The following is a 108,272-nucleotide window of genomic DNA, read 5'->3' as shown; positions in this document are numbered from 1 at the left end:
CGGCGGACGATGAAGATGCCGCGGAAATCCTCGGCGTCGCCGGCCATGGCGATGACGCGGTAGCCGAGTTGCATCGCCTGCAGCGATTGCCAGGGATTGGGGAGCAGGAATTCCGGGCCGCGGGCGCGAAATTTTGCCTCGTAGGCCTGGTAATCGCGCGACGCCTCGAGTTCGAAGCGGGCGCCCGGAATGCTGGCGTTGAGCAGGTCGATCAGCGGCTGGTAGGCTTCGGCGAGCTTGCTCGGATTGTGCAGCGGGTGCACCGCGAAGCGATAGAGCGGGGTGGCCTCGGCCGCCGGCGTCGTCCGGTAGTTCAGCGGCAGGGCCGTCTCCGGCGGGCGATCGCAGGCGGCAAGCAGCACGCACAGTATCGTTGCCAGCAGGCGTAGCAGGCCCATTGCTCTCCTCCGTTTCTTCTGCCTGCCAAACTAACGCCAAACGCCGGGCCCGACAAGCCCGGCAAAACCCCGGCGCCGTCTATTCGATGGCGTATTCGATGGTGACGACGACGCGCGCCTTCTTGTCCACTGTCGTCTTGTCATAGACCCCGCCGTAATCGCTGGCCTCCTCTTCGCTGCCGTTGGCCGGCAGGATGTAGAAAGCGCCTTGCGACGCCGAGCGCATGGTGCCGACCCGGGCGTCGCCGACTTTGGCGAACTCTTCGGCACGCAGCCGGGCATTGCGGGTGGCGGCGCCGATCAGCGACATCTTGACGCTTTCCAGGTCGTTGATCAGGTAGCGCGGATCGTCATAGACGATGGGCTTGCCCTGCGCCTTGAGTTCGATGATCGCGCTGTGCGCCCTGGCGATGGTGTCGAGCGCAGTGGACCGGACGACGAATAGCTGCTTGCCATCGAAGCCGCGCTGCACCTGGCGCGAGCCGCCCTGGGGCAGCGGCTCGTACTCGTAGTGCGGGCTCACCGACTCCGGACCGGCGCTGGCGCTGGCGCTGTCGGCGGCGAAACCCTGCTCCGTGAGGAAGCCGTCGATGACCGGCCGCGCCTGGCGTAGCGCGTTCAGGGTGGCGGCGAAATCGGCGCCGTGCACGGCGATGCCGATGCTCCATTCGGCGGAGTCGGCCTTGACCGGTTTTTCGGCCAGTCCCTTGACCGAAATGCTCTGCTTGGGCGCGCCCAGGGTCTTGAAATGCTTCGCCAGCACCGTCGCGCCGCCGACCAGGCCAAGGGCGAGGAGCAGACCAAGGCCGAGCAGCGGCCAGGAATTACGATTGTCCATGAGCTTCGTTCTCGAAAGGAAAAACGGCATCGTAGCGGCGGACGCCTGTCATGCCAATGGCAATTCCGTGTTCAGCCGCGCGGATGATGGACGGCGTGCAGCGCTTTCAGGCGCTCGCGGGCGACGTGGGTGTAAATCTGCGTCGTCGAGATGTCGGCATGGCCGAGCAGCAGCTGGACCACCCGGAGGTCGGCGCCGTGGTTGAGCAGGTGGGTGGCGAAGGCGTGACGCAGCACGTGTGGCGACAGCTTCGCCGGGTCAATGCCGGCCAGCAGCGCGTAGCGCTTGACCAGATGCCAGAAGGCGTGACGGGTCATGGCGCCGCCGCGGGCGGTGACGAATAGCGCGTCGCTCTGCCGGGCGCCGAGGATGTCGGCGCGGCTCTCGCGCAGGTAGCGGGCGATCCAGTCGATCGCCTGTTCGCCGAGCGGCACCAGGCGTTCCTTGCTGCCCTTGCCGAAGGCGCGCAGGACGCCGTCGTTGAGGCTGACCGAATGCAGTTGCAGGCCGACCAGTTCGGAGACGCGCAGGCCGGTCGCGTACAGCGTCTCGAGCATCGCGCGGTCGCGCAAGCCGAGCGGTGTGTCGAGATCGGGGGCGGCGAGCAGTGCGCCGACCTGAGCTTCCGACATCGCCTTGGGCAGGCGGGCGGGCAGGCTGGGGTTGGCCAGCTGCAGCGTCGGGTCGCTGGCGATGCGGCCGCGGCTGACCTGCCAGCGGTAGAAGCGGCGCAGCGTGGACAGGTAGCGGGCCTGCGAACTGGCGCGCGTGCTGCGCGACAATTCGGCGATGAAGCCGGCCAGCGTGCTTTCGCGCAGGTCGAGCAGGGCTTCGTGGCGGTGTTCGGCGAGCCAGCCGGCGAGCCGGCCGAGGTCGCTGCGGTAGCTGGCGAGCGTTGCCTTGGCCAGGCCGTCTTCCAGCCAGAGCGCGTCGCAGAACTGGTCGATTTCGCCGAGGTCAGCCGGCTTTGCTGGAAAATTCGGCGTTTTCATGCTGCAGCAGCCAGCGCTTGATCGAGAGCAGGAAACCGCCGCGCTCGCGGGCGAAGCCGCCCAGTCCGCCGTGGCTGGCGACGACGCGATGACAGGGCACGACCAGCGGGTAGGGATTGGCGCCGCAGGCCTGGCCGACGGCGCGCGGCGCGTTGTGCAGGGCTGTCGCCAGTTCGCCGTAGGTTTGCGTGCGCCCGCCCGGTATCGCCGCGATCTGCGCCCACACCCGGCGCTGGAAGGCGGTGCCGGCCGGGCGCAGCGGCAGGCCGAAGACGAAGGCGGGGTCGGCCAGATAGGCTTCAAGCTGGCGCACCGCCTCGGCGGCGAGCGGCGTTGCCGGCGCTTGCGCCGGGCGCGCTTCGAGGAAGTCGATGGCGGTGATTTCGTCGGCGCTGCAGCGGATGCCGAGCGCGAAGCCGGGGGCGGCGACGATGGCTTGGTAGTCGGACATGCGGGCTCCTGATCGGCGGGTCGGCGAAGTGTATAACGGGCTGCGCGCGCTGTGCGCATTGCGGAGCGGGCGGCGGTTTTAGGGGATAATTGCTGACTATTCGAAAAATCACCTTCCAAGGAGTTCATGCATGCATCCGCGTCTTTCCTCCATGTTCGCCGCGCTCGCCGCCGCCACCCTGATGGCCGCCTGCGGCAAGTCCGAGGCGCCGGCCGCCGCCGCGCCGGCGCCGACCGCACTGAGCAAGATCGTCGTCGGTCTCGACGACAACTTCCCGCCGATGGGTTTTCGCGATGAAAAGAACGAGCTGGTCGGTTTCGACATCGACCTCGCCCGTGAAGCCGCCAAGCGCCTTGGCGTCGAAGTCGAATTCAAGCCGATCGACTGGAACGCCAAGGAAGCCGAACTCAACGGCAAGCGCGTCGACGTGCTGTGGAACGGCCTGACCATCACCGAAAAGCGCAAGGAACAGATCGCCTTCACCGCGCCTTATCTGGAAAACCACCAGATCGTCGTCGTCGCCGCCAATTCGCCGGTCAAGGCCAAGGCCGATCTGGCCGGCAAGGTGGTCGGCGTCCAGGAAGGCAGCAGCGCCGTCGAGGCCATCGAGAAGGACGAAGTCGGCAAGTCGTTCAAGGAACTGAAGAAGTTCGGCGACAACGTCGCCGCGCTGATGGATCTGACCACCGGCCGCCTCGACGCCGTCGTCCTCGACGAGATCGTCGGCCGCTACTACGTGGCCAAGAAGCCGGGCGACTACCTGATCCTCGACGACAACTTCGGCACCGAGGAATACGGCGTCGGCGTGCGCAAGGACGACGCCGAACTGCTCGGCAAGCTGCAGAAAGCAATGGACGAGATGAAGAAGGATGGCGCCGCCGCCCGCATCTCGACGCAATGGTTCGGCAAGGACATCGTCAAGTAAGCGCTGCCTGAACCCCTGACGGGCCGGTCTTCCGGCCCGTTGTTTCATCACTCCCATGGCGCCCGCCTGACGGGCTGACAGCATGGACTATCTCTTCCAGATACTCGGCCCGCTGCTCGACGGCACTGCGGTGACCCTGCAGGTCTTCCTGCTCACCCTGGTCCTCGCCGTGCCGCTCGGGCTGGCGCTGGCGCTGATCCGCGTCTCGCATTTCCGCAGCTTGTCCCGGCTGGTCAGCGGCTACATCTGGCTGATGCGTGGCACGCCGCTGATGCTGCAGATGCTGTTCATCTACTTCGCGCTGCCCTTCGTGCCGGTGATCGGCATCCGCCTGCCCGATTTCCCGGCGGCCATCGTCGCCTTCACGCTGAACTACGCCGCCTACTTCGCCGAGATCTTCCGCTCCGGCATCCAGTCGGTCGGCCGTGGCCAGTACGAGGCGGCACGCGTGCTCGGCATGAGCTACAGCCAGACGATGCGGCGCATCATCCTGCCGCAGGTAGTCAAGCGCATCCTGCCGCCGATGAGCAACGAGACCATCACCCTGGTCAAGGACACTTCGCTGATCTACGTGCTGGCCATGAACGACCTGCTGCGCGCGGCGCGCGGCATCGTCCAGCGCGATTTCACGACCATGCCCTTCGCCGTCGCCGCCGCCTTCTACCTGATCATGACCCTGGTCCTGACCTGGGGCTTCATGCGCCTGGAAAAACGCTATGCCGTCTATGAAGACTGAAGCCGCGCCGATGATCGCGGCGCGCGACATCCGCAAGCACTTCCACGGCACCGAGGTGCTCAAGGGCGTCTCGCTCGACATCGGCAAGGGCGAGGTGATCGCCGTGATCGGCCCGTCCGGTTCCGGCAAGAGCACCTTCTTGCGCTGCCTCAACCACCTGGAAACGATCGATTCGGGTAGCGTCGTCATCGAGGGCGAGACGCTGGTCGAAACTGATGCCGCCGGCCACTGCCGCTACGCCCCGGAAGCCGACGCGCGGCGCATCTGCCGCAAGATGGGCATGGTCTTCCAGCAGTTCAACCTGTTCCCGCATTTGACCGTGCTGCAGAACGTCATCGAGGCGCCGCTGACGGTCAAGGGGCTGAGCCGCGACGCCATCGTGCCGCAGGCCGAGGAACTGTTGCGCAAGGTTGGCCTGCTCGCCAAGTGCGGCGCCTATCCGTCGCAGCTATCCGGTGGCCAGAAACAGCGGGTGGCGATTGCCCGGGCGCTGGCGATGGAGCCGGACATCATGCTGTTCGACGAGCCGACCTCGGCGCTCGACCCCGAATTGACCGGCGAAGTGCTGCGCACGATGCGCCAGTTGGCCGAGGAGCACATGACCATGCTCGTCGTCACGCACGAGATGAGCTTCGCCCGCGACGTATCGACCGAAGTCATTTTCATGGATCACGGCGAGATCGTCGAGGCGCGGCCGGCCGGCGAAATGTTCGCCGATCCGCGCCAGCCGCGCACCCGCGCCTTCCTCGATCACATGCTCTGAGCTGCCCGCTCAGAACGCCGAAATGCCGGTCTGGGCGCGGCCGAGGATCAGCGCGTGGATGTCGTGCGTGCCCTCGTAGGTGTTGACCACTTCCAGATTGACCAGATGGCGGATGACCCCGAACTCGTCGGAAATGCCGTTGCCGCCCAGCATGTCGCGCGCCGTGCGGGCGATGTCGAGGGCCTTGCCGCAGGAGTTGCGCTTCATCAACGAGACGATTTCCGGCGTCGCGCTGCCGTCGTCCATCATGCGGCCGAGGCGTAGCGCGCCCTGGATGCCCAGCGCGATCTCGGTCTGCATGTCGGCAAGCTTTTTCTGCACTAACTGGTTCGCAGCCAGCGGCCGGTCGAACTGCTTGCGGTCCAGCGTGTATTGCCGCGCCGTATGCCAGCAGGCTTCGGCGGCGCCCAGCGCGCCCCAGGCGATGCCGTAACGGGCGGAATTGAGGCAGGTGAACGGACCTTTCAGACCGCCGACTTCCAGGCGGTTCTCGCTCGGCACGAAGACCTCGTCCATGACGATGTCGCCGGTGACCGAGGCGCGCAGCCCGACCTTGCCGGCGATCGCCGGCGCGCTCAGCCCGGCCATGTCTTTTTCCAGCACGAAGCCGCGCAGCACGCCGTCGTCGTCCTTGGCCCAGACGACGAAGACATCGGCGATCGGCGCGTTGCTGATCCAGCGCTTGACGCCGGACAGCCGCCAGCCGCCGGCGACCGCTCGCGCCCGGCTACGGGCGCTCGCCGGGTCGGAGCCGGAGTCCGGCTCGGTCAGTCCGAAACAGCCGATCAGCTCGCCGCGGCCCAGCCCCTTCAGGTATTTCTCTTTCTGCGCCTCAGTACCGAAGGCGAAGATAGGCAGCATGACCAGCGAGGACTGCACGCTGAGCATCGTCCGGTAGGCGGAGTCGACCGCTTCGATGGCACGGGCGATCAGGCCGTACGAAACATAGTTCAGCCCGGCGCCGCCGTACTGCGGCGGCAGCGTGGCGCCGAGCAGGCCCATCTCGCCCATCTCGCGGAACACCGCGCGATCGACCGTTTCCTGCCGGAAGGCGTCGCGGATGCGCGGCGCCAGCACCTTGCCGGCGAAGGTCTGCGCCGCGTTGCGCACCTGCCGCTCGTCGGCAGCGAGCTGGCTGTCGAGACGAAACGGATCGTCCCAGGCGAAACCGCTCATCGGCCGAACAAGCGGCTGAGCCAGCCGCCAGCCTTCTTCTCTTCGACCGGGGCCGCCGCCACCGGCGTCATGCTGGCGCGCACCGAGGCGACGTAGTCGGCGTCGTCGCGCTTGATGTGGTTGACCAGCCAGCGGGCGAGCATGCCGTGCAGTTCCTCGGCGACGTCGTCGCCCAGCTCCATGCGTTGCTGGTACTCGGCGACCTTGCGCGTGAACAGCTCATGCACCTTCTTGTGCGGCTTGCAGTAGGGGTAGCCGGCTTCTTCCTGCATGCTTTCCTCGAAGGCGAAGTGCGACAGCGTGTAGTCGATGCAGTCGTAGATCACCTGCTTGATCTTTTCCTGGTTGCCGAGCACCTGTGCCGCTTCGAGGTCGTTGATGAAATCGACGATGCGGCGGTGTTGCTGGTCGATGACCGGGATGCCGGTGTCGAGGTCCGAAGTCCAGTTGATGGGCATGCTGTTGACTCCCCGTGATGGTGTTTATTTTCAGCCGCGGACGTGGCCGTCGCCGAGCACGACCCACTTCTGGCTGGTCAACCCTTCCAGACCGACCGGGCCGCGCGCGTGGATCTTGTCGGTCGAGATGCCGATCTCGGCGCCCAGGCCGTATTCGAAACCGTCGGCGAAGCGGGTCGAGGCGTTGACCATGACCGACGCCGAATCGACTTCGCGCAGGAAGCGCATCGCCTTCGGGTGGTTGTCGGTGACGATGGCCTCTGTGTGCTTCGACGAATACTGGTTGATGTGGGCGATTGCCTCGTCGATGCCGGACACCACCTTGACCGAGATGATCGGCGCCAGGAATTCGGCGTAGTAGTCGTCTTCCGTGGCCGGCACGGCGTTCGGGACGATGGCGCAGGTTTCGGCGCAGCCGCGGATCTCGACGCCCTTGGCGGTCAGCATGTGGGCGATCGGCGGCAGCAGCATGGCGGCCACCGCGCGGTCGACGAGCAGCGACTCGGCGGTGTTGCAGGTGCCGTAGCGCTGGGTCTTGGCGTTCTCGACGATCTTCAGCGCCTTGTTCGGGTCGGCTTCTTCTTCCAGGTAGACGTGGCAGTTGCCGTCCAGGTGCTGGATCATCGGCACCCGCGCTTCGGCGAGCAGGCGGGCGATCAGCCCCTTGCCGCCGCGCGGCACGATGACGTCGACGAACTCGCGCATGGTGATCAGTTCGCCGACCGCGGCGCGGTCGGTGGTCTCGATCACCTGCACGCAATCGCCAGGCAGCCCGGCAACTTCGAGGCCTTCCTTGACCAGCGCGGCAATCGCCTGATTGCTGCGGATCGCTTCCGAACCGCCGCGCAGGATCGCGGCGTTGCCGGATTTCAGGCAGAGGGCGGCGGCGTCGGCGGTGACGTTGGGGCGTGCCTCGTAGATGATGCCGATGACGCCGAGCGGCACGCGCATCTTGCCGACCTGGATGCCGGACGGGCGGAACTTGAACTCGCCCATTTCGCCGATCGGATCGGGCAGCTTGGCGACCTGTTCGACGCCTTCGGCCATGTTGTCGACGCCCTTGTCGGTCAGCGTCAGGCGGTCGAGCATCGCCGGTTCGAGTCCGGCGGCGCGGGCCGCTGCGACGTCCTCGGCGTTGGCGGCGAGCAGCGCCGCTTTTTCGCGGCGGATGGCGTCGGCGATCGCCTGCAGGGCGGCATTCTTTTCGGCGGTGCTGGCGGTGGCGAGGCGGCGCGAGGCGGTGCGCGCCCGGCGGCCGATCGCCTGCATGGTTTCCTTGATGTCCATGATGCGTTTCATTCGAAGCAAAAGCCCATTATAGCCAGACAAATCACAGGGAACTTCCGGAAGCGGGTAAACTCTTACCCGCATTGATTACGGGGCTTTCCATCGAGGACATGATGGGCGAAAAACTGATACTACCGGCCGAGGTCAAGGTCTGCGCGACCTGCAGCTACTGGGATGGCGAACGCCAGGTGGACGAAGAAATGAAACTGGTGGTGGTCGCCGACGAATGCCAGGGCCACTGCCTGGTCCAGGAGACCAACAAGCCGGCCCTGCACGACGTGCGCCAGGAGTGCGACTGCATCTGGGAAGATCTCGGTCCGGACGAGGTGCCGCCGGCTGGCGGGGGGCAGTGAAAGCTGTGCCGGGACGTGCCGCCTAAGCGCGAACCCGGGCCTCGGGTTTGCCCTGGCCGCAGATGCGCAGGCCCAGGCGCAGGCATTCTTCCCACAGGTTGCCCTGGCCGATGCCCTTGATCAGGGCGTCAATGCGCGCGGCGTGCCGCAGCGCTGCCTCGAGTTCGTTGCTGGCCAGGCGTTGCACGGCTCGTTTGACGGCGTTCTGGCGTGCCCCCCAGACCTTGGCTTCCTTGAGCAGCAGGTCGAGCGGACGGCCGCTGTCGAGGCCGGCGCGGATTGCCGTCAGGCTGCGGATTTCCTCGCTCATCGCCCACAGTACCAGCGGCGGTGCCTCGCCTTCCTGCATCAGTCCGTCCAGGGTCCGGGCCAGGCGGCCGACATCGCCGGCGAGCAGGGCCTCGCGCAGGCCGTCGATGTCGTAGCGGGCGACGTTGAGCACGGCGTCGCGCACCTGGGCGTCGCTCAGCTTGCCGGCCGGGTAGAGCAGGGCGAGCTTCTGGATTTCCTGATGGGCGGCGAGCAGGTTGCCTTCGACGCGTTCGGCGATGAACTTCAGGCTGTCCGGCTCGGCGCTCTGCTGTTGCCGGCGCAGGCGGCCGGCGATCCAGCCCGGCAGTTCGGCGAGCGGCGGGGCATTGAGCTTGACGGCAACGCCGGCGTTGGCCAGCGCGGTGAACCAGGCCGCCTTTTCCTCGCGCCAGTCGAGCTCGGGCAGGGTGACCAGCAGCAGGTTGTCGGGCGACAGGTGCTGGCACCACTGCTGCAGCGCCGCGCTGCCTTCCTTGCCCGGCTTGCCGGTGGGGATGCGCAGGTCGATCAACTTCCTGTCGCCGAACAGGGAGAGGTTGCCGCCGGCGGCGAGCAGCTGGCCCCAGTCGAACTGCGGCAGCACGGTCAGCACCTCGCGTTCGCTATAGCCAGCGTTTCGGGCGCGGGCGCGGATCGCGTCGGCGGCTTCGAGCACGAGCAGCGGCTCGTCGCCGTAGAGGACGTAGAGCGGGCGCAGCTCGCGTTCGAGATGGGCGGCCAGTTGTTCGGCCTTGAGCAGCATCAGTCGGTTTCCCGGCTCGGGGTTTTCGGCTTGACGATGCTCAGGCGGCGCATGATCTGGTTGACCAGGTCGTTGCTCATGTCGCGCCAGAGCAGACGTTCTTCGATGTCCTTGGCGAGCACCTGCGAGTCGTCGAAGTTGAAGTCGCGGGTGATGCCGATTTCGTTCGGGCCGACGATTTCCTCACCCTTGGCGTTGACCAGCCGGAAGCGGTAGGTCATCTGCAGGCGGTATTCGCGCACCCGGCCCTGGGCGTTGACACTGAGGATGCTCTTCTGCCGGTTGTCCGCCAGTTGCTGGAAGACCGCCTCTGCCGCCTTCGGGTCGGCGATGACTTCGGTGCCGCCGCTGCCGCGGATGTGGCGTTCGAGCCAGATCCGGACATCGGCGGTTTCCGGCAGCGCGATGGCCATCGTCTTGTAGGGCAGCGTGTTGCCGCCCGCGCCGCGCAGATGGAAGCCGCAGCCGGCGAGGGCGGCGACGAGGATCAGGGCGAACAGCGGGCGCAGCAGACGCATGGTTATTCCTCAGGCGACGATGTTGACCAGGCGGCCGGGGACGACGATGACCTTCTTCGCCGGCTTGTCTTCCATGAACTTGACGGCGCCCTCGCAAGCCAGCGCGGCGGTTTCGATGCTCGCCTTGTCGGCTGCCGCAGCGACGCGGATGGAACCGCGCAGCTTGCCGTTGACCTGCACCATCAGCTCGATTTCGTCCTGCTTCAGCGCTGCCGGGTCGGCCTTCGGGAAGGCGGCGAGGCCGGCGTCACAGCCCGGCTTCAGTTCGGCATAAAGCGCCTGGCCGATGTGCGGGACGATGGGGAAGAGCAGCAGCACGGCGCTTTCCAGGACTTCCTGGGCGAGCGCGCGGCCGGCGGCGTCGGTGAGATCGCACTTGTCGTAGGCGTTGAGCAGCTCCATGACGGCGGCGATGGCGGTGTTGAACTGCTTGCGTCGGCCGTAGTCGTCGGCGACCTTGCCCATGGTCTGGTGCAGCTTGCGGCGCAGGTCGGCCTGGGCGGCACTGAGGCCGTCGTTACTTGTGCAGGCGGTGACCAGACCACCCTGAACGTGGTCGTAAGTCGTTTTCCACAGGCGGCGCAGGAAGCGGAAGGCGCCTTCGACGCCGGCATCCGACCATTCCAGCGACTGGTCCGGCGGCGAAGCGAACATGATGAACAGGCGGGCGGTGTCGGCGCCGTACTGGTCGATCAGGGCTTGCGGATCGACACCGTTGTTCTTCGACTTCGACATCTTCTCTGTGCCGCCGATGACCACCGGCAGGCCGTCGGCCTTCAGCGTGGCGCCGGTCGGGCGGCCGCGCTCGTCGGTGACGACATCGACGTCGGCCGGGTTGATCCACTGCTTCTTGCCGCCGTCGAGATCGCGGTAGAAGGTCGGGGCGACGACCATGCCCTGGGTCAGCAGGTTGGCGAAGGGCTCACCCAAGTTGCCGATCAGGCCGACGTCGCGCATCAGCTTGGTGAAGAAGCGCGAGTAGAGCAGGTGCAGGATGGCGTGCTCGATGCCGCCGATGTACTGGTCGATGCCGCCCTTGCACCAGTAGGCGACGCGCTCGTCGACCATGGCCGTGGCGTTGTCCGGGCAGGCATAGCGCAGGAAGTACCAGGACGACTCGAAGAAGGTGTCCATGGTGTCAGTTTCGCGCTTCGCGTCGCCGCCGCACTTCGGGCACTTGCACTGGTAGAACTCGGGCATGCGGGCCAGCGGCGAACCGGCGCCGGTGATCTCGACGTTCTCGGGCAGGACGACCGGCAACTGATCGTCGGGCACCGGCACGTCGCCGCAGCTCGGGCAATGGATGATCGGGATCGGACAGCCCCAGTAGCGCTGGCGGGAGATGCCCCAGTCGCGCAGGCGGAACTGGGTTTTCTTCTCGCCCAGGCCCTTGGCGGCGAGGTCGGCGGCGATGGCGTCGACGGCGGCTTCGTAGCCGAGGCCATCGTACTTGCCGGAATTGACCAGCTTGCCCTTGACCTTGTCGGCGTACCACTCGGCCCAGGCCTGATCGCTGAAGCTCTCGCCGTCAACGGCAACGACCTGCTTGATCGGCAAGTTGTACTTCAGGGCAAAGGCGAAATCACGCTCGTCATGCGCCGGCACGGCCATCACGGCGCCGTCTCCGTAGCTCATCAGCACGTAGTTGCCGACCCAGACTTCGACCTGTTCGCCGGTCAGCGGGTGGCTGACGTAGATGCCGGTCGGCATCCCCTTCTTTTCCATCGTCGCAATGTCGGCTTCGGCGACGCCGCCCTGCTTGCATTCTTCGATGAAGGCGGCGAGTTCGGGGTTGTTGGCGGCGGCGCGGGTGGCCAGCGGATGCTCGGCGGCGACGGCGACGAAGGTGACGCCCATGATGGTGTCGGCGCGGGTGGTGAACACCCACAGCTTTTCGTCAGCATTGTCGGCGAGCGGGAAGGCGAAGCGCACGCCGGTGCTCTTGCCGATCCAGTTCTTCTGCATCAGCCGCACTTGTTCCGGCCAGCCGGGCAGGTTGTCGAGTTCGGCGAGCAGCTCTTCGGCGTAGGCGGTGATCTTCATGTAGTACATGGGGATCTCGCGCTTTTCGACGACGGCGCCGGAGCGCCAGCCCTTGCCGTCGATCACCTGTTCGTTGGCGAGCACGGTCTGGTCGACCGGGTCCCAGTTCACGGTGCCGAGCTTCTTGTACACCAGGCCCTTTTCATAGAGGCGGGTGAACAGCCACTGTTCCCAGCGGTAGTACTCGGGCGTGCAGGTGGCGAATTCGCGCTGCCAGTCGATGGCGAAGCCGAGCGACTTGAGCTGCGTTCGCATGTAGTCGATGTTGGAATAGGTCCACCCGGCCGGCGCGACGTTGTTCTGCATCGCCGCGTTTTCCGCCGGCATGCCGAAGGCGTCCCAGCCCATCGGCTGCAGCACGTTGTAGCCCTGCATCTTGTGGAAGCGCGAGAGGACGTCGCCGATGGTGTAGTTGCGCACATGGCCCATGTGCAGTTTCCCGGACGGATACGGGAACATCGACAGGCAGTAGTACTTGGGTTTGCTGTTGTCCTCGACGGCGCGGGCGGCGCCGGTTTCGTCCCAGTGTTGCTGGGCGGCGCGTTCGAGGTCGGCCGGGGTGTATTTTTCCTGCATGGGCTTTGCGTGCTGAATGAGCGTCGATCAAACCGCGAATTATAGCGGTTGCCAGCCCCGGTAACGGCGCCCCTTTTCAGCAATTCCCGCGCGAAGGCAGGGCGGTTCCCCGTCACGCCGCCGGCGAGCGGCGCGACGGGCCGAGCGTCAGCGACGTCCGGTCAGGCGGCTTTTTTTTGGCCGACCAGGTCGTTCCAGGTGTTCTGCCAGAACTGGTAAGTGTTTTGCGCGGCCATCAGCGACAGCAGCGACATCCGCGTCTGGTGGCGCCAGACCCAGCCTAGCTGGGGCGCCGGGGCAAGCTTGCCGGTGCTCAGGGCGCCGGCTTCATCTTCGACGATGGCCAGGAAGCGCTCGATGGCCAGGCCGGAAAACTCGGCGCCGGACGACTGGCCGGTCAGGGTTTCGGCTTCGCCGACGGCACGACGCCACAGCTTGAGCGCCAGTTCTTCACTGATACCGGCGCGCTTGGCGATCCAGGGGAGGATTTTCGGTGATTGCATGTTGTTCATTTGCTGCTCCTTGTCGGTCACGGTGGTGACCCCATTCCATTCGACTGCCTCGTGGGCAAATAGTTTTGTGCACTGCAATATGTTTGCTGCCAGTATACTTTTGGCACGCTGGCTGGCGTGTAACAAATTGTCGGACTTGTGTTGTTGCGTTGCACAATTGCAACAAACTGGTTTGACCACTTGCCCAACAAAACGCGGCCGACATTGTACACTGTCCGCCCCTCTCCGTAATCCCCTGCTGCCATGTCCGACCTGCTCGCCAACCTCAACCCTCCCCAACTGCAGGCCGTGACGCTGCCGCCGGTGCATGCGCTAATCCTGGCCGGTGCCGGCAGCGGCAAGACGCGGGTGCTGACGACGCGGATCGCCTGGCTGATCTCGACCGGCCAGGTCGGGCCGCACGGGGTGATGGCGGTGACCTTCACCAACAAGGCGGCCAAGGAAATGACCGCGCGCCTGTCGGCGCTGGTGCCGATCAACGTGCGCGGGATGTGGATCGGCACCTTCCACGGCCTGTGCAACCGGCTGCTGCGCGCGCACTACCGCGAGGCCGGCCTGCCGCAGACCTTCCAGATCCTCGATTCGGCAGACCAGCTGGCGATGGTCAAGCGCCTGCTGAAGAACCTCAACATCGACGACGAGAAGTACCCGCCGCGCGAGCTCTGCCATTTCATCAACGCGCACAAGGAGCAGGGCGTGCGCGCCGGCCAGGCCGAGGTGTACGACCACTACACGCAGAAGCGCGTCGAGATTTACGCCGAGTACGAAGCCCAGTGCAATCGCGAGGGCGTCTGCGACTTCGCCGAACTGCTGCTGCGCTGCTTCGAACTGCTGCAGCGCAACGAGCCTTTGCGCACGCATTACCAGCAGCGTTTCCGGCAGATCCTGGTCGACGAGTTCCAGGACACCAACAAGCTGCAGTACGCCTGGCTGCAACTCTTGGCAGGCGGCGGCGCCAAACTCTTCGCGGTCGGTGACGACGACCAGTCGATCTACCGCTTCCGCGGCGCCGAGGTCGGCAACATGCGCGACTTCGAGCGCGACTACTGCGCCGACAACATCATCCGTCTCGAGCAGAACTACCGCTCGCACGGCAACATCCTGGCCGCCGCCAACGCCATCATCAAGCACAACCGCGAGCGCCTGGGCAAGAACCTGTGGACCGACGCCGGCGACGGCGAGCCGATCCGCGCCTTCGAAGCCTATTCGGACATCGACGAGGCGCGCTTCATCGTCGACGAGATCCGCGAACTGGTCCGTGACGGCGTGCCGGCGACGCAATGCGCCATCCTCTACCGCTCGAATGCCCAGTCGCGCGTCCTCGAACATGAGCTGTTCACCAAGGGCGTGCCCTACAAGGTCTATGGTGGCCTGCGCTTCTTCGAGCGCCAGGAAGTCAAGCACGCACTCGCCTACCTGCGCCTCCTGGGCAACCCGGACGACGACACCGCCTTCCTGCGCGTGGTGAACTTCCCGACCCGCGGCATCGGCGCGCGTTCGCTGGAAAACCTGCAGGCCGCCGCGCACCAGATGAATTCCAGCCTCTACAACGCCGCCGCCTCGCTGACCGGCAAGGCCGGCCAGAGCGTCGGCGCCTTCATCCGGCTGATCGAGACGCTGCGTCAGGAGACCGAGAAGCTGCCGCTGCCCGAGATCATCGAGCATGTCGTCGAGAAGTCCGGCCTGGCCCAGCATTACCGGCTGGAAAAGGAAGGCCAGGAGCGGCTGGAGAACCTCGACGAACTGATCAACGCCGCCGCCAGCTTTGTTGACGATGAAGGGGCGGTCGGCGAGGGCGGCGCGCTCGCATCCTTCCTCGCCCACGCTTCGCTGGAATCCGGCGAACACCAGGCCGGCGAAGGCCAGGAAGCGGTTCAGCTGATGTCGGTGCACGCGGCCAAGGGCCTGGAATTCGACGTCGTCTTCATCAGCGGCCTCGAACAGGGCCTGTTCCCGCACGAGAATGCGGTCAACGAGGGGCGCGACGGCCTGGAGGAAGAGCGCCGCCTGATGTACGTCGCGGTCACCCGCGCCCGCCAGCGGCTTTATCTCTCGTGTGCGCAGACGCGGATGCTGCACGGGCAGACGCGCTATTGCACCGCTTCGTCCTTCTTCAACGAGATTCCGGAAGAACTGCTGCTCAAACTGAACAAGAAGGCTGCGGCGCCGGCGCCGACCTGGGGCGGTTATGCCGCCGCCAGCAGCGAGCCGGTCACTGGCGGGCTGCGCATCGGGCAGAACGTCGAGCATGCCAAGTTCGGCCTCGGCGTCATCGTCGCCAGCGACGGGCGCGGCGCCGATGCGCGGGTGCAGGTCAATTTCGGCGGCGGCGTCGGCATGAAATGGCTGGCCCTGGAATACGCCAAGCTGACGCCGGTATGACGACGTCAGCGCTGGTCGCGCGGTAGATCGCAAGCGCCGCTGGTGTTACCCTCGCAGTCTCGACGACGACAGGGTTTTCCCGACCACGCATGATGGCGAAAATCAAGGCTGGGCTTATCTCGCTGCGCGACCTGTTCGCGACGGCCTGGTGGATTTTTTTGATCGCCGGCATCGGTTTCGTCATCGCCTTCCAGTTCGTCGAGCCGGCACCGCCGCGCCACGTGGTGATGACCAGCGGCAGCGAGAGCGGCGCCTACTACCAGTTCGCCAAACGTTACGCGGCGATCCTGGCCCGCTCCGGTATCACGCTGGAAGTGCGGACCTCGGAAGGCTCGGTGCAGAACCTCGACCGCCTGAAAAGCGGCGAGGCGCAGATTGGCTTCGTCCAGGGCGGCGTCATCGCGCCGCCCGATGAGAGCCGGATCGACGAGGACCCGGAAACCTGGGGGCTGCTCTCGCTGGGCAGCATGTTCTACGAGCCGGTCTGGGTCTTCTACCAGGGCGAGACCATCGAGCGCCTGAGCGATCTGCGCGGCAAGCGCATCGCCATCGGCCAGGAAGGCTCCGGCATCCGCCAGCTGGCGCAGCGTCTGCTGGAAGACAACGACATCGATTTTCGCCAGAACACGCTGCCGATTTCCGGCCTCGACGCCGCCGAGGAACTGCAGCAGGGGCGCATCGACGCCGCTTTCATCATCGCCGCCGAGCACGCGCCGGTGGTCCAGGTGCTGTTGCGTTCGCCGGGCGTCAAGCTGATGAATTTCTCCCAGTCCTTTGCTTACGAGCGGCGTTATCCCTTCCTGACCCGGCTCACCATGCCGCAGGGGGTGGCCGACCTGGTGCTCGACATCCCGCCCGCCGACACCCGGGTGCTGGCGCCGACCGCCAGCCTGGTGGTGCGCGACGACCTCCATCCGGCGCTGCAGAACCTGCTGCTGCAGGCGGCGCGGCAGATTCACGGCAAGCCGGGCTTCTTCCAGACGGCCAACGAGTTTCCCTCGTACATGGACGGCATGCTGCCGCTGTCGTCGGAAGCCGAGCGTTTCTTCAAGTCCGGCCCGCCCTTCCTGCAGCGTTACCTGCCGTTCTGGCTGGCGGTCCTGGTCGACCGGCTGATCGTCCTGCTGGTGCCAGTGATTGCCCTGCTCATTCCGCTGCTGCGGGTGGCGCCGGCGCTCTATAGCTGGCGGGTCCGCTCCAAGGTGTTCCGCTGCTACGGCGAGCTGAAGTTCCTCGAGGACGACCTGAAGAACCACTACGATCCGGCGCGACTGGCGGAATATCGCAGCCGCCTCGACGCGCTCGACGAAGAGGCGGCCGAACTGCATGTGCCGCTCGGCTTCACCGACCTGGTCTACACGCTGCGCGAGCACGTCAACCTGGTGCGCAGCATCCTCGACAAGAAGGAGCGGGAATGAAAGGCTTCCTCGTCGCCAATCCCAAGGGCGGCTCCGGCAAGAGCACGCTGGCCACCAACCTCGCCGGCTATTTCGCCAGTCGTGGTCACGACGTCATGCTCGGCGACATCGACCGCCAGCAGTCATCGCGCGAATGGCTGGCGACGCGCCCGTTCTCGCTGCCGACGATCGAAACCTGGGAGATCGGTCCCGACCATATTGCGCGGCCGCCGAAAGGTACCTCGCACGTTGTCCTCGACACCCCGGCCGGCCTGCACGGCAAGCAGCTCGACAAGGTGCTGAAGCTGTCGACGCGGGTGATCGTGCCGGTGCAGCCTTCGTTGTTCGACATGCGGGCGACCCGCCACTTCCTCGCAGCCCTGCTCGACGAGAAAGCGGTGCGCAAGGGCAAGGCCGACGTCGCCGTGATCGGCATGCGGGTGGACGGACGGACGCGCGCCGCCGCCGAACTGGAACGCTTCTTCGCCAGCTTCGACCTGCCGGTGCTGGCCTACCTGCGCGACACCCAGGTCTATGTCCAGGCTGCCGCCGCCGGCCTGACCCTGTTCGACCTGCCGCGCTCGCGCGCTGAACGCGATCTCGAGCAGTGGCAGGCGATCATCGACTGGGTCGAAAAACCGGGGCAGACCGGGTGAAATGCTGAAATACCTGCTGCTTCTGGCGCTCGGCGCAATCGTCTGGTGGCACTGGCGCAAACGCCGGGATGCGGATGTAGCGCCGCCGGAGACGCCGCGGCCGGTCGAGCGCATGGTGCACTGCGCCCATTGCGGCGTCCATCTGCCGGAAAGCGACGCTCTCGCTGACGGCGGCCGCCACTACTGCAACGCGGCGCATCGCGACGCCGCCCGGCGCGCCGGGGGCTGAGGTGCAGGGCTGGCTGAACGACACCTGGGTGCCGAACTGGCGCTCCTTCCAGTATTTCGCCCTCTACCGCCTGCTGCTCGGCAGCCTGGCGCTGCTGGCCCTGCTTTTTCCCGGCGACTGGAACCTGCGCCTCAACATCCTGCCGTCGCCGCTGACCTTCATGCTGGTTGGCCTGTATTTGCTGAGCACGGCGGGCGGTCTGTTGCTGGCTCGCCTCTGGCAGCAGCACTTCAACTTCCAGCTTTCCTTCCAGGTTGTTGTCGACATCCTTGTCCTGGCCGCGCTGATGTTCATTGCCGGCGGCGTCAGCAGCGGCCTCGGCCTGATTCTGCTGATATCGCTGGCTGCGGCGAGCCTGGTCGGTCAGGGGCGGCTGGTGCTGCTCTACGCGGCACTCGCCGCGATGGCGGTGCTGGCATCGCAGGTGCTCGGTGTCATCCTGAGCAGTTTCGACCAGAGTAGCCTGGTGCAGGCCGGCTTCATTTCGGCCGGTTATTTCGCGACGGCGATCCTTGCCCGATTGCTCGGCCAGCGGGTGATGGTCAATGAAGACCTTGCGCGCCGGCGCGGCATCGCGCTCAACAACCAGATCAGGATCAACCAGCGCGTCGTCGAGCGGATGCAGGACGGCGTGCTGATTGTCACCCGCGACGGCGAGATCGTCCGCCACAATCCGATGGCAGTGCGTCTGCTCGGCCTGCCGGCAAGCGGCGGCAACCTGGCAGCGCACGCGCCAACCTTGGGAGCGGCGCTGGCGCACTGGCTGGCCGGCAGCAGCAACGACAACGTGCTGTTGTCCGGGGCCGGCAACGCCGAACTGGGTGCGCGTTTCGAATCGACCGCCAGTTCCGACGGCGAGGTGCTGGTCTTCATCGAGGATGTCGGTCGCATCAAGGAGCAGGCCAAGCAGCTCAAGCTGGCGGCGCTCGGCCGGCTGACGGCGAGCATCGCGCACGAGATCCGCAACCCGCTGTCGGCGATCAGCCATGCTTCGGAGCTGCTGCGCGAGGAGCGCCGTGGCGACCTCTACGAGCGCCTGCTGCGCATCATCGGCGACAACACCGCGCGCCTCGACCGCATCGTCAGCGATGTGCTCGAACTTGGCCGGCAGAAGCAGGCACAGGTCGAGACCATCGCGCTGCGCGAGTTCCTGGGCAATTTCGCCATCGATCTGCTGGGCAACGAAAATCTGCCGGCGAGCACCATTGCGCTTGAGGTGCCGGCCGGGCTGGCCATCTGCTTCGACCGTTCGCACCTGCATCAGGTGCTGTGGAACCTGGTCGGCAACGCGCTACGCCATTCGACGCGCGGTGTGGCGGCGGTGCGCGTCGAGGCGGTTTCCGTCGCCGCTCAGGGCTGGGTAGAATTGCACGTCATCGACGACGGTCCCGGCGTCCCCGCTGAATTGCGCGACCAGGTCTTCGAACCCTTTTTCACCACCCACACGCTGGGTACCGGCCTCGGCCTGTTCATCGCCCGCGAGTTGTGCGTCGCCAACGGCGGTGCGCTGACCCTCAAGGCGGATGCCGCCAGTGGCCATTTCATTGTTTCCGGGAGGAGTGATTCGTGTCCGTTACCCGTAGTGAGCGGCGCCCGCGCGGCGAGTTGAACCGGGTCCTCGTCGTCGACGACGAGGCCGACATCCGCGAACTGATCGACCTGACCCTGGCCCGCATGGGGCTGGCGGCCGACTGCGTCGGTTCGGTCGGCGAGGCGAAGGCGGCGCTGGCGGCTGACGACTTCCAGTTGTGTCTGACCGACATGCGCCTGCCTGACGGCGAGGGGCTGGAGATCGTCCGCCATATCGCCGAGCACCATCCGCGCCTGCCGGTCGCCGTGATCACTGCCTGGGGTAGCGCCGAGAACGCCGTGGCGGCGCTCAAGGCCGGCGCCTTCGACTATTTGTCGAAGCCGGTCGGCCTCGAGCAATTGCGGGCGCTGATCCGTTCCGCCTTGCGCCTGCCCGGTAACGGCGTCGAGAACGACGCGCTGCGCGCGCTCACCGGCGAATCGGCGAGCATGCAGCAGGTGCGGGCGATGATCGAGAAGATGGCGCGCAGCCAGGCACCGATCTACATCTCCGGCGAATCCGGTTCCGGCAAGGAACTGGCGGCGCGCCTGATCCACGCGCGTAGCGCGCGCAGTGTCGGCCCCTTCGTCCCGGTCAACTGCGGGGCGATTCCCGAGAACCTGATGGAGAGCGAGTTTTTCGGCTACCGCAAGGGCGCCTTCACCGGTGCCGACAGCGACCGCGACGGCTTCTTCCAGGCCGCCAACGGTGGCACGCTGTTCCTTGACGAGGTCGCCGACCTGCCGCTGGCGATGCAGGTCAAGCTGTTGCGCGCCATCCAGGAGAAGCGCGTGCGCAAGGTCGGCTGCGTCACCGAGGAGCCGGTCGACCTGCGCATCATCTGCGCCACCCACCGCAACCTGCGCGAGCGCGTCGAGCAGGGCAGCTTCCGTCAGGATCTCTATTACCGGCTGAACGTCATCGAACTGCGCATGCCGCCCCTGCGCGAGCGCATGGAAGACATTGCGCCGCTGGTCGACAGCATCCTCAACAAGTTGTGCGGCGAGCTTCATCCCGGTCTGTCGCCGGCAGCGATCAAGGCATTGCAGCTCTACTCCTTCCCCGGCAACGTGCGCGAACTGGAGAACATCCTCGAACGGGCGACCGCGCTTTGCGCCGGCGACCTGATCGAGCCCGACGATCTGCATCTGGAGCCCGAGGATGTCGGTGGTGGTGACAGCCAGGGACGCGGCAGCGAAACGCTCGACGATTACCTCAACCGCCTCGAGCGCCAGGCCATCCTCGAAGCGCTGCAGAAGACCGAGGGCAACCGGACGGCGGCAGCGCGTCAGCTCGGCGTCACTTTCCGTTCGCTGCGCTACCGGCTGGAACGGCTGGGTATCGAATGAGCTGGCTGGCTGACGGCTGGCTGGCGGCGGCCGAACGCCGGGACTCGCCCAATTTCGGCGAGCGTCCGGCCGGCACCGAGGTCTCGCTGGTGGTCGTGCACAACATCAGCCTGCCGCCAGGCGAGTTCGGTGGCGACTGGGTCGAGGAGTTTTTCCTCAACCGGCTCGATGCGGCGGCTCATCCCTACTTTGCGGAAATCGCCAGCCTCCAGGTGTCGGCGCATTTCTACGTCAGGCGTGACGGTCGCGTCGTCCAGTTCGTCGGCTGCGACCGGCGCGCCTGGCACGCCGGCAGGTCGACCTGGTGCGGGCGCGACAACTGCAACGATTACTCGGTCGGCATCGAGCTCGAAGGCTGCGACGAACTGCCTTTCACCGATGCCCAGTATGCGGCCTTGTGGCGCCTGATCGACGCCCTGCGTCAGCGTTATCCGATTGCCGCGATCGCCGGCCACAGCGACGTCGCGCCGGGGCGCAAGAGCGACCCCGGGCCGCATTTCGACTGGGCGGCGCTGGCCGCCCGTTACCCCGACCTCGGCTTATCGTCCGAAGTGGCGGCGTAGCCGGTCGACCGCTTCGGCCAGCCGGTCGACGCCGGTGGTGTAGGCGAAGCGGATGTACCTTTCCGGCGCGTTGGCGCCGAAGTCCAGCCCCGGCGTGGCGGCGACGCCGGTGTCTTCCAGCAGTTCGCGCGCCAGGGCGAAGCTGTCACCGGCTACCGCCGAGCAGTCGCAATACAGGTAGAAGGCGCCTTCCGGGCGGGCGACGACGGAGAGGCCGATGGCTTCCAGCGCCGGCGCCAGGAAATCGCGGCGGCGGCGGAACTCGGCCCGCCGTTCCTCGAGGATGGCGATGGTTTCCGGCCGGAAGGCCGCGAGCGCCGCGTACTGTGCCGGTGTCGACGGACAGAGGACGAGGTTCTGCGCCAGCTTCTCGACGTCGCGCACGAAGGCCTCAGGAATTACCATCCAGCCCAGGCGCCAGCCGGTCATCTGGAAATACTTGGAGAAGCTGTTGATCACCCAGATGTCTTCGCCGGCGGCGCAGGCGGTCGGCGCGTCGCATTCGTAGGTGAGGCCGTGGTAGATCTCGTCGACCAGGAAGTGGCTGTCGCGGGCGCGGCAGACGTCGGCCAGCGCGGCGATTTCGGGTAGCGTCAGCAGGGTGCCGGTCGGGTTGGCCGGCGAGGCGACGAGGAGGCCGGCCGTGTTTTCGTTCCAGGCAGCGGCGACCTGTGCCGGCGTCGGCTGGAAATTGCTTTCCGGGCCGACCGGCAGCGCGACCGGGCAGCCTTCGTAGGTTCGCAGGATGTGCCGGTTGCACGGATAGCCGGGGTCGGCGAGCAGCCATTCGCGGCCGGGATCGGCGAGACAGGCGAAGGCCAGGTTGAGGGCGCCGGACGCGCCGTTGGTGACGGCGATGCGCGCGGCCGGCACGGCGACGCCGTAGCGCTGACGGTAGAAGTCGCTGATCGCCTGGCGCAGCTCGGGCAGCCCTAGCGCCTGGGTGTACAGCGTTTTCCCGCTGTTCAGCGCGGCGACTGCGGCCGCGACGATCGGCGCCGGCGTCGCGAAATCCGGCTCGCCGACTTCCATGTGAATGATGTCGCGGCCGGCGGCTTCGAGTTCGCGGGCGCGGGTCAGTAGTTCGACGACATGGAAGGGGGCGATGTCGGCGAGGCGTTGGGCAGAGCGCAGCATGCAGTTCTCCAAAGTAAAACGGCCACCCGCAGGTGGCCGTTCGATTATCGCTCAGACGAGTTTTATGCGGCGTCCTTGAAGATGCCCATCTCGAAGAGTTCGCGCTTGAGGACCAGTTCGCGCGGCATCTTGTCGCCCATCTTGTCGAACCATTCCTTGTGGCCGGCCAGTTCGGCCTTCCAGGCGTCGGCGTCGATCGTGGTCAGGGCTTCGAAGTCTTCCTTCTTGATGTCGAGACCGGTCCAGTCGATGTCCTCGAACTTCGGCATCCAGCCGAGCACGGTTTCCTTGGCGGCGACCTTGCCCTTGCAGCGGTCGACGATCCACTTCAGGACGCGCATGTTGTCGCCGAAGCCCGGCCACATGAAGTTGCCGTCCTTGTCCATGCGGAACCAGTTGACACAGAAGATCTTCGGCGTTGCATCGACGGCCTTGCCCATGCGCAGCCAGTGGTTGAAGTAGTCGCCCATGTGGTAGCCGCAGAAGGGTAGCATGGCGAACGGGTCGCGGCGGACGACACCTTGCTGGCCGAAGGCGGCGGCAGTGGTTTCAGAACCGAGGGTGGCGGCCATATAGACGCCGTAGTTCCAGTTGAATGCCTGGTAAACCAGCGGCACGGTGGTGGCGCGGCGACCGCCGAAGATGAAGGCGGAAATCGGCACGCCGGCGGGATCTTCCCAGGCGGCGTCGACCGACGGGCACTGGTTGGCCGGGGCAGTGAAGCGCGAGTTGGCATGCGCTGCCTTGCGGCCGGCCTTGCCATCTTCCGGCGTCCAGTCCTTGCCCTGCCAGTCGATCAGGTGGGCCGGGGCTTCCTTGGTCAGGCCTTCCCACCACACGTCGCCGTCGTCGGTCAGGGCGACGTTGGTGAAGATGATGTTTTCCTTCAGGGTGGCCAGCGCGTTGTAGTTGGTCTTTTCCGAGGTGCCCGGGGCGACGCCGAAGAAGCCGGCTTCCGGGTTGATGGCGTAGAAGCGGGTGACGCCGTCGGCATCGACGCGCGGCTTGATCCAGGCGATGTCGTCGCCGATGGTGGTGATCTTCCAGCCGTCGAGGGTCTTCGGCGGGATCAGCATGGCGAAGTTGGTCTTGCCGCAGGCCGACGGGAAAGCCGCTGCGACGTAGGTCTTTTCACCGGCCGGCGACTCGACGCCGAGGATCAGCATGTGTTCGGCCAGCCAGCCCTGTTCGCGTGCCATGTTGGAGGCGATGCGCAGCGCGAAGCACTTCTTGCCAAGCAGCGCGTTGCCGCCGTAGCCGGAACCGTAGGACCAGATTTCGCGGGTTTCCGGGTAGTGCACGATGTACTTGACGGTCGGGTTGCACGGCCAGGCAACATCCTGTTGGCCCGCTTCGAGCGGGGCGCCGACCGAATGGACGCAGGGGACGAATTCACCGTCGCTGCCGAGCACGTCGAAGACGGCCTTGCCCATGCGGGTCATCGTCTTCATGTTGGTGACGACGTAGGCGGAATCGGTGATTTCGAAGCCGATGTGGGCGATCGGCGAACCGAGCGGGCCCATCGAGAAGGGGATGACGTACATCGTGCGGCCCTTCATGCAGCCCTTGAACAGGCCGTTCAGGGTTTCGCGCATCTTGGCCGGTTCTTCCCAGTTGTTGGTCGGGCCGGCGTCTTCCTTCTTCTCGGAGCAGATGTAGGTGCGGTCTTCGACGCGGGCGACGTCGGACGGGTCGGAGAAGGCGAGGTAGGAGTTGGGACGCTTGGCTTCGTTCAGCTTGATGAAGGTGCCGGCTGCAACCATTTCCGCACACAGACGGTCGTATTCTTCCTGCGAGCCGTCACACCAGTGGATCTGGTCGGGCTGGGTCAGTTCGGCAATCTCGGCCACCCATTGTTTGAGGGCTTCGTGTTTGACGTATTCCGGTGCGTTCAGCGCTGCGGTCATGGCGGTGTCTCTCTAATAAGTTACTGAAATAACTGATTTTCACGCCAGTCGCCGGGTGCTGCCACCAAGACATCTGCGCGGCGCGAGGCCGTCGGCTGGGAAGCCCGTAATTATGCCTCAGGCAGAGGGAAATATCTACTTGACTTTGTCTTCTAGGTGATGTCCGAAATACTGCTGTCAGGCATGCTGTGGTAAGGTTATACCGTATCTCAAAAAGGCGTTTCACCATACAAAACGGAGGCGACATGGATCCCAGGCAATTGCGCGAAGCCGCGCTGTTTTATCACCGCAGCCCGAAACCCGGCAAGATCGCGGTCACACCGATCAAGCAGCTGACCAACCAGTACGATTTGTCGATGGCCTACTCGCCGGGCGTTGCCTTCGCCTGCGAGGAAATCGTCGCCGATCCGGCCGAGGCGAGCACGCTGACGGCGCGCGCCAATCTGGTCGGCGTCATCACCAACGGCACCGCTGTCCTCGGCCTCGGGCCGATCGGCCCGCTCGCCGCCAAGCCGGTGATGGAAGGCAAGGGCGTGCTGTTCAAGAAATTCGCCAATATCGACGTCTTCGACCTCGAGATCGACGAGCGCGATCCGGACAAGCTGATCGACACCATCGCCTCGCTGGAGCCGACCTTCGGCGGCATCAACCTCGAAGACATCAAGGCGCCCGAGTGCTTCTACATCGAGAAGAAGCTGCGCGAACGGATGAAGATTCCCGTCTTCCACGACGACCAGCACGGTACGGCGATCGTCGTCGGTGCCGCCATCCTCAATGGCCTGCACCTGATCGGCAAGGACCTGTCCAAGGTCAAGATCGTCACTTCCGGTGCCGGTGCCGCAGCGCTCGCCTGTCTCGACCTGCTGGTCATGCTTGGCGCGCCGGTCGAGAACATCTGGGTCACCGACATCAAGGGCCTGGTCTATGAAGGCCGGGTCGAGGAAATGGACGAGATCAAGGCGCGTTACGCCAAGCAGACCGAGCAGCGTACGCTCGGCGAGGCGATTGCCGATGCCGACGTCTTCCTCGGTCTCTCCGCCGGCGGCGTGCTGAAGCCGGAAATGGTCGCCAAGATGGCCGCCAAGCCGTTGATCATGGCGCTCGCCAACCCGACGCCGGAAATCACGCCCGAGCTGGTCAAGAGCGTGCGCGACGATGCCATCATGTGTACCGGCCGTTCGGATTATCCGAACCAGGTCAATAACGTGCTCTGCTTTCCCTTCATCTTCCGAGGTGCGCTCGACGTCGGGGCGACGACGATTACCGAGGAAATGAAGATGGCGGCGGTCAAGGCGATCGCCGAACTGGCCCGCGCCGAGCAGTCGGAAGTGGTCGCTTCCGCCTACGGCGAGCGGATTTCCGGCTTCGGTCCGGAATACCTGATTCCGAAGCCCTTCGATCCGCGCCTGATCGTCAAGATCGCGCCGGCGGTGGCGCAGGCGGGCATGGATTCGGGCGTGGCGACGCGGCCGATTCAGGATTGGGATGCCTATTTGCAGGGCTTGAACGAATTCGTCTACCACTCCGGCCTGATCATGAAGCCGGTGTTCTCGCAGGCCCGCCTGGCGCCCAAGCGCATCGTCTTCGCCGAGGGCGAGGACGAGCGCGTGCTGCGTGCAGTGCAGGTGGTGCGCGACGAGGGCATCGCCTGGCCGATCCTGATCGGTCGCCACGCCGAGATCAAGCGCCGGATCGAAGCGGCCGGTCTGCGCATTCGCGAGGGCGAGGATTTCGAGGTCGTCCACTCCGACAACAGCGCCTTCTTCGACGAGCATTACGAGGAATTCTGGACCACCTATCACCGCCTGATGGAGCGCAAGGGCGTATCGCCCGATTACGCCCGCCGCGAGGTGCGTCGCCGCAACACGCTGTACGGCGCGCTGATGGTCCGTCTCGGTTACGCCGACGGCCTGATCTGCGGCACCTTCGGCCGCCACGAGACGCATCGCGAATACGTGCAGAGCGTCATCGGCACCCGTGCCGAGCATGACCGCTACTATGCGATGAACCTGCTGCTGCTGCCAGGTCGTACCGTCTTCATCGCCGACACCTACGTCAATTACGACCCGAGCGCCGAGCAACTGGTCGACATGACGCTGATGGCGGCCGAGGAAATCCGCAACTTCGGTATCGTGCCCAAGGTCGCGCTGCTTTCGCACTCCACTTTCGGGACCGAGAACACGCCGACGGCGGTGAAGATGCGCGAGGTGCTGGCCGAGCTCAACCGGCGCGCACCCGAGCTCGAAGTCGAAGGCGAAATGCACGGCGACGCGGCGCTCGACGAGAAGATCCGTCAGTCGGCCTTCCCCAATTCCCGCTTGAAGGGGCAGGCCAACCTGCTGGTGATGCCGACGCTGGACGCAGCGAACATTTCGTTCAACCTGCTCAAGGTGGCGGCCGGCGACAACCTGACGGTCGGGCCGATCCTGCTCGGCGCGGCGAAGCCGGTCAACATCCTGACGCCGACGGCGACGGTGCGCCGCATCGTCAACATGACGGCGCTGACCGTGGTTGATGCTTCTTGAGTAACTGCCTGAATATCTGGAGCTATCCCGCTGCTTTGATGGTTATTTTGGATTTGGATCACAAACTCGGATAAAATCGGCACTTGCTTCGGGAGTGCTCCATGCGTCGAAAATTACTTGTCCTGCTCGCGTCCTTGTCGCTGATCGTCGGTGTCTCGCCGGTCGAGGCAGCAAAACGGGAAGCGACGACCAAGAAGCCGGTAACGCATAAATCGGCGAAGAAAACGCAGAAGGCGCAGAAGAAGTTGGTGGCGGCGCGTAGCACCAAACCGGTGAAGCGTGTCGCCCTCAACGAAGACCCGGCGCAACTGGCGATTCGCTCGTCGGCAGCGCTGGTCATCGATCAGAGCAGCAATCGCGTGGTGATCGAGAAACAGCCGGATGCCGTGCTGCCGATCGCTTCGATTTCCAAGCTGATGACGGCGATGGTCGTGCTCGATGCCGGGCTCGACATGCACGAAGTGATCAGCATTGGCGCCGAGGACATTGACGACCTGAAGGGGACGCGCTCGCGTCTGCCGGTTGGGACGACGATGACGCGCGAGACGGCGATGCTGCTGGCGCTGATGTCTTCCGAGAACCGGGCGGCGAACGCCCTCGGTCGCCACTATCCCGGCGGTCTGCGCGCCTTCGTCGAGGCGATGAACCGCAAGTCGCGCGCGCTCGGCATGTTCGACACCCGTTTCGAGGAGCCGACCGGCCTCTCCAGTAACAACGTTTCCACGGCCCACGATCTGGCGCGCATGGTCACGGCGGCGGTTCGTTATCCGCAAATCCGCATGTTCTCGACGACGGCCGAGGCCAAGGTCGAGCTGAATGGCCGCATCCAGCAGTTCGGTAATACCAATTCGCTGGTGCGCAGCGACAACTGGCAGATCGGTCTGTCGAAGACCGGATACATCTCGGAGGCCGGGCGCTGTCTGGTGATGCAGGCCTGGGTGGCAGGCAAGCCGGTGGTCATCGTGCTGCTCGATTCGCAGGGTAAGGCAACCCGGGTTGGTGACGCCAACCGGATCAAGCGCTGGATGGAAAGCGCCTGAGCTTTTATTCTCTGGGGTGAGCAGAAAGGCGGCCGCTGGCCGCCTTTTTCATTGGCGCGGCTTGTTGTAGCCGAGAGCGTGCGAGACTTCCTCGGCGGTCTCCTTGACCTGGTGGGCCCATTCCGGGTCGTGGCGATCGGCCGGGGCGGATACCGAGAGGGCGGCGACGACATTGCCTTCATCGTCATGAATCGGCGCCGCGACGCATTTCAGGCCGAGCTCGGCTTCCTCGTCGTCGTAGGCAATGCCGTGCCGGCGCACCTTGTCCAGCTCTTTTTCCAGCGCAGCCAGGGTGGTCAGCGAGTGTGGCGTCTTGCCGGGGAGGCCGGTGCGGCGGGCGTAGTCGCGGACTTTCTGGGCGCTCTCGGCGGCCAGGAAGAGTTTGCCGAGCGAGGTCAGGTGCAGGGGGGCGCGACCGCCGACCAGATAGACGACACGGACCAGCGAGCGGCCCGACGAGGTGCGCTCGAGGTAGACGATGTCGTCGTCGTGGCGGGCGCCGAGATTGATCGCCTCGCCGATCTTTTCGTGCAGGGTCTGCATGAAGGGCAGGGCGACTTCGCGCAGGTTGATGCGCGATTTGACGATGTTGCCGAGTTCCAGCAGCCGGATGCCGAGGCGGTAGTTGCCGGCATCCTGGCGCTCGACGAAGCGGGCGCTGCACATGGCGGCAAGAATGCGGTGCGCCGTCGAGGGATGCAGCTCGGTCACCGCCGCCAGGTGTTTCAGGCTGGCGGCATCAGGCGCGTCGGCAAGCGCGTCAAGCAAAGACATCATGCGCTCGATGACCTGGATCGAGCCGGGCGTCCGGACGGTGCCGTCGGCAACTTCTGACAACTGGATTCCTTTATTTGCGGGGTTTGAGTAGCATTGGCCACTTTGCCTTTTGCTGCGGCGCGATTTTAACATGCGGATTGCCTTATACGTTACCTGCCTGGTGGACCTGATGCGTCCCGCAGTGGGCTTTGCCGCGCTGCGCCTGCTCGAGGCGACCGGCAACGATGTCGTCGTGCCGCCGGCGCAGACCTGCTGCGGGCAACCGGCCTGGAGTGCGGGCAATCGTCCGCTGGCGCTGGCTCTGGCGCAGAAGGCGATCGCCGAACTGGAAAATTACGATGTCGTGGTTGTCCCTTCGGGGTCCTGTGCCGAGCAGATCAAGTCGGTGTATCCCAAGCTGTTTGCCGACGATGTGCTCTGGGGGGCGCGCGCCCGCTGCCTGGCGGAACGCACGCAGGAACTGAGCGTCTTCCTGGCCAGCCTTGGCGAGACCTGTCAGCCGCCCGGCGAGTTCGTCGGCAGCGTCACCTATCATGACTCCTGCAAGGGCCTGCGCGGCCTCGGCATCAAGGCGCAGCCGCGCGCCCTGCTTGGCCGCGTGCGCGGGCTGAGCCTGAAGGAAATGGCCGATTGCGAGGAATGCTGCGGCTTCGGCGGCGCCTTCGCCGAGAACTACGCGGATGTCTCGGCGCGCATCGTCGACCGCAAGTGCGAGTCGATTGCCGCTGCCGGGGCTGACGCCGTGGTCGGCGGCGATCTCGGCTGCCTGCTCAACATCGAGGGCCGCTTGCGTCGGCGCGGTGACGAGACGACGCGCGTGTTGCATTTCGCCGAAGTACTGGCCGGGGAAACGAAGCCATGAACGGCAACGCCCGTCATTCGCAGGCGATGCATTTCACCGCCCGTGCCGCCGACAAGGTGCGCAACCCGGTGCTGCAACAAGCCTTGCAGAAAGCCAAGCCGCTGTTTTCCGGCAAGCGCGCCAAGGCGATGGCGGCGCTGCCCGACGACGGTCTCGAATTCGAAGCCTTGCGCGAAGCTTGCGCCGGCATCCGCGACCGGGCATTGAACGACCTCGACGTCTGGCTGGAAATCTTCGAGGAAAACGCCCGCGCCCGCGGCGCCGAAGTGCTGTGGGCGCGCGACGGCAGCGAAATCTGCGATCTGGTGATCGACGTCGCCCGCCGTCATGGCGTCAAGAAGGTGACCAAGTCGAAGTCGATGCTCTCCGAAGAGGCGCATCTCAACGACGCGCTGGCCGCCGCCGGCATCGAGCCGGTCGAAACCGACCTCGGCGAGTACATCATCCAGCTCGCCGGCGAGGCGCCGTCACACATCATTGCGCCGGCGGTGCACAAGACGCTGCAGGAAGTCGAGGTGCTGTTTGCCGAGAAACACGGCCGGCCGCAAGAGGCGCGGACTTCAGCCGACATCCCGGCGCTGACCCGCGAGGCGCGCGGCATTCTGCGCCAGCACTTCCTGTCGGCCGACATGGGCATCTCCGGTGCCAATTTCCTGATCGCCGAGACCGGTAGTGCGGCGCTGGTCACCAACGAGGGCAACGGTCGCATGGTGACGACGCTGCCGCGCGTCCATGTGGTGATCACCGGTATCGAGAAGGTGGTGCCGACGCTGCAGGATTTCGCCACGCTGATGCGCCTGCTGCCGCGTTCGGCGACCGGCCAGACGATTTCCAACTACGTCTCGCTGCTGACCGGCACCCGTACCGCTGACGAAAGCGAAGGGCCGACCAAGACTGTCTTCATCCTGGTCGATAACGGCCGCGCCGACGTCGTCGGGTCGCACTATCAGGACATCCTGCGCTGCATCCGCTGCGGCGCCTGCATGAATCACTGCCCGGTGTATTTCTCGCTCGGTGGCCACGCCTACGGTTGGGTCTATCCGGGGCCGATGGGCTCGGTGCTGACGCCGCTCTACACCGGCATCGAGAACGCGCTCGACCTGCCGCACGCATCGACCGGCTGCCGCCAGTGTTCCAGCGTCTGCCCGGTGCGCATTCCGCTGCCCGAGCTGATGCACGGTCTGCGTCAGGAACAGTGGCGGCGCGGCCTGCGCCCCTGGGGCGAGCGCCTGGGCCTGCGCGCCTGGGCCTGGGTCGCCGGCCGGCCGGCGCTGTACCGGGCGCTGACCCGGATCGCCGCCCGCTACCTGAACTGGCTGGCCGACGGTGAGGGCCGCATCCGCATCTTCGGTTTTGCCCCGGGCTGGACGACGGCGCGCGATCTGCCGGTGGCCGCCGGCGGCAAGACCTTTTTCGAACAATACGCAGCAAGAAAGCGAGACTGACGATGGAATTCGCACCCGAAGGCCCGATGGCCATTCCCCTCTGGATCAACGGTCACCCCTACCTGACGGTGGGTGACAGTTTCTTCGATGTGGTCAATCCGGTGACTGGACAGGCGCGGCACCGGGTGCCGATGTGCGGCGCCGAGGAAGCGGCTGAAGCGGTGGCGGCGGCGCGCGATGCCCAGGCCGCCTGGGCGGCGCTTGGTCTGGCAGGGCGCCAGGAATGCCTGGCTGGGCTTGCCGATGGCTTGGCGAAATACGCTGGTCATTTCGCCAAGCTGCTGGTGCAGGAGAGCGCCTGCCCGGAGGCGGAGGCGGAGGCCGAGGTGGCGGCGGCGGTTGGCGCGCTGCGCGAGGCGAATGTCGGCGAAACCGGTGTCGTCGCGCTGGTCGTCGATGCCGGGCAGCCGCTGGCGGGGCTGGCGGCTGCAGCGGTACCGGCCTTGCTGGCGGGGGCGACGCTGGTCGTCAAACCGAGTCCGAAGGCGCCGTCCTCAGCCTTTGCGCTGTGCGAGCTGGCAACGCGCTGCGCCTGGCCGGCCGGGGTGCTCAATCTGCTGCATGGCGACGGGCCGGCGATCGAGGGCCTGTGCGCGGCCGGCGTCGATCGCCTGATCTACAGCGGTGACGCTGCGCTTGGCGCCCGCGTCAGCGAATTGGCGGTGGCGCACGGCACGCCTTTCGTCAGCGCAGCCTGATGCAGCGCATCGTCCATCTCGATCGGGCGTCGGTGGTGGCCGACTTCCGGCCGCCGGCTTTCGCCCACGACTGGATCGACTACCCGCAGACCGCGCCGCAGCAGGTGGTCGAACGTCTGCGCGGCGCCAGCATCGCCATCACCAACAAGGTGCCGCTGCCGGCCGCGGTGATCGAGGCGCTGCCCGAACTGCGGATGATCGCGGTTGCCGCCACCGGCACCAACATCATCGACCTCGACGCCTGCCGGCGCCACGGCATCGTCGTCAGCAACATCCGCGGCTATGCCGAACATACCGTGCCCGAGCATGTCTTCGCGCTGTTGCTGGCCTTGTCGCGCAATCTTTTTGCCTGGCGGGCGACGATCCAGGCCGGTGCCTGGCAGGCCGCCGAGCAGTTCTGCCTGTTCGATCACCCGATCCGCGACCTGCACGGCGCGACGCTGGGCATCATCGGCGCCGGCAGCCTCGGCAGTGGCGTCGCCCGTCTCGGCGAGGCCTTCGGCATGCGCGTGCTGCGCGCCGAGCGCAAAGGGGCTGCGACGGTGCGCCCCGGTTACACCGCCTTCGCCGACGTGCTGGCGGCGGCCGACGCGATCAGCCTGCATTGCCCGCTCAACGACGCCACCCGGCACCTGATCGGCGAGGCCGAACTGCGGGGGATGAAAACCTCGGCGCTGCTGATCAACACGGCGCGCGGCGGCATCGTCGACGAAGCGGCGCTGGCCCGGGCGCTGCGCGAAGGCTGGATCGCCGGTGCCGGCTTCGACGTGCTGAGCGTCGAACCGCCGCCGGACGATCAGCCGCTGCTTGATTCCGCCTTGCTGGCGCTGCCCAATTTCCTGCTGACGCCGCATGTCGCGTGGTCGAGTCGGCCGGCGATGCAGATGCTGGCCGATCAACTGGTGGACAACCTCGAAGCCTTCGTCGCCGGTACACCACGGAATGTCGTGAGATGAGCGCGCGCGACGAGATCCTCGCCCGCGTCCGCGCCGGGCTTGCCAAAGGCGATGCCGGCACGCGCCGCGCCGCCGCCCTGGCCTACCTGCAAGCGGCGTCGCCGGGGCCGCAGCCGACGCTGGCCGGCGACCTGGTGGCGCGCTTCTGCGCCAAAGCGGGTAGCCTGGCGAGCACGGTCGAGCGGGTTGCCGACTACGCCGCGGTGCCGGCGCGCGTCGCCGCCTACCTGGCGGAACAGAATCTGCCGCCGCGGGCGGTGACCGCGCTCGACGTCGCCGGCCTCGACTGGGGCGCCGCCGGTATCGACAGCCACAGCGGCAGCGCGGCGGATGCCGATCCGGTCGGCATCACCAGCTGTTTCTGCGCCATCGCCGAAACCGGGACCCTGCTCCTGCTGTCCGGGCCGGCGACGCCGGCGTCGGTCAGTCTGTTGCCGGAAACCCACATCGCGCTGGTACCGGCGGCGCGGGTGGTGGCGACGATGGAAGACGCCTTTGCGCTGCTGCGCCGCGAGCGCGGGCAGTTGCCGCGGGCGGCCAACTTCGTTTCCGGGCCATCGCGCACCGGCGACATCGAACAAACCATCGTCCTCGGCGCCCACGGGCCGTGCCGGGTGCACCTGATCATCATCGAGGAAGAAGCATGAGTCTCAATTTTGCCGTGCGCGGCGAGCACATCCAGCTCGACCAGCTACTCAAGGCAACCGGTCTGTGCGAATCGGGCGGCGCCGCGCATGCGGCGATCGCCGATGGACAGGTCCGCGTCGATGGCGTTGTCGATACCCGCAAGCGGGCCAAGATCCGGCCCGGGCAGCAGGTCGATTTCGCCGGCCAGACGATCGTCGTCAGCGGCGAGTGACGTTCAGCACATCTTGACGACAATGTCGTGCAGCGTGTTGGCGCAGTGCGCCATGCGGTCGGCGGCGTTGGAGAGGTGGCGGTAGATTTCCCGGCGCTTGAACATGTGGATGTAGTCGTCGCCCTGGAAGAGGTCGGCGATCGCCCGCCGGTAAGCCTTTTCGACACGGCGTTCGGCCTTGCGCGCGAGGTCGGCGTCTTCGGCCGCCTGCGCCGGCTCCTTGGCTAGCCGGGTGAAGCCCTGGAGCAGGGCGTCGGTGCCCAGCTTGATGTGCATCGCCATTTCCAGGCAATGCTTGTCGGGGTCGAGTTGCAGGACCTCCATCTCGCTGACCGTGGTCTTGCAGTAATTGACGACTTCGTCGAGGTCCATGATCGCCCGGTAGAGGTCCTCGCGGTCGATCGGCGTCGAGAAGGCCTCGTTCAGCGCGTGCAGGTTGTGGATCTTGACGCGGTCGGCTTCGTGTTCGTCCTTGCGGATCTGGCGGCCGATGTCAGGGGCGGCGGTTTCCATGAACTCGACCAGCAGGCCGGCGGTCTGCGCGACGTGCCGGCATTGCAGGGTGAGCATGGCGAAAAAGTCAGGCATCTTGGGAAAGACGCGCTCGATCAGCCGGCTGAGCAGGGAGGGCGAACCCGGGTTGTCGCTCATGATGGGACTCCGATGAACAGGTGGAGCAGGGCATAGGCCTGGATGGCGACCAGCGCGGCACCGGGGATGGTGATCACCCAGGTGGTCGCGATGTCCTTGGCCTTTGCCCAGCGGACCGCACGCGGCCGTTCCGAGGCGCCGATGCCCATGATCGAGGTGGCGACGACGTGCGTCGTCGACACCGGGGCGCCAGCCAGCGAGGCGCTCATGATCACCAGCGCAGAGGTCAGTTGCGAATCTAGCGCGTGGATCGGCCGCACCCGGTAGATGGCGAAGCCGAGCGTGCGGACGATGCGCCAGCCGCCGGAGAGGATGCCGAGGGTGATCGACGTGGCACAGGCGAGCATGACCCAGAACGGCACTTCGAACTTGGGAATGAAGCCGCCCAGCAGCAGGACCAGGGTCAGGATGCCCATGCTTTTCTGGGCGTCGTTGGCACCGTGCGAAAACGCCAGGCCGGCGGCGGTGAAGAACTGGGCGTAGCGCAGCCGGGCGTTGGCGGCGGTACTCGCGCTGCGCAGCAGGGCGTTCATCAGGCGATGAATCAGGAAGCCGGCCCAGAAGCCAATCAAGGGGGACAGGACGAGGGCGGCCAGGACCTTGACGATGCCGGTCAGGTGGCCATCGGCAAGCTCGCGGAAGCCCCAGACGACATGGTCGCTGCCGACACTGACGACGATTGCGCCGATCAGGCCGCCGACCAGCGCATGCGACGACGATGAGGGAATGCCGAAATACCAGGTCGCCAGGTTCCAGACGATGGCGCCGATTAGTCCACAAAGCAGGATCGACAGCGAAAGCAGTGGCACCACGCCGTCGAGACTGATGAACTTGCCAATCGTGTTGGCGACTGCTGTGCCACCGAGCAGTGGACCGAGGAATTCAAAGAAACCGACGACGATCACCGCCTGCACCGGGGTCATCGCCCGCGAGGCGATGACCGTTGCGACGATGTTGGCGGCATCGTGGAAACCGTTGGTGTAGTCGAAGAGCAGGACGACGATGACGGTTGCCAGTGCGAGCAGGAACAGAAGATCCATGCGCGTTGGCCGCGGGCGGCCTCCTCCGGATTCGTTATGTCTCGTTTCCCGCCAGTATAGTCCGCTCTTCTTGCCGGAGGGGCGGGAAACGAGGGGCTGCCTTATTCCGGTACGCAGATCTCGCCGCGCAGCATGGCCCGGCTGGTATTGAACAGCAGCACGACGATCAGGATGCTCAGCAAGCCCAGCAGCACCGGAGTCAGAATGGCAAAGAAGGTGCCGCCGACCTTTTCGAGCATGATGCTGGAGGCGATGGTCATCGCCGCCAGCGGGAAGGAATAGGCCCACCAGGGAAGGGCGAACGAGAGGCGGGCAAAGTGGCGCCACTGGAAGAACAGCAGCAGGGTGATGAAAAGACCGAAGTAGTAGAGGATGCGCGCCACGTCATCGAGCACGCCATGGTGCAGCTTGAGCCAGGCGATGCAGCCGACCGCCGGCGGGGCGATCAGGATGAACAGCGTCGGCAGCAGCTTGGCCGGAACCATCGGATGGAAGAAGAAACGGTTGAACAGCACCGCCAGCAGCGGCGTCCACATCATCAGGCCGACGCTGAAGTAGAACCAGGAAATCTCCGGAAAACCGAGCGGTACGCCGGCGACCGGCACCAGAATGTTGCCGACGATGGGAATGAACCAAGCCGGGTTGCTGTGCTGGACCTGGTAGCGTTCGTGGTGAATCCAGGTGGACAGGATGAGCAGGGTGAACAGCAACTGGGCGACGCTGCCAACGCTCCACAGGGCGAGCGCAATCGACGGACTGTATTGCAGGCTCGCGATGGCGAGCAGTAGAAGGCCGATCGACATGGTCGGGAAGAAACTGATGCGGATCGGATGGTTGAACTCGCCGATCACTTCGCTGCGGTAGCGCAGGAACTTGCTCAGGTAGGCAAAGGCAATCAGCCCGTAAATGCCGGCGCTGAGGATCAGCAGCAGGGTCGAGGGATGGATGGTCCAGGACCAGAGGTGCTCGATCCGTTCAAAGGCAATGGTGGTGCCGGAGAGGCCCATGACGATCGCGAAAAGCGAGATCGGCATGTGCGCCAGACGGTTATGGGGCGCATGTTGGGAAGCGGCGCTGTTCATGAAAACTCCTGATTATCGTGAGGTATAGTAGCAGTTGCTTATTTTACTGCTGTTGGGGGTGTCGCGGCCATGCGCTGCGGCATTGAATTTATGTGAACCCAGGTCGGGTGCGCTCCTGATGGCCTTGAGAATGTCATGCCGATGATCCTGCCATCCTGTTTGCCTTTTAGTCCGTCGCAGCGTTCTGTTGCTGCACGTGATTGTTCGTGGAGTCGGCAATGAGTGTCTGGGGCTGGCTGGCCCTGCCGCCGCTCGCCGTGCTTCTGCTCAACCGGGCCATCCGCAACAGCCTGCGGGCGCCGCGGGTGCCCCGCGAGGCGCAGCCGGACGGGCTGTCGTGGCAGTCGGTCGAGGTGCCGACCTGCAATGGCAAGCGCCTGCGCGCCTGGTACATTCCGGCCGGGCCTCGCGCTTTGGTCGTCATGCACGGCTGGGGCGGCAATGCGGCGAACTTTCTGCCGGTTGCTCGCCACCTGAAGGAAGCCGGCTATTCGCTGTTGCTGCTTGATGCCCGTTGCCACGGGGAAAGCGACGACGACAGCTTCGCTTCGCTGCCGCGCTTCGCCGAGGATATCGAAGCCGGCATGGCCTGGCTGGTCGGCATCGCCGGTATCGAGCGCGATGCCCTGGCGGTGATTGGTCATTCGGTGGGGGGCGGGGCGGCGCTGCTGGTTGCCAGTCGCCGTCCGGAAATCCGCGGCGTCATCAGTCTCTCCGCCTTTGCCCATCCGGCGGCCATGATGCGGCGCTGGCTGGGCGCCAAGCGCATTCCGTACTGGCCGCTGGGAGCTTACGTATTGCGTTACGTGCAGCAGGTCATCGGTTACCGTTTCGACGATATCGCGCCGATTCATACGATAGCCCGGGTGCGCTGCCCGGTGTTGCTGGTGCACGGCCGGGACGATGCCATGGTGCCGCTTGCCGAGGCGCGGGCGATCCGTGCTGCGGCAGGGCATGCCGATGTCGAATTGCTCGAGTTGGCCGGGAACCATGAAGAGTTTGGCGATGTCAACGGACATGTGCCGAAATTGCTGGAGTTTCTCGAGCTGGCGTTTGCGCGCCGGCTGTGACAAATAAAAAAAGGCGGGAGACAAGCTCCCGCCCAAGCGGAGTCTGCCCTGTTTGGCGTCAGGGCAGGAGGAAAGAGGCTTTCTCCCGCAGGGTGATGTCTGAATTGCCCTCGGCGGTGATGGTGAAGTGAATCGGATTCGAGCCGCGCTTGCCGGATTCCGGCGGAGCGGCCAGGACGACGTTGAACGAGGTCAGGCCAGCAGCCTTGGCGTCGACGCTGTCGTCACCGACGATCTTCAGGCCTTCCAGGCCCTCGACCGTGAGCTTGTAGTGCTGCGGCGATTCCGAGGTGTTCATGATCTGCAGCATGAATACGTTCTCGATGCTGCCATCGTCGGCTTCGCGGGCCAGCGTCGAGCGGTCGCGGATGATGTCGACCTTGAGCGGGATGCGGTGCACCAGGAAGTAGCCGGCGATGATGCTGATCAGGATCAGGATTGCCGTGTACAGCAGGATGCGGGGGCGGATGATGTGCGACATGATGCTCTTGTGATCGAGCTTCTGCTGCATCGCATTTTCCGTCGAATAACGGACCAGGCCACGCGGCAGGCCGACCTTGTCCATCACCTGGTCGCAGACGTCGATGCAGGCGGCACAGCCGATGCACTCGTATTGCAGGCCATTGCGGATGTCGATGCCGGTCGGGCAGACGACGACGCACTGGCCACAATCGACGCAGTCGCCCAGCTTGCTGGTGTCGGCGCCTTTCTTGCGCAGCCCGCGCGGCTCGCCGCGATCCGGGTCGTAGGTGATGATCAGCGTGTCCGGGTCGAACATCACGCTCTGGAAGCGGGCGTAAGGACACATGTACTTGCACACCTGTTCCCGCATGAAACCGGCAAACAGGAAGGTGAAGCCGCCGTACAGGAAGATCCACAGCATTTCCCAGGGGCCAAGGTTGTTGGTCAGGACGTTGTTGATCAACTCGCTCATCGGCGTGAAATAGCCGACCAGCGTGAACCCGGTCCATAGCGACAGAAGGCCCCAGAGTGCGAACTTGGTGCTCTTGATTCGCAGCTTGCGCGCATCCATCGGCGCCTTGTCCATCTTCAGGCGGGCATTGCGATCGCCTTCGACCCAGTTTTCGATCCACATGAACAATTGCGTATAGACCGTCTGCGGACAGGCGTAGCCGCAGAACAGGCGTCCGGCAACCGCAGTGACCAGGAACAGGGCATAGGCCGAAATGATCAGCAGGATGGCCAGGTAGATGACGTCCTGCGGCCAGAACACCAGGCCGAAGATGTAGAATTTGCGTTCAACGAGGTGGAACAGAATGGCCTGTCGGTCATTCCATTGCAGCCAGGGAGTGCCGTAGAAAACGATCTGGGTCAGGAGAACCAGCGCGATGCGCCAGTTGTCAAAAAAGCCACGGACTCGTTTGGCGTAGATTTTCTTCCGTTTTTCATAGAAGGAGACTGCAGTCGGTGCTTCCTGCTTTTTCTGGTCTGCCGCTTGGTTCATTGTTGTTGTTACCCCGTTGATTGTTCTGGTTGGAAACCGGGGTGGCTGTCTGTCTGCCGACTGGTTGCATGAAGCAAGCCTGCGGGGCGAACTAAGGGGGATATGCTCCCAGCCGGTCAGTACCTGCAGCCCGATATTTTCCAGGAAAGCGCATCGGGTTGCGGGAGGTGTCCCCGGTTTCCGGAGTTTCTATTAACAAGTTGCGTGCCAGCTCGTGAAATTTGTTTGCGACTATTTAAATCAAGGGTTTGCAATCTTTTTCGTGTACTGGTTCGTCACTGCGGCTCGGGCTGTGTCAGAATCGGCAGCATCGGATGGCGGGGGTGTCAATTTTGACGTCGCATTTTTTGAGTGAGTTGATTTCTTTTCTTGATGGTTTGCCTGAGCCGCGCATCGTCATGAGTGCGGATTACCGGATCATTGCTGCCAACGCGGCGTATACCCGGGAGTTCGGTGGCGGTCGGGAGTTGGCTGGGCGCAGTTGCTACGAAGTTTCCCACCGCTTCGAACTGCCTTGCGATCAGGTCGGGGAATCCTGCCCGCTGAAGCTCAGCATGGAAACCGGCGAACCGCAACGGGTGCTGCATCTGCATCACACGGCACGCGGCGAAGAACATGTCGCCGTCGAAACAGTACCGATCCGCGACGAGAATGGCGAGATTGCCTATTTCGTCGAAACCATGCGTGTCGTTCGTCAGGCCAGCAGTCGCGCCGCTGCACGCGGGCTGGTTGGGCGCTCGCCGGCATTCGTCGATATGCTGGACAAGATGATGCGCGTTGCTCCCTCCAATGCGGCGGTCCTCCTGCTTGGTGAGACGGGAACCGGCAAGGAACTGGTCGCGCATGCCATCCACGAGGCCAGTCAACGTGCTGAAGGGCCCTTTGTCGCGGTCGATTGCGCCGGCATGACGGAGACGCTGTTCGAAGCCGAGTTGTTCGGCTACGAAAAAGGCGCCTTCACCGGTGCGACGCACCGCAAGCAGGGGCTGGTCGAGGCGGCCTCGGGCGGCACCCTGTTTCTCGACGAAATCGGCGAGTTGCCCCTGAGTCTGCAGATCAAGCTCTTGCGCCTGCTGGAGACCGGAACCTATCGCCGGGTTGGCGGGCTCGACTGGCTGCCGGCAGACTTCCGTCTGGTGACGGCGACCCACCGCGACCTGGCGGCGATGGTGCAGGCGGAAACCTTCCGTCGCGACCTCTATTTCCGGATCAATACCTTTCCGATCCGGACGCCGGCCCTGCATGAGCGTAGCGGCGATATTGCGCTGCTTGCCGAGTCCCTGCTCGAACGGGTGGATCACAAGCAAGGGCGTCGTTTTACCAAGGCAGCATTGACCTGGCTGGCAGCGCAGCGTTTCAGCGGCAACATTCGCGAGTTGCGTAACCTGATTGAAAGGGCGTCCTTGCTCGCCGATGGTGATTGCATCGACCTGTCACATCTCGTGGAGATGGCCGATTCTCCGCCACCGCTGGCGAGCGGTGCGACCGTCTGGCAGGGCTTCGGTGTCGATCGGGTTGTCGAGCTTGAAGAGTTGGAGCGGGGTTATCTGCGCTGGGCACGGCAGAACCATCAGGGGGAAATGGATGAATTGGCGCGTCGTCTTGGCGTTAGTACGCGGACCCTCTACCGGAAACTGGAAAAGATATCGCTGTCTTGAAAGGAGGAGTGCTTGTCGGATGCTTATGACGATGCTATATTTTTCCGTTGTTGCCGAGGTTTGGATTTTTACCAAACCTTACAATCTGAAATGATTATTGACCTAAAATCGGGGCCGGTTATATTGACAAATATTCCGTTTCCCAAAGAGATTCCTTGTGTCGTCTCGGTTTCCGGGCTTGCGGCATGAGGTTGAACCGGTTCCTTGCGAGTCCCTCATGAAAATCAAAACCATCACATTGTTACTGGCTACTGCGGTCTTTTCCACCGCCGGTCTTGCTCAGGATGCAGCTCCGACGGAAGTTCAACAGGCGCTGCGCCAGGTGGCCCAGCAGGCAGTGCAAAAAAGTCCGGAAGTGACCATCAAGTGGCGTAACTACAAGGCTGCCGAAGAAGAGGTCGGTGTCGCCCGCGGCGGCTACTTCCCCAAGGTGGATCTGAGTGCCGGGGCGGGTCGTGAGAGCCTGGAAGTCCCGGGTGCGGCCAAGGACAGCTACACCCGGCGCGGTTACGCGCTGACGCTGAGCCAGATGCTGTTTGACGGCTTCGCGACGCGCAGCGAAGTGCGCAAGCTGGGCAAGGCCAAGCTGGTGCGCTACTACGAGTTGCTCGAAGCCTCGGAAACCGTCGCCCTCGAAGCCAGCAAGGCCTACGCCGACGTGCTGCGCTACCGCTCGCTGGTGACGCTGGCCGAAGACAACTACGTTCGCCACAAGGCAACCTACGAGCAGATCAAGGCGCGCACTGCCTCCGGCGTCGGCCGTCGGGTCGATCTCGATCAGGCGGCCAGCCGCCTGGCGCTGGCCGAGGTCAACCTGACCACCGAGACCGCCAACCTGCACGACGTGATGGCGCGCTACCAGCGCCTGGTCGGCGAACTGCCGGCGGCGACGCTGACGCCGCAGCAACTGACCGGCGCGGCGCTGCCGGCGAGCCCGAAGGCGGCGCTCGATGTGCTCTACAAGCGCAACCCGACGCTGCTGGCGGCGGTCGAGAACATCGAGGCGGCGCAGTACGACGTCGAAGGCCGGCGCGCCGCCTACATGCCGCGCGTCGATCTGCGGGCACGTACCGAAACGACCAAGAACTACCAGGGCGTGACCGGCGATCGCGACCAGAACGTTGCCGAAGTTGTGATGTCGTGGAACCTGTTCAACGGCGGCTCGGACACGGCGCGCGAGCGGCAGTACGTCGAACGCAAGCACATGGCGCTGGAAATGCGCGAGAAGGCCTGCCGCGACACCCGGCAGACGCTGTTGATCGCCTACAACGACGTGCAGCGCCTGCGCGACCAGCGGGATGATCTGACGACGCAGGTGACGCTGCTTGAGAAGACGCGCGACGCCTACCGCGAACAGTTCAACATCGGCCAGCGCACGCTTCTCGACCTGCTCGACACCGAAAACGAACTGCTGGCGGCGAAGCGCTCGCTGGTCAATGCCGACACCGACCTGACGCTGGCCTACCTGCGCAGCCAGGCCGGCATGGGTTCGCTGCTCGAATTCATGGGCTTGCAGAAGCTCGAGACGGCAACGCCGGAAGCCGGCGAACTGGCTGACGTCGATGCCGCGGCGATGTGCCCGGCGGAACCGGTGGCTGTGGCCGGTACCTCGCGTGAGGAGCTTGACGCCCGGGCGCAGGATCTGATGGGCAAGAAGCCGCCGGTGGTGACGCCGCCGACCGAAGGTGCCGATGTTCAGGCACGGGTCCGTTCTTGGGCGCAGGCCTGGTCGGCGAAGGATTATGCGGCTTACACCGCCTTCTACGCGCCGACCTTCACGCCGGATGGCGGGCTGTCGCGTGAGGACTGGAACCAGTTGCGTCGCCAGCGCATCATGCCGCGCGAGGATATCTCGGTAACGGTGGATAAGCTGAACGTGCAGATGCACGGCGAGGACCGGGCGACGGCGAAGTTCGAGCAGACTTATCGTTCGAACGTCTTCAATGATCGCGTCCTGAAGACCCTGGAAATGATCCGCAAGGATGGCAAGTGGCTGATCAACGGTGAAACCTCGACGCCTTGCGCGGGCAATACCGTCGGCGGTTGCCAGTAAAGTCCTATCCTTCGTCAGCCCTCCCCGTTCGGGGAGGGCGTAAAAAAGCCGGAGCGTTGCTCCGGCTTTTTGCTGCCTGCTTGCCTGTGCCGTTCAGTTGTGATCGACGGGGGCGACGAAAACATAGCCTTGCGAGCGCAAGGTCTTGATGAAACCTGATCCATCGGACTGGTTGCCGAGAATGCGGCGAATCTGGCTGACGTGGACGTCGATGATCCGGTCGTAAGGGATGTACTCCCTTTTCAATACGCGTGACAGCTGTTCTCTCGACAATGGCTCGAACGGGTGTTCGAGGAAGGCCATCAGCAGCGCAAACCCCGATACCCCGATGGATACTGGCGATCCCTTGCCGTCGGTCAGTTCCCGCGAGGCCGTGTCGAGCGTCCAGTGACCGAAGCGGAAACGCCGCAACTCGTTGCGGTGCAGCTGGCTGGCTGGTCTTGTCTGGCAACGCCGTAACAGCCTGCGGGTGCGGGCGAGCAACTCGCGCATGTTGCAGGGTTTGGGAAGAAAGTCGTCGGCGCCGATCTCGATGCCGATGATGCGCTCGATTTCATCCGAGCGCGTCGAGTGGATGAGCACCGGTATTTCGGATTGCTGTCGCAACTGGCGCAGCAACTCGAGTCCGTCCGCATCGGGCAGGCTCAAGTCCAGAATGACGATGTCGGGCCTTTTTCCCAGTTGCAGCCACATGGCGGCGCCGTTTTCAGCGAAAATGCTACCGATGCCTGCGGAAGCGAAGGTTGCGGACAGTACGTGACGTGTTCCGGGGTCGTCTTCGACAATCAGGGCGGTCTGGTTCATGAACTGGTTGTTTATGCTTGGTGAGTGCATTGTATTTCATTGTAAAAGGAAGTGCTTGCCCTATGCGGTATGCCAATCCCGGTGGTGCCGGTTTTTTTACCAATCTTCAACCATGCTGGCCAGCGATCCGGGAGAATCTTACGGTATTCAATCAGGACAATGCGAACGGCAAGATGCTGATACCCGGGGAATTGGAGGGGTTCGATGTGGCGGCAGCGGTTGAGCGAATGCTCGATCGGCCTGAACTCTGGTGGCAGGCTGTTGGTCTGTTCGTCACGCATTTTTCGGACTGGCCATCGCGCTGGCGTGGCGCCCTCGGTGACGATGCGGCGGAGCGCAGGCAGGTTCATGCCTTGCGCAGCGCCGCCGAAAATGTTGGGGCGGTGCGGCTTGCGGCTGCCGCAGCGCGTCTCGAAAGCGCTTTGCAGCGGCGGCTGGCTGGCCGGGAAGAGTCGATCAGCGATGACTGGCGCGACGATCTGATGGCTGCCTATCTTGCCGCGATGGCGGCGGTCGCTGGCGTTGGTCCAGCGGGGAATTCGTGAGCCGGGAGCCGGAACAGGCGACTTTCGGCCAGCATCTGGTCCGGATCAATCTGCAGGTGCTCCTGCCTGTGTTTCTCGGCCTGCTGCTGTTCATCCTGATCCTCAGCGCCTGGCTCGATGTGCGCAACCTGATCGACGAGGGGCAGGCCCGGATGCTCCTGCTTGGCGACGTGGTCGCCGAGAGTCTGGTGCGTGATGACGTGACCCTGACCAGGGCGTCGGCGGAGGCACTGCGCGATGTCGCCGATTTCCGCCGCTTGCTGATCTATCGCCCTGACGGCAGCGTCTTCTTCGAGTTGCGCCCGGCCACGACGAACGCTGTTGCTTCGGCGCATCTGCAGGAGGCCGACGATGGTTATCTGCTGTCCTGGGACCGGATCGATTTCTTTCGGCGCATCTGGCACGATGGGACCGACCTTGGTCAGGTGCAGGTCAGCATCGGCTTCGACGGCCTGTATCGGCAGCTGCTGGGTAATGCTGCGCTGATCCTGGTGGTATTTGCCCTGGGACTGTGGGCGATACTGCGCCGGCTGGGAGAGCGTGTCGAGAACAGTTTGCGGCCGCTCGACCTGCTTGATGAGACAATGGCCGAAATTTCGATTGGCCATCTCGAGATCCGCGCGGCACCGTCGGAAATCATGGAATTCAACCGCCTGAGCGACGGTTTCAATCAGATGATCGCGCAGATTCGCGAGCGCGATCACTGGCTGGCGACCCACTTGGGCAATCTCGAACAGATTGTCGAGCAGCGGACCCGCGAGTTGCGCCAGGCAAAGGAGGTCGCCGAGGCGAGCAGTCATGCCAAAAGCGAATTCCTGGCGATGATGAGTCACGAGATCAGGACGCCGATGAACGGCGTCCTGGGGATGACCGAGTTGCTGCTCAATACCGATCTGACGCCTACCCAGCGCCAGTTCGTCGAGGCAGTTGATCGTTCCGGGCGGCATCTCCTGACGATCATCAACGATGTTCTGGATTTCTCGAAGATCGAAGCCGGGCATCTCGAACTGGAAATGCAGGATTTCGACCTGCGCGCCCTGCTCGAAGAGTCGGTCGAACTGTTTTCCCAGCCGGCAAACAAGAAGGGCCTGACCCTGATGATCGAACTGCCGGCCGGTCGTGGTCTGAAACTACGCGGCGATGCGCTGCGCTTGCGTCAGGTGGTGGCCAATCTGCTCAACAACGCGATCAAATTCACCGACGAAGGAGAAATCGTCGTCAGTCTGCTCCTGCTCTCCGGCGAACCGGGACGGGTGACCTTCGAACTGCAGGTCCGGGATACCGGCATCGGCATTCCGCAGGACGCCCAGGCCCGGATTTTCGAGCATTTTGCGCAGGCTGACGGGTCGACATCGAGGCGTTTCGGCGGTACCGGTCTGGGGCTGACCATCTGTCGTCAACTGATCGAAATGATGGGGGGGCGGATTGGCGTGGTCAGCCGGCTTGGCTATGGCTCCTGTTTCACCGTTGATCTCAGTCTGCCGCAGGCGGAAGTTTCCGACCTGTCGGAGGTGACGAGCAGTGATGCCGGCACGCTGCGCCGGGTGGCGCTGCCGACCGCCGACGAACAGTACCTGCCGGCGCGTCTGCGTGGGCGTGTGCTGCTGGCCGAAGACAACGAAAGCAACCAGATCGTTGCCCGTACTCACCTGGAGCGCTTCGGCTTGCAGGTACTGCTGGTCAGCAACGGTCAGCAGGCGCTTGATCTGCTGGAGAGCGAATCCTTCGACCTGGTATTGATGGATTGCCAGATGCCGGTGCTGGATGGTTTCGCCACCTGTGCCGAATTGCGCCGCCGCGAAGAACTGGCCGGCCTGCCGCGGGTGCCGGTCGTCGCCTTGACCGCCAATGCCATGCGTGACGACCGGGCCCGTTGCCTGGCAGCCGGCATGGATGACTATCTGGCCAAGCCGTATCGCGGTGACGAAATGCTCGCCGTGCTGGAACGCTGGTTGCCGCGCGAGCGCCGCAAATCGACCGGAGCAGGTGCGTCGAGCGGGGCACACGAAGCGAGTGCCGGCCTGCCGATCGATCCAGCCGCTTTCGATCAGCTTCGGGCATTGGCGCCGAATGGTGCGGGGGCACTGATCCGCCAATTGATCGAGGCTTACCTGCGCAGTGGCAGGCTGCATTGGGACGAGTGCCAGCAGGCGTTCGCCAGCGGCGATCTGGAGAAACTGGCGCAAGCCTGCCATGCACTCAAGTCGAGCAGTTTCAACGTCGGCGCCCTGCGCTTTGCTGGTTTGTGCCGTGAGATCGAATCGTTGTGCCGGGCTGCCGCCGGGGAGGAAGTGCAGGCGCTTCATCCTGGCCTGCAAGCCGAATGGCAGGCGGTGTGCGACGCCCTCGGCGTCATGTTGGCAGGAGAGACATCATGAGTCAGAAGAGTTTACGGGTACTGGCAGCGGACGACGATCCGACGATGGTGATCCTGCTACAGGCAGTGCTGCAGGCACCAGGCTTCGAACTGGTCGTCGTCAGCAATGGTGGCGACGCCTTGCGGGTCGCCAGCGCTGGTGCAGCCTTCGACCTTGCCCTGCTCGATGTCGAGATGCCGGAAATCGACGGTTTGCAGGTGGCCGAGCAGTTGCGCCGGCATTTCGGTGAGCGCTTGTGCATCGTCTTGCTGACTGGCCGTGAAGATGCGGTTTTTGTCGCTGCGCAACAGCGTTTGCGGGCGCAACATCTGCCGAAGCCGGTAGACTGGACACAATTGCCGCAGCGCTTGTGGCAATGGGTGGACGAGGGCTGAGCCCCTTGGGGCGGACTGCTGAAGCGGTTAAACTGGACGCAAAAACCAACTCACAGTGAATTGACGGAGGGGAAAATGAAAAAGAGCATGTTGTTACTGGCGGGACTGTTTGTTGCCATCTCGGCGCAGGCTTCGGAGGATCTGGCCAAGGCCAAGAACTGCATGACCTGTCATGCCTTGCAGAAGAAGATCGTCGGTCCGTCCTACAAGGACATTGCCGCCAAGCGGGCGGCTGACAAAGGGGCGGAGGCGGCGCTTGCCGCCAAGATCAAGAACGGCAGCAAGGACGAGTGGGGTCAGGTGCCGATGCCAGCCAACGACGTCACCGATGCCGAGGCGAAGACCCTCGCCAAATGGGTGCTGACGATCAAGTAAGCACGCCGCTCGCTTGACCCCAGGCGCCCGCAGAGGCGCCTTCAAAAAATTCAAGGAGACTGCATGGGACCGTTGACGCCCGAACAGAGGCGGCGGCGCTGGCTGGCGCTCGCCGTCGTCGCCGTTGCCTACATCCTGTCGTTTTTCCAGCGTTTTGCGCCGGCCGGCATCGCCCAGGACCTGGCGGCGGCCTTCCAGACCTCGGCGGCGTCGCTCGGGGTGCTGGCGGCGACCTATTTCTACATCTACACGCTGATGCAGATCCCGACCGGGATACTCGCCGACACGCTGGGGCCGCGCCGCATCTTGGCGCTCGGTGGTCTGGTCGGCGGCGTCGGCAGCCTGCTCTTCGGCTTTGCGCCCAGCCTCGACCTGGCGCTCGCCGGTCGCACCCTGGTCGGACTCGGCGTTTCGGTGACCTTCATCGCCATGCTCAAGCTGATTGCCGTCTGGTTCGAGGAAAACCGCTTCGCGACCATGGTCGGCATCTGCATGCTGGTCGGCAACCTCGGCTCGGTGCTGGCCGGCGCGCCCCTGTCGGCGCTGGCCCAGGCGACCGGCTGGCGCGGCGTGTTCATCGGCGTCGGCGGCCTGTCGCTGGTGCTGGCGGCGCTGTGCTGGCTGATCGTGCGCGATGCGCCCGTTACCAACCCGTCGACGCCGCGTCCCCGCTTCGACCGCACCGTCGTCCTTTCCGGCCTGCTGGCGGTTCTGCGCAACCGTTCAACCTGGCCGGCGGCGTTGGTCAATACCGGCATGTCCGGCGCTTTCTTCACCTTCGCCGGGCTCTGGGCGACGCCTTACCTGATGCAGGTGCATGGCATGGCGCGGCCGGTGGCGGCCAACCACCTGTCGCTGTGGTTCGGCGGCTTCGCCGTCGGCTGCCTGTTCATCGGCGGTCTGTCCGATCGTCTTGGCCGGCGCAAGCCGGTGATGATCGCCGTCTCGCACGTCTATGTGGCGATCTGGCTGGTCCTGCTGTCCTGCGCGACGATGCCGCTGCCGCTCTCCTACGCGCTGTTCGCGCTGCTTGGCTTGAGCACCGCCGGTTTCAGCCTGACCTGGGCCTGCGCCAAGGAAGTCAATCCGCCGCTCCTCTCCGGGATGTCCACCAGCATCGCCAACATGGGCGGCTTCCTCTGCGCCGCGATCATGCAGCCGGTCGTCGGCTGGATCATGGACCTCGGCTGGCAGGGCGAAATGGTCGGTGGCGCTCGCGTCTACGATGTCGCCACCTGGCAGAACGGGGTTCTTGCGGCAACGCTCTGCGCCACGCTGGGCGCGATCGCCAGCTGGCGCATCCGCGAAACGCGCTGCCGCAACATCTGGCAGGCGAAGTAAGCCGAGCCGGCGGGCGTACAATGGGCTGGCCTTGCCTTGGAATTGTAAATTAGCGTATGCTTATATTTATGAAACCTTTTATTCTGCCTTCCCTGCTCCTCGCTTGCCTGCTTGCCGCCACCGGCGCCCGGGCGGCCGATTCCCTGCCCGTCGTCACGGTCGCGCCGCATGCGGTCGATCTGGCGTTTCCTGCCGAAGCCGTGGTCGAGGCGGTGCAGCAGGCAACGGTCGGCACGCAGATTGCAGGCCGCGTCCTCGAAGTGCACGCCGACGCCGGCCAGCAAGTGGCCAAAGGCGCCCTGCTGATGCGCATCGACGGTCGTGAGGCGGCGGAGGCAGCACGCGCCGCCGCAGCGCAGTACGCGATGGCCAAGCTCAATTACGAGCGGCAGCGCCAGCTCAAGGAACAGAAATTCGTCAGTCAGGCGGCGGTGGACAAGGCCAAGGCCGATTTCGACGCCGCTGCCGCCAATCGCAGCGCCGCCGGTGCCAGTCAGAGCCACGCCAGCATCGTCGCGCCGATGGCCGGCATCGTCGCCCGCCGCCACGCCGAGCCGGGCGACATGGCGATGCCTGGCGCGCCGCTGTTCACCATCTACCAGCCGGGTGGCCTGCGCGTCACGGCGAGCATTCCGCAACACCGTCTGCCGGCGATGCGCGGCGTGACGACGGCACGCGTCGAATTCCCGGAACTCGGCAAATGGATCGATGCGACGACGATCCAGTTGCTGCCGACGGCCGATGCGGCAACCCATGTCAGTACCGTGCGCGTCGGCCTGCCGGCCTTGCCCGATGTCGTTCCCGGCATGTTCGCGCGGGTGCATTTCGTCACCGGCCAGGCCCGGAAACTGACCGTGCCGGCCGCCGCCGTCGTCCGTCGCGGCGAGGTCGCGGCGGTCTATGTGCAGGCCGCCGACGGTCGTCTGCTGCTGCGCCAGTTGCGTCTCGGCGAAACCGTCGGCAAGGGCGAGATCGAAGTGCTGGCCGGCCTGAGCAGCGGCGACAAGGTCGTCGTCGACCCGGTCAAGGCGGCGATTTCGCTGAAGTCGGGCAAGTAGCATGGCGACCGACAAGACGACGCTCGGCATTTCCGGGCGCATCGCTGCCGCCTTCCAGTCATCGCGGATGACCCCGCTGCTGGCGCTGGTCGCCTTCCTGATGGGGCTGTTCGCCACGCTGGTGACGCCGCGCGAGGAAGAGCCGCAGATCGACGTGACGATGGCCGACGTGCTGGTCGCTTGGCCGGGCGCCTCGGCCAACGATGTCGAAAAACTGGTGGCGACGCCGGGCGAGCAGGTGCTGTCGCGCATGCACGGCGTCGAGCACGTCTATTCGATGGCGCGCCCCGGCATGGCGGTGATCACCGTGCAGTTCGAGGTCGGCGTCAAATACAACGACGCCGTGCTGCGCCTGCACGACACGGTGATGGCGCACCGCGACTGGCTGCCGCCCAACCTCGGCGTGCGCGAACCGGTGATCAAGCCGCGCGGCATCGACGACGTGCCTATCGTCTCGCTGACCTTCCATACCACCGACCCGGCGCGCTCGGCCTACGAACTGCAGCAGGTCGCTCGCGCCGTCGAGATCGAGCTGAAGCGGATCAAGGGCACGCGCGACGTGGCCACGCTCGGCGGTCCCGACCATGCCGTGCGCGTCCTGCTCGACGCCGAGCGCATGAACGCCTTCGGCGTCACGCCGCAGGACATCGCCGGTGCGCTCACCGTGTCCAATGACCTGCAGTCGTCGGGCAGCCTGATCGCCGGCAACCGCGACATCCTGGTGCAGACCGGCACCTACCTCGAATCGGCGGCCGACGTCCGGCGCCTGGTGGTCGCCGTCGTCGACCGCAAGCCGATCTACCTCGGTGACGTTGCCCGCGTCGAGGACGGTCCCGACCAGCCGAAGCGCTACGCCTGGTTCGGTACCAGCGCCGGCGAGTTCCCGGCAGTCACCATCCAGCTCTCCAAGCAGCCCGGCGTCAACGCCGCCGACATCGCCGACGCGGCGATCGCCCGCATCGACAGCCTGAAGAACGTCGTCATCCCGGACGGCGTCGAAGTCACGGTCACCCGCAACTACGGCCAGACGGCGACCGAAAAGGCGCAGAAGCTGATCGGCAAGCTGGTCTTCGCCACTGCCTTCGTCGTCGCCCTGGTCTTCTTCGCGCTCGGCCGGCGCGAGGCGGTGATCGTCGGTGTCGCCGTGACGCTGACCCTGGCGGCGACGCTGTTTGCCTCCTGGGCCTGGGGCTTCACGCTGAACCGGGTATCGTTGTTCGCGCTGATCTTCTCGATCGGCATCCTCGTTGACGACGCCATCGTCGTCGTCGAGAACATCCACCGCTGGCAGGCGCTGCATCCGGGCAAGACGCTGCTGGAAATCATCCCTGGCGCTGTCGACGAAGTCGGTGGGCCGACCATCCTGGCGACGCTGACGGTGATCGCCGCGTTGCTGCCGATGGCCTTCGTCTCCGGGCTGATGGGCCCGTACATGAGCCCGATCCCGATCAACTCGTCGATGGGCATGGCGCTGTCGCTGGCCATCGCCTTCGTCGTCACGCCCTGGCTGGCGGCGCGCTTGATGAAGGCGCACGGCAACGCGCACGGCGAACCCGCCCCGTCGAAGCTCGACGCGACGCTGGACCGCACTTTCCGCCGCCTGCTGACGCCCTTCCTCGATCCGCTGAAAGGCGGCGCGGCGCGCGTCAAGCTGGGGCTGGCCGTCGTCCTGCTGATCGCCGGTTCGGTGTCGCTCGCCTACTTCCAGCTGGTCGTCCTGAAGATGCTGCCCTTCGACAACAAGAGCGAATTCCAGGTCGTCGTCGACATGCCGGCCGGCACGCCGGTCGAGGAAACGGCGCGGGTCCTGCAGGAAATCGGCAGCGAACTGGCCAAGGTGCCGGAAGTCGTCAATTACCAGGCCTACGCCGGCACTGCCAGCCCGATCAACTTCAACGGCCTGGTCCGCCAGTACTACCTGCGGGCGGCGCCGGAAAAGGGCGACATCCAGGTCAACCTGGTCGACAAGCACGAGCGGTCGCGGCAGAGCCACGAGATCGCCGTCTCCGTGCGCGACGCCATCGAAGCCGTCGGCAAGCGCAACGGCGGCGTCGCCAAGGTGGTCGAAGTGCCGCCCGGCCCGCCGGTGATGTCGCCGATCGTCGCCGAAATCTACGGCCCCGATTACGCCGGCCAGATCGCCGTCGCCCGCCAGGTGCGCGCGGCCTTCGCGGCGACTGACGACATCGTTGCCATCGACGACTACATCGACGCCGACGCCCGCAAGTTCGTCCTCCACGTGCTGCAGGCGAAGGCCGCGCAGCTCGGTGTCGCCCAGCGCGACATCGTCGACGTCGTCGGCATGGGCCTCTCCGGCCTCGACGTGACGCCGGTGCGCAACACCGAATCGAAGTTCGCGGTGCCAGTGCGCATCGTCCTGCCGCCGGAACAACTGTCCTCGCTTGACAGCCTGCTCAAGCTCCGTGTCCGGTCGCGCGAAGGCCGTCTGGTGCCGGTTTCGGAGCTGGTCGAAGTGCGCGAGCTGGCGCGCGAGAAGACCATCTATCACAAGGACCTGCTGCCGGTCGTCTATGTCGTCGGCGACATGGGCGGCAAGCTCGATTCGCCGCTCTACGGCATGTTCGACATCCGCAGCAAGATCAACGGCATGGCGCTCAAGGAAGGCGGCACGCTGGGCGAATGGTTCATCCGCCAGCCCGGCGATCCCTACGCCGGCTACAGCGTCAAGTGGGACGGCGAATGGCAGGTCACCTACGAAACCTTCCGCGACATGGGCCTGGCCTACGCGGTCGGTCTGATCCTGATCTACCTGCTGGTCGTCGCCCACTTCGGCAGTTATCTGGTGCCGCTCATCATCATGGCGCCGATCCCGCTCACCATCATCGGCGTCATGCCCGGCCACGCGCTGTTCGGCGCGCAATTCACGGCGACCTCGATGATCGGCATGATCGCGCTGGCCGGCATCATCGTCCGCAACTCGATCCTGCTGGTCGATTTCATCAAGCTGCAGGTCGCCGCCGGCATGGATTTCCACGACGCGGTGATCCAGTCGGCGGCAGTGCGCGCCAAGCCGATCGCCCTCACCGCGCTGGCCGCCATGCTCGGCGCCATGTTCATCCTCGACGACCCGATCTTCAACGGCCTGGCCCTGGCGCTGATCTTCGGCATCCTGGTGTCCACGCTGCTCACCCTGGTCGTCATCCCCGTCCTCTACTTCGCCGCTTTCCGGAAGGAACACCACGTATGACCACTGAACGCTACATCCGCATCATGGCCGGCTTTTTCGTCATGCTTTCGCTCGCCCTCGGCTGGCAGGGATCGCCGATCTTCGTCTCGGAATGGTTCCTCGCCTTCACCGCCTTCGTCGGCCTCAACCTGTTCCAGAGCGGCTTCACCGGCTTCTGCCCGCCGGAAAAGCTGCTCAGGAAGCTCGGCGTCAAGTCCGGCGGCAGCGGCTGCGGCTGCTGAGCCGTTCAGTGCGTCTTGCTCAGTGCGTCGTGTATTCGGCGCTGAAGCCGGCGTCGGCGATGGCTTGCAGGATGTCTTCCGGGCTCACGAAATTGCCGTGTTCGACATCGGCAATGCCGCTTCGCGCCTCGATTTCCAGATGCACGATGCTGGGCAGGTCCTGAATGGCATTGGCCAGGGCGCGCACGCTTTCGGCGCTGTCCAGGCCGGCGATCTTGAATGACTGGCGATGCATGGCGAGCTCCTCGGTGGCTGGGAGATGATCGTTAGGCAGGCGGCGCCGCGGCAAGTTCTCGCCGCGTGCCGCCGGCGGCGTCATTCGCTCGCGTGGTGCTTGCCGCCGAGCTTGTCCATGACCGCGTAGAGCACCCCGGAAATGACGAAAGTCATATGGATGCCGACCTTCCAGGCCAGTTGTTCGTTGCTGTGCGAGCCGACGTGCATGAAGGCCTTGAGCAGTTCGATTCCGGAAATGGCGACGATCGAGCCGATCAGCTTCATCTTCAGGTCGGCGAAGCCGACATGGCCCATCCAGCTCGGCCGGTCTTCGTTGTTCCCGGTGTTGATCTTCGAGACGAAGTTCTCGTAGCCGGCGAAGACGATGATGATCAGCAGGTTGGCGATCATCACGACATCGATCAGCGTCAGGATGCCGATGATGATGTCGCTGCTGTCGGCACTGAAGACCTGGGGCGCCAGCTTGAAGAACTCCTTGACGAACTTGATCAGCAGGATGCCGATGGCGAGGATCAGCCCGACGTAGAAGGGAGCGAGCAGCCAGCGGCTGTTGAACATCAGGACTTCGAGCTTGTGTTCGAGCAATTTCATGGTTTTCTCCGTACGAATGGGGTGCGCTATTGTGCGATGCCGCATGCGGCAAATCCATTTCCCGGAAGGGGGGCCGCGGTCCGTGGCGTCTGGTTTGTTGCGGGGCAAGAAGGCGCTGTCGACGTTGCGGCGAGCCTTTCGGGGTAGCGGTGATGACGTCGGCAAGTGCCGGGGTTTCTTCGTGCAAAGACTTCGGTTTTGTCGATCAATTGCATCGACATCTACCGGTTTCTCGACTTGCACGGCGACTTAGGGAGCGCAGAGGCTGGCGGTGGGCAATGGCAGGCGTCGCCGAATTGCGGCATGATGCGATCTGTCCATAACTCAAGAAAGGTTGGGCGGCGCCTCCGGGGCCGCGCCATGAAGCAGTCACCTGCTGTCTTAACCCCCGTCATCCTCGTGCGCTCCGCCGCCGGAGGTCTCTGACATGGAAATCCTTCTACTGGTCGCGCTGATTGTTCTCAACGGCGTTTTCGCGATGTCCGAAATCGCTCTCGTCACCGCCCGCCGCGCCCGCCTCGCCAAACAGGCCGAAGATGGCGACGCTGCCGCCATCGTCGCCATGCAGCTGGGCGAAGACCCGACCCGCTTCCTGTCCACGATCCAGATCGGTATCACCTCGATCGGCATCCTCAACGGTATCGTCGGCGAAGCCGCGCTCGCCGGGCCGCTCGCCATCTGGCTGCAACACTGGGGGGCGGACCAGCACCTGAGCGAGATCGGCGCCACGGTCCTGGTCGTCGTCGTCATCACCTACATTTCCATCGTCGTCGGTGAACTGGTGCCGAAGCGGATCGGCCAGATCAACCCCGAAGGTATCGCCCGCCTGGTGGCGCGGCCGATGAACTGGCTGGCCATCCTGTCACGGCCTTTCGTTCGCCTCCTTTCCGGATCGACGGCGCTGCTGCTGCGCCTGCTCGGGCAGCGGGAAAGCCGTGGGCCGAGCGTCACCGAAGAGGAAATCCACGCCATGCTGGTCGAAGGCTCGGCCGCCGGCGTCATCGAGAAGAACGAGCACGACATGGTGCGCAACGTCTTCCGCCTCGACGACCGGCAGCTCGGTTCGCTGATGGTGCCGCGCTCGGAAATCGTCTGGCTCGACATCAACCGCCCGCTCGACGAGAACCTGGCGATCATCACCGAGTCCGACCACGCCCGTTTCCCGGTCTGCCGCGACGGGCTGGAGAACATCCTCGGCGTTCTCAACGCCCGCCAGCTACTCGGCAAGACCCTGCGCGGCAGCACGCCGAACCTCGGCGACAAGTTGCAGGCGGCGATCTACGTGCCGGAATCGCTGACCGGCATGGAACTGCTTGAACAGTTCCGCAGCACCGGCACCCACCTCGTTTTCGTCGTCGATGAATACGGCGAAGTGCAGGGCATGGTGACGCTGCAGGACCTGGTCGAGTCGGTGACCGGCGAGTTCGTCCCGAAGAACAAGGAAGACGCTTGGGCGGTGCAGCGCGAGGACGGCTCCTGGCTGCTCGATGGCCTGATTCCGGTGCTCGAACTGAAGGACACGCTGGGCCTGAAAGCTGTGCCGGAGGAGGAAAAGGGGCGTTACCACACGCTCTCCGGCATGCTGATGCTGCTCCTCGGGCGCCTCGCCGAGACCGGCGACCGTCAGGTCTGGGAAGGCTGGACGCTGGAAGTTGTCGATCTCGATGGCAAGCGGATCGACAAGGTGCTGGCGACGCCGTTGCCGGAAGTGCCGCCGGCGACCGCGAGCGAGGCGGAGCCGACGCCGTGAACGGCGTTGCCGCGGCTACCCCCGGGGGCGGCTTCTTCGCGCCGCGCTGGCGTGGCCAGGTGGCCTTGCGCCGTCTGTTCTGGTGGGACCTGCTCGCCGTCGGCACGCTGCTCAACGCCGGTTTCGCGGTCTTCGCGCTGATCCTGCTGACGCAGGGGCTGGCCGGAGGGGCCTGCCTGCTGGTCTGAAGCCTTACTCGTGGCGCAGCGCCTCGATCGGATCGAGGCGTGCCGCACGGCGCGCCGGCATGTAGCCGAAGAGGACGCCGATTGCCGCCGAGAAACCGAAGGCGGTCAGGTTGATCGTCGGCGAGAAGAGGAAGGGCATGCCCATCAGCGCGGTCAGCCCAAAGCAGGCGACGAAGGCGAGGCCGATGCCGAGCAGGCCGCCGAAGGCGGAGAGCGCCACCGCTTCGATCAGGAACTGCAGCAGCACTTCCTTCTCCAGCGCGCCGATGGCCAGCCGGATGCCGATTTCCCGCGTCCGTTCGGTGACCGACACCAGCATGATGTTCATGATGCCGATGCCGCCGACCAGCAGGCTGACCGCGGCAACCGCGCCGAGCAGCGCGGTCATCGTGCCGATGGTGCCGGACAGCGCTTCGGCAATCTGCTTGGTGTCCATCACGTTGAAATTGTCGTCGGCGTTCTCGGCCAGCTTGCGGCGCTCGCGCAGCAGGCTGCGTAGTTGCCCGATCGCCGCCTTCGAATCGCTGCCGTCCTTGAGCGAGACCATGATGCCGCCGATGTCCAGACTGCCGGTCAGGCGGCGTTGCGCGGTGCGTAGCGGCAGCAGCACGGTGTCGTCCTGGTCCTGGCCCATGCCGCCCTGGCCCTTGGCGGCGAGCAGGCCGATCACCTCGCAGTCGAAGGACTTGACGCGGATGCTGTTGCCGAGCGGGCTGGCGTTACCGAACAGCTCCTTGCGCACGGTCTGGCCGATGATGCAGACGGCCTTGCCGGCGCTTTCCTCGTCGTCGGCGAAACGCCGGCCGCTGGCCAGCTTCCAGTTGCCGGCGATGAAATAATCGTTGCTCGTGCCGTTGACCGTAGACGACCAGTTGCGGGTGCCGGCGACCAGCGTCACCGCGCTGCCGACGGTCGGCGCCACCGCCTGCAGTCCGCCGATCTGCTGGCGGATCGCCTCGATGTCGGCGATCCGGAATTTCGGCGCCCCGGCGCTGTCGCGGCCGGGACCAAGACGTTGGCCGGGCATCACCATCAGCAGGTTGCTACCGAGGCTGGAAATCTGCTCGGCGACCATGCGCGTCGCGCCGTTGCCCAGCGTTACCATGGTGATCACGGCGGCGACGCCGATGACGATGCCGAGCACGGTCAGGAAGGAGCGCAGCAGGTTGCGGCGGATTTCGCGCAGGGCGAGCAGGAGGGCGTTCAGGAGCATGATGTCTGGCGGCTGTCGCGGTCGACGCGGCCGTCGACGAAATGCACGCTGCGGCTGGCGTAGGCCGCCATGTCCGGTTCGTGGGTGACCATGACGATGGTGATGCCCTGTTCGCGGTTGAGCGCCACCAGCAGTTCCATGATCTCGTGACTGCGCTGGCTGTCGAGGTTGCCGGTCGGCTCGTCGGCGAGCAGCAGCAGCGGATTGGTGACGATGGCGCGGGCGATCGCCACGCGCTGCTGCTGACCGCCGGAAAGTTCGGCCGGCGTGTGCCCTTCGCGTTCGGCCAGGCCGACCCGCTGCAGCGCGGCGCGCGCCGCCGCATGGCGCTGGGCGACCGGCTCGCCGCGGTAGAGCAGCGGCAGTTCGACGTTCTCCAGCGCCGTCGTGCGCGCCAGCAGGTTGAAGCCCTGGAAGACGAAACCCAGGCAGTGGCGGCGCAGCAAGGCGCGCTGGTTGCGGTCGAGCGCTTCGACGGCGATGCCCTGGAAAAGGTAGGAGCCGCTGCTTGGCGTATCGAGGCAGCCGAGCAGGTTCATTGCCGTCGATTTACCGGAGCCGCTCGGCCCCATGACGGCGACGAACTCGCCGGCGGCGATCGCGAGGTCGATGCCGCGCAGCGCCTGGAAGGCGACGTCGCCGCTGCCGTAGGTCTTGGTGATGGCGCGCAGTTCGATCAGCGGCGCGGTTGTTTCGCTCACGGCTTGCCCGCCTGGTAGTCGGTGATCACCGCCATGCCGGCTTGCAGCTCGCCGCCGGTGATCTCGGTCTGCCGGCCGTTGCTGACGCCGGTAACGACCGCGACCGGGCGTGGCTGGCCGTCGGTCAGCACCCAGACCTGGCTGCCGTTGACCGCCGCCGGGCGGTTCTTGGGCGCCGCCGGCGGGCGTGGCAAGAGGCGACCGAGGATGCTGCCCTTCGGCGCCGCCGCCATGTTTTCGGCCGGCGTGTAGCGCAGCGCGGCGTTCGGCACCAGCAGCGCGTCGGCGCGCTCGGCGGTGACGATGGTGGCGCTCGCCGTCATGCCGGGGCGCAGGGCCAGATCGTCGTTGGCGACGTCGAGCACGGTCTTGTAGGTGACGACGTTGTCGGTCGTCGTCGAGCCCAGGCCGACGCGCCGGATGCTTGCCGGGAAATGTCGCCCCGACCAGGCCGAAACGGTGAAGCTGGCCGGCTGCCCGGGCTTGACGCTGGCGACGTCGGCCTCATCGACCTTGACCTGCAGCTCCATGCGCGTCAGATCCTCGGCCAGCACGAACAGCACCGGCGTCGTCATCTGCGCGGCGACGGTCTGCCCGGGTTCGACCTTGCGCGTCAGGACGACGCCGTCGACCGGCGAGCGGATCGTTGCCTTGGTCAGGTTGGTCTGGTCGGTCTTCAGCGCTGCCCGCGCCTGCGCCACCTGCGCCAGGCCGCTCGCCTCGCTGGCGACGGCGCGCTGCACGGCGGCGTCGGCGGTGTCGAGTTCGCTGGGCGCCGGCACCTTGCCGCCGGACAGTTCGGCGACCCGGCGCATGCGCGCCAGCGCCGCCCGGTTCTCGGCCAGCGTCGCCCGCGCCTCGGCGACGCTGGCTTCGGCGGCGGCGACGGCGGCGCGCGACTTGATCACCGCGTCGTCGAGCTTGGCCGGGTCGAGGCGGGCGAGCAACTGGCCCTTCTTGACGACGTCGTTTTCCTGGACCAGCACTTCGGCCAGGGTGCCGGAAAGTTCGCTGCCGACATCGACCGACTTGGTCGGCTGCAGCGTGCCGCTGGCGCTGGCGGTGACCACCAGCTTGCCGCGCGCGGCGGGCTCGGTCAGGTACTGCCCCGGCGCCTCGCTGTTGCCGCCCAGGGCCAGCCAGCCGATCAAGAGGAGCAGGGCGGCGCCAGCGCCGAGCAGCCACCAGCGGCGGCGGGAAGCGGTCTGGCCGCGCTGGGCGCCGGCCAGCAACTGGCGCAGCGCGTCGGGAGTCTCGTTGGTTTTCTCGGTCATGGTGTTTCCGTGGCGGGCGCGGCGGCTTGTTCCCAGCCGCCGCCGAGCGCCTTGTAGAGTTTGATCAGTGTCGTCAGTTGCTGCGCCTCGGCGCTCGCCAGGCTGTCCTCGGCGCTGAGCCGGGTACGTTCGCCGTCGAGTACGTCGCGGAAATCGGTGAGGCCGGATTCGTAGAGTTGGCGGGCCAGCGTCGCCGCGTTGCGCGCCGCCTCCGCCGCCTGACGCCGGGCGACGATGCGCTGGCGGGCGGCGGCGTGCGCGTAGAGGGCGTTCTCGACTTCCTCCAGGGCGCCCAGCACGCTCTCCTCGTAGGCGTGCAGCGCTTCCTCGCGGCGCGCGTCCTGCGCGTCGACGGCGGCGCGCAGGCGACCGCCGTCGAACAGCGTCGCCGCCAGCGAGCCGGCCAGCGTGCGCAGCAGCGTGTCGCTGCCGCCCAAGGCGCCCAGGCTGTAGGCCTGCCAGCCGAAACTGCCGCTCAGTGTCAGGCTGGGAAAACGCGCCGCCAGCTTCTGCCCGGTGCGCGCGGTTTCCGCCGCCAGCGTGCGCTCGGCGGCGATCAGGTCGGGACGGCGGGTGAGGACGCGGGCCGGGATGTCGACCGCGAGGTCGGCCGGCACTTCCGGCAAGCCGTCGGCGGTGGCCAGCGTGGTATCAAGCGCGCCGGGCGCGGCGCCGAGGAGGACGGCGAGGCGGTTGCCCGCCTCGCGGGCGGCGATCTCCAGGTCGGGCAGGCTGGCCCGGGTCTGTTCGCGGTTGGCCACCGCCTGCTCGACGTCGAGGCTGCCAGCCAGCCCGGCCTGCTGCCGCCAGTCGGCGATGCGCGCGCTTTCTTCCTGGGTGGCCAGGTTGTCGCGGGCGATTGCCAGGCGTTGCCGGGTGCTGCGCAGGTCGACGTAGTTTTGCGCCACCTCGGCGACCAGCGTGATGCGCACCTGTTCGAGGCTGGCCGCCGCCGCTGCGGCGTCGGCGTCGGCGGCTTCGACGGCACGGCGCTGGCTGCCGAAGAGGTCGATCTCCCAGCGCGCGTCGAAGCCGGCGTCGTAAAGCGTGTTGCTCGTCCCGGCGGCGTGGCTGCGGGTCTTGCCGGCGCTTGCCGAGAGCGTCGGCAACTGGTCGCCGATGGCCTGGCGGCGGGCGGCCCGCGCCTGACGCAGGCGGGCCTCGGCCTGCTTGAGGTCGAGGTTGGCGGCCAGGGCGCGGGCGATCAGGCTGTCCAGCGTCGCGTCGTCGAGTTGCTGCCACCAGCGGCGCAGCACCGGGTCGGCGTCGCCGCTCGTCGGGACGGCCGGCTGGCTGTGCCATAGCGTTGGCAACTTCAGTGCCGGCAAGCGGTAATCCGGGCCGACCGCCGGCAACGAAGTGCAGGCAGCGAGCACAGCGCAGGCCAGGGCGGCGAGGGCCTGGCGCGGTCGGAGGAGGGGGCTGGATTCGGTCATGCTGGGATGATCGCCCGCCGCGCCGTTAAGTGCCGTTAAGAAGCGGTATGCGTTTGCTTCTGCCCGGCCGGCAGCGGCTCGCTATAATCCGCGGACTGCTTTCCGGAATCCTTCGTCATGAAACTGCGGCTACTCCTTCCCCTCCTTTGCGTCGGCGCGCTGCCTGCGCTGGCGGCGCCGAATGCGCCGGTCACTCGCGTCGTGCTTTATCCAGGCAGCGCTCTGGTCGAGCGCACGGCGACCGTGCGTGCTGGCGACCAGCAGTTGCAGATTGCCGGCCTGCCCGCCAGTTTCGACGCTGACAGCGTGCAGATCGAGGCCGACGCCGGGATCGAGATCGGCGAGCTGGTCTGGCGCGACAGCGCGCGCAGCGCGCCACTCAACGCCGAGGAAGCGCGCCTGGAAAAACTGGTCCGCCAGTTGAGCGAGCGCGTCGCGCAGCTTGACGGCGAGCGGCTGGCGGCGGAGCGCACGCTGAAGTATCTCGACGCACTGGCCTCGCCCGGCGACGCCATCCACGACGGCAATCCGCAGCGCGTGCTCGACGCCCTGCGCCTGGGCGGCGTCCAGGCGCAGCGGCGCATCCTCGAAATCGATAGCCAGAAGAGTGATCTCGAACGCGAACTGCAGGCCCGCCAGCAAGACCTCGAACGCGTGCGCCCGGCGGTCGCCGCCGTCCGCCAGCTCGACCTGCGCCTGAACGCGCGGCGCGACGGCAAGGTCCGCCTGCGCTACCTGTTCGCCGAGGCCGGCTGGCGGCCGGCCTACCGGGCCAAGCTCGACAGCGACGGGCGGCGGGTCGACATCGAGCGTCTGGCGCAGATCGCCCAGCGTAGCGGCGAGGACTGGAGCAAGGTCGAACTCGCGCTATCCACCGGCCAGCCGCAGCAGCGCGTCGCCGGCCCTTTGCCCAATCCCTGGAATCTCTCGCTGCGCCCGGAAGTGCGCCCTGAGGCGCGCGCCATGATGCCGATGATGGCCGCCGCGCCGGCGCCGCTGGCCAAGCGCAGCGCGCCGGCGGAGAGCGCTGCGGCCGATGAGGCGGCGGAACCGCTGTTTGAAGTCGAGGAAACGCACAGCGAGTTCGCCACCGAATACGCCATTCCCGGCCGCATCGACCTGCCGGCCGACGGGCGCAAGGTGGCGGTGGCGTTGGGCCGCCTGCAGGTGCCGGTTGAACTGCACGCACAGTTGGCGCCGCGTCAGGACAAGGCGGCCTACCTGATCGCCGAGGGCGATTTGCCGGCAGGCGTCTGGCCGGCAGGCAACCTGCAGATCTACCGCAACGGCGCTTACGTCGGCCAGACCACCTGGGACCCGGCGCAGGAAACGAAGTTGGCGCTGCCCTTCGGGCGTGACGAGAAGATCAAGGTGGCGGTGCGCAACCTGGCCGCCGACCAGGCGCGTGCCGGCTTCGTCGGTCAGCAGGCGGAACGGCGCATCGCCGATGTGTTCACGGTGACCAACCAGCACACGCGGCCGGTCGATATCCGCGTCATCGACGCCAGCCCGGTTCCCCGTGATGACCAGATTGAGGTCGAAGCCAGCTTCCTGCCGCCAGTCAGCGCCAAGGACTGGGACGACCGGCCGGGCGTCGTCGCCTGGGAGCAGCGACTCGACGCCGGCGCGGCGGCCAGCTTCACCGCCGATTACCGCATCCGCTGGCCGAAGGAACGCAAGGTCATCGGCCTGCCCTGAACCCCAAGCAAACGGAGACAAGAACATGAAGATCGGATTCATTGGCCTCGGCATCATGGGCCGCCCGATGGCCCTCAACCTGCTCAAGGGCGGCCACCAGCTCAGCGTCTGGGCGCGTCGCGCCGAATCGATGCAGCCCTTGCTCGATGCCGGCGCCAGCGCTGCTGCGTCGCCGGCTGATGTTGCGCGCGGGCAGGATCTGGTGATCTCGATGGTCGCCGATGCGCCGGACGTGGCCGAAGTCATGCGCGGCGTTGCCAGCGCCGGCACGGCCGGGCTGGTCGCTGTCGACATGAGCACCATCGCGCCGGCAGCGGCGCGCGCGATCCACGCCGAACTGGCGGCGGCCGGCGTCGATTTCGTCGATGCGCCGGTGTCCGGCGGCGAAGTCGGGGCGATTGCCGGTACGCTCTCGATCATGGCTGGCGGCGCCGACGCCGCCTTCGCCCGCGCTAAACCGGCGTTTGAATGCATGGGCAAGAACATCGTCCACGTCGGCGGCCCCGGCGCCGGGCAGGTGACCAAGGCGGCCAACCAGATCGTCACCGGCATGGGCGTGCTGGCGGTCGCCGAGGCGATGGCTTTTGCGTCGAAAAACGGCGTCGACCGCGCGAAGGTGCGCGAAGCGCTGCTCGGCGGCTTCGCCTACTCGAAGATCCTGGAAAACCACGGCCAGCGCATGCTCGACCGCAACTTCAAGCCGGGCTTCAAGAGCTGGATGCACGAGAAGGACTTGAACATCGTGATGCAGACGGCGCACGAACTCGGGCTGTGCCTGCCGGGTTCGGCGGCGACCGCGCAGATGTTCAACGCGATGGTCGGTTCGGGGCTGGGCGAGGAGGATTCGATCGCCGTGCTGAAACTGCTGGAAAACCTGTCGGGGCAGGCATGAGGGTCGGCTTCATCGGCCTGGGCGCGATGGGGCGCCCGATGGCCTTGCACCTGCAGGCGGCTGGTCACGACCTGCACGTCTGGGCGCGCCGGCCGGCCAGCGCCGACGGCCTGCCCGCCACCGTGCACCCGACGCCGGCCACGCTCGGCGCGGCGTGCGAGGTGGTGTTCACGGTCATCACTTCCAGCGCCGATGTCGAAGGCGTGGCGCTTGGCGACAACGGCCTGATCCACGGCATGGCGCCGGGTAGCGTGCTGGTCGATTGCTCGACCATCGCGCCCGATGCCGCACGCCGCATCGCCGGCCAACTGGCCGAAAAGGGCATCCACATGCTCGACGCGCCGGTCTCCGGCGGCGAGCAGGGGGCGATTGCCGCAACGCTGGCGATCATGGCCGGCGGCGATGCAAGGGTGCTCGAACGGGTGCGCCCGCTGCTCGAAAGACTCGGCCAGCGCATCGTCCATATCGGCCCCAACGGTGCCGGCCAGGTCGCCAAGGCCTGCAACCAGATGATCATGGTCGCCGCCATCGAGGCGGTCGCCGAAGCGATGCACCTGGCCAGCGCTGCCGGCGTCGATCCGGCGAAAGTGAAACAGGCACTGGCCGGCGGCTCGGCCGGCTCGCGCGTGCTCGACATCATGGGCCAGCGCATGGTCGACCGCGATTTCTCGGCCGGCATCGAGGCTCGTCTGCATCACAAGGACTACGGGCTGGTGCTCGCAGCAGCGCACCAGAGCGGCGTGCCGGTGGCGCTGACGGCAAGCGTCGCGCAACAGTTGAACGCGCTGATGGCATTGGGCTACGGCAAGGACGACACGAGTTCGCTGTTGCGCGTGCTGGAGGCGGGCAGGGCTGGTGTTTAAAGCACTGAGTAAATTTACTCAGTGCTTTAAACGGCTTCCTGCTGGCCCGCGCAACGCGGGCAGATGGCGCTGATTTCGACTTCCGGGCTGTCCAGCCGGTGGCCGGCGGCCTTCAGGCTGGCGAAGAGGCGGGCCGAGACGTCGGGGTCCTGCAGTTCGCTGACGCCGTTGCAGCGCGGGCAGAGCAGGAACAACGCCGGCGACGGGTGGCTGTTGTGGCGGCAGGCGACGAACAGGTTGAGGCGGCCGATGCGGTGCGCCAGTCCCTGGGCGATCAGGAAATCGAGGGCGCGATAGACGGTGGGCGGCGCCGCGTTGGGCCGGGTTTGCCGCATCTGTTCGAGCAAGTCGTAGGCCTTGATGCCGTTCGACTGGCGGCTGAGTAGCGCCAGCACTTCGCGGCGGATCGCGGTCAGGCTGGCGCCCTGTTGCCGGCAACGCGTTTCGGCGCGGTCGAGCAACTCCGCTTCGGCGCAGGATTCCATCATTCTCGAAGTCGACTTGGTGGTGGATATGCGATGTTATAACATTGTCCGTCTGCAATCGACAGGGTTGCGGACGGGCGCACGGCGTCGGTTCGGGTTGGCCGTTCCGGCGGCTGGCATGCCGCAGACGTCCCATGACGAACAAGGAAAGATCGATGTCACGATCCACTGCAAAACCGGGGTTGCCGAGCGAGGCGGAGTTGCTGTCTGCATCGGAAGAGGAATACATGTCGCCGGTCCAGCTGGCTTTTTTTCGCCAGCGCCTGCTCGACGAGGAAGCGGCGCTGCGCGGTGCTGCGGAAGAAACGACGCATCACCTGCAGGAGACGGCGGCCGAGCCCGATCCGAATGACCGCGCCAGCGCCGAGGAAGAACATGCGCTGGAACTGCGCGTGCGCGACCGCGAACGCAAGCTGTTGAAGAAGATCGCCCAGGCGCTGAAGCGCATCGACGACGGCAGCTACGGCTGGTGCGAGGATACCGGCGAGCCGATCGGCATCGCCCGCCTGCTGGCGCGGCCGACTGCCAGCCTGTGCCTGGAAGCGCAGGAACGGCACGAACAGCGGCGGCGCCAGTTCGGCGGTTGACGCTGGCGGCTGCCCGGCACGCAGCAGCGTTTTCAATCAGGGAGGAATAGCCGATGAAGAAATTGCCCCTACTCCTGCTTGCCCTGCTTGCCGGGCTGGCAGCGGCGCATGAGCAGCATGCCCATCAGCACGGCGTCGGCCAGCTCGGCATTGTCGTCGAGGGCGAGCAGCTGACCTTGCTGCTCGAAGCGCCGCAGCACGACCTGGTCGGTTTCGAACGGGCGGCGAAGAGCGCGCGCGAGCAACTGACCGTGCAGGCAGCGCTGGAAAAGCTGCGCTCGCCGGCGCGGCTTTTTGCACCGACGGCGGCCGCACAATGCACGCCAGCCGAGCAGCAGATCGACGCGCCCTTGCTTGAAGGCAAGGGTGGCAGCACCGGCCATGGCGACGTCGAGGCACGCTACGTCTTTCGCTGCGTCAATCCGCTGGCGCTCGACAGCCTGCGGGTCAGCGTCGGCGAGGAGTTCCCGCGCCTGCGTACCCTGGAAGTCAGTTTTTCCGGCCCGAAGGGACAGAAGGCCGGTCGCGTGGATACCCGGCACCCGCTCTTTTCCTGGTAAGGCATGCCGGCGATCCGCATCGACGACCTGGTATTCCGCTGGCGCGCCGCTGCACCTCCGGCCGTCTCGCTCGGACACCTGGCTGTCGCTGCCGGTCGCAGCCTGTTCCTGCACGGGCCGAGCGGCGCCGGCAAGAGCACCTTGCTCAACCTGATCGGCGGCGTCCTGCAGCCCGAGCACGGCCGCATCGAGCTGCTCGGCCAGTCGCTCGGTGCGCTGTCGGCGGCGCGGCGCGACGCTTTTCGTGCCGACCATCTCGGTTTCATCTTCCAGCAGTTCAACCTGCTGCCCTGGCTGTCGGTACGTGACAACGTGCTGCTGCCCTGTCGTTTTTCGCGGCGCCGCCGGCAACGCGCCGGTGATCCGGCAGCCGAGGCGGCGCGCCTGCTCGCCGCGCTTGATCTCGACCCGGCGCTGGCGACGGCGCCCGCTGGCGAACTCTCGGTCGGCCAGCAGCAGCGGGTCGCCGCGGCGCGCGCGCTGATCGGCCGGCCGGAAATCATCGTCGCCGACGAGCCGACCTCGGCGCTCGACGCCGCCCGCCAGGATGCCTTCATCGACCTCTTGCTGGGCGAGGCGAGAGCGGCCGGCAGCGCGCTCGTCTTCGTCAGCCACGATCTGCGGCTGGCTGCACATTTCGACGACAGTCTCCAGTTGTCCGGAGGCGAGGCGTGAGCGCGTTGTGGCGGCTGGCCCTGGCCAGCGCCTGGAACCGCCGCCTCAGTCTGGGGTTGACGCTGCTCGCGGTGGTCCTGGCGAGCACCTTGCTGCTGTCGGTCGAACGCATCCGCCAGGCGGCGCGCGACGGTTTCGCGCAGTCGGTTTCCGGTACCGACCTGGTCGTCGGCGCCCGCACCAGCCCGGTGCAGCTGGTGCTGTACTCGGTGTTCCGGCTCGGCGAGGCGACCAACAACCTGAGCTGGGACAGCTACCAGAAAATTGCCGTCGATCCGGCGATCGCCTGGAGCGTGCCGCTGGCGCTCGGCGATTCGCACCGCGGCTACCCGGTGCTCGGCACGACGCCGGCCTATTTCGAACACTACCGTTACGGCGACCGCCAGCCCTTGCGCCTGGCCGCCGGCCAGGTTTTCGCCGGCCTCTTCGACGCCGTGCTCGGCGCCGAGGTGGCACAGCGCCTGGGTTACAGGATCGGTGACCAGATCACGCTGACACACGGCGACGGCGGTCTGGCCGGCATGGACCACGACGACAAGCCCTTCACCGTGGTCGGCATCCTGGCGCCGACCGGGACGCCGGTCGATCGCACGGTGCATGTCGGGCTGGCGGCGATCGAAGCGATCCACCTCGACTGGGTGGGTGGGGCGCCGCTGCCGGGCTTTTCGATCGGCGCCGAGGTGGTGCAGAAGTTCGATCTGACGCCGAAGTCGATCACTGCCTTCCTGGTCGGCCTGCATCAGCGCGTCGAGGTCTTCCGCCTGCAACGCAAGATCAACGGGTTTGCCGGCGAGCCGCTGCTCGCCGTGCTGCCCGGTGTCGCCCTCGACCAGTTGTGGCAGACCGTCGCTGTCGTCGAACAGGCCCTGCAGGCGGTGTCCTGGCTGGTGCTGGCGGTCGGCCTGGCCGGGCTGATGGCGACCATGCTTGCCGGTCTCAACGAGCGGCGGCGCGAAATGGCGATCCTGCGCTCGCTCGGCGCCGGGCCGCGCCACCTGCTGGCCCTGCTGCTGTTCGAGAGCGCCATCGTCAGCCTGCTGGGCGCCCTGCTCGGTCTGGCCTTGGTCAGCCTGCTGGCGCTGGCCGGCGACGGCCTGTTCTCCCGCTTTGGCCTGGCGGCGCTGCCGCTGGCGCTTTCCGCCAGGGAAATGCAACTTCTCGGCCTGGTTCTGGTCTGTGGCACGCTGGTCGGCCTGCTGCCGGCCTGGCGCGCCTATCGCCTGTCGCTCGCCGACGGGCTGACGCCCCGTTCATGAAAGACATTCCGATGCAACGCATCCTGCTGCTTCTGCTGCTGCTCGTGCCGCTCAGCCTGCCGGCTGCCGATTACCGTATCGGCGAACGGCTGGCCGCGGCTAAGGGGAGCGTCAAGGGCTTCCGCGAACTGATGTGGGACGACCTGATGCCGGCCGACTGGGACCCGATGGCGGTGTTCAAGGGCGTCGACCTGAACCGCCTGCAGGACAGTGATCCCAAGGCCATCGATCTGCTCGCCAAGGTGCGCAAGGAATGGGACAAGGCGCCGGTCGAGCGCAGCCTGCACGGCCAGCGCATCCGCATTCCCGGCTTCGTCGTGCCGCTCGAACGCAAGGGCGACGACGTCCTCGAATTCCTGCTCGTGCCTTACTTCGGCGCTTGCATCCATGTGCCGCCGCCGCCGTCGAACCAGGTCATCCTGGTGGTGCCGGCCAAACCGGTGCGCGGCATGCGCACCATGGAAACCTTCTCAGTAAGCGGCACCCTGAGCGTGCAGGGCGGCGACAGCAGTATGGGCGTTTATGCCTACCGCTTGGCCGCCGAGCGGGTCGAACCCTATCAGGTCCCACAAGGAAAGAAAAAATGACAACCCTGAGCATGATCCTGCTCGCCTGCCTGGCCGGCGGGCTGATCAGCATGGCCGCCGCGGCGCTGGTGGTGTTCCGCCTGTCGCGGCAGTCAACGGCGATCCTCGTCGCCTTCGCCGCTGGCGTCATGCTGTCGTCGGCCTTCCTGCACATTCTGCCGGAAGCCTTCAACTCGCTGCCGCCGGTGGATATCCACGCCGGCCACGACCACGGTCCCGACGACCATGCCGCCATTGCCGCCGAGGAAGAGGAACACGCCGGCCACAACCACGGCGGCCCGTTCGCGACCCTGTTCGGGCTGATGCTGGCGACGCTGTTCGGCTTCTTCGCGCTCGAACGCCTGGCGCTGTGGCGTCACTCGCACGGCGATTGCGCCGACCATGAGGGACACCACGCGACGGTGACGGCGCCGCCGCTGATCCTGCTCGGCGACGCCTTCCACAACTTCGTCGATGGTGTGCTGATCGCCGCCGCCTTCATTGCCGATCCGCTGCTCGGCGTGACGACGACGGTGGCCATCATCGCCCACGAGGTGCCGCAGGAAATGGGCGATTTCGTGCTCCTGCGCAACGCCGGCTGGAGCAACGCCAAGGCCTTCGTCGCCAATGCCGGCTCCAGCCTGAGTTCGCTGATCGGCGGCGGGCTTGGCTTCTACGCGCTGTCCACCGCCGATTTCGTGTTGCCTTACGTGCTGGTGATCGCCGCTTCGAGCTTCATCTACGTTGCGCTGGCCGACATCTTCCCGCTGCTGCACAAGCAGGGCGAAAGCTTCCTCCGGCAGAGCCTGCTGATCGGCGCCGGGGTGGCCGTGGTGCCGTTGGTCGGCTGGTTCACGCACTGAGAGCGCTCGGCAACGCGAGCGTCACATAGGCGTTATCCGGCCTTAACGGCCCTGTCACCGAGCCTGCCGAAAATAGCTCCGCGTGTCCCACCGGGACAGACTCAGGAGCGAAAACGGCATGAACGGCAATTCCGGCTACGTCATCTGGACCATCACCGACGGCAAGCCCGGGCATCTCCAGCAGATCCGGGGCCTGCTCAAGGCGCTGCGCCAGCAGTTGCCGGTGCGCGAAATCGAACTGCGCGCGCTGCCGCCGCTGTCGGCGCTGGCCCATCTGGCCGGCGCCAGCTTTCCGCCCGGTGAGGGCCTGCCGGCGCCTGACCTGATCGTCGGCGCCGGGCACGCGACCCACCTCAACATCCTCGCCGCCAAGCGCGCCTACGGCGGCAAGACGGTGGTGCTGATGAAGCCCAGCCTGCCGCGCCAACTTTTCGACCTCTGTCTGATCCCGCAGCACGATGGCGTCGCGCCGTCGAAGCAGGTGATCCTCACCCAGGGCGCGCTCAACACCATGCAGCGCTCGGTCGCCGCCGACCCCAAGGTCGGCCTGATCCTGCTCGGCGGCATTTCGCGCCACTACGTCTGGCGTGACGATGAAATCCTCGCCGCGGTCGGCAAGCTGGTCGCCGCCACGCCGCAGGTGCATTGGACGCTGACCACCTCGCCGCGCACGCCGGTCTCGCTGCTCGACGGCTTGCAAGGGCTGGCGCAGGCCAATCTTGAGGTGGTTCCCTTCGCGCGGACCACGCAGGGCTGGCTGCACGAGGTGCTGGGTTGCGCCGGCCAGGTCTGGGTGACGCCGGACAGCGTGTCGATGGTCTATGAGGCGCTGACCTCGGGCACCGGTGTCGGCGTCTTCGACCTGCCGCGACGCCGTTCCAGCCGCGTTGTGCGCGGTCTCGAGCGGCTGGTGCAGAGCGGTTGGGTGACGCGTTTCCAGAACTGGCAGGCCGGGCAGTCGCTGCCCCGGCTGAACGGACAACTCGACGAAGCCGCGCGTTGCGCGAAGTGGATCAAGCAATTTTGGTATCCCAACGCCTGACCGTCCTGCAGGTTTTGCCGGCGCTGGAAAGCGGCGGCGTCGAACGCGGCACCCTGGAAGTGGCCGACCACCTGGTCCGCCAGGGCCATCGTTCGCTGGTCATGTCGGCCGGCGGGCGCCTGGTCGACCGGCTGCTGGCCGAGGGCTCGGAGCATTTCGCCTGGCCGGTCGGCCGCAAGTCGCCGCTGACCCTGCGCCTGGTCGGCCCGCTGCGCCGTTTCCTCGCCGAACAGCGGGTCGACGTGCTGCACGTCCGTTCCCGCCTGCCGGCCTGGATTTGCCGCCTGGCCTGGCTGGGTATGCCGGCCGCGACGCGGCCGCGCCTGGTAACCACGGTGCATGGCTATTACTCGGTCGGTGCTTACAGCGCGGTGATGACGCGCGGCGAGGCGGTGATCGCGGTGTCGGCGTCGATTGCCGATTACCTGCGCGCCAATTACCCGGCCTGCGATCCGGCAAGCGTGCGCGTCATCCCGCGCGGCATTGATCCGGCGCTCTATCGCCCGGCTTACCGGCCGTCGCCGCAGTGGCTGGACGACTGGCGCGCGGCCTGGCCGCAGTTTGCCGGCAAGCGCCTGCTCGTCCTCGCCGGGCGCATCACCCGGCTCAAGGGACATCATGATTTCATCGCCCTGATCGCCGCGCTCAAGGCCAGCCATCCGGACATCCACGGCCTCATCGTCGGCGAGGCCGACGCCCGCCATCTGCCTTACCTGGCCGAACTGCAGGCAGCGGCAAAAGCGCAAGGCGTTGCCGACCGCCTCACGTTCACCGGCCACCGTGGCGACCTGCGCGAGATCTTCAGCGTCAGCGCGCTGGTGCTGTCGCTGTCCACGCAACCGGAAGCCTTCGGGCGCACGGTGCTCGAAGCGCTGGCGCTCGGCGTGCCGGTTGTCGCCTACGCCCATGGCGGCGTTGCCGAACTGCTGGCGGCGATGTTTCCGGCCGGCCGGGTGGCCCCGGGTGAGCGCGACGAACTGATCGAAACCTGCCGGCGCGTCCTTGCCGGCGATCACCGTCCGGCGCCGCTGCCGGCTTCACTGGAGCTGCACCACATGCTGCAAGACACCCTGGCGACTTACCAGGATCTGGTCGCCGTGCGCGAGAAAGGCGGGCAACTTGCCTACGCTCGCTGACGCCCGCATCGCCGTCATCGGCCTCGGCTACGTTGGTTTGCCGCTGGCCGTCGAGTTCGGTCGCCATCTGCCGACGCTCGGTTTCGACATCTGTCCGCGCCGCGTCGCCGAACTCGGCGAGGCGCACGACCGCACGCTGGAAATGAGCCGCGAGGAACTGCTGCAGGCGACGCAACTGCGCTTTTCCTGCGACGCCGAAGCGCTGCGCGACTGCAATACCTTCATCGTCACCGTGCCGACCCCGGTCGACGCAAGCAACCGGCCCGACATGGGCCCGCTGCTGCGCGCCAGCGAGGCCATCGGCGCAGTCATCGCGCCCGGCGCCGTGGTCATCTACGAATCGACCGTTTATCCCGGCGCCACCGAGGAGGTCTGCATCCCGGCCATCGAGCGCGTCTCGGGGCTGGTCTATAACCGCGACTTCTATGCCGGCTACAGCCCGGAGCGGATCAACCCCGGCGACAAGCAGCACCGGCTGACCAACACGGTCAAGGTCACCGCCGGCTCGACGTCGGCCGCCGCCGATTTCGTCGATGCGCTCTACGCCAGCATCGTCAGCGCCGGCACGCACCGCGTTGACAGCATCCGCGTCGCCGAGGCGGCGAAGGTGATCGAGAACACCCAGCGCGACATCAACATCGCGCTGGTCAATGAACTGGCGCTGATCTTCAACCGCCTCGACATCGATACCGAAGCGGTGCTGCGCGCCGCCGGCACCAAGTGGAACTTCCTGCCTTTCCGCCCCGGCCTGGTCGGCGGCCACTGCATCGGCGTCGATCCCTACTACCTGACGCACAAGGCCGAAGCGCTCGGCTACCACCCGCAGGTGATCCTCGCCGGTCGCCGCATCAACGATGGCATGGGCACCTATGTCGCCGAGAGCGTCGTCCGCCTGATGCTGCGTCAGCGCATCAACGTCGTCGGCGCGCGCGTCCTGGTGCTAGGCCTCAGCTTCAAGGAAAACTGCCCCGACCTGCGCAACACCAAGGTGGTCGACATCGTCCGTACCTTGGCCGGGCTCAACGCCGTGGTCGATGTACACGACCCCTGGGTCGATGCCGACGAGGCGCAGGCGGAATACGGCATCACGCCAGTCGAACAGCCCGCCGGTCCCTACGATGCGGTGGTCGTCGCCGTCGCCCACCGCCAGTTCGCGGCCCAGGGCGTCGCCGCGATCCGCGCGCTGTGCCGGCCGCAGGCGGTGATCTACGACGTCAAGCACCTGTTTCCGCGCGAGGCCGTCGATGGCCGATTGTGATACGCCGCTCAACGTCGTCTGCCTGAAATGGGGGACGAAATACGGGCCGCAATACGTCAATCGCCTGTACCGCATGCTGGCCCGCCACCTGCACCGGCCGTTCCGTTTCCATTGTCTGACCGAATTTCCGCAAGGACTTGATCCGGCCGTCGTCGTGCTGCCGCTCGACTGCCAGCCGGGACTGAGCGGTTGGTGGTACAAGCTTTCCCTGTTCGCGCCGGAATTCCACGGTCTCTCCGGGCGGCTGCTCTATCTCGACCTCGACCTGGTGATCGTCGGCAAGGTCGATTTCCTCGCCGAGCAGCCGGGCGATTTCGTCATCCTGCGCAACTGGTCGCGCAACCCGATGTGGAACAGCTCGGTGATGCGCTTCACGGTCGGCGCTCACGCTCACGTCTGGGAGCGTTTCCAGGCCGACCCCGACGGCGTCATGGCGAGCTGCAACGGCGACCAAGAGTGGATTTTTGAGTGCCTGCCGGACGCCGCCAACTGGCCGGCGGAAAAGATCGTCTCGTACAAGAAGAGCCTCGACTCGCGCGCCTTCCGCTGGCTCGCCAAGCTGGGCGGCGAACGGCTCGGGCTGCGGGCGCCGAGCTGGCTCGACACGCCCCTGTCAGCTGCTGCCGCAATCGTCGTCTTCCACGGCAAGCCCGATCCGGCGGACGTGGCATGGCGCGCCTACGGCTTGTGGAAGCGGGCGTCCTTCGTCGCCCGTCACTGGGTGTGAGTCCCTCTCGAAAAAGGCAGGCAAGGTGAAACAGGTTATCTGCATGAAATGGGGCCAGCTCTACGGCCCGGAATACGTCAACCGGCTATACGCGATGGTCCGCGCCAACGTCAGCGGGCCGCTGCGCTTCGTCTGCCTGACCGACGAGCGCGCCGGTATCCGGCCCGAGGTCGAATGCCACGACTGCCCGGAAATCGCGTTGCCGGCGCCGTACAACCGGCGCGGCTGGCGCAAGCTGACGACCTACGCGGCCAGCGAACAATTGTTCGGCTTCAGCGGCCAGTGGCTGTTCCTCGACCTCGACGTGGTGATCCTCGGCAGCCTCGACGACTTCTTCAGCTACCAGCCGGAGAAGAGCTTCGTCGTCATGCGCAACTGGACGCAGCCCGGGCGCAACATCGGCAACACCTCGGTCTACCGCTTCACCGTTGGCGCCGACGAATACCTGTTGAGCCGCCTGCTCGCCGAGCAGGACGCCATCCTCGCCACTTTCCGCAACTCGCAGACCTATATCTCGCGCACCGTGCGCGAACTGGTCTTCTGGCCCGACGCCTGGTGCGTGCTGTTCAAGACGCACTGCGTGCCGCCCTGGCCGCTGCGCTTCTGGCAGACGCCGCAGCGCCCGGCCGAGGCGCGGCTGGTCGCCTTCCCCGGCGTGCCCAACCCGCACGAGGCGGTCGACGGCCGCTGGCCGGCACCGGCCTGGAAGAAATGCTACAAGTTCATCCGTCCGGTGCCGTGGATCGGCGACACCTGGGCGGGCGCCGAGGCGGCACTCGCGGAGCGGCCGCTTGACTGAACTGCGGCGCATCCTGGTCATCGACGAAGGCAGCCCCGGTCACCTGGTGCAGTCGCGCGGGCTGGCCCGTGAGTTGGCGGCACAGTCCGGCGCCGCCCTGGCCGAATACCCGGTGCGCCTCAAGCTGCGCGGCGTTTTCCGGCCGTTCTTGCGTGCCGCCTGCGGCCTCGCCCGGCGCGGCCTGCCCGAGCGCCTGCTGCGCCTCGCCTACCGCTTGCCCGAGGCGCCGCCGCCGCCGGCCGAAGTGATCGTCAGCAGCGGCGGCCGCGGCTTCTATTACGCCGTCAGCCTGGCCCGGCGCAGCGGTGCGAAACTCATCTATTGCGGCGATCCGGCGCCGCTGCCAGCGCGCTGGTGCGACGTCGTGGTCAGCCCGCAGCCGCTGCCCGGCCACCCCGGGGCGCTGGGCAGCGGCATGCTGCTGACGGAAATCAGCCCGCAGCGGATCGCCGGCCAGGGCGACGCGCTGCGCCAGCGTTTCGCGCAATCCGGCGGCAGCCTGCTCGTCGCCCTGCTGATCGGCGGCGATTCGCGCAGCCATCGCTACACCGCGGCCGACTGGCAGGCGCTGGTCGACGCCGTCAACCTCCTGGGCGGGCAGGGCTGGCGCTGGCTGGTGAGCACCTCGCGGCGCACGCCGCCGGCCGTCGAGGCCCGCCTGCGCGCAGGCATCCGCGCCGACTGGCTGGTGCAGGCGGTGTGGTGGCATGCGGCGCCAGCGCGCGTCGTGCAGCCTTATCTCGACGCAGCAACCCTGGTGCTGGTCACCCAGGACAGCCTGAGCATGTTGAGCGAAGCGGTCGCCGCCGGCAAACCGGCGCTGGCGCTGGCGCCGCGGCAGGTGCTGCCGTCGCCGGTGATCGAGTCGGTGCTGGCGCCGGCCGCCGCCGCCGGCCACCTGCGCCGGGTGGCGCTGACCGAGCTGGCGGATTACCGCTACGCGGCAGCGCAATTCATCCGGCAAACCGCCGGCCATCCGGCCGGCCTGGCTAGCCGTGTTCTCGCGCTGCTCGGGGAGACCGCATTGAGGAAAGGAAACACATCATGAGTGCCCGGCTGATCCTGTGCATGAAATGGGGGACACGTTACGGTCCCGAGTACGTCAACCGCATCTACGGCATGGTTGCCCGCAACCTGTCCGGCGATTTCCGAGTCGTCTGCTTCACCGACGACCGGCGCGGCATCCGGCCGGAAGTCGAATGCTTCGACCTGCCCGATCTCGGCTGCCCGGTGCCGACCAACGCCCCCGGCAAGTTCCGCAAGCTGGCGCTGTGGAACGCCGATCTCTTTGGCCTGCGCGGCACCGCGCTCTTTCTCGACCTCGACGTGGTGATCACCGGCCCGCTCGATCCCTTGTTTACCGTTGGCAGCCCGGACGACGTGATCCTCGCCCGCAACTGGATCAAGCCGCTGGAACGGCTGGGGCAGACTTCGGTCTTCCGCTTCCCGGTCGGCGGTCACGCCTACCTGCTCGACGAGTTCCGCGCCGATCCGGAAGGCCTGGCCGGGCAATACCAGTTCGAGCAGCGCTATGTGACCAAGCGGGTGCGCGCCGGCGTCAAGTTTTTCCCGTCCGTCTGGGTCCGCCATTTCCGGCTTGACTGCCTGGGTCCCTGGCCGCTGCGCTACCTGCGTCCGGCTCGCCTGCCGCGCGGGGCGCGCATCGTCATGTTCCCCGGCAAACCCGATCCGGCCGACGCGATCGCCGGCCGCTGGTCGGGCGCCGTCAGCCACGAGCCGCCGCTGCGCCACCTCCGCCGTCTGGCCGGGGGGCGGCAGGTCGCCTTCGGCCGCCACCTGAAGCGCTACCTGCTGCCGGTGCCCTGGGTCGCCGAGCACTGGCGGGAGTGAGCGCGGCAGGTGCGGCAATTTGTCGCATCCGCCGGCGCGGGGCGAGCCGGTAACATCGCGGCCATGTCCCGTTCATCCGATACCGCTCAAACACCGGCGCCCGCGCTGTGGAGATGGGCATGAAGCGTCACCATGTGCTGTTCTTGATTGCCGGCCTGCTTGCCGTGCTGCTCGGTGCGGCGCTGTTTCTGGCCAGGCCCGACGACGCGGAGCGCGGCCTGCCGCCGGGCGGCGATTTCGTGCTGCACGGCGCCGACGGTCCGCTCGACACGAAAACCCTGCGCGGCAAGCTGCTGCTCGTCTATTTCGGCTACACCACCTGTCCGGACATCTGTCCGGCGACGCTGTCGACCGGCGCTCAGGCCTTGCGCCTGCTGACGCCGGCCGAGCGCAGCCAGGTCCGGATGCTGATGATTTCAGTCGATCCCGAGCGCGACAGCCTGCCGCACCTGCGCCAGTACGCCAGCTTCTTCCACCCGGAAATGCTCGGCGTCAGCGGCAGTCCCGAGGAGCTCGCGGCGGTTGCCCGGCAGTTCGGGGCGAGCTATCGCCGCAGTCCGGTGCAGGCCGATGGCAGCTATGCCATCGACCACACGACCACGACCTACGTCATTGACGCTGGCGGCAAGCTGGTGTCGACCATCCCCTTCGGCAGCACGCCGGATCAGGTGGCGGCGGCGGTCCGTCGCTTCCTGTGAGGCTGCCCGCGGTGACAGGCGCCGGTGATGCGTGACTGGCTGATCCGGCAGGGCCACCTGATCGACTACACGCTGGCGTCGCTGCGCCGGCATGGCGGGCGCAATCTCGGTCTGTTCGTCGTCTATGGCCTGCTGGTTTTTGCGCTGGCTTCGCTCAGCCTGTATGCCGGCGCCCTGCGCAGCGAGGCAGGGCTGCTGCTCGCCGGTTCGCCGGAGGTTGTCCTGCAACGCATGGTCGCCGGCCGTCACGACCTGATTCCGCCCGGCTACCTCGAAGGCATTGGCCGCATCCGCGGCGTCCAGAAGAAGGAGGCGCGGCTCTGGGCCTACCATCCCGACCCGCAGAGCGGCGCCCAGCTGGTTTTCATGGCGCGTCCGGCGAGCGAGGTGGCAAGCGGCAGCGTCATGGTCGGCGCGGCGCTGGCGGCGGCGCACGGCTGGCAGCCGGGCGCCACGCTGAGCTTCACCGACTACCGCGGGCAGGCCTATGCGCTGCAGCTGGCGAGCCTGCTGACGCCGGCGTCGCGGCTGCAGTCGGCAGCGCTGGTGCTGGTTTCGGAAGACGATTTCCGCGCCTTCTTCGGCTATCCGGCCGGGCACTACACCGATATCGCGTTGTCGGTGCGCAATCCGGCGGAAGTGCCCAATGTCGCCAGCAAGCTGGCAGCGGCATTGCCCGATGCGCGGCCGATCCAGCGCGACGAGATGCTGCGCACCTACGAACACATCTTCGACTGGCGCGAAGGCGTGCTGCTCACCCTGCTCGCCGCCGCCGTCCTCGCCTTCGCCATCTTCGCCTGGCAGCGGGCGGCCGGGCTGTCGGCCGAAGAGCGGCGCGAGATCGGCATCCTCAAGGCGATCGGCTGGGAAACCGGCGAGGTGATGCGGATGAAGGTCTGGGAAAGCCTGCTGCTGTCGCTAAGCGCCTTCGCCGCCGGTTTCCTTGCCGCCTGGGTGCATGTCTTCCAGTTCGGCGCGCCGCTGTTCGCGCCGCTGCTCAAGGGCTGGTCGGTCAGCTATCCTGGCTTCGCGCTGACGCCGGCGGTCGCCGGCCTGCAACTGGCAACCCTGTTCTTCTTCACGGTCTTCCCCTATACGGCCGCCGTTCTGGTGCCGATCTGGCGGGCGGCCATCACCGACCCCGATACTGTGATGCGATGATCGAAATCTCCGCCGTCCACAAGGCCTTCAATCAGGGCCAGCACAACGAGTACTGGGCCCTGCAGGGCATCGATCTCAGCATCGAAGCCGGCAAGGTCACGGCTTTCCGCGGTCCCAGCGGTTCCGGCAAGACGACGCTGCTGACCATCGTCGGCTGCCTGGCGCGGCCGACCAGCGGTCGCGTGCGCTTGCGCGGCGAGGACGTTTCCGGCCTGCCGGAACGCTTCCTGACCGAAATCCGGCGGCGCAGCTTCGGTTTCGTCTTCCAGCAGTTCAACCTGATCCGCGGTCTGTCGGCACTGGAAAACATCATCCTGCCGGCACTGCCGACCGGCCGCCCGCGCGCCCAGCTGGTGACGGCGGCGATGGAGATTCTGGACAAGCTGCAGCTGACCCAGCGCGCCCAGGCCCGCGTCGAATGGCTGTCCGGCGGCGAGCAGCAGCGGGTGGCGATTGCCCGCGCGCTGATCAACGATCCCGCGGTGATCATCGCCGACGAGCCGACCGCCAACCTGGACAGCGCGCTGGCCGGGGAGTTCATGGACCTGCTGGCCGGCTTCACGGCCTCTGGCAAGACCGTCCTGCTGACCAGCCATGATCCGCTGGTGGTCGAATCCGCCGCCGTTCATCGCGTCGTCGCGATGCGCGACGGCAAGCTGATCGAGGGCTGAGCGGCGATGCTCTTTCAGCCCGCCATCATTGCCCTGCTGCTCGCTGCCGGCGTCGCCGTGGCGATGCTGGCCGCTGCCGCCCCTTTTGCCTGGGCGGTACTGCGTGAGTGGGACATCGGCAGCGGTTCGGCGCGCCAGCTCGAACTCGAGCGGCGCACCTACCTGTTTTCGACGCTGGTTTCCTTCGTCATGGCGATCCAGTTTGCCGCGCTGCTGCTCTTCGTCTTCAACGCCGACCGGCTGTCGGTGATGTTCGTCGGCGCGATGTGCGCGGTCGGTACGCTCAACGTCAACGAATGGGGTTTCCCGGCACTGATCGTGCAGATGCTGGTCTTTTTCGCCGCCCTGATCTGGCTGGCGATCAACCATGTCGACAATCTGGCGCGCGACTATCCGCTGGTGCGCCCCAAGTACGGCCTGCTGCTCCTGCTGCTGCCGCTGCTGGCGCTCAACCTGTGGCTGCAGTACCGCTATTTTTCCGGCCTGCGCGCCAATGTCATCACTTCCTGCTGCGGCAGCCTGTTTTCCGAGGAAGCTGAAACCGTTACCGCCGAAGTCTCCAGTCTGGAGCCGCGCGCCGCGCTGTGGCTGTTCTACGTCGGGATGAGCGTCGCCGTCGCCAGCGGCCTGCTGCACTGGCGCCGGCGCGGCCGGCTCGACGGCGGCTGGCTCGGCATCGCTGCCGCCGCCGGATTCGTCGTCGCGCTGACCGGGGTGATTTCCTTCATCTCCCTCTACATCTACGAGCATCCGCACCATCACTGCCCGTTCTGCATCCTCAAGCCGGAGTACGACTACCGCGGCTACGCGCTCTATTTGCCGCTGTTCGGTGGCGCGGCTGCCGGCATGGCGGCCGGGGTGCTGCAATTTTTTTCCGGCGTGCCCAGCCTGCGTGATCTGTTGCCGCGGGTGTCGGCCCGTCTGGCGTGGCTCAGCGCGCTGGGTTTCCTGCTATTCACGCTGCTTGCCACGTGGTTTGTCGTGAGCTCGAAGCTGATCCTGATCGAATCCTGAAAGTTCCTGGCTGCGGCAATATGTCGCAGCTTGCGCGCATGCCGGACCATTAACATGCAAAGCTTATTTACCGTCCTTTGAGGAGCCAAGATGAAACGTCGTGAAATGCTCAAACTGTCCGCGCTGGCCGGCCTTGCCTCGGCCGCCCTGCCTTCGGTGGCGCAAGCCGAAAGCTGCCAGACCGACGGTACGCCCAACCAGTTCATCCCGAAAAAGGCGGCTGATGCCAACCCGCTCGAAAACGACATCGAGAAGTATCAGAAGTGCCCGTACTGCGGCATGGACCGCAAGGAACACAACAAGACCCGCATGCTGGTCCAGTATTCCGACGATCTGGCCGACGGCGTCTGCTCGATCCACTGTCTGGCGCTCAGCCTCAGCCTGAATATCGACCGCGAACCGAAGGAAATCTGGGGTCCGGACTTCGCCGCCAGCGTCGAGCCGCGGCCGCTGTTGCCGGTCGACAAGCTGACCTATCTGCTTGGCGCCGACCTCAAGCACGCGATGACCAAGAAGAGCAAACATTCGTTCGCTTCCGCCGATGTCGCCAAGGAATTCCAGGCCAAGCACGGCGGTACGCTGGTCAACTTCAACGACGCGCTACGTGAAAGCTATCTCGGCATGGCCGACGACGTCATGATGATCCGCAAAAACCGCGCCGAACGTCGCCGCCGCGCCATGGAGAAAAAGCAGGGATGATCAACCGGCGCCGTTTCATCGCGCTGGCACCGGCTTTCTGGGTGGGCAGCAGCTTCGCCCAGAAAGTGCCGATGCCGGGCAAGATGGACCTCTGCCCGGTGTGCGGCATGGTGGTTTCGAAATATCCGAACTGGATTGCCGTCGTCGTCTGGAAGGATGGGCACGCCCATTTCTTCGACGGCGCCAAGGACATGTTCAAATTCCTGTTCGACCTGCCCAAATATGCGCCCGGCCACCGGGCGCAGGAGATCACCGGTATCCACGTCACCGATTTCTACAATCTGGAACGGATCGACGGCCGGCAGGCGCTCTACGTCATCGGCTCGGATGTATACGGGCCGATGGGGCACGAGTTCGTGCCGCTGGCGACGGCGGAAGACGCCGCCGACTTCCTCAAGGAACACAAGGGGAAGAAGATCCTGCGTTTCGACCAGGTCACCGCGAAACTGCCGTTCCGGCTCGACGACGGCAAGTTCGATTAATCGACCGAGCGCGCGGCGCCCAGGCTGAGGCGCGCCCTGAGGCCGCCGAGCGGCGAATCGAGCAGTTCGAGGCGGCCGCCGTAGAGGCCGGCCAGTTCGTCGACGATGGACAGTCCGAGGCCGCTGCCGGGCACCCGTTCGTCGCCGCGCTGGCCGCGTTGCAGGAGCAGCGCCCGGTCGGCGGCGGCGATGCCCGGACCGTCGTCGTCGATATCGATGCGCAGCGTCTCGCCGTCGTTGCCGCAACTCACCTCGACCCGGTGTCTGGCCCATTTGCCGGCATTGTCGAGCAGGTTGCCGAGCATCTCCTGGAGATCCTGCGCTTCGCCGCGAAACTGCGGGTTGCCGCCGGCAGCGAACGAAAAATCGACCTGCCGTTCCGCGTGGATATGCTGCATCGCCCGCAGCAGCCCTTCGATCACCGGCCCGACCGAGCAGCGCCGTCCCTTGCCCTGGGCAGCCGCGGCGACGCGGGCGCGGGCCAGGTGGTGGTCGATCTGGGAACGGGCGGCGCCAATCTGGGCGCGCACCACTTCGGCCAGTTCGCCGGTCTCGGCGGCGGCAGCGTTGGCCATCACCGCCAGCGGCGTCTTTACCGCATGCGCCAGATTGCCGGCCTGGCTGCGGGCACGTTCGACGAATTCGGCATTGCGCTGCAGCAGCGAGTTCAGTTCATCGACCAGCGGTTGCACTTCGCTCGGGTGGTCGCTGCCCAGGCTGGCCTGTTCCCCCTCGCGTAACCGGGTCAATTCGTTGCGCAGGCGCTTGAGTGGGCGCAGGCCGGCATGGACCTGGATCACCGCGGCGATGGCTAGGCCGCCGGCGAGCAGGGCAAGGGCGGCGAGTAGCAGACCGCGGAAGCGCTCGACCGGCTCGACGAGCAGGGCTGCGTCGGCGGCAACGATCAGGCGCAAGGCCATTTCCGGACGCTCGGCCGGCTGCAGGACCTGTTCGATCATGCGCAGCGTTTCGCCTTTGGGGCCCTTCACCTGGTGTTCGTGGCGTTCGCCATCGGCGAGCTGGTCGCCGGGGACGCTCAGTTCGGCGTCCCACAGGGAACGCGAGCGCAACTCGCCGCGCTTGCCGTCACCGCCAGCCTCCGGCATCCGGTCGACCTGCCAGTACAGGCCGGCGTAGGGGCGTTCGAGGCGCGGGTCGCTGAGCGGCCGGCTGAGGGTCGGTTGGCCGTCGGGGGTCAGTTCGAGATTGGCTGCCAACTGGTTGAGATGGATCGTCAGCTCGGCGCGGAACTGGCGGGCCAGGTGTTCCTCGAACATGCCCTGCAGCCACCAGCCGGCGAGGGCGACGGTGGCCAGCATCCAGGCCAGGGTGCCGGCGAGCAGCCGGAAACGCAGCGAAGCGCCGGGCCGGTTCATGCCGGTTCGTTCATCCGGTAGCCGAGGCCGCGCAGGGTTTCAATCATGCCGGCCGGCAGTTTCTTGCGCAGGCGACCGACGAAGACCTCGATGGTGTTGGAATCGCGTTCGCTGTCGAGCGGATAGACATGCTCGGACAGTTCGCCACGGGTGACGGCCTGGCCGCGCCGCTGCATCAGGCAGGCGAGGACGCGGAATTCGTGGCTGGTCAGCGTCAGCGGCTGGCCGTCTAGGCAGACGCGGGCGCCGCGCAGGTCGAGGGTGAGCGGCCCGCAGCGCAGTTCGTTGGCAGCCTGGCCGGCGGCGCGGCGGACCAGCGCGCGCAGGCGGGCGGCCAGCTCTTCCATGTGGAAGGGCTTGACCAGGTAGTCGTCGGCACCGGCGTCGATGCCGGCGACGCGCTCGTGCCAGTCGCCACGCGCAGTGAGGATCAGCACCGGCATGCCGCGACCGCTGGCGCGCCAGCGCTTGAGCACCGAAATGCCGTCGAGCAGCGGCAGGCCGAGGTCGAGCACGATCGCGTCAAAATCTTCCTCGACGCCCAGGTGCAGCGCGTCGCGGCCATTCACGGCGACTTCGACGACATGGCCGTCGGCACGCAGGCTGCGGCCGATCTGCAGATTCAGCGTCGGCTCGTCTTCGACCAGCAGGATGCGCATCAGTCACGACCTCCCCGGCGCCCGTGGCGCCCCTTGATTTCAAGCACCCTGCCGTCGCGGGCGTCGACGATCAGTTTGTTGACGCCACCGTCGCGGCGCAGCATCTTCACTTCATAGATCCATTGCCCGTCTTCGTGTTCGAGCTCGACTTCAAGGACTTCGCCACGGTGCTCGCGGCCGATCCGTTCGAGGACGGCGCCGAGCGGCAGGATTTCGCCGGCCGCCAGCGCCCGCCTTGCCACCTCGTGATCCTGGCGGCCGTCGGCGACGGCCGGCGCGATCAGCGTCAGGGCGAGGGCAAGCCCGAGCAGGGCGCGGCGGCTGGCGGCTGGCATGAGTACTTACTGGCGACCTTGTCCGCCACCCGTGGCGCGACTGGCACCCGGACCGGCGCCGGGGCCCTGGCCGCGGCGACCGCCAGCCTGCTGCGGCCCCTGCGGATTGACCGGGACCAGCACCTTGCCTTGCGCCTCGGCGCGTTCGCTCATGCGAACATGGTTCTCGGCGCGGACTGCGGCGCGTTCCTCTTCGGTCTTGGCGGCACGCATCTTGTTGCGTTGCTCGGCGCGTTCTTGCTGCGTCATCAATTGTTCGGCGTTCACGGTGGCCGGATCGGCGGCCTGGGCGATGCTGCCGGCGAGGCACAAAAGGGCGGCCAACAGGACGGTACGGAAATTACGTTCGGACATGATGCACTCCTTCTCAATCAGAATGATGTCACGCGGGCGGCGTGCCCGCCATGAGCGGATGCAGGCTTTCTTCATTCCCCGACTATCGTTTTACGCGGGGCAAGCTGAACCTCACCTGAACGCCGTTCAGTCGTCATCGTCGTCGTGCCAGCGCCGGTAATGGTGTTCGGCCGGCGCCGGCGGCCGCTCGCCGAAGCCGGCGCGATAGACCTCGGCGCGCGTGAAACCACATTCCTGATGGCTGCCGACTTCCTTGAGCAGGACACTGTCAGGTTGGGCGAGGACGCCGCTCTGGGCGGCGATGCGGGCGCGGATGGCCGGGCAGGGGTCGGCACTTGCCCCGGGGGCGGTGGTTTCGCCGGCTGTGGCGCCGACGCTGACGAATAGCAGCAGGAAGAGAAAAGGCTTGGACATGACAGGCTCCCGGTGGGTGATGGCGCTCATCCTCGTCGCCGGGCGATGAATCCTGCCTGAATGTGCCCTTCAGCTTTCATTCAGGCGGCATCCGGCAAAGTGCGCTGCATCGTCACCGAATCAGGAGTCATGCCAGATGTCCCGCCGCCTCATCCTCTCGCTCATCGTCGCCGCCCTGCCGCTCGCCGCCAGTGCCGGTGCCCTCGAAGACCAGCTGGCCCGCTACGCCACCGCCGCCAAGGCGGAAACGCCGGGCTTCTCCGGTTTCTCCGCCGCCCGCGGCGAGAAGCTGTATTTCACCGAATTCGGCCTCGGCAAGCCCGATACGCCAGCCTGCGCCACCTGCCACGGCAAGGACCTGCGTGCCGCCGGCCAGGCCCGTAGCGGCAAGCGCATCGATCCGGTGGCGCTGTCGGTGTCGCCGGGACGTTACGCCGACCCGGCCAAGGTCGAAAAATGGTTCAAGCGCAACTGCGACGAAGTTCTCGGGCGCGCCTGTACCGCCCAGGAAAAGGGCGACTGGCTGAGCTTCGTCGCCAGTCGTTGAGACCCAGGAGAAAATCATGAAACTTCCCATTCGTCCGCTCGCCCTGTCGCTACTGGCGCTCGGCTTTTCCGCCCTGGTCTATAGCAGCGCGCAGGCCGGTGGCGGCCACTACTACCCGCCGGTCAAGGACCCCGTGGTCAAGGAAGAGTGCGGCAGCTGCCACCTCGCCTTCCCGGCGGCGATGCTGCCGGCAGCATCGTGGCAGAAGATGATGGGCGAGCTCGACCGTCACTTTGGCGACAACGCCACGGTCGACCCGGCCATCGCCAAGCAGATCACTGCCTACCTGGTGGCCAACGCTGCCGACACCGGCGGTAGCCGTTACGGTGCCAAGCTGATGCGCGGTGTCGATCCGGCCAGCGCGCCGCAGCGCATTACCAAGCTGCCCAAGTGGGTGCGCGAGCACCGCGAGGTGCCGGATTGGGAATGGCGCCACAAGGATGTGCGGACCAAGGCCAATTGCGTGGCCTGCCACGCCGATGCCGAACTCGGCTACTACGAGGATTGACCGGCTTGGCCGTCAATTCGCAAGGAGAAATCATGCAGATCAGCAAATTCCCGCGTCGCTTCGTGCTGGCGCTGACCCTGGGCGGCATCATCGCCGTCGGTGCCGTGCTCGCCGACAATCACCGCGAACGCCATCACGACGAACGCGGCGAGGCCGGCTGGTTGCCCATTCCGGCGTTGGTCAGCCGGCTGGAGGCGGCCGGTTACCGCAATGTCGAGGAAATCGAGCGCGAGCACGGGCGCTATGAGGTGCGCGTCACCGACCGCAACGGCGAGCGGCGCAAGCTCTACTTCGACGGCCGCACGGGCGAGTCGCTCGGCGCCGGGCGCGCCGAAGGCGTGCCGCGCGAGCGGGTGGTACAGCCGGCCGACGGCCGCGAATGCAACAAGCGGCGCTGCCGCGACGATCTGCCGGCAACGCCGGCCGGAGGCGCCAAGCCATGAAACTGCTGCTCGCCGCACTCTTGTCCGGCCTCGGCCTGGCCTGGGGCTGGGACGTCTACAACGCCGTGCCGAGCGACGCCCACCCCTGGTGGGTGGCGCGCCAGGAACTGCTCTACCTGAGCGGCGTCCTCGCCATCGGCCTGATGTCGCTCGCCACCTACCTGGCGAGCCGGCCGGTCTGGCTGGAAACGCCGCTCGGCGGCATGGACCGCGTCTACCGCACGCACAAGTGGGCGGGCATCCTCGGTGGCAGCTTCGCCATCCTGCACTGGCTGGTCGAAATGTCCGACGACATCCTGAAATCGTCGATCGGGCGCAGCGGGCGGGTGCCCAAGGAACAGTTCGGCAACGTTCTCGACCGCCTCCGCGATCTCGCCGAAGACCTCGGCGAATGGGGCTTCTACATCGTCATCGCGCTGATCGTGCTCACCTTGTGGCAGCGTTTTCCCTATCGGCCGTGGCGCTTCCTGCACCGGGCGATGCCGGTCATCTACCTGGCGCTCGCCTTCCACGCCGTGCTGCTGGCACCGCCCGACTACTGGACGCAGCCGCTCGGCCTGCTGCTTGCGCCGCTGGTCGCCGCCGGCTGCTACGGCGCGCTGCGCGCCCTGCTCGCCAACATCGGCCGGGAGCGCCGGGTGAGCGGCAAGGTGGCGGAAATCGAGCCGCTCGGCAGCGACCTGCTGCGCGTGCGCTGCCAGCTCGACGCCGACTGGCCCGGGCACCGGGCCGGGCAGTTCGCGCTGGTCACTTTCGACGAAAGCGAAGGCCCGCATCCCTTCACCATCGCCAGCGCCGACCGCGGCGACGGCAGCATCGATTTCTGCATCAAGGCGCTCGGCGACTACACCCGGCGCCTGCGGGCGACGCTGGCGGTCGGCGCGCCGCTGACCGTCGAAGGCCCCTACGGCCGCTTCGACCTCGCCCGGCGGCGAGCGCAAGCGCGCCAGCTATGGGTCGCCGGCGGCATCGGCGTCACGCCCTTCCTCGCCTGGCTGGAAGCGCAGCGCAAAGCGGCGGAACCGGTGCAGGCGGAACTGCATTACTGCACCCGCGACCGCAGCAACGACCCGCTGGTCGACCGGCTGCAAGCGCTGTGCGCCGGACTACCCGGTATCCGCCTCCAGATTCACGGTGCGGCGCAGGGCGAAACGCTCGACGCGACCCGCCTGCTGGCCGGCGGCGAGACCAAGGCCGACGTCTGGTTCTGCGGCCCGGCCGGCCTCGGCCAGGCCCTGCGCCAGGGACTGCACGGGGCAGGCCTGCGCTTTCATCAGGAAGCGTTTCAGATGCGCTGAGCTGCGCGAGTCAGGTGCGACGGGGGGCGGGCGTCGCAGCCAGTCGGGCCTGACTCAATCGCGCAGTGCCATCGCCCGCAGCAGCGCGTCGATCTGCCCGAAGGCGTCCTGCTGCCATTGTTCGGGTGTGCGATCGCCCAGCGCCTGCGTGTCTTCGACGAAGCGTCGCACGCAGCTTGGGCCGTATCCTTCGAAACTGTCGAACTTGTCGGCGATATGCCGGAAACCGCGTTCGCCGCTGGCGTGCGCCAGCAGAGGACGACATTCCTGTGCCAGCGCCGCGATCCCGTTGGGGTAGTTGCGCACGCAGTAGTAGATGTCGTAGGCGTCCTTCTGCTTGTAGCGGCCGGCCAGGGCATGGCCTTTCATCGCCAGCAGGGCGGGGATCGAGCAGACCGCGATTTCCACGCGGTTCAATCCGCCGTCCGGCATCGGTCCGGCCACTGCCACCAGTTGATAGAAGCGCATCGCCAGGTCGGCACCATCGGCGCGTTGGACGGCGAAATCGCTGATCAGGGGCGGATCGTTCCTGATGATTTGCGCGTCGCGCGGCATCAGGAAATCGACCACGACGTCAATCGCTTCGCCGTCGTCGCGGGCGGCAACCCGGCGGACCAGTTGAAAACGCCGCAGCCCCGCGCGCTGGACATAGCCATGGCCTTGCAGCGCGCCGATCAGGGTGGCGTATTCGCCATCGCCGAGCGCTGCCGCGTCCAGGCCGACGTCCACGTCGAGCGTGCCGACGTGGGGCATGTCTTCGTTGGCCAGCAGCAGCCAGGGCACCGCGCCGCCGATGATGGCGAACTTGCCCCGGAAGCTGCCCAGTATCTGGCCGATCTCGATCAGCACGGATTTCACGGCCGCTGTCGTGCGGTCGTCGTAGTCGGCAGCCGACTGCGGCTCCCGGGGTGGCGTCAGCGGGACCATGAAAGTCGTTCCTGACGCAAGTGCGCGGCGGCTTCGGCGCCGCGCTCGCCGGCAGTCGATAGGTCGAGGTAGGTTTGCAGCGGACTCGTGCACACCGCGCCTGGCGCCGGCTCGACGGTGTCGGCAAGCAGTCCCGGGTCCTTCGGCAGGGTGATGACCACGTTTTCTCCTTTGGCGACGGGCGTCAGTTCCAATGCGGCCTGGAGCTTGCGCAGCCCTTCCTCGTCGGCGAAAAAGTAGCTGGTGCCGGTGCGCCCGTAAGGAGAAAGCCATTGCGCCGCCGAGAATGAGGCGAAAGCGGCGCGCCCGGGGCCATCGTCGGCGCGCAGCGCGCTACGCGCTGCGTCTTCGAGGGCGCTGCCATGCAGCGGCGTGTAGAAGCGCAGGCGTTCGCCCGGCGGCGCGCTGTAGCTGTCGCGCCAGGCGTCCAGGAGCGCATCCGGCGCCGCAAGGAGCAGGCCTGCGTCGGACGCGCGCGCCCATTCGCGATCGATCAGACCGGTGCGCACATTGCTGACGTGCCCGAGGCTGACCCCGGCGATTTCGGACAATTCGCTGACCCGCCACGCGCGGCCGGGTTCGCGCAGCATGGCGCGCAGCACCTGGGCGGATTTCGGCCGGAACAGCGACTTCAGTTCGCGCTGTGCGGCCACCGGCTTGTCCGTCACCTGACGCTCGATGAACACCCCGCCGAAGGTGATCCGGGCGTTGCCTTCGAGGTCGAGAAAGCTGACGCCGTTCTCTGCGCACAACTGCCTCACCGCCGGTGATAGGTAGGGGGCGATGAAGACTGGCGTTGCCAGGGGCGCCCGGTGCGCGATGTAGTTCCGCAACTCCAGCAGCGCGGAGCGGGCATGCCGCGGTTGTCCGTTCGATTTGACTTCGCAGACGAGTTGGTGCGCCTGTCCGTCCACCCGCAGCCGGACGATCCAGTCGGGTTCCCGGTCGCCGGATGCGACGCCGACATCGATGCCTTCAATGTGAAGGATCGGAATCTTCTCAAGCAAAGCGCGCAGCGCTTCGTGAGCGCTGGCTAGCTCGGGTTTCAGGTTTTTGACGGATTTCAGCATTTGCTGAAAGTAGCACGTTTAGTGAAATTTTGGAAAATTTCATTCCTGGACATGGTTTCAGCGATTGTTGAAGTCAGCCTCGGACTTGAAATGCCCGGATGCCGTAGGGGTCTTCGTCGGTCAGGGACCCGCCTTGCGCCAGGGGCTGCAAGGGGCAGGCCTGCGCTTTCATCAGGAAGCGTTTCAGATGCGCTGAACCAGCGCCCTCAGCTTGTTCCTGCCGGTATGCCGATTGCCCGTCGCCTGCGCTGCGCGGTCGGCAATCGGGCCGGGCGGTAGAGGGTGAAGCGATAGACGAGCAGGCAGATGCTCCAGTCGAGCAACAGGGTCCATAGGTTGTGCGACAGGAAGTGGGCGCCTTGCATCATGCGCCCGGCGGCAAGCAGACTGCCGAAGGCGAGGGCGCCGGCCAGCAGGCCTCGGGCCAGCCGCGGCCGGCGGTCGCGCAGCGCGAAGAACAGCGCGATCAGGGAAAAACCGCTTGAGGCGTGGCCGGCCGGCCAGCAGCGTCCGGGATGCTCGGTCGGCGGTCGGGCCGCCAGCAGGGGTGAAAAAGTCTCGCCGCCGCCGAAGTGGCTGAGGTCCCAAGGACACTGCACGGCGCTGACCACCTTGAGCGGCGGCACGACTGCAGTTGAAAGGGTGATTGCCAGCAGCGCGTAGGCGAGCGGGCCGCGCCAGGAGCGCAAGGCGGTCAGGCGGGCGCTGGCGGCAAGGGCGACGCCGAGGGCGAGCACGAAAACGATGACCACCGTTTTCGCCCGGTCGTGCAGGACGGTTTCCAGCCAGTAGTTGTCGCGCGCCACGAAACCGCTGCCCGGCACATAAAAGTGCCTGCTGATCCAGAAATCGAGCGGTGCCGGGTCAATGGCCAGCAACAGCCCCATCGCCGCCAGCGGCAGCGCCAGCCAAAGCGCGAAGGCGAAGGGGCGGGACGGCGCGGGGTCAGCGCTTGGCGTCATCGCTTTGCGCCCGCTGCGGGTGCCAGCCCAGCAGTCCATTACGGAAGGCGTGGCTCGCCCCCTGGTAGTAGGCGATATTGCGGCGGAGCAGCGGGTCGTCGGCGCTGACTTGTCTTTCCAGGCTTTCGCCGAGCGCGTCGTCGTGCCGGCGCATGCCGCGGCGTGGGCTGAGGATGGCGAGGTCCACGCCGTCGAAGAGGCCGAGGTGCTGGTAGTTGCCGATCACCGAGCGGCCTGGGTGCTGCGCGTCGAGCAGCAGGTTGCGGCCGTAGAAGGTGGATTCGTAATCGATGCCGAGCAGGCCGAGCAGGGTCGGCGCCAGGTCGATCTGGCTGGCCAGCCCGGTCATTTCGCGTGGCTTGATCAAGCCCGGCGCGTAGATGAACAGGGGGATGTGGTAGTTGGCCACCGGCAGGTCTTCGTAGCCGGCGCTGCCGGCGGTGTGGTCGGCGACGAAGACGAAAATGGTGTCGGCAAACCACGGCTTGCTGCGGGCCTGTTCGAGGAACTGGCCGATGGCGTGGTCGGTGTATTTGACGGCGCCTTCGCGGCCGTCACCCGAGGGAATGTCGATGCGGCCGTCCGGGTAGGTGTAGGGGCGGTGGTTGGAGGTGGTCATCAGCTGCAGGAAGAAGGGCTTGCCGGCGGCGTGGTCCTGGTCGCCAATCTTCAGCGCCTGCCGGTAGATGTCCTCGTCGGCCATGCCCCAGGCGTTCTGGAAGCTCATCTCGCTCTCCGGGACGCTGCTCTGGTCGACGATGCGGTAACCGTTGCCGCTGAAGAAGGCGTTCATGTTGTCGAAGTAGCCGCGTCCGCCATAGACGAAGACGCTGTCGTAGCCGCGCGCGGTGAGTTGCTGGCCGAGGCTGGCGTAGCCGCTTTCGCGGCCCTGGCGCTTGACGATGGAGCGGCCCGGGGTGGGCGGCATCGACAGGGTGATCGCTTCCAGACCGCGGTCGGTGCGCGTGCCGGTTGCCCGGAAATTGCTGAAGAACAGGCTCTGGCCGCGCAGGACGTCGAGGTTCGGGGTCAGCCCGCGCTGGTCGCCGAAGCTACCGAGATATTTGGCGCTGAGGCTTTCGATGGTGACGAGGACGATGTTGTGACGGCGCTCCGGCCCCGGGTTGTCGATGGCGCGGCGGATGTCGAGCGGCTCGCTGCCCAGGAAACGGGCATTCGGCTCGGCGACTTCGGCGCGCAGCAGGGCGCCGGCCTCGTTGTCGGGCAGGGTGGCGTAGAACTGGCGGTAGTCGAGTTCGTTGTTGCGGAAGGCGGCGAAGAACTGGAAGGGACCGTTGCTCGCCAGTTCGCGCTGGTAAACGTTGCCGCCCTGGCCATGCGGGAAGGACTGGCCGACCACGGCGAGGTTGAGGCCGGCGACCAGCAGCAGCCCGGCGAAGGCCAGCAGTACCTGACGGCGCGGCAGCAAGGGCGCGTCGAAACTGGCGACGAGCTGGCGCTTGAGCGCCAGCGTGGCGACGCCGGCAACGATGGCCAGCACGCCGAGCAGGCGATAGATCGGGTAGGACTCGACGATGTTGTCGACGACCTCCTTCGAATAGACCAGGTAATCGACCGCGATGAAGTTGAAGCGGACGCCGAATTCGTCCCAGAACAACCACTCGGCGGCGGCGACGAAGAGCATGGCGAAGAAGCCGATGCCGGTGGCGACGAGCAGCAGTGTCCGGTGCCAGCGCGCGCGCCACAGCTTTTCCGGGCAGAGCAGCAGGTAGAGCGCAGGGAGCAGTGCGGCATAGACCAGGAAAGCCAGGTCATAGACGGTGCCGACGGCGAACAGGCGCAGGATGGCCAGGAAACCGGCGTCTGCCTCAGTGAAATGGGTGGCGAGCAGGAAGCCCCGCACGAGCAGGAAAACCAGCAACCAGCTGGCGAGGATGAGAGCGAGGAAGCGGGCTTGGGCGTGACGAAAAAGGGACATCGGCGGTGCGCGGAGTATGAGACGGCGCGCAGTCTGCGATGGGGAACGTCAATGGCACGTGAACGGATTGTCAAAAAAGCGTCAAGAATCCCGCGCCGCCGCTTGCTGGCGCTTAAGGCGCGATTCAGCCTCAGTCGCTATACTGGTCTTCTCTGCAAACCGAAGTTCCAAGCGCATGCGTCTGCTGATCGTCGAAGACAATTCCGACATCCTTGCCAACATCATCGACTACCTCGAAGCCGCCGGCCATGTCGTCGATTGCGCGCGCAATGGGCCGGGCGGGCTGCATCTGGCGCTGACCGGGCATTACGACCTGATTGTCCTCGACATCATGCTGCCCGGCATGGACGGCTACCAGCTCTGTCGCAGCCTGCGCGAAGCGGGCTGCCAGGTGCCGGTGATCATGCTCACCGCCCGCGATGCGCTCGACGACCGTCTGCAGGGTTTGCGCAGCGGTGCCGACGACTATCTGGTCAAGCCTTTCGCGCTGGCCGAGCTGGATGCGCGTATCGAGGCGATCCTGCGCCGCACGCGCGGCGCCAGCCAGCGCCTGCAGGTCGCCGACCTGGTGCTCGACCTCGACACCTGGCGGGCGACCCGCGCCGGCCAGCCGCTGCGCCTCAACCCGGCCTGCCTCAAGCTGCTCGAAACGCTGATGCGCAAAAGTCCCGGCGTGGTCCGCCGCGAGGCGCTGGAATCTGCGCTGTGGGGCGACGATCCGCCGGCCAGCGACAGCCTGCGCAGCCATCTCCACCTGCTGCGCCAGGCGGTGGACAAACCCTTCCCGCACCCACTGCTGCATACCGTCCATGGCGTCGGCTATCGTCTCGGGGAAGATGCCCATGGCTGACCGGCAACCGCTCGCCCGCCGCATCCTGCTCTCCTTCATGTTGTTGACGGCGCTGATCGCCGGCATCAACGCCTGGGCGATCATCGCCGTCGTTCATGTCGTCGAGGAAGACCTGATCGGCGACGAGATGCGCCAAGAGATGGAAATGGTCGAGACGGTCTACCTGACTGAAGGGCGGATTCCCGACCTCACCGGCGGCAGCGCGCTCTACGTGCCGACGCTGAAGGCGCAGCCGCTGCCGGCGGCGTTTGCCGGGCTGCAACCGGGTTATCAGGAACTGGTGAGTGAAAACGGCGCCTGGCATGTGCTGGAGACCAGCATCGAGGGGCATCGTTTCATCCTCGCCCGCAACCAGGATACTTTCGAAGCACGCGAGCAGGTGCTGTACAAGGTGGTGGTCGGTGGCTTCCTGCTTGCCATCGCGCTGGCCTGGCTGATCGGCCGGCTGACCGCGCGCCGGGTGATCGACCCGGTGATCCGTCTGGCCCGGCAGGTGCGCGGGCGCGACCAGATGGTGGCGCTGGCGCCGCCGCTGGCCACCGATTACAGCGACGACGAACTCGGCCAGCTGGCGATGGCCTTCGATCTTGCTTTCAGCCAGTTGCGGGTAGCGATCGACCGCGAGCGCCTGTTCACCAGCGACGTCAGTCACGAATTGCGCACGCCGCTGATGATTGTCGGCACTTCGGCCGAGTTGCTGCTGCGCGGCGATTTGTCCGAGCGCAGCCGCCGCCAGGTCGAGCGGATTGCCCGGGCGGCAGCGGAAATGCTGTCGCTGATCGAGGTTTTCCTTGAACTGGCGCGCGCCCAGGGGGCGCAACTGGCGCCCGGCGAGGGCATCAGCCTGGCGGCAATGGCCGACGAACAGAGCCAGCTCTGGGCCGACGACATCGCCGCCCGCGGTCTGACGTTTGTTCGCCGCAGCGAGGGCGAGTTGCCCGGGCTGTGGCACCCGACGCTGCTGCGCGTGGTGATGGGCAACCTGCTGCGCAACGCCGCGCACTACACGGAAACCGGCGAGATCCGCCTGGTCCTCGCCAGCGATGGTTTTCGCGTCGAGGACACCGGGCCGGGCATCGCGCCGGCCGAGCGGGAGCAGCTGTTCCAGCCCTTCGTTCGGGGCAGCAGGGCGCGCGGCGAAGGGCTCGGCCTCGGTCTGTCGCTGGTCCGCCGGATCTGCGAGCAGCAGGGCTGGCAGATCGAAGCGCTCAACCTGGACGGTGGCGGCAGCTGTTTCGTCGTCCGCCTGGGTGGCTGATTTGACGTTTTTTTGACGGGCTTTTGACGGCGGCTTGACGGGCCGCCGCCTATCGTTGGCGCCATCATCAACGTGGTGCGCGACAATGAACCAGACTCCCCCGATCGAACTCGAGTTTTCCAGCAAGTACGACGGCGCGCATGCGCTGCAGTATTTCCACAAGCACCGTGCCGGCTTCGCCCGCCGCCTGTCCGACTGGCGCGACCGCCAGCTCGCCCGGGCTGCCCTGCAACTGGCCGGCGACCCCGGCCTGGTGCTCGACCTGCCCTGCGGTGCTGGCCGCTTCTGGTCATTGCTCGGCGAACGTCCGAACCGGGTCATCCTCGCCGCCGACAACTCGCCGCACATGCTCGAGGTGGCGCGCCGCCAGCAGCCGCCGGAAATCGCCGGCCGCGTTCACACCTTCCGCACTTCGGCCTTCGCCATCGATCTCGATGACAGTGCCGTCGATTGCATCTTCTGCATGCGCCTGCTGCACCACATCGCCGAGCCGGAGCACCGGCTGGCGATGCTGCGCGAATTCCATCGCGTCGCCCGCGACACGGTGATCGTCTCGCTGTGGGTCGATGGCAACGTCAAGGCCTGGCGCCGCCGCCAGCTCGAGGCGAAGCGTGCGGCGCGCGGCGGCAACGCCAACCGCAACCGCTTCGTGGTGCCGGTGGCAACGATCGAGGGCGAGTTCGCCGCTGCCGGCTTCTCAATTCTCGGCCATCACGATTTTCTGCCCGGCTACGCGATGTGGCGGGTGTACACGCTGCGCAAACTGGCCTGAGCCGGTTTCCTGCCAAGTTCATGGCCTGCTCCTCCGGCGCCGGGGGCAAGGTCAGGGATTTTTCGGCGCCGTGACGAGGTATTGATGTCCGCTCTTGAAGTCGCCGGCGTGTTGCGCCGTTATTTCGCGCTGCTCTATGTTGCGCTGTTCTGCATGGTGGCGCTGTTCTGGCCGCAAGTGACGATTCGCGGCGGTGCCGCCTGGGGCTTCGCGCTCGCCGCCAGCGCCGCCTACGCCGGTCTCTACCTGGCGCTTGCCGCCTTGCCCTGTCTGCTGCTGTCGTTGCTGCCGCGCCGCCTGGCTTATCGCCAGCCGCTGCTGGCCGGTGCCGCGGTCGTCGGTGGCAGCCTGGTGCTGCTGGCGATGTACGCCGACTACCGCTTGTATGCGCTCTACCAGTATCACTTCAACGGTTTCGTCTGGAACCTGCTGACGACGCCGGGCGGCGTCGCCGCGCTCGGCGCGACGGCGTCCACCGAGGTGACGGTGGCGATCCAGGTGAGCGCCATCGTTCTCGCCAACCTGGCGGCGATGTGGGGCCTGCACCGTTACCGTCAGCTCGGCTGGCAGTTTCCGGCACGCCCGGCGGTGATCGCCGGCTTCGTCCTCGGTGGTCTGCTGGCCACTGAGGAAGTGGTCTTTGCCTACAGCGTCCATACCGGTCAGGAAGAACTGCTGGCGGCAGCCGACGCGATTCCCTTCCATATGCGTACCAGCAGCAAGACGCTGTTCCAGAAGCTCGGCGTCGAACGCCGTGCCTTGCAGTCGCTGCGCCTGGCCGGCGGCGACGTGGTCTATCCGGGCACTGCCATCGACAGCAGCCACCTGAAGCCGACCAACGTCATTGTCCTGGTCGCCGAATCCTTCCGCTGGGATCTGCTTGACCCGGAAATCACCCCCAATCTGTGGAAATTCTCGCAGCGCGCGACCCGCTACGAAAACCACTACAGCGGCGGCAACCGCACCCGGATGGGCCTCTTCTCGCTGTTTTACGGGGTCTATGCGCCCTACTGGTACAGCTTCGAGAAGCAGCGCACGGCGCCGGTCCTGATGAACGTGCTGCGCGAGCACGATTACCAGATCGCCGCCCATACCAGCCAGAGCTTCGATTACCCGGAACTGCGTCACACGGTGTTTTCCGGTGTGCCGGAAGCCAACCTGCAGGAAATCAGGACCGGCGAACCCTGGCAGCGCGACATCCGCAACATCGACGACCTGTCCCGCAAGATCGATCAGCGCGATCCGCGCCGTCCCTTCTTCGGCTTCATGTTCTTCGAGTCCACGCACGCGCCCTACAATTTTCCCGAGGATCAGGCGCTGCGCAGCGATTACCTGCGCGACATGAACTACATCGACCTCGATCTGCGCAACAACATCGGTGGCATCCACAACCGCTACATCAACGCCGCCCACCACATCGACGCCCAGGTCGGCCGTCTGCTCGAACACCTCGAGAAGACCGGCATGCTCGAAAAGACGGTGCTGCTGTTCACCGGCGATCACGGCGAGGAATTCATGGAAAAGGGGCGTTGGGGCCACGGTCACGGCAACACTTTCCCCGAGGAGCAGGTCCGGGTGCCGCTGGTGCTCTGGCGTCCCGGCGTTGCGCCGGCCGTGGTGACGCATCGCACCTCGCACCTGCAGGTGGCGCCGACGCTGCTTGCCGCGCTCGGTGTTGACCAGCCGGCGCGCAGCTACAGCTCGGCCGAGCCGCTCGATCGCGAACTTCCTTACTTCGTCTTCGGTGAGTACAACTACATGGGCATCGACGACGGCCAGCACAAGATCACCTTCCCCTTCACCGGCAGCGATTACTTCCGCTACAGCGTGTTTGACGAGAACGACAACCCGGTCGAGCGCGGGGCGCGCGACAGCATCGTCGCCGGCGCCACGCCGCTGCTCGACGAAGTGACCCGGGAAAGCCGCCGCTTCGTGCGCTGAGTCGCGTCAGCTGGCGAGCGGCAGTTCCAGGTCGACGCGGAAGCCGCCGCCGGCGAGATTGGCGGCGTTGATCGTGCCGCCGATCGAACTCATCACCCGGCGGGCGATCGCCAGCCCCAGGCCGTGCCCGTTGCCGACGGCGTTGCGGGTGCGGCGGAAGGGCTCGAAGATATAGGGCAGTTCATCCTCCGGAACGCCGGGGCCGGGGTCGAAGACGCTGATCCGGCAGCGCAGCTCATCGATCCTGCGGCTGACGATGCGGATCGTGCCGCCGTCCGGGGCGTGCTTCAGTGCGTTGCGCACGACGTTCTCGAGTGCCCGGTGCAGCAGCTCCGGATTGGCGTGCACGCGCAGGCCGCGGCATTCCTCGAGATCGACGATCTGGTGCCGCGCTGCCGCTTCCAGGCGGGCGTCCTCGATCAATTCGGCGATCAGTTCGTCGAGTTCGAACACCTCGACCTTGCCGTGAACGCCGGCTTCGAGGCGGGACAGCGTGAGCAGTTCGCCGACCAGCAGGTTCATCCGCTCGCCTTCGCGTTCCAGACGCTGCATCGTTTCTTCGAAGCGCTCGGGCTCCTGGCGGGCCAGGCCGATCGCCGCGTGCAGCCGCGCCAGCGGCGAGCGCAGCTCGTGCGAGACGTCGTGCAGCAGCCGGGTCTGGGCGTCGAGCAGCTTGTGCAGGCGCTCGCTCATGCGGTCGAAATCGCGGCCGAGGTCGGCCAGTTCGTCGCGCCGTCGACCCATCGCCGGGCCGATGCGCAAGCTGAGGTCGCCTTCGCTGGCGGCGGCGAAAGCCCGTTTCAGGCGCCGTACCGGGCGTGCCACGTACCAGGCGATGCCGGCAGCCGAAGCGAGGCTGGCGAGCAGGCCACTGATGATGTGCAGCCAGGGGACGCGCGGCTTGCGCGGGTCGGGGAAGGGCGGTGGCGCATCGCCCGGCCGGGCGAAGGGCGGTGGCTCGCCGGGAGGGGCGAATTCGCCCGGTGGCGGAGCGGGTGGCGCCAGCCGTTCGGCGAAGCGCGCTTCCATGTTGCGCCGTTCCGCCCAGAAAATTGCGCCGGTGGCGAGCACCGCGGCCAGTTGGGCGAGCCAGACGATCAGGAAAAACTTCCAGAACAGGCGGCCCATGGTCAGCTGGCGAGCATCTGGTAACCCTGGCGGAATACCGTCTGGATCGGCGAGCGGCCGTCGTCGAGCGGGCCGAGTTTCTGCCGGATGCTCGACAGATGGACGTCAATGCTGCGGTCGTAACGCGCCAGCGGCCGGCCCAGTGCCTGCTGCGACAGTTCGTCCTTGGCGACGGTTCGGCCGGCGTGGCGCGCCAGGACTTCGAGCAGGTTGAATTCGGTACTGGTCAGTTCGACCGCCTGACCGCGCCAGTAGGCCCGGCGCTGGGCCGGCTGCAGGCTGAGCGGGCCGACCGCGATTTCCGCCTGCGGGTCGGTGCTGGGGGCGCCGCGGCGCAGGATTGCCCGTAGCCGGGCTGCCAGCTCGCGCGGCAGGCAGGGTTTGGGCACGTAGTCGTCGGCGCCGAGCTCGAGGCCGACGATGCGGTCCATGTCGTCGCCGCGCGCGGTCAGCATCAGCACCGGCAGCCGGCTCGCCGCGCGGATGCGGCGCAGCGCCTCGATGCCGGAGATGCCCGGCATCATCACGTCGAGCACGGCGATCGCGAACTGCCCGGAAAGCGCTGCCTGGACGCCGCTTTCACCATCGTGGGCGAGCGTCACGGTGAAGCCGTCGCGGCGCAGGTAGTCGGCCAGCATGCCGGCCAGTTCCACGTCGTCGTCGATGAGCAGCACGGCTGCCATTTTTTGCTCCGGAAGTTCGTTTCGAGCCCGCATGATAGCCATAGGCAGCGTGCCATGGTGCTGTTTTTACAGCCTTTTACCTGCGCTTGCCGCGCTGCCGGCAGTTATTGCCGGTGCCGGGTTTTGGCTGGAAATTACCCCTTCCGGCGGCGATTTCAGGGCCTGTTTGGCGTTTGAAACGATTTTCTTGACGAGTTTTTACCCGCTTTAACCCGGTTCGTCGCCAATTTTGATCGCTGTTGGCCGATAAATTGCACTACAGGAGGCGTCGAAAGCCATTTCGATCTCATCAACCGTTTTCCAGGAGCGCATCATGATCAGCGGTATTGGCAACACCACGGCCTTGAGCCAGTTATTCTCCCGCCTCGACAGCAAGGGGCAGGGCTATCTCGAGAAGAGCGATTTTGCCTCGGCCTTCAGCGCCATCGGCGAAAGCGATGAAAGCACCATCGCCGATGTCTTTGCCGTGCTCGACGGCGACAGCGACGGCAAGGTTACCGAAAGCGAGTTTTCCAGTACCTTGAGCCAGTTGCAGCAGGAACTGGACAGCCAGTTCACCCAGATGCGCATGCAGGGCATGGCCGGCCAGGGGCCGCAGGGCATGGCCGGTGGCATGCCGCCACCGCCGCCGAACGACGAAGGTTTTACCGAGGACGAGCTGACGGCCCAACTGGAAGAAATCGGCGACTCCGACAGCGCTCGCGCCAGCCTGATTTCCGACATCGTTTCCAATTTCGAGGCGGCCGATACCGACAGCGACGGCAAGGTCAGCTTCCAGGAGGCGATGGCCTACAAGAACGAGCAATCCGGCGAAACCGATACCACCGCGCAGGCCCAGGCGGCGGCGTTGCAGCCGCCGCCGCCGCCGCCGGCCAACGACGCCGGTTTTACCCAGGATGAACTGGAAGCCCAACTGGAGGAAATCGGCAACTCCGACAGCGCCCGCGCCGGACTCATTTCCGACATCGTTTCCAATTTCGAAGCGGCCGATACCGATGGCGACGGCAAGGTCAGCTTCAAGGAAGCCATGGCCTACAAGGAAGAGCAGTCGGGCAGCAGCACGGCGCAGCAGACGGCCAGTGACGAAACCCAGGTCATGCAGCGCATCATGCAGTTGGTGCAGGCCTACGGCCGTTCAGACGAGTCGACGGCGAGCAGCCTGTTGTCCACGCTGGCGTAAGTCATGCGGGAAGGGGGCGGATCGCCGGGCGATCCGCCTATTTTCAGTGCTGTTCCGCTTCGGCCGGGAGCAACTGGTTGAGCAGCACGGCGAGCACGCCGCACAGGCTGATGCCCTGCAGCGAGAAGCTGCCGATGGTGACGCCGAGACCGCCGATGCCGGTGACCAGCGTTACCGAGACGATGCACAGGTTGCGCGCGCTGCTTAGGTTCACCTTGGCGTCGAGCAGCGTCTTCAGGCCGATGCCGGCGATCGAGCCGAAGAGCAGCACCATGATGCCGCCCATCACCGGCAGCGGGATGGTCTGCAGCAGGGCACCAAACTTGCCGACGAAAGCCATCAGGATGGCGAAGCAGGCGGCCCAGGTCATCACCACCGGGTTGTAGTTCTTGGTCAGCATGACGGCGCCGGTGACTTCGCCGTAAGTGGTCACCGGCGGGCCGCCGAACAGGCCGACGACGTTGACCGCCAGCCCGTCGCCGAGCAGGGTGCGGTGCAGGCCGGGGCTTTCGGTGAAGTCCTTGCCGGCGACCGAGCCGATGGCGAGGATGCCGCCGACGTGCTCGACGATCGGCGCGATGGCGACCGGGATCATGAAGAGGATCGCCGCCAGGTTGAACTCGGGCGTGCCGAAAGCCGGCATGGCGATCCACGCCGCCTCGTTCACCTTCGAGAAATCGACGATGCCGAGGAAGAGCGAGACGACGTAGCCAACGGCGACGCCGACCAGGATCGGTACCAGCTTCAGCAGGCCGCGGGCGCGGATGGCGGTGAGCATCGTTGCCAGCAGCGAGATGGCGGCGATGGCGATGGCTGTTTCGTAGGGAACGACCTGCGCGTCGCCGGCCTTGCCGGTCGCCATGCCGACGGCGACCTGGGCCAGACCGAGACCGATCACCATGACCACCGGGCCAATCACCACCGGCGGCAGCAGCTTGTGGATCAGCCCGACGCCGCGCCATTTCACCAGGCCGGCGGCGACGTAATAGAAGAAGCTGGCCGAGGCCAGTGCGCCCAGCGTCGCCGGCATGCCCCAGGTCTGTACCGAATAGATCACCGGCGCGATGAAGGCGAAGCTGGAGCCAAGGTAGATCGGCACCTGGCGTTTCGTGCAGATCTGGAAAATCAGCGTGCCGACACCGGCGCCAAGCAGCGCCAGGCTCGGATTCAGGCCGGTGAGCAGCGGCACCAGCACGGTGGCGCCGAAGGCGACGAAAAGGATTTGCGCCCCGGAAAGCGCGGTCCGCCAGACCGGATCTTGTGTCGTGCTCATGCTTCCTTGGTCCCGAAGATCTTGTCGCCGGCGTCGCCCAGGCCGGGGATGATGTAGCCGTGTTCGTTGAGGTGGCTGTCGATGGCGGCGGTGTAGATTTCCACCTCGGGATGCGCCGCGTTCAGCGCTGCGATGCCCTCCGGCGCGGCGACCAGCACCAGCGCCTTGATCTGCTTGCAGCCCTTGCGCTTCAGCATGTCGATGGTGGCGATCAGCGAACCGCCGGTGGCCAGCATCGGGTCGATGATCATCGCCAGGCGCTCGTCGAGCTGGCCGACGAAGCGCTCGAAATACGGCTCCGGCATCAGCGTTTCATGGTTGCGGGCAATGCCGACGACGCTGACCTTGGCGTTCGGAATCAGGTCGAGCACCCCGTCCAGCATGCCGATGCCGGCGCGCAGGATGGGCACCACGGTGACCTTCTTGCCCTTGATCTGGTCGATCTCGACCGGGCCGCACCAGCCTTCGATGCTCACCTGCTCCAGCTCGAAATCGCGGCAGGCCTCGTAAGTCAGCAGGCGGGCCAGCTCGGCCGCCAGCTCGCGGAATTTCTTGGTGCTGATCTCGCCTTCGCGCATCAGCCCGATCTTGTGTTTGACCAAAGGATGGCGGACTTCGATCACCGGCATGCTTTTCCCCTCGCGCGCGTCTGCGCAAAGTGCGAAGCTTAGTCGATCCGCCCGCCGGATGCACGGCGCTTGCGCCGTTTCGCCGGCCTGGCGGAGAATCGCGCGGTGCTGCGCGACTACCGCCCGCCACTTGACCGATGAACACCGATATTCTCCACGCATGACCCACAAAGCCTTCTGGGAAGACCCTTACGCCAGCACGCACCGGACGGTGGTGACGGCGGTCGATGGCGACACGGTCGAACTGGCGTCAACGATCTTCTTCGCCTTTTCCGGCGGCCAGGAAAGCGATCACGGGAGCATCGGCGGCGTCGCCGTCGTCGAAGCGAGCAAGGAAGGCCAGCGCCTCCGCTATCGCCTGGCTGCCGGGCACGGCTTGCAGCCCGGCCAGCCGGTCGAGGTGGCGATCGACTGGGCACGCCGTTACCGCCTGATGCGCCTCCACTTCGCCGCCGAACTGGTCCTCGAACTCGCCGGCCGGGCCTTGCCCGGGGCGCTCAAGGTCGGCGCGCATATCGCCGCCGACAAGGCGCGGATCGATTTCCGCTGGCCGGAGAGCATTGCCCCGCTGCTGCCGGAACTGGCGGCCAGCGCCAACCAGATCATTGCCGCCGACCTGCCGATCCGCACCGCTTTCGAAGACATCGAAAACGAGCGGCGCTACTGGGAAATTGCCGGCTTTTCGCGGGTTGCCTGCGGCGGGACCCATGTCCGCTCGACCGGCGAGGTCGGGCCGCTGCGGCTCAAGCGCAACAACATCGGCAAGGGCAAGGAGCGGATCGAGATATTTCTTGCTGGGGATTGAGCGGGGCGCGCGTTCTTTGGTGTGTTTTTGGGGGTGCTGAACCGCTGGGTTCCGCCGTTGACCGGCGGGCGTACTTTTTCTTGTTTGGCCAAGAAAAAGTAGCCAAAAAGAAGGCCACCCCTAGGTCGGCGCCCCGCTACGCGGGGTCCCCTGCGCTACTCGGGCCGGCGGGCGTCTCGCTAAACTCGGCCCTGCGGGCCTCAAACAACGCGAGCCGACACCCCCCGCCAACCCTGCGTTGCTCGGCACCTCCCAAGGGGCCCGGTACACCGAACGCAGTTTTTCCGGTGTTCGTTTTGTCGGCCGCAGCTCAAAGCCGCCGAGGTCGATTTCATGTTCGAACAGATGATGCACCGCATGCTCGAAACTGCCCGGCAACAACTGCTTCGCCAGATCCACCGCCAGGAAGCGGGGGCTGGTGTCGATCCACTTATAGCGCGCCATGCTGCTGCTCCCCAAACCCGTTGCGCATTGGAACCTTGATATTCCATATGGTTCACGGCACGATCCCGGCATGAAGAGAATTTTTCTACAGCTTCGTTATGAGCCAAGGAGGAATTTATGGACATAAACACTTTTTTAACTGCATTGGCTGCACAAACGATTGTCCTCGGGGTGGTTGGTTTTTTATCTAAATCAATCGTGGTTCACTTCCTAAATAAAGATGTGGAGTTATTCAAATCTAAGCTCCAAGCTGATGCCTCGAAACAGATTGAGGACTTCAAGTCCACTCTTGAGATAGAGCGCACTAGATTACAAATTTCATACGGTGGAATTTTTGCGAAGCAAGCAGATGTTCTTATGAGGTTATATGAGCTATTGCTTAATCTTGAGGCTGAGATTAATTCTGGAATCGTGGGGGTCGCAGCATGGAACGAATATCAAGAAAAGTTGGATGCCTACAAGATTTACTACCACGAAAATCGAGCATTAATACCTGAAGAATTAGATGCGTTTGCGTTAGAGGCGATGCGGGTTGGTCGTGAAATATTGAGTGATTCACTAAAGGACGAGCGGTCTTCAACTTTAGTTCCGGTATTCCGTGGTGCAAAAGAAAAGTGCTTGTCTGAAATTAGAAAGCTGTTAGCGGTAGTTGTCCCACGAGGCTCGTAACATGGAACTCAACATCGCTCACTTCGTTTGCTGGAGGCTGCGCGTTAAAACCGCGTAGCGCCGGTTAGTATTACGTTCGGCATTCACGCTCAACAAGGGGAATCAGATGAAAGTTAGAAGAATTATTTCTGTGGTAGCAACCGCATTTACGCTATCTGCTTGTGTGGCCACTGCACCAAGGCTCAACATTAGCGACCCACAAGCAGTATCAGGTGCGATCAGCATCAACCGGGACGACTTCAAGAAAGTCACAAACTATAAGGGGCCGAATGCTTCGCCCGACATTCTTGACCAAGTGTTCATCCGCGCATGGAAGACTGATGCGACTGGAAGTATCTCTTATCAAATCTACGTTATGGACTATTACAACGGCGATTGGCGCTTTTACCATTCCGCATATGATTCAAACGGCAACAGCCTAAACACCACACAAATTTCCCGAGATGTCGGCTCATGCAGTCGCTACGGCTGTTCTAAGGAGGAGCATCTCGGATTGAACGTTACGCGAGAGTATCTGGAGAAAAATCAAGACTCCGGCATTCGCTTCAAAGTGAGCGGCAAAGCTGGTGAGGAAATCTTCGTCATACCAGGTGGGTATATAAGGGCGTTCCTTTCTGTCGCTAAGTAAATGCCGAATATTGCGCTTCAGCGGAAGCTGCGCGATAAAGCCGCGCAGCGCCCCAGAGCTTGAACGTAGGGCATTGCCGTGATTCGCGCTTTTAATTATTGACCGGGCGAGGTCGTGCCCGGTTGGTTTTCGGGGTCCCCCTGGGAGGCGCTGAGCAACGCAGGCGGGCCGGGGGTAGTCGGCTGGCGTTGTTTGAGGCCCGCAGGGCCGAGTTTAGCCAGCCGCCCGGACCGTCGAGTAGCGGAAGGGACCGGGCGTAGCCCGGCGCCGACCTGGGGGTGGCTTTCTTTTTGGCTACTTTTTCTTGGCCAAACAAGAAAAAGTACGCCCGCGCGTCAGGCGCGGAACCCGGCGCTTCAGAAGCCAAAGCCGCAAAGCCGCCCGCCGGTCACCGGCGGAAAACAGCGCGTCTACTGGAACAGAAACCCGCCACCTCGCCGCCGGATCGGCATCACTGCCCGGAGAGCGCCGCGCCGGGGGAACATTCGTCGCAGCGGTGTATCTCCACCGTGACGTGAGCGATTTCCTCGTGGATGGCGAGGGCCTGGCGGATGGCGAGCGGGGTCAGCGCGCTGTCGTGGGTGAGCAGCGAGATGGCACAGGCGTAGGCGCCGTTGCCGACGCGCCAGACGTGGAGGTCGGTGATCTGCGTGCCGGGTGGCAGTTCGCCGATGACTTCGCGGATTTCCTCGACCACCGGGTGGTCCATCTCGCGGTCGAGCAGGACGCGGCTGGTGTCGCGCAGCAGGTTCTTCGCCCACAGCGCGACGAGCACGGCGCCGACCATGGCGCAGGCGGGGTCGAGCCAGTTCCAGCCCCACAACCAGCCGCCGGCGAGGGCAGCGATCGCGAGGACCGAGGTCAGCGCGTCGGTGAGGACGTGGATGTAGGCGGCCTTGAGGTTGAGGTCGTCGTGGCCGTGGTGATGATCGTGCCCGTGGTCATGGCCGTGCCCATGTTCATGACCGTGATGGTCGTGGCCGCCGGCGCGCAGCAGGATCGCCGCGCTGCCGAGGTTGACGGCGAGGCCGAGGACGGCGACCAGCATGGCTTCGCCGTAGGCGATCGGCGCCGGTTCGATCAGGCGTTCGATGCCGCCCCAGACCATCAGCGCGGCGACGCCGAGCAGGAAGAGGGCGCTGGTGTAGCCGGCGAGAACTTCGATCTTCCAGGTGCCGAAGGCGAAGCTGGGGTCGTTGGCGTATTTGCGGGCGGCGGCGTAGGCGAGGCTGGCGAGGCCGATGGCGAGCGCGTGCGAACTCATGTGCCAGCCGTCGGCGAGCAGCGCCATCGAGTTGAACCACCAGCCGGCGGCGATCTCGACGACCATCGTGATCAAGGTCAGCCAGAGTACCCAGCGGGTGCCGGTTTCGGCGCGCGCGTTGCCGGCGCCGTAGTTGTGCGTCTGTTCCCAGCGCGAGAGGTCGAGGTGTGCGTTCATTGTTGTCCGTAGGTGCTGAATTTATCCATCACTGCTGCCATGTCGACCGCGTCGAGCAGCACCGGTTCGCCGAGCTGGCAGGCGCGCCAGTATTGTTCGCAGAGTTCTTCGAGTTCGACGGCGAGGGCGAAGGCTTCGTCGAGGTCGCGGCCGGCGACGAGCAGGCCGTGGTTGGCGAGCAGGCAGCCGCGCCGGCCGGCCATGGCGGCAAGCGCCGCCGCCGACAGCGCCGGCGTGCCGAACAGCGCGTAGTCGGCGCAGCGCACGGTATCGCCGCCGAAGCGGGCGATCATGTAGTGGAAGGGGGGGATGGCGCGGCGCAGACAGGCCAGCGTGACGGCGAACGGCGAGTGGGCGTGCAGGACGGCGCCGACTTCCGGGCGGCTGGCGTAGAGGTCGCGGTGGAAGCGCCATTCCGACGACGGCTTGCGGTGGCCGCTGAAGCTGCCGTCGGCGCTATCGTCGATCGCCATGAGCGGGATGTCGTCGGCTTCCAGCGCGTCGTAGGGCATGCCGGTCGGCGTGATCAGGAAGCCGTCGCCGCAGCGCACGCTGAGGTTGCCGGCGGTGCCGCGGTTGAGGCCGGCCGGGCGCATGGCGCGGGCGGCGGCGATCAGCTTGTCGCGCAATTCGCTCATGCCGTTTCTTCCGGGTAGAGATCGAGCAGGCCGGCGCGGCTGGCCGGGCAGGCGCCGCGTTCGGTGATGATGGCGGCGACCAGGCGGGCCGGGGTGACGTCGAAGGCCGGGTTGGCGACGGCTTCGTCGGCCGGGAGCTGGCGCACGGCGGCCGGCGTGCCGCGGGAATCGGTGCCGTGTACGAGGCGGAATTCGTCGCCGTCGCGTTCCTCGATCGGGATCGCCGCGCCGTCGGCGCAGGCGAAATCGAGCGTCGAGCGCGGCGCGGCGACGTAGAAGGGAATGTCGTTGTCGGCGCAGGCCAGCGCCTTCAGGTAGGTGCCGACCTTGTTGGCGACGTCGCCGTTGGCGGCGATGCGGTCGGCGCCGACGATCACTGCGTCGACTTGGCCGCTGCACATGAGGAGGCCGGCCGCGTTGTCGGCGAGCAGGGTGTGCGGTACGCCGTGCTGGGCGAGTTCCCAGGCGGTGAGCAGACCCTGGTTGCGCGGCCGGGTTTCGGAAACCCAGACATGCACCGGCAGGCCGGCGTCGTGCGCGGCATAGACTGGGGCGAGCGCGGTGCCCCAGTCCACGGTGGCGAGCCAGCCGGCGTTGCAGTGGGTCATCACGTTGAGCACGCGGCTGTCGCGGCGTGGCAGGCGGCGTAGCAGCTCCAGCCCGTGCTGGCCGATTGCTGCGTTCTGCGCGACGTCTTCCTCGGCGATCGCCGCTGCTTCTGCCCAGGCGGCGCTGCCCCGTTGTGCCGGCGGCAGGGGGCGCAGGACCTTGTCGAGGCGGGCCAGTGCCCAGTGCAGGTTGACCGCGGTCGGCCGGGTGGCGCCGAGGATGGCAATCGCTTCGTCCAGGCGGGTGTCGCCGGCCTCGTCATTGAGCGCGATGGCCAGGCCGTAGGCGGCGGTGGCGCCGATCAGCGGCGCGCCGCGCACCTGCATGGCGCGGATCGCGTGCGCCGCTTCGTCCAGCGTACCGACGCCAACCCAGTGCAGCGCGTGCGGCAGGCGGGTCTGGTCGATGATTTCGATGGCGCGCCGAGCGGAGTCGGCACGCAGGGTGCGGGTGGGGATGCCGTGGATGTTCATGGGTCGGCATTGTGGCATAGTGACCGCCCGCCTTTCATCCCGTCCGCGCATGGAAACCCCGATCCGCATCGACTCCCGCTTCCCGGCCATGGGAACGACGATCTTCACCGTCATGTCGCGGCTCGCCGCCGAGACCGGCGCCGTCAATCTGGCGCAGGGCTTCCCCGATTTCCAGGCCGAGGATGCGCTGTTCGACGCGATGCACCGCCATATGCGGGCCGGCCGCAACCAGTACGCGCCGATGGCCGGCATGCCGGAACTGCGCACGGCGATCGCCGGCAAGGTGGCGTCGTCGTACGGCGCGACCTACGACATAGAGCATGAAATCACCGTCACCGCCGGCGCGACGCAGGCGATTTTTACCGCGATTGCCGCCTTCGTCCGGCCCGGCGACGAGGTGATCGTCTTCGCCCCGGTGTACGACAGCTACGTGCCGGCCATCGAAACGGTTGGCGGCAAGGCAATCTACGCCCATCTGCGCTTTCCCGACTACGCGCCTGACTGGGATGAAGTGCGGGCGCTGATCACGCCGCGCACGCGGATGATCGTCATCAACTCGCCGCACAATCCGACCGGCGCGCTGCTTTCCGCCGCCGACCTCGACGCGCTGGCGAGCGTTATTCGGGGCACTGAGGTCGTCGTCTTGTCCGACGAAGTCTACGAGCACATCGTGTTCGATGGCGAGGCGCATGCCAGCCTCTGCGGCCATGCCGAACTGGCGGCGCGCAGCATCGTCGTCTCCAGCTTCGGCAAGACCTATCACATCACCGGCTGGAAAATCGGCTACGTGGTCGGCCCGGCAGCGCTGATGGCGGAGTTCCGCAAGGTGCACCAGTTCAACGTGTTCACCGTGCACGGGCCGTCGCAACTGGCGATTGCCGACTACATGCAGGACGCCGCGCGCCATCTCGGCCTCGCCGCCTTCTATCAGGAAAAGCGCGATGCCTTCCGGCAATTGCTGGCGGCGACGCCGTTCGAATTGCTGCCCTGCCGCGGCACCTATTTCCAGCTGGCGCGCTACGAGCGCATTTCCGACCTGCCCGACACCGCCTTCGCCGAATGGCTGACGCGCGAGGTCGGCGTCGCCGTGATTCCGGTTTCGGTATTCGAGCCGGACGGGCGCGACGACAAGGTGGTGCGTTTCTGCTTCGCCAAGCGCGAGGAAACCCTGGCCGCGGCGGCGGAGAGGCTGCAGCGGGCGTTTTCCCCAGGAAGATGAAAAATTGCAAAGCGCCTTGACCGCGCCCGGCGTGCCGCCGAATAATGCGCCGGGTATTTACAACACACCGGAAAGGGGAAGCGCATGGGCATGTTGCAGGAGTTCAAGGAATTCGCCGTCAAAGGCAACGCGATGGATCTCGCGGTCGGCGTCATCATCGGCGCCGCCTTCGGCAAGATCGTCGATTCGGTGGTCGGCGACCTGATCATGCCGTTGATCAGCATGGTCGTTGGCAAGCTCGATTTTTCCAACCTCTTCGTCGTCCTCGGCGACAATCCGCAGAATCTCGCCACCCTGGCCGAACTGAAGAAGGCTGGCATCCCGGTCTTCGCCTACGGTTCCTTCTTCACCATCCTGGTCAATTTCGTCATCCTCGCCTTCATCATCTTCATGATCGTCAAGCAGATGAACCGCTTGCGCAAGGAAGAGCCGGCGCCGGCGCCGGCCGAACCGCCAGCGCCGGCGGAGGATGTCGTGTTGCTGCGGGAAATCCGCGATGCGCTGCGCAAGTGAGTGCTCGCCAAAAATCAGCTCGGGGCCGCCGCCAGGCGGCCTTTTGCATCGTGGGCTTGCGCGCTGGTGCAAGCAATCGTAAGCAACTGTTAATCCGGTCCCCGAACGGCAAGTGCTGTGCGTTAATGACATCATGACAACAACACCGGAGAGTAGAAC

Annotated in this window: 112 protein-coding genes (1 of these 112 running past the window's edge); 69 read left to right on the top strand and 43 right to left on the bottom strand. The window is 66.0% G+C overall.

Annotated elements, in window-relative coordinates; all coding sequences use genetic code 11:
* The 4 genes from ACE3OV_RS00805 to ACE3OV_RS00790 all read right to left on the bottom strand — a co-directional run.
* Positions 1–398: the 5' end (the start) of a PhnD/SsuA/transferrin family substrate-binding protein gene (locus ACE3OV_RS00805; RefSeq protein ID WP_374324049.1), read on the bottom strand. It extends 511 nt beyond the left edge of the window; the window shows 398 of its 909 coding nt (coding positions 1–398); its start codon is at positions 396–398; the stop codon falls past the left edge of the window.
* 79 nt (positions 399–477) lie between these two features.
* A complete protein-coding gene (locus ACE3OV_RS00800; RefSeq protein WP_374324046.1) occupies positions 478–1,236 on the bottom strand; it encodes an SIMPL domain-containing protein in 759 nt (252 codons plus the stop codon).
* Positions 1,237–1,307: 71 nt separating this feature from the next.
* Entirely contained in the window at positions 1,308–2,228 is a 921-nt protein-coding gene (xerD, locus tag ACE3OV_RS00795; protein ID WP_374324044.1) for a site-specific tyrosine recombinase XerD, read from the bottom strand.
* Positions 2,194–2,679 carry a methylated-DNA--[protein]-cysteine S-methyltransferase gene (locus tag ACE3OV_RS00790; RefSeq protein ID WP_374324042.1) on the bottom strand — a complete coding sequence of 162 codons (486 nt, stop codon included), beginning with the start codon at positions 2,677–2,679 and terminating at the stop codon, positions 2,194–2,196. Before ACE3OV_RS00790 ends, xerD begins: the two co-directional genes overlap by 35 nt.
* A gap of 130 nt (positions 2,680–2,809) precedes the next feature.
* Here ACE3OV_RS00790 and ACE3OV_RS00785 point away from each other — a divergent pair, with 130 nt between their 5' ends.
* From ACE3OV_RS00785 to ACE3OV_RS00775, 3 genes are all read left to right on the top strand, one after another.
* Positions 2,810–3,604 (top strand): amino acid ABC transporter substrate-binding protein, encoded by a 795-nt coding sequence (locus tag ACE3OV_RS00785; protein ID WP_374324041.1) that lies wholly within the window; start codon positions 2,810–2,812, stop codon positions 3,602–3,604.
* Positions 3,605–3,686: 82 nt separating this feature from the next.
* The gene (locus ACE3OV_RS00780) at positions 3,687–4,340 is read left to right on the top strand and encodes an amino acid ABC transporter permease (protein WP_374324038.1); all 654 of its coding nucleotides are present in this window, start codon (positions 3,687–3,689) and stop codon (positions 4,338–4,340) included.
* Between the two features lie 10 nt (positions 4,341–4,350).
* Positions 4,351–5,103: an amino acid ABC transporter ATP-binding protein gene (locus tag ACE3OV_RS00775; protein ID WP_374326214.1), complete on the top strand. Its 753-nt coding sequence runs from the start codon at positions 4,351–4,353 to the stop codon at positions 5,101–5,103.
* A 9-nt stretch (positions 5,104–5,112) separates the two neighbouring features.
* On the opposite strand, the gene ACE3OV_RS00770 is transcribed toward ACE3OV_RS00775, so the two are convergent.
* From ACE3OV_RS00770 to ACE3OV_RS00760, 3 genes are read right to left on the bottom strand one after another with little or no spacing between them, the layout of a single operon-like run.
* A complete protein-coding gene (locus tag ACE3OV_RS00770) occupies positions 5,113–6,279 on the bottom strand; it encodes an acyl-CoA dehydrogenase (protein WP_374324036.1) in 1,167 nt (388 codons plus the stop codon).
* Positions 6,276–6,737, bottom strand: coding sequence for a bacteriohemerythrin (locus tag ACE3OV_RS00765; protein ID WP_374324034.1), 462 nt, complete (start codon positions 6,735–6,737; stop codon positions 6,276–6,278). The genes ACE3OV_RS00770 and ACE3OV_RS00765 overlap by 4 nt, the downstream gene beginning before the upstream one ends.
* A gap of 30 nt (positions 6,738–6,767) precedes the next feature.
* A complete protein-coding gene (locus tag ACE3OV_RS00760) occupies positions 6,768–8,024 on the bottom strand; it encodes a glutamate-5-semialdehyde dehydrogenase (RefSeq protein ID WP_374326213.1) in 1,257 nt (418 codons plus the stop codon).
* Between the two features lie 113 nt (positions 8,025–8,137).
* Between ACE3OV_RS00760 and ACE3OV_RS00755 the strand changes: the two genes are divergently transcribed.
* Complete coding sequence (locus ACE3OV_RS00755) at positions 8,138–8,377, top strand: hypothetical protein (RefSeq protein ID WP_374324033.1); 240 nt, start codon at positions 8,138–8,140, stop codon at positions 8,375–8,377.
* A gap of 22 nt (positions 8,378–8,399) precedes the next feature.
* On the opposite strand, the gene holA is transcribed toward ACE3OV_RS00755, so the two are convergent.
* The 4 genes from holA to ACE3OV_RS00735 all read right to left on the bottom strand — a co-directional run bounded on the left by holA (position 8,400) and on the right by ACE3OV_RS00735 (position 13,080).
* Positions 8,400–9,431 carry a DNA polymerase III subunit delta gene (holA, locus tag ACE3OV_RS00750; protein WP_374324032.1) on the bottom strand — a complete coding sequence of 344 codons (1,032 nt, stop codon included), beginning with the start codon at positions 9,429–9,431 and terminating at the stop codon, positions 8,400–8,402.
* A complete protein-coding gene (gene lptE, locus ACE3OV_RS00745) occupies positions 9,431–9,949 on the bottom strand; it encodes an LPS assembly lipoprotein LptE (protein WP_374324031.1) in 519 nt (172 codons plus the stop codon). The genes holA and lptE overlap by 1 nt, the downstream gene beginning before the upstream one ends.
* A gap of 9 nt (positions 9,950–9,958) precedes the next feature.
* Positions 9,959–12,568 (bottom strand): leucine--tRNA ligase, encoded by a 2,610-nt coding sequence (gene leuS, locus ACE3OV_RS00740; RefSeq protein ID WP_374324030.1) that lies wholly within the window; start codon positions 12,566–12,568, stop codon positions 9,959–9,961.
* Positions 12,569–12,729: 161 nt separating this feature from the next.
* Positions 12,730–13,080 (bottom strand): hypothetical protein, encoded by a 351-nt coding sequence (locus ACE3OV_RS00735; protein ID WP_374324028.1) that lies wholly within the window; start codon positions 13,078–13,080, stop codon positions 12,730–12,732.
* 243 nt (positions 13,081–13,323) lie between these two features.
* Between ACE3OV_RS00735 and ACE3OV_RS00730 the strand changes: the two genes are divergently transcribed.
* The 7 genes from ACE3OV_RS00730 to ampD all read left to right on the top strand — a co-directional run bounded on the left by ACE3OV_RS00730 (position 13,324) and on the right by ampD (position 21,226).
* Positions 13,324–15,462, top strand: a complete 2,139-nt coding sequence (locus tag ACE3OV_RS00730; protein WP_374324026.1) for a UvrD-helicase domain-containing protein — start codon at positions 13,324–13,326, stop codon at positions 15,460–15,462.
* Positions 15,463–15,551: 89 nt separating this feature from the next.
* On the top strand, positions 15,552–16,880 hold the full coding sequence (locus ACE3OV_RS00725) for a TAXI family TRAP transporter solute-binding subunit (protein ID WP_374324023.1): 1,329 nt from the start codon (positions 15,552–15,554) through the stop codon (positions 16,878–16,880).
* Positions 16,877–17,515 (top strand): AAA family ATPase, encoded by a 639-nt coding sequence (locus tag ACE3OV_RS00720; RefSeq protein WP_374324021.1) that lies wholly within the window; start codon positions 16,877–16,879, stop codon positions 17,513–17,515. Before ACE3OV_RS00725 ends, ACE3OV_RS00720 begins: the two co-directional genes overlap by 4 nt.
* 1 nt (position 17,516) lies before the next feature.
* Positions 17,517–17,744, top strand: coding sequence for a PP0621 family protein (locus ACE3OV_RS00715; RefSeq protein ID WP_374324019.1), 228 nt, complete (start codon positions 17,517–17,519; stop codon positions 17,742–17,744).
* Between the two features lies 1 nt (position 17,745).
* A complete protein-coding gene (locus ACE3OV_RS00710) occupies positions 17,746–19,353 on the top strand; it encodes a nitrogen regulation protein NR(II) (RefSeq protein ID WP_374324017.1) in 1,608 nt (535 codons plus the stop codon).
* Complete coding sequence (locus ACE3OV_RS00705; RefSeq protein WP_374324016.1) at positions 19,311–20,663, top strand: sigma-54-dependent transcriptional regulator; 1,353 nt, start codon at positions 19,311–19,313, stop codon at positions 20,661–20,663. Before ACE3OV_RS00710 ends, ACE3OV_RS00705 begins: the two co-directional genes overlap by 43 nt.
* Positions 20,660–21,226, top strand: coding sequence for a 1,6-anhydro-N-acetylmuramyl-L-alanine amidase AmpD (gene ampD / locus ACE3OV_RS00700; protein ID WP_374324014.1), 567 nt, complete (start codon positions 20,660–20,662; stop codon positions 21,224–21,226). The genes ACE3OV_RS00705 and ampD overlap by 4 nt, the downstream gene beginning before the upstream one ends.
* Here ampD and ACE3OV_RS00695 read toward each other — a convergent pair.
* The gene (locus ACE3OV_RS00695; protein ID WP_374324012.1) at positions 21,203–22,363 is read right to left on the bottom strand and encodes a pyridoxal phosphate-dependent aminotransferase; all 1,161 of its coding nucleotides are present in this window, start codon (positions 22,361–22,363) and stop codon (positions 21,203–21,205) included. The two genes, ampD and ACE3OV_RS00695, sit on opposite strands and share 24 nt — an antisense overlap.
* A 62-nt stretch (positions 22,364–22,425) precedes the next feature.
* A complete protein-coding gene (locus ACE3OV_RS00690; protein ID WP_374324010.1) occupies positions 22,426–24,270 on the bottom strand; it encodes a phosphoenolpyruvate carboxykinase (GTP) in 1,845 nt (614 codons plus the stop codon).
* Between the two features lie 245 nt (positions 24,271–24,515).
* Here ACE3OV_RS00690 and ACE3OV_RS00685 point away from each other — a divergent pair, with 245 nt between their 5' ends.
* Together ACE3OV_RS00685 and pbpG are read left to right on the top strand one after the other, a co-directional pair.
* Complete coding sequence (locus ACE3OV_RS00685) at positions 24,516–26,795, top strand: NADP-dependent malic enzyme (RefSeq protein WP_374324008.1); 2,280 nt, start codon at positions 24,516–24,518, stop codon at positions 26,793–26,795.
* Positions 26,796–26,896: 101 nt separating this feature from the next.
* Positions 26,897–27,835: a D-alanyl-D-alanine endopeptidase gene (gene pbpG, locus ACE3OV_RS00680; RefSeq protein WP_374324006.1), complete on the top strand. Its 939-nt coding sequence runs from the start codon at positions 26,897–26,899 to the stop codon at positions 27,833–27,835.
* 48 nt (positions 27,836–27,883) lie between these two features.
* Here the strand turns inward: pbpG and ACE3OV_RS00675 are convergent, their stop codons facing one another.
* A complete protein-coding gene (locus ACE3OV_RS00675; RefSeq protein WP_374326212.1) occupies positions 27,884–28,612 on the bottom strand; it encodes an IclR family transcriptional regulator in 729 nt (242 codons plus the stop codon).
* 130 nt (positions 28,613–28,742) lie between these two features.
* On the opposite strand from ACE3OV_RS00675, the gene ACE3OV_RS00670 reads away from it, so the two are divergent.
* From ACE3OV_RS00670 to ACE3OV_RS00645, 6 genes are read left to right on the top strand one after another with little or no spacing between them, the layout of a single operon-like run.
* Positions 28,743–29,474, top strand: coding sequence for a (Fe-S)-binding protein (locus ACE3OV_RS00670; RefSeq protein ID WP_374324004.1), 732 nt, complete (start codon positions 28,743–28,745; stop codon positions 29,472–29,474).
* Complete coding sequence (locus tag ACE3OV_RS00665) at positions 29,471–30,919, top strand: lactate utilization protein B (RefSeq protein ID WP_374324003.1); 1,449 nt, start codon at positions 29,471–29,473, stop codon at positions 30,917–30,919. The genes ACE3OV_RS00670 and ACE3OV_RS00665 overlap by 4 nt, the downstream gene beginning before the upstream one ends.
* Before the next feature lie 2 nt (positions 30,920–30,921).
* The gene (locus ACE3OV_RS00660) at positions 30,922–31,617 is read left to right on the top strand and encodes an aldehyde dehydrogenase family protein (protein WP_374324001.1); all 696 of its coding nucleotides are present in this window, start codon (positions 30,922–30,924) and stop codon (positions 31,615–31,617) included.
* Positions 31,617–32,573: a D-2-hydroxyacid dehydrogenase gene (locus ACE3OV_RS00655; RefSeq protein ID WP_374323999.1), complete on the top strand. Its 957-nt coding sequence runs from the start codon at positions 31,617–31,619 to the stop codon at positions 32,571–32,573. Before ACE3OV_RS00660 ends, ACE3OV_RS00655 begins: the two co-directional genes overlap by 1 nt.
* Positions 32,570–33,220: a lactate utilization protein C gene (locus ACE3OV_RS00650; RefSeq protein ID WP_374323998.1), complete on the top strand. Its 651-nt coding sequence runs from the start codon at positions 32,570–32,572 to the stop codon at positions 33,218–33,220. The genes ACE3OV_RS00655 and ACE3OV_RS00650 overlap by 4 nt, the downstream gene beginning before the upstream one ends.
* The gene (locus ACE3OV_RS00645; RefSeq protein ID WP_374323996.1) at positions 33,217–33,432 is read left to right on the top strand and encodes an RNA-binding S4 domain-containing protein; all 216 of its coding nucleotides are present in this window, start codon (positions 33,217–33,219) and stop codon (positions 33,430–33,432) included. The genes ACE3OV_RS00650 and ACE3OV_RS00645 overlap by 4 nt, the downstream gene beginning before the upstream one ends.
* A 3-nt stretch (positions 33,433–33,435) precedes the next feature.
* On the opposite strand, the gene ACE3OV_RS00640 is transcribed toward ACE3OV_RS00645, so the two are convergent.
* From ACE3OV_RS00640 to ACE3OV_RS00630, 3 genes are all read right to left on the bottom strand, one after another.
* Complete coding sequence (locus ACE3OV_RS00640; RefSeq protein ID WP_374323994.1) at positions 33,436–34,083, bottom strand: DUF47 domain-containing protein; 648 nt, start codon at positions 34,081–34,083, stop codon at positions 33,436–33,438.
* The gene (locus tag ACE3OV_RS00635) at positions 34,080–35,123 is read right to left on the bottom strand and encodes an anion permease (protein WP_374323992.1); all 1,044 of its coding nucleotides are present in this window, start codon (positions 35,121–35,123) and stop codon (positions 34,080–34,082) included. Before ACE3OV_RS00635 ends, ACE3OV_RS00640 begins: the two co-directional genes overlap by 4 nt.
* A gap of 101 nt (positions 35,124–35,224) precedes the next feature.
* Positions 35,225–36,205 carry an SLAC1 anion channel family protein gene (locus tag ACE3OV_RS00630; protein WP_374323991.1) on the bottom strand — a complete coding sequence of 327 codons (981 nt, stop codon included), beginning with the start codon at positions 36,203–36,205 and terminating at the stop codon, positions 35,225–35,227.
* A 218-nt stretch (positions 36,206–36,423) separates the two neighbouring features.
* Between ACE3OV_RS00630 and ACE3OV_RS00625 the strand changes: the two genes are divergently transcribed.
* A complete protein-coding gene (locus tag ACE3OV_RS00625) occupies positions 36,424–37,275 on the top strand; it encodes an alpha/beta hydrolase (protein ID WP_374323989.1) in 852 nt (283 codons plus the stop codon).
* A gap of 58 nt (positions 37,276–37,333) precedes the next feature.
* On the opposite strand, the gene ccoG is transcribed toward ACE3OV_RS00625, so the two are convergent.
* A complete protein-coding gene (gene ccoG / locus ACE3OV_RS00620) occupies positions 37,334–38,740 on the bottom strand; it encodes a cytochrome c oxidase accessory protein CcoG (protein WP_374323987.1) in 1,407 nt (468 codons plus the stop codon).
* Between the two features lie 323 nt (positions 38,741–39,063).
* Between ccoG and ACE3OV_RS00615 the strand changes: the two genes are divergently transcribed.
* A complete protein-coding gene (locus ACE3OV_RS00615; protein WP_374323986.1) occupies positions 39,064–40,398 on the top strand; it encodes a sigma-54 interaction domain-containing protein in 1,335 nt (444 codons plus the stop codon).
* Between the two features lie 217 nt (positions 40,399–40,615).
* Positions 40,616–42,451 (top strand): TolC family outer membrane protein, encoded by a 1,836-nt coding sequence (locus ACE3OV_RS00610; protein ID WP_374323985.1) that lies wholly within the window; start codon positions 40,616–40,618, stop codon positions 42,449–42,451.
* A 93-nt stretch (positions 42,452–42,544) separates the two neighbouring features.
* Here the strand turns inward: ACE3OV_RS00610 and ACE3OV_RS00605 are convergent, their stop codons facing one another.
* Positions 42,545–43,255 carry a response regulator transcription factor gene (locus ACE3OV_RS00605; protein WP_374323983.1) on the bottom strand — a complete coding sequence of 237 codons (711 nt, stop codon included), beginning with the start codon at positions 43,253–43,255 and terminating at the stop codon, positions 42,545–42,547.
* Positions 43,256–43,284: 29 nt separating this feature from the next.
* Between ACE3OV_RS00605 and ACE3OV_RS00600 the strand changes: the two genes are divergently transcribed.
* From ACE3OV_RS00600 to ACE3OV_RS00565, 8 genes are all read left to right on the top strand, one after another.
* Positions 43,285–43,800: an Hpt domain-containing protein gene (locus ACE3OV_RS00600; protein ID WP_374323981.1), complete on the top strand. Its 516-nt coding sequence runs from the start codon at positions 43,285–43,287 to the stop codon at positions 43,798–43,800.
* Positions 43,797–46,178 (top strand): ATP-binding protein, encoded by a 2,382-nt coding sequence (locus ACE3OV_RS00595; RefSeq protein WP_374323979.1) that lies wholly within the window; start codon positions 43,797–43,799, stop codon positions 46,176–46,178. Before ACE3OV_RS00600 ends, ACE3OV_RS00595 begins: the two co-directional genes overlap by 4 nt.
* Complete coding sequence (locus tag ACE3OV_RS00590; RefSeq protein WP_374323977.1) at positions 46,175–46,552, top strand: response regulator; 378 nt, start codon at positions 46,175–46,177, stop codon at positions 46,550–46,552. The genes ACE3OV_RS00595 and ACE3OV_RS00590 overlap by 4 nt, the downstream gene beginning before the upstream one ends.
* A gap of 75 nt (positions 46,553–46,627) precedes the next feature.
* Entirely contained in the window at positions 46,628–46,927 is a 300-nt protein-coding gene (locus ACE3OV_RS00585; RefSeq protein WP_374323976.1) for a c-type cytochrome, read from the top strand.
* Between the two features lie 63 nt (positions 46,928–46,990).
* Positions 46,991–48,268, top strand: coding sequence for an MFS transporter (locus tag ACE3OV_RS00580; protein ID WP_374323974.1), 1,278 nt, complete (start codon positions 46,991–46,993; stop codon positions 48,266–48,268).
* Positions 48,269–48,336: 68 nt separating this feature from the next.
* Complete coding sequence (locus tag ACE3OV_RS00575) at positions 48,337–49,326, top strand: efflux RND transporter periplasmic adaptor subunit (RefSeq protein ID WP_374323972.1); 990 nt, start codon at positions 48,337–48,339, stop codon at positions 49,324–49,326.
* A gap of 1 nt (position 49,327) precedes the next feature.
* On the top strand, positions 49,328–52,534 hold the full coding sequence (locus ACE3OV_RS00570; protein ID WP_374323970.1) for an efflux RND transporter permease subunit: 3,207 nt from the start codon (positions 49,328–49,330) through the stop codon (positions 52,532–52,534).
* The gene (locus ACE3OV_RS00565) at positions 52,531–52,755 is read left to right on the top strand and encodes a DUF2892 domain-containing protein (protein WP_374323968.1); all 225 of its coding nucleotides are present in this window, start codon (positions 52,531–52,533) and stop codon (positions 52,753–52,755) included. The genes ACE3OV_RS00570 and ACE3OV_RS00565 overlap by 4 nt, the downstream gene beginning before the upstream one ends.
* Positions 52,756–52,774: 19 nt before the next feature.
* Here ACE3OV_RS00565 and ACE3OV_RS00560 read toward each other — a convergent pair whose 3' ends face one another.
* Together ACE3OV_RS00560 and ACE3OV_RS00555 are read right to left on the bottom strand one after the other, a co-directional pair.
* Positions 52,775–52,990 (bottom strand): heavy-metal-associated domain-containing protein, encoded by a 216-nt coding sequence (locus ACE3OV_RS00560; RefSeq protein ID WP_374323966.1) that lies wholly within the window; start codon positions 52,988–52,990, stop codon positions 52,775–52,777.
* 80 nt (positions 52,991–53,070) lie between these two features.
* Entirely contained in the window at positions 53,071–53,583 is a 513-nt protein-coding gene (locus ACE3OV_RS00555) for a TIGR00645 family protein (protein ID WP_374323964.1), read from the bottom strand.
* 427 nt (positions 53,584–54,010) lie between these two features.
* Between ACE3OV_RS00555 and ACE3OV_RS00550 the strand changes: the two genes are divergently transcribed.
* Complete coding sequence (locus ACE3OV_RS00550) at positions 54,011–55,333, top strand: hemolysin family protein (RefSeq protein WP_374323962.1); 1,323 nt, start codon at positions 54,011–54,013, stop codon at positions 55,331–55,333.
* The gene (locus ACE3OV_RS00545) at positions 55,330–55,521 is read left to right on the top strand and encodes a hypothetical protein (protein ID WP_374323960.1); all 192 of its coding nucleotides are present in this window, start codon (positions 55,330–55,332) and stop codon (positions 55,519–55,521) included. The genes ACE3OV_RS00550 and ACE3OV_RS00545 overlap by 4 nt, the downstream gene beginning before the upstream one ends.
* A gap of 4 nt (positions 55,522–55,525) precedes the next feature.
* Here ACE3OV_RS00545 and ACE3OV_RS00540 read toward each other — a convergent pair whose 3' ends face one another.
* The 4 genes from ACE3OV_RS00540 to ACE3OV_RS00525 are packed head-to-tail and all read right to left on the bottom strand — an operon-like array spanning position 55,526 to position 60,145.
* Positions 55,526–56,734 carry an ABC transporter permease gene (locus ACE3OV_RS00540; RefSeq protein WP_374323958.1) on the bottom strand — a complete coding sequence of 403 codons (1,209 nt, stop codon included), beginning with the start codon at positions 56,732–56,734 and terminating at the stop codon, positions 55,526–55,528.
* Complete coding sequence (locus ACE3OV_RS00535; protein ID WP_374323956.1) at positions 56,725–57,435, bottom strand: ABC transporter ATP-binding protein; 711 nt, start codon at positions 57,433–57,435, stop codon at positions 56,725–56,727. Before ACE3OV_RS00535 ends, ACE3OV_RS00540 begins: the two co-directional genes overlap by 10 nt.
* Positions 57,432–58,709: an efflux RND transporter periplasmic adaptor subunit gene (locus ACE3OV_RS00530; protein ID WP_374323953.1), complete on the bottom strand. Its 1,278-nt coding sequence runs from the start codon at positions 58,707–58,709 to the stop codon at positions 57,432–57,434. Before ACE3OV_RS00530 ends, ACE3OV_RS00535 begins: the two co-directional genes overlap by 4 nt.
* Complete coding sequence (locus ACE3OV_RS00525; RefSeq protein ID WP_374323951.1) at positions 58,706–60,145, bottom strand: efflux transporter outer membrane subunit; 1,440 nt, start codon at positions 60,143–60,145, stop codon at positions 58,706–58,708. Before ACE3OV_RS00525 ends, ACE3OV_RS00530 begins: the two co-directional genes overlap by 4 nt.
* Before the next feature lie 117 nt (positions 60,146–60,262).
* Between ACE3OV_RS00525 and ACE3OV_RS00520 the strand changes: the two genes are divergently transcribed.
* The 3 genes from ACE3OV_RS00520 to ACE3OV_RS00510 are packed head-to-tail and all read left to right on the top strand — an operon-like array spanning position 60,263 to position 63,598.
* The gene (locus tag ACE3OV_RS00520; protein ID WP_374323949.1) at positions 60,263–61,843 is read left to right on the top strand and encodes a DUF4139 domain-containing protein; all 1,581 of its coding nucleotides are present in this window, start codon (positions 60,263–60,265) and stop codon (positions 61,841–61,843) included.
* 25 nt (positions 61,844–61,868) lie between these two features.
* Positions 61,869–62,735 carry an NAD(P)-dependent oxidoreductase gene (locus ACE3OV_RS00515; protein ID WP_374323947.1) on the top strand — a complete coding sequence of 289 codons (867 nt, stop codon included), beginning with the start codon at positions 61,869–61,871 and terminating at the stop codon, positions 62,733–62,735.
* Complete coding sequence (locus ACE3OV_RS00510) at positions 62,732–63,598, top strand: NAD(P)-dependent oxidoreductase (protein WP_374323945.1); 867 nt, start codon at positions 62,732–62,734, stop codon at positions 63,596–63,598. Before ACE3OV_RS00515 ends, ACE3OV_RS00510 begins: the two co-directional genes overlap by 4 nt.
* Positions 63,599–63,624: 26 nt before the next feature.
* Here the strand turns inward: ACE3OV_RS00510 and ACE3OV_RS00505 are convergent, their stop codons facing one another.
* The gene (locus ACE3OV_RS00505) at positions 63,625–64,083 is read right to left on the bottom strand and encodes a transcriptional repressor (protein ID WP_374323943.1); all 459 of its coding nucleotides are present in this window, start codon (positions 64,081–64,083) and stop codon (positions 63,625–63,627) included.
* 155 nt (positions 64,084–64,238) lie between these two features.
* On the opposite strand from ACE3OV_RS00505, the gene dksA reads away from it, so the two are divergent.
* The 19 genes from dksA to ACE3OV_RS00410 all read left to right on the top strand — a co-directional run bounded on the left by dksA (position 64,239) and on the right by ACE3OV_RS00410 (position 80,128).
* Positions 64,239–64,670, top strand: a complete 432-nt coding sequence (gene dksA / locus ACE3OV_RS00500; protein ID WP_374323941.1) for an RNA polymerase-binding protein DksA — start codon at positions 64,239–64,241, stop codon at positions 64,668–64,670.
* 53 nt (positions 64,671–64,723) lie between these two features.
* Positions 64,724–65,230, top strand: a complete 507-nt coding sequence (locus ACE3OV_RS00495; RefSeq protein ID WP_374323939.1) for a DUF2796 domain-containing protein — start codon at positions 64,724–64,726, stop codon at positions 65,228–65,230.
* Positions 65,231–65,233: 3 nt separating this feature from the next.
* Positions 65,234–65,905, top strand: coding sequence for an ATP-binding cassette domain-containing protein (locus ACE3OV_RS00490; protein WP_374323937.1), 672 nt, complete (start codon positions 65,234–65,236; stop codon positions 65,903–65,905).
* On the top strand, positions 65,902–67,161 hold the full coding sequence (locus ACE3OV_RS00485) for an ABC transporter permease (RefSeq protein ID WP_374323935.1): 1,260 nt from the start codon (positions 65,902–65,904) through the stop codon (positions 67,159–67,161). The genes ACE3OV_RS00490 and ACE3OV_RS00485 overlap by 4 nt, the downstream gene beginning before the upstream one ends.
* Positions 67,158–67,748 (top strand): DUF3299 domain-containing protein, encoded by a 591-nt coding sequence (locus ACE3OV_RS00480; RefSeq protein WP_374323933.1) that lies wholly within the window; start codon positions 67,158–67,160, stop codon positions 67,746–67,748. Before ACE3OV_RS00485 ends, ACE3OV_RS00480 begins: the two co-directional genes overlap by 4 nt.
* Positions 67,745–68,590 carry a ZIP family metal transporter gene (locus tag ACE3OV_RS00475; protein ID WP_374323932.1) on the top strand — a complete coding sequence of 282 codons (846 nt, stop codon included), beginning with the start codon at positions 67,745–67,747 and terminating at the stop codon, positions 68,588–68,590. Before ACE3OV_RS00480 ends, ACE3OV_RS00475 begins: the two co-directional genes overlap by 4 nt.
* 118 nt (positions 68,591–68,708) lie before the next feature.
* Complete coding sequence (locus ACE3OV_RS00470; protein WP_374323930.1) at positions 68,709–69,632, top strand: mitochondrial fission ELM1 family protein; 924 nt, start codon at positions 68,709–68,711, stop codon at positions 69,630–69,632.
* Positions 69,614–70,768, top strand: a complete 1,155-nt coding sequence (locus ACE3OV_RS00465) for a glycosyltransferase family 4 protein (RefSeq protein WP_374323928.1) — start codon at positions 69,614–69,616, stop codon at positions 70,766–70,768. Before ACE3OV_RS00470 ends, ACE3OV_RS00465 begins: the two co-directional genes overlap by 19 nt.
* Entirely contained in the window at positions 70,752–72,026 is a 1,275-nt protein-coding gene (gene tviB / locus ACE3OV_RS00460; RefSeq protein WP_374323926.1) for a Vi polysaccharide biosynthesis UDP-N-acetylglucosamine C-6 dehydrogenase TviB, read from the top strand. Before ACE3OV_RS00465 ends, tviB begins: the two co-directional genes overlap by 17 nt.
* Positions 72,013–72,753, top strand: coding sequence for a hypothetical protein (locus tag ACE3OV_RS00455; RefSeq protein WP_374323924.1), 741 nt, complete (start codon positions 72,013–72,015; stop codon positions 72,751–72,753). Before tviB ends, ACE3OV_RS00455 begins: the two co-directional genes overlap by 14 nt.
* Before the next feature lie 43 nt (positions 72,754–72,796).
* On the top strand, positions 72,797–73,552 hold the full coding sequence (locus tag ACE3OV_RS00450; protein WP_374323922.1) for a glycosyltransferase: 756 nt from the start codon (positions 72,797–72,799) through the stop codon (positions 73,550–73,552).
* The gene (locus tag ACE3OV_RS00445) at positions 73,545–74,600 is read left to right on the top strand and encodes an ELM1/GtrOC1 family putative glycosyltransferase (RefSeq protein ID WP_374323920.1); all 1,056 of its coding nucleotides are present in this window, start codon (positions 73,545–73,547) and stop codon (positions 74,598–74,600) included. The genes ACE3OV_RS00450 and ACE3OV_RS00445 overlap by 8 nt, the downstream gene beginning before the upstream one ends.
* Positions 74,597–75,403 (top strand): glycosyl transferase, encoded by an 807-nt coding sequence (locus tag ACE3OV_RS00440; protein WP_374323918.1) that lies wholly within the window; start codon positions 74,597–74,599, stop codon positions 75,401–75,403. Before ACE3OV_RS00445 ends, ACE3OV_RS00440 begins: the two co-directional genes overlap by 4 nt.
* 119 nt (positions 75,404–75,522) lie before the next feature.
* Complete coding sequence (locus ACE3OV_RS00435; protein ID WP_374323915.1) at positions 75,523–76,101, top strand: SCO family protein; 579 nt, start codon at positions 75,523–75,525, stop codon at positions 76,099–76,101.
* Positions 76,102–76,128: 27 nt separating this feature from the next.
* Positions 76,129–77,262, top strand: a complete 1,134-nt coding sequence (locus tag ACE3OV_RS00430; protein WP_374323913.1) for an ABC transporter permease — start codon at positions 76,129–76,131, stop codon at positions 77,260–77,262.
* Positions 77,259–77,933: an ABC transporter ATP-binding protein gene (locus ACE3OV_RS00425; protein WP_374323911.1), complete on the top strand. Its 675-nt coding sequence runs from the start codon at positions 77,259–77,261 to the stop codon at positions 77,931–77,933. The genes ACE3OV_RS00430 and ACE3OV_RS00425 overlap by 4 nt, the downstream gene beginning before the upstream one ends.
* A gap of 6 nt (positions 77,934–77,939) precedes the next feature.
* Positions 77,940–78,947 carry a hypothetical protein gene (locus ACE3OV_RS00420; protein ID WP_374323910.1) on the top strand — a complete coding sequence of 336 codons (1,008 nt, stop codon included), beginning with the start codon at positions 77,940–77,942 and terminating at the stop codon, positions 78,945–78,947.
* A gap of 90 nt (positions 78,948–79,037) precedes the next feature.
* Positions 79,038–79,646 (top strand): nitrous oxide reductase accessory protein NosL, encoded by a 609-nt coding sequence (locus ACE3OV_RS00415; RefSeq protein WP_374323909.1) that lies wholly within the window; start codon positions 79,038–79,040, stop codon positions 79,644–79,646.
* A complete protein-coding gene (locus ACE3OV_RS00410) occupies positions 79,643–80,128 on the top strand; it encodes a nitrous oxide reductase accessory protein NosL (protein ID WP_374323907.1) in 486 nt (161 codons plus the stop codon). The genes ACE3OV_RS00415 and ACE3OV_RS00410 overlap by 4 nt, the downstream gene beginning before the upstream one ends.
* On the opposite strand, the gene ACE3OV_RS00405 is transcribed toward ACE3OV_RS00410, so the two are convergent.
* The 5 genes from ACE3OV_RS00405 to ACE3OV_RS00385 form a co-directional block, all read right to left on the bottom strand.
* Entirely contained in the window at positions 80,125–81,504 is a 1,380-nt protein-coding gene (locus ACE3OV_RS00405) for a sensor histidine kinase (RefSeq protein ID WP_374323905.1), read from the bottom strand. The genes ACE3OV_RS00410 and ACE3OV_RS00405 overlap by 4 nt on opposite strands.
* Positions 81,501–82,163, bottom strand: a complete 663-nt coding sequence (locus ACE3OV_RS00400; RefSeq protein WP_374323903.1) for a response regulator transcription factor — start codon at positions 82,161–82,163, stop codon at positions 81,501–81,503. Before ACE3OV_RS00400 ends, ACE3OV_RS00405 begins: the two co-directional genes overlap by 4 nt.
* Positions 82,163–82,498 (bottom strand): PepSY domain-containing protein, encoded by a 336-nt coding sequence (locus tag ACE3OV_RS00395; RefSeq protein ID WP_374323902.1) that lies wholly within the window; start codon positions 82,496–82,498, stop codon positions 82,163–82,165. The genes ACE3OV_RS00400 and ACE3OV_RS00395 overlap by 1 nt, the downstream gene beginning before the upstream one ends.
* A 6-nt stretch (positions 82,499–82,504) precedes the next feature.
* Entirely contained in the window at positions 82,505–82,852 is a 348-nt protein-coding gene (locus ACE3OV_RS00390; protein ID WP_374323900.1) for a hypothetical protein, read from the bottom strand.
* A 126-nt stretch (positions 82,853–82,978) separates the two neighbouring features.
* Positions 82,979–83,266 carry a hypothetical protein gene (locus tag ACE3OV_RS00385; RefSeq protein ID WP_374323898.1) on the bottom strand — a complete coding sequence of 96 codons (288 nt, stop codon included), beginning with the start codon at positions 83,264–83,266 and terminating at the stop codon, positions 82,979–82,981.
* 136 nt (positions 83,267–83,402) lie between these two features.
* Between ACE3OV_RS00385 and ACE3OV_RS00380 the strand changes: the two genes are divergently transcribed.
* From ACE3OV_RS00380 to ACE3OV_RS00365, 4 genes are read left to right on the top strand one after another with little or no spacing between them, the layout of a single operon-like run.
* Positions 83,403–83,813 (top strand): DUF1924 domain-containing protein, encoded by a 411-nt coding sequence (locus tag ACE3OV_RS00380; RefSeq protein ID WP_374323897.1) that lies wholly within the window; start codon positions 83,403–83,405, stop codon positions 83,811–83,813.
* A 16-nt stretch (positions 83,814–83,829) separates the two neighbouring features.
* Positions 83,830–84,321, top strand: coding sequence for a diheme cytochrome c (locus tag ACE3OV_RS00375; RefSeq protein ID WP_374323895.1), 492 nt, complete (start codon positions 83,830–83,832; stop codon positions 84,319–84,321).
* 32 nt (positions 84,322–84,353) lie between these two features.
* Positions 84,354–84,764, top strand: a complete 411-nt coding sequence (locus ACE3OV_RS00370) for a PepSY domain-containing protein (RefSeq protein WP_374323893.1) — start codon at positions 84,354–84,356, stop codon at positions 84,762–84,764.
* Positions 84,761–86,062 (top strand): ferric reductase-like transmembrane domain-containing protein, encoded by a 1,302-nt coding sequence (locus ACE3OV_RS00365; protein WP_374323892.1) that lies wholly within the window; start codon positions 84,761–84,763, stop codon positions 86,060–86,062. The genes ACE3OV_RS00370 and ACE3OV_RS00365 overlap by 4 nt, the downstream gene beginning before the upstream one ends.
* Positions 86,063–86,116: 54 nt before the next feature.
* Here the strand turns inward: ACE3OV_RS00365 and ACE3OV_RS00360 are convergent, their stop codons facing one another.
* The 4 genes from ACE3OV_RS00360 to ACE3OV_RS00345 all read right to left on the bottom strand — a co-directional run bounded on the left by ACE3OV_RS00360 (position 86,117) and on the right by ACE3OV_RS00345 (position 90,960).
* Positions 86,117–86,989 carry a hypothetical protein gene (locus tag ACE3OV_RS00360; RefSeq protein ID WP_374323890.1) on the bottom strand — a complete coding sequence of 291 codons (873 nt, stop codon included), beginning with the start codon at positions 86,987–86,989 and terminating at the stop codon, positions 86,117–86,119.
* Positions 86,977–88,059 (bottom strand): hypothetical protein, encoded by a 1,083-nt coding sequence (locus tag ACE3OV_RS00355; protein ID WP_374323888.1) that lies wholly within the window; start codon positions 88,057–88,059, stop codon positions 86,977–86,979. The genes ACE3OV_RS00360 and ACE3OV_RS00355 overlap by 13 nt, the downstream gene beginning before the upstream one ends.
* 206 nt (positions 88,060–88,265) lie before the next feature.
* Positions 88,266–89,021 carry a phosphatase PAP2 family protein gene (locus ACE3OV_RS00350; protein WP_374323886.1) on the bottom strand — a complete coding sequence of 252 codons (756 nt, stop codon included), beginning with the start codon at positions 89,019–89,021 and terminating at the stop codon, positions 88,266–88,268.
* Entirely contained in the window at positions 89,005–90,960 is a 1,956-nt protein-coding gene (locus ACE3OV_RS00345) for an LTA synthase family protein (protein ID WP_374323883.1), read from the bottom strand. Before ACE3OV_RS00345 ends, ACE3OV_RS00350 begins: the two co-directional genes overlap by 17 nt.
* 175 nt (positions 90,961–91,135) lie before the next feature.
* Between ACE3OV_RS00345 and ACE3OV_RS00340 the strand changes: the two genes are divergently transcribed.
* From ACE3OV_RS00340 to ACE3OV_RS00325, 4 genes are all read left to right on the top strand, one after another.
* Positions 91,136–91,810: a response regulator transcription factor gene (locus ACE3OV_RS00340; protein ID WP_374323881.1), complete on the top strand. Its 675-nt coding sequence runs from the start codon at positions 91,136–91,138 to the stop codon at positions 91,808–91,810.
* Positions 91,803–93,068 carry a sensor histidine kinase gene (locus ACE3OV_RS00335; protein WP_374323879.1) on the top strand — a complete coding sequence of 422 codons (1,266 nt, stop codon included), beginning with the start codon at positions 91,803–91,805 and terminating at the stop codon, positions 93,066–93,068. Before ACE3OV_RS00340 ends, ACE3OV_RS00335 begins: the two co-directional genes overlap by 8 nt.
* A gap of 85 nt (positions 93,069–93,153) precedes the next feature.
* Positions 93,154–93,840 (top strand): class I SAM-dependent methyltransferase, encoded by a 687-nt coding sequence (locus tag ACE3OV_RS00330; RefSeq protein ID WP_374323877.1) that lies wholly within the window; start codon positions 93,154–93,156, stop codon positions 93,838–93,840.
* Positions 93,841–93,924: 84 nt separating this feature from the next.
* Entirely contained in the window at positions 93,925–95,781 is a 1,857-nt protein-coding gene (locus ACE3OV_RS00325; RefSeq protein WP_374323875.1) for a sulfatase-like hydrolase/transferase, read from the top strand.
* A 6-nt stretch (positions 95,782–95,787) separates the two neighbouring features.
* Here the strand turns inward: ACE3OV_RS00325 and ACE3OV_RS00320 are convergent, their stop codons facing one another.
* Positions 95,788–96,909 (bottom strand): sensor histidine kinase, encoded by a 1,122-nt coding sequence (locus ACE3OV_RS00320; RefSeq protein WP_374323874.1) that lies wholly within the window; start codon positions 96,907–96,909, stop codon positions 95,788–95,790.
* Positions 96,910–96,911: 2 nt separating this feature from the next.
* A complete protein-coding gene (locus tag ACE3OV_RS00315) occupies positions 96,912–97,592 on the bottom strand; it encodes a response regulator transcription factor (protein ID WP_374323872.1) in 681 nt (226 codons plus the stop codon).
* A gap of 31 nt (positions 97,593–97,623) precedes the next feature.
* On the opposite strand from ACE3OV_RS00315, the gene ACE3OV_RS00310 reads away from it, so the two are divergent.
* Positions 97,624–97,803 carry a hypothetical protein gene (locus ACE3OV_RS00310; RefSeq protein WP_374323870.1) on the top strand — a complete coding sequence of 60 codons (180 nt, stop codon included), beginning with the start codon at positions 97,624–97,626 and terminating at the stop codon, positions 97,801–97,803.
* 102 nt (positions 97,804–97,905) lie between these two features.
* A complete protein-coding gene (locus tag ACE3OV_RS00305) occupies positions 97,906–98,772 on the top strand; it encodes an EF-hand domain-containing protein (RefSeq protein ID WP_374323868.1) in 867 nt (288 codons plus the stop codon).
* A gap of 43 nt (positions 98,773–98,815) precedes the next feature.
* On the opposite strand, the gene ACE3OV_RS00300 is transcribed toward ACE3OV_RS00305, so the two are convergent.
* Together ACE3OV_RS00300 and upp are read right to left on the bottom strand one after the other, a co-directional pair.
* Entirely contained in the window at positions 98,816–100,045 is a 1,230-nt protein-coding gene (locus ACE3OV_RS00300) for a uracil-xanthine permease family protein (protein WP_374323866.1), read from the bottom strand.
* Complete coding sequence (upp, locus tag ACE3OV_RS00295) at positions 100,042–100,674, bottom strand: uracil phosphoribosyltransferase (RefSeq protein WP_374323863.1); 633 nt, start codon at positions 100,672–100,674, stop codon at positions 100,042–100,044. Before upp ends, ACE3OV_RS00300 begins: the two co-directional genes overlap by 4 nt.
* Positions 100,675–100,834: 160 nt before the next feature.
* Here upp and ACE3OV_RS00290 point away from each other — a divergent pair, with 160 nt between their 5' ends.
* Entirely contained in the window at positions 100,835–101,479 is a 645-nt protein-coding gene (locus ACE3OV_RS00290) for a hypothetical protein (RefSeq protein WP_374323861.1), read from the top strand.
* A 120-nt stretch (positions 101,480–101,599) separates the two neighbouring features.
* On the opposite strand, the gene ACE3OV_RS00285 is transcribed toward ACE3OV_RS00290, so the two are convergent.
* A complete protein-coding gene (locus tag ACE3OV_RS00285; protein ID WP_374323859.1) occupies positions 101,600–101,923 on the bottom strand; it encodes a hypothetical protein in 324 nt (107 codons plus the stop codon).
* Positions 101,924–102,040: 117 nt separating this feature from the next.
* On the opposite strand from ACE3OV_RS00285, the gene ACE3OV_RS00280 reads away from it, so the two are divergent.
* Both ACE3OV_RS00280 and ACE3OV_RS00275 read left to right on the top strand, forming a co-directional pair.
* The gene (locus ACE3OV_RS00280; RefSeq protein ID WP_374323857.1) at positions 102,041–102,592 is read left to right on the top strand and encodes a hypothetical protein; all 552 of its coding nucleotides are present in this window, start codon (positions 102,041–102,043) and stop codon (positions 102,590–102,592) included.
* A 106-nt stretch (positions 102,593–102,698) separates the two neighbouring features.
* Complete coding sequence (locus ACE3OV_RS00275; RefSeq protein WP_374323856.1) at positions 102,699–103,220, top strand: hypothetical protein; 522 nt, start codon at positions 102,699–102,701, stop codon at positions 103,218–103,220.
* Between the two features lie 451 nt (positions 103,221–103,671).
* Here ACE3OV_RS00275 and dmeF read toward each other — a convergent pair whose 3' ends face one another.
* The 3 genes from dmeF to mtnA are packed head-to-tail and all read right to left on the bottom strand — an operon-like array spanning position 103,672 to position 106,381.
* The gene (gene dmeF / locus ACE3OV_RS00270) at positions 103,672–104,661 is read right to left on the bottom strand and encodes a CDF family Co(II)/Ni(II) efflux transporter DmeF (RefSeq protein WP_374323854.1); all 990 of its coding nucleotides are present in this window, start codon (positions 104,659–104,661) and stop codon (positions 103,672–103,674) included.
* On the bottom strand, positions 104,658–105,299 hold the full coding sequence (locus tag ACE3OV_RS00265) for a class II aldolase/adducin family protein (RefSeq protein ID WP_374323852.1): 642 nt from the start codon (positions 105,297–105,299) through the stop codon (positions 104,658–104,660). The genes dmeF and ACE3OV_RS00265 overlap by 4 nt, the downstream gene beginning before the upstream one ends.
* Positions 105,296–106,381, bottom strand: coding sequence for an S-methyl-5-thioribose-1-phosphate isomerase (gene mtnA / locus ACE3OV_RS00260; protein WP_374323850.1), 1,086 nt, complete (start codon positions 106,379–106,381; stop codon positions 105,296–105,298). The genes ACE3OV_RS00265 and mtnA overlap by 4 nt, the downstream gene beginning before the upstream one ends.
* A gap of 49 nt (positions 106,382–106,430) precedes the next feature.
* On the opposite strand from mtnA, the gene ACE3OV_RS00255 reads away from it, so the two are divergent.
* Positions 106,431–107,600 (top strand): pyridoxal phosphate-dependent aminotransferase, encoded by a 1,170-nt coding sequence (locus ACE3OV_RS00255; protein ID WP_374323849.1) that lies wholly within the window; start codon positions 106,431–106,433, stop codon positions 107,598–107,600.
* Positions 107,601–107,684: 84 nt separating this feature from the next.
* Positions 107,685–108,113, top strand: coding sequence for a large conductance mechanosensitive channel protein MscL (gene mscL / locus ACE3OV_RS00250; protein ID WP_374323847.1), 429 nt, complete (start codon positions 107,685–107,687; stop codon positions 108,111–108,113).
* The last annotated feature ends 159 nt before the right edge of the window (positions 108,114–108,272 follow it).

This window comes from Azonexus sp. (assembly GCF_041909095.1).
GTDB lineage: Bacteria > Pseudomonadota > Gammaproteobacteria > Burkholderiales > Rhodocyclaceae > Azonexus.
Note: the sequence above shows the minus strand (reverse complement) of the source record. Positions and strands in the feature narration are given on the sequence as shown.

Bases quoted from the DNA above. Each gene is read 5' to 3' on its own strand.
- ACE3OV_RS00410 (WP_374323907.1), top strand. From the start codon at position 79,643: ATGATCAACCGGCGCCGTTTCATCGCGCTGGCACCGGCTTTCTGGGTG.
- ACE3OV_RS00585 (WP_374323976.1), top strand. From the start codon at position 46,628: ATGAAAAAGAGCATGTTGTTACTGGCGGGACTGTTTGTTGCCATCTCG.
- ACE3OV_RS00760 (WP_374326213.1), bottom strand. From the start codon at position 8,024: ATGGACATCAAGGAAACCATGCAGGCGATCGGCCGCCGGGCGCGCACC.
- ACE3OV_RS00300 (WP_374323866.1), bottom strand. From the start codon at position 100,045: ATGAGCACGACACAAGATCCGGTCTGGCGGACCGCGCTTTCCGGGGCG.
- ACE3OV_RS00405 (WP_374323905.1), bottom strand. From the start codon at position 81,504: ATGAACCGGCCCGGCGCTTCGCTGCGTTTCCGGCTGCTCGCCGGCACC.
- ACE3OV_RS00350 (WP_374323886.1), bottom strand. From the start codon at position 89,021: ATGACGCCAAGCGCTGACCCCGCGCCGTCCCGCCCCTTCGCCTTCGCG.
- ACE3OV_RS00345 (WP_374323883.1), bottom strand. From the start codon at position 90,960: ATGTCCCTTTTTCGTCACGCCCAAGCCCGCTTCCTCGCTCTCATCCTC.
- ACE3OV_RS00450 (WP_374323922.1), top strand. From the start codon at position 72,797: ATGAAATGGGGCCAGCTCTACGGCCCGGAATACGTCAACCGGCTATAC.
- ACE3OV_RS00630 (WP_374323991.1), bottom strand. From the start codon at position 36,205: ATGAACAGCGCCGCTTCCCAACATGCGCCCCATAACCGTCTGGCGCAC.
- ACE3OV_RS00550 (WP_374323962.1), top strand. From the start codon at position 54,011: ATGGAAATCCTTCTACTGGTCGCGCTGATTGTTCTCAACGGCGTTTTC.
- ACE3OV_RS00375 (WP_374323895.1), top strand. From the start codon at position 83,830: ATGAAACTTCCCATTCGTCCGCTCGCCCTGTCGCTACTGGCGCTCGGC.
- ACE3OV_RS00365 (WP_374323892.1), top strand. From the start codon at position 84,761: ATGAAACTGCTGCTCGCCGCACTCTTGTCCGGCCTCGGCCTGGCCTGG.
- ACE3OV_RS00575 (WP_374323972.1), top strand. From the start codon at position 48,337: ATGAAACCTTTTATTCTGCCTTCCCTGCTCCTCGCTTGCCTGCTTGCC.
- ACE3OV_RS00645 (WP_374323996.1), top strand. From the start codon at position 33,217: ATGAGTCTCAATTTTGCCGTGCGCGGCGAGCACATCCAGCTCGACCAG.
- ACE3OV_RS00425 (WP_374323911.1), top strand. From the start codon at position 77,259: ATGATCGAAATCTCCGCCGTCCACAAGGCCTTCAATCAGGGCCAGCAC.
- ACE3OV_RS00470 (WP_374323930.1), top strand. From the start codon at position 68,709: ATGAACGGCAATTCCGGCTACGTCATCTGGACCATCACCGACGGCAAG.
- ACE3OV_RS00275 (WP_374323856.1), top strand. From the start codon at position 102,699: ATGAAAGTTAGAAGAATTATTTCTGTGGTAGCAACCGCATTTACGCTA.
- ACE3OV_RS00360 (WP_374323890.1), bottom strand. From the start codon at position 86,989: ATGGTCCCGCTGACGCCACCCCGGGAGCCGCAGTCGGCTGCCGACTAC.
- ccoG (WP_374323987.1), bottom strand. From the start codon at position 38,740: ATGAACCAAGCGGCAGACCAGAAAAAGCAGGAAGCACCGACTGCAGTC.
- ACE3OV_RS00280 (WP_374323857.1), top strand. From the start codon at position 102,041: ATGGACATAAACACTTTTTTAACTGCATTGGCTGCACAAACGATTGTC.
- ACE3OV_RS00415 (WP_374323909.1), top strand. From the start codon at position 79,038: ATGAAACGTCGTGAAATGCTCAAACTGTCCGCGCTGGCCGGCCTTGCC.
- lptE (WP_374324031.1), bottom strand. From the start codon at position 9,949: ATGCGTCTGCTGCGCCCGCTGTTCGCCCTGATCCTCGTCGCCGCCCTC.
- mtnA (WP_374323850.1), bottom strand. From the start codon at position 106,381: ATGAACATCCACGGCATCCCCACCCGCACCCTGCGTGCCGACTCCGCT.
- ACE3OV_RS00665 (WP_374324003.1), top strand. From the start codon at position 29,471: ATGAACGGCAACGCCCGTCATTCGCAGGCGATGCATTTCACCGCCCGT.
- ACE3OV_RS00765 (WP_374324034.1), bottom strand. From the start codon at position 6,737: ATGCCCATCAACTGGACTTCGGACCTCGACACCGGCATCCCGGTCATC.
- ampD (WP_374324014.1), top strand. From the start codon at position 20,660: ATGAGCTGGCTGGCTGACGGCTGGCTGGCGGCGGCCGAACGCCGGGAC.
- ACE3OV_RS00315 (WP_374323872.1), bottom strand. From the start codon at position 97,592: ATGGCAGCCGTGCTGCTCATCGACGACGACGTGGAACTGGCCGGCATG.
- xerD (WP_374324044.1), bottom strand. From the start codon at position 2,228: ATGAAAACGCCGAATTTTCCAGCAAAGCCGGCTGACCTCGGCGAAATC.
- ACE3OV_RS00655 (WP_374323999.1), top strand. From the start codon at position 31,617: ATGCAGCGCATCGTCCATCTCGATCGGGCGTCGGTGGTGGCCGACTTC.
- ACE3OV_RS00290 (WP_374323861.1), top strand. From the start codon at position 100,835: ATGACCCACAAAGCCTTCTGGGAAGACCCTTACGCCAGCACGCACCGG.
- ACE3OV_RS00735 (WP_374324028.1), bottom strand. From the start codon at position 13,080: ATGAACAACATGCAATCACCGAAAATCCTCCCCTGGATCGCCAAGCGC.
- ACE3OV_RS00635 (WP_374323992.1), bottom strand. From the start codon at position 35,123: ATGGATCTTCTGTTCCTGCTCGCACTGGCAACCGTCATCGTCGTCCTG.
- ACE3OV_RS00325 (WP_374323875.1), top strand. From the start codon at position 93,925: ATGTCCGCTCTTGAAGTCGCCGGCGTGTTGCGCCGTTATTTCGCGCTG.
- ACE3OV_RS00775 (WP_374326214.1), top strand. From the start codon at position 4,351: ATGATCGCGGCGCGCGACATCCGCAAGCACTTCCACGGCACCGAGGTG.
- ACE3OV_RS00475 (WP_374323932.1), top strand. From the start codon at position 67,745: ATGACAACCCTGAGCATGATCCTGCTCGCCTGCCTGGCCGGCGGGCTG.
- ACE3OV_RS00505 (WP_374323943.1), bottom strand. From the start codon at position 64,083: ATGGAATCCTGCGCCGAAGCGGAGTTGCTCGACCGCGCCGAAACGCGT.
- ACE3OV_RS00310 (WP_374323870.1), top strand. From the start codon at position 97,624: ATGATAGCCATAGGCAGCGTGCCATGGTGCTGTTTTTACAGCCTTTTA.
- ACE3OV_RS00390 (WP_374323900.1), bottom strand. From the start codon at position 82,852: ATGTCCGAACGTAATTTCCGTACCGTCCTGTTGGCCGCCCTTTTGTGC.
- ACE3OV_RS00560 (WP_374323966.1), bottom strand. From the start codon at position 52,990: ATGCATCGCCAGTCATTCAAGATCGCCGGCCTGGACAGCGCCGAAAGC.
- ACE3OV_RS00695 (WP_374324012.1), bottom strand. From the start codon at position 22,363: ATGCTGCGCTCTGCCCAACGCCTCGCCGACATCGCCCCCTTCCATGTC.
- ACE3OV_RS00720 (WP_374324021.1), top strand. From the start codon at position 16,877: ATGAAAGGCTTCCTCGTCGCCAATCCCAAGGGCGGCTCCGGCAAGAGC.
- ACE3OV_RS00660 (WP_374324001.1), top strand. From the start codon at position 30,922: ATGGAATTCGCACCCGAAGGCCCGATGGCCATTCCCCTCTGGATCAAC.
- ACE3OV_RS00790 (WP_374324042.1), bottom strand. From the start codon at position 2,679: ATGTCCGACTACCAAGCCATCGTCGCCGCCCCCGGCTTCGCGCTCGGC.
- ACE3OV_RS00725 (WP_374324023.1), top strand. From the start codon at position 15,552: ATGATGGCGAAAATCAAGGCTGGGCTTATCTCGCTGCGCGACCTGTTC.
- ACE3OV_RS00385 (WP_374323898.1), bottom strand. From the start codon at position 83,266: ATGTCCAAGCCTTTTCTCTTCCTGCTGCTATTCGTCAGCGTCGGCGCC.
- ACE3OV_RS00690 (WP_374324010.1), bottom strand. From the start codon at position 24,270: ATGACCGCAGCGCTGAACGCACCGGAATACGTCAAACACGAAGCCCTC.
- ACE3OV_RS00780 (WP_374324038.1), top strand. From the start codon at position 3,687: ATGGACTATCTCTTCCAGATACTCGGCCCGCTGCTCGACGGCACTGCG.
- ACE3OV_RS00650 (WP_374323998.1), top strand. From the start codon at position 32,570: ATGAGCGCGCGCGACGAGATCCTCGCCCGCGTCCGCGCCGGGCTTGCC.
- ACE3OV_RS00565 (WP_374323968.1), top strand. From the start codon at position 52,531: ATGACCACTGAACGCTACATCCGCATCATGGCCGGCTTTTTCGTCATG.
- holA (WP_374324032.1), bottom strand. From the start codon at position 9,431: ATGCTGCTCAAGGCCGAACAACTGGCCGCCCATCTCGAACGCGAGCTG.
- ACE3OV_RS00265 (WP_374323852.1), bottom strand. From the start codon at position 105,299: ATGAGCGAATTGCGCGACAAGCTGATCGCCGCCGCCCGCGCCATGCGC.
- ACE3OV_RS00510 (WP_374323945.1), top strand. From the start codon at position 62,732: ATGAGGGTCGGCTTCATCGGCCTGGGCGCGATGGGGCGCCCGATGGCC.
- ACE3OV_RS00515 (WP_374323947.1), top strand. From the start codon at position 61,869: ATGAAGATCGGATTCATTGGCCTCGGCATCATGGGCCGCCCGATGGCC.
- ACE3OV_RS00430 (WP_374323913.1), top strand. From the start codon at position 76,129: ATGCGTGACTGGCTGATCCGGCAGGGCCACCTGATCGACTACACGCTG.
- upp (WP_374323863.1), bottom strand. From the start codon at position 100,674: ATGCCGGTGATCGAAGTCCGCCATCCTTTGGTCAAACACAAGATCGGG.
- ACE3OV_RS00355 (WP_374323888.1), bottom strand. From the start codon at position 88,059: ATGCTGAAATCCGTCAAAAACCTGAAACCCGAGCTAGCCAGCGCTCAC.
- ACE3OV_RS00530 (WP_374323953.1), bottom strand. From the start codon at position 58,709: ATGACCGAGAAAACCAACGAGACTCCCGACGCGCTGCGCCAGTTGCTG.
- ACE3OV_RS00255 (WP_374323849.1), top strand. From the start codon at position 106,431: ATGGAAACCCCGATCCGCATCGACTCCCGCTTCCCGGCCATGGGAACG.
- ACE3OV_RS00755 (WP_374324033.1), top strand. From the start codon at position 8,138: ATGGGCGAAAAACTGATACTACCGGCCGAGGTCAAGGTCTGCGCGACC.
- ACE3OV_RS00380 (WP_374323897.1), top strand. From the start codon at position 83,403: ATGTCCCGCCGCCTCATCCTCTCGCTCATCGTCGCCGCCCTGCCGCTC.
- dmeF (WP_374323854.1), bottom strand. From the start codon at position 104,661: ATGAACGCACACCTCGACCTCTCGCGCTGGGAACAGACGCACAACTAC.
- ACE3OV_RS00495 (WP_374323939.1), top strand. From the start codon at position 64,724: ATGAAGAAATTGCCCCTACTCCTGCTTGCCCTGCTTGCCGGGCTGGCA.
- ACE3OV_RS00570 (WP_374323970.1), top strand. From the start codon at position 49,328: ATGGCGACCGACAAGACGACGCTCGGCATTTCCGGGCGCATCGCTGCC.
- ACE3OV_RS00590 (WP_374323977.1), top strand. From the start codon at position 46,175: ATGAGTCAGAAGAGTTTACGGGTACTGGCAGCGGACGACGATCCGACG.
- ACE3OV_RS00685 (WP_374324008.1), top strand. From the start codon at position 24,516: ATGGATCCCAGGCAATTGCGCGAAGCCGCGCTGTTTTATCACCGCAGC.
- ACE3OV_RS00770 (WP_374324036.1), bottom strand. From the start codon at position 6,279: ATGAGCGGTTTCGCCTGGGACGATCCGTTTCGTCTCGACAGCCAGCTC.
- ACE3OV_RS00800 (WP_374324046.1), bottom strand. From the start codon at position 1,236: ATGGACAATCGTAATTCCTGGCCGCTGCTCGGCCTTGGTCTGCTCCTC.
- ACE3OV_RS00320 (WP_374323874.1), bottom strand. From the start codon at position 96,909: ATGGGCCGCCTGTTCTGGAAGTTTTTCCTGATCGTCTGGCTCGCCCAA.
- ACE3OV_RS00455 (WP_374323924.1), top strand. From the start codon at position 72,013: ATGGCCGATTGTGATACGCCGCTCAACGTCGTCTGCCTGAAATGGGGG.
- ACE3OV_RS00305 (WP_374323868.1), top strand. From the start codon at position 97,906: ATGATCAGCGGTATTGGCAACACCACGGCCTTGAGCCAGTTATTCTCC.
- ACE3OV_RS00785 (WP_374324041.1), top strand. From the start codon at position 2,810: ATGCATCCGCGTCTTTCCTCCATGTTCGCCGCGCTCGCCGCCGCCACC.
- ACE3OV_RS00440 (WP_374323918.1), top strand. From the start codon at position 74,597: ATGAGTGCCCGGCTGATCCTGTGCATGAAATGGGGGACACGTTACGGT.
- ACE3OV_RS00480 (WP_374323933.1), top strand. From the start codon at position 67,158: ATGAAAGACATTCCGATGCAACGCATCCTGCTGCTTCTGCTGCTGCTC.
- ACE3OV_RS00490 (WP_374323937.1), top strand. From the start codon at position 65,234: ATGCCGGCGATCCGCATCGACGACCTGGTATTCCGCTGGCGCGCCGCT.
- ACE3OV_RS00730 (WP_374324026.1), top strand. From the start codon at position 13,324: ATGTCCGACCTGCTCGCCAACCTCAACCCTCCCCAACTGCAGGCCGTG.
- ACE3OV_RS00435 (WP_374323915.1), top strand. From the start codon at position 75,523: ATGAAGCGTCACCATGTGCTGTTCTTGATTGCCGGCCTGCTTGCCGTG.
- ACE3OV_RS00640 (WP_374323994.1), bottom strand. From the start codon at position 34,083: ATGAGCGACAACCCGGGTTCGCCCTCCCTGCTCAGCCGGCTGATCGAG.
- ACE3OV_RS00625 (WP_374323989.1), top strand. From the start codon at position 36,424: ATGAGTGTCTGGGGCTGGCTGGCCCTGCCGCCGCTCGCCGTGCTTCTG.
- dksA (WP_374323941.1), top strand. From the start codon at position 64,239: ATGTCACGATCCACTGCAAAACCGGGGTTGCCGAGCGAGGCGGAGTTG.
- ACE3OV_RS00335 (WP_374323879.1), top strand. From the start codon at position 91,803: ATGGCTGACCGGCAACCGCTCGCCCGCCGCATCCTGCTCTCCTTCATG.
- ACE3OV_RS00285 (WP_374323859.1), bottom strand. From the start codon at position 101,923: ATGGCGCGCTATAAGTGGATCGACACCAGCCCCCGCTTCCTGGCGGTG.
- ACE3OV_RS00370 (WP_374323893.1), top strand. From the start codon at position 84,354: ATGCAGATCAGCAAATTCCCGCGTCGCTTCGTGCTGGCGCTGACCCTG.
- ACE3OV_RS00715 (WP_374324019.1), top strand. From the start codon at position 17,517: ATGCTGAAATACCTGCTGCTTCTGGCGCTCGGCGCAATCGTCTGGTGG.
- ACE3OV_RS00670 (WP_374324004.1), top strand. From the start codon at position 28,743: ATGCGGATTGCCTTATACGTTACCTGCCTGGTGGACCTGATGCGTCCC.
- ACE3OV_RS00525 (WP_374323951.1), bottom strand. From the start codon at position 60,145: ATGACCGAATCCAGCCCCCTCCTCCGACCGCGCCAGGCCCTCGCCGCC.
- ACE3OV_RS00340 (WP_374323881.1), top strand. From the start codon at position 91,136: ATGCGTCTGCTGATCGTCGAAGACAATTCCGACATCCTTGCCAACATC.
- ACE3OV_RS00330 (WP_374323877.1), top strand. From the start codon at position 93,154: ATGAACCAGACTCCCCCGATCGAACTCGAGTTTTCCAGCAAGTACGAC.
- ACE3OV_RS00605 (WP_374323983.1), bottom strand. From the start codon at position 43,255: ATGAACCAGACCGCCCTGATTGTCGAAGACGACCCCGGAACACGTCAC.
- ACE3OV_RS00520 (WP_374323949.1), top strand. From the start codon at position 60,263: ATGAAACTGCGGCTACTCCTTCCCCTCCTTTGCGTCGGCGCGCTGCCT.
- ACE3OV_RS00540 (WP_374323958.1), bottom strand. From the start codon at position 56,734: ATGCTCCTGAACGCCCTCCTGCTCGCCCTGCGCGAAATCCGCCGCAAC.
- ACE3OV_RS00395 (WP_374323902.1), bottom strand. From the start codon at position 82,498: ATGCCAGCCGCCAGCCGCCGCGCCCTGCTCGGGCTTGCCCTCGCCCTG.
- ACE3OV_RS00580 (WP_374323974.1), top strand. From the start codon at position 46,991: ATGGGACCGTTGACGCCCGAACAGAGGCGGCGGCGCTGGCTGGCGCTC.
- ACE3OV_RS00610 (WP_374323985.1), top strand. From the start codon at position 40,616: ATGAAAATCAAAACCATCACATTGTTACTGGCTACTGCGGTCTTTTCC.
- mscL (WP_374323847.1), top strand. From the start codon at position 107,685: ATGGGCATGTTGCAGGAGTTCAAGGAATTCGCCGTCAAAGGCAACGCG.
- pbpG (WP_374324006.1), top strand. From the start codon at position 26,897: ATGCGTCGAAAATTACTTGTCCTGCTCGCGTCCTTGTCGCTGATCGTC.
- ACE3OV_RS00420 (WP_374323910.1), top strand. From the start codon at position 77,940: ATGCTCTTTCAGCCCGCCATCATTGCCCTGCTGCTCGCTGCCGGCGTC.
- leuS (WP_374324030.1), bottom strand. From the start codon at position 12,568: ATGCAGGAAAAATACACCCCGGCCGACCTCGAACGCGCCGCCCAGCAA.
- ACE3OV_RS00400 (WP_374323903.1), bottom strand. From the start codon at position 82,163: ATGCGCATCCTGCTGGTCGAAGACGAGCCGACGCTGAATCTGCAGATC.
- ACE3OV_RS00555 (WP_374323964.1), bottom strand. From the start codon at position 53,583: ATGAAATTGCTCGAACACAAGCTCGAAGTCCTGATGTTCAACAGCCGC.
- ACE3OV_RS00675 (WP_374326212.1), bottom strand. From the start codon at position 28,612: ATGATGTCTTTGCTTGACGCGCTTGCCGACGCGCCTGATGCCGCCAGC.